Origin of the sequence: Phenylobacterium sp. (assembly GCF_036677185.1) — a bacterium.
Classification (GTDB): domain Bacteria; phylum Pseudomonadota; class Alphaproteobacteria; order Caulobacterales; family Caulobacteraceae; genus Phenylobacterium.
This window is the reverse complement of the sequence record NZ_JAKFEN010000012.1, coordinates 332524-440168: the sequence shown is the minus strand read 5'-3', so window position 1 is coordinate 440168 and position 107645 is coordinate 332524. Positions and strand designations below refer to the sequence as shown.

At 68.3% G+C, this 107645-nt stretch carries 107 protein-coding genes and 1 other RNA gene (1 of these 108 running past the window's edge); 37 read left to right on the top strand and 71 right to left on the bottom strand.

Annotation, left to right across the window (positions count from 1 at the left end):
- Both mreC and V6M51_RS03630 read right to left on the bottom strand, forming a co-directional pair.
- The coding region (gene mreC / locus V6M51_RS03635; protein ID WP_332764705.1) for a rod shape-determining protein MreC at window positions 1–1014 on the bottom strand (1014 nt) is incomplete at its 3' end.
- 50 nt (window positions 1015–1064) lie between these two features.
- Window positions 1065–2108: a rod shape-determining protein gene (locus V6M51_RS03630; protein ID WP_305299262.1), complete on the bottom strand. Its 1044-nt coding sequence runs from the start codon at window positions 2106–2108 to the stop codon at window positions 1065–1067.
- A 363-nt stretch (window positions 2109–2471) separates the two neighbouring features.
- On the opposite strand from V6M51_RS03630, the gene V6M51_RS03625 reads away from it, so the two are divergent.
- Entirely contained in the window at window positions 2472–3998 is a 1527-nt protein-coding gene (locus V6M51_RS03625; protein WP_332764701.1) for an ABC-F family ATP-binding cassette domain-containing protein, read from the top strand.
- Here V6M51_RS03625 and modA read toward each other — a convergent pair whose 3' ends face one another.
- Together modA and V6M51_RS03615 are read right to left on the bottom strand one after the other, a co-directional pair.
- A complete protein-coding gene (gene modA / locus V6M51_RS03620) occupies window positions 3999–4763 on the bottom strand; it encodes a molybdate ABC transporter substrate-binding protein (protein ID WP_332764700.1) in 765 nt (254 codons plus the stop codon).
- A 155-nt stretch (window positions 4764–4918) separates the two neighbouring features.
- Window positions 4919–5704, bottom strand: a complete 786-nt coding sequence (locus V6M51_RS03615) for a sterol desaturase family protein (protein WP_332764720.1) — start codon at window positions 5702–5704, stop codon at window positions 4919–4921.
- Between the two features lie 93 nt (window positions 5705–5797).
- Here V6M51_RS03615 and V6M51_RS03610 point away from each other — a divergent pair, with 93 nt between their 5' ends.
- Complete coding sequence (locus tag V6M51_RS03610) at window positions 5798–6424, top strand: TetR/AcrR family transcriptional regulator (RefSeq protein ID WP_332764699.1); 627 nt, start codon at window positions 5798–5800, stop codon at window positions 6422–6424.
- Between the two features lie 86 nt (window positions 6425–6510).
- Here V6M51_RS03610 and V6M51_RS03605 read toward each other — a convergent pair whose 3' ends face one another.
- The 3 genes from V6M51_RS03605 to V6M51_RS03595 form a co-directional block, all read right to left on the bottom strand.
- Window positions 6511–7392 carry a DMT family transporter gene (locus V6M51_RS03605; protein WP_332764698.1) on the bottom strand — a complete coding sequence of 294 codons (882 nt, stop codon included), beginning with the start codon at window positions 7390–7392 and terminating at the stop codon, window positions 6511–6513.
- Window positions 7393–7492: 100 nt separating this feature from the next.
- Window positions 7493–9070, bottom strand: coding sequence for a 2-isopropylmalate synthase (locus tag V6M51_RS03600; protein WP_332764696.1), 1578 nt, complete (start codon window positions 9068–9070; stop codon window positions 7493–7495).
- Window positions 9071–9281: 211 nt separating this feature from the next.
- Window positions 9282–9905 (bottom strand): glutathione S-transferase family protein, encoded by a 624-nt coding sequence (locus tag V6M51_RS03595; protein WP_332764694.1) that lies wholly within the window; start codon window positions 9903–9905, stop codon window positions 9282–9284.
- A 123-nt stretch (window positions 9906–10028) separates the two neighbouring features.
- Between V6M51_RS03595 and V6M51_RS03590 the strand changes: the two genes are divergently transcribed.
- Window positions 10029–10895 (top strand): class I SAM-dependent methyltransferase, encoded by an 867-nt coding sequence (locus tag V6M51_RS03590; RefSeq protein WP_332764692.1) that lies wholly within the window; start codon window positions 10029–10031, stop codon window positions 10893–10895.
- Window positions 10896–10902: 7 nt separating this feature from the next.
- Here V6M51_RS03590 and V6M51_RS03585 read toward each other — a convergent pair whose 3' ends face one another.
- Complete coding sequence (locus V6M51_RS03585) at window positions 10903–11628, bottom strand: TVP38/TMEM64 family protein (RefSeq protein WP_332764690.1); 726 nt, start codon at window positions 11626–11628, stop codon at window positions 10903–10905.
- Between the two features lie 214 nt (window positions 11629–11842).
- Here V6M51_RS03585 and V6M51_RS03580 point away from each other — a divergent pair, with 214 nt between their 5' ends.
- On the top strand, window positions 11843–13045 hold the full coding sequence (locus V6M51_RS03580) for a pyridoxal phosphate-dependent aminotransferase (RefSeq protein WP_332764688.1): 1203 nt from the start codon (window positions 11843–11845) through the stop codon (window positions 13043–13045).
- Between the two features lie 46 nt (window positions 13046–13091).
- Here V6M51_RS03580 and V6M51_RS03575 read toward each other — a convergent pair whose 3' ends face one another.
- Window positions 13092–13328: a DUF2171 domain-containing protein gene (locus tag V6M51_RS03575; protein ID WP_332764686.1), complete on the bottom strand. Its 237-nt coding sequence runs from the start codon at window positions 13326–13328 to the stop codon at window positions 13092–13094.
- 135 nt (window positions 13329–13463) lie between these two features.
- On the opposite strand from V6M51_RS03575, the gene V6M51_RS03570 reads away from it, so the two are divergent.
- Together V6M51_RS03570 and V6M51_RS03565 are read left to right on the top strand one after the other, a co-directional pair.
- Window positions 13464–14051: a glutathione S-transferase family protein gene (locus tag V6M51_RS03570; protein ID WP_332764685.1), complete on the top strand. Its 588-nt coding sequence runs from the start codon at window positions 13464–13466 to the stop codon at window positions 14049–14051.
- Window positions 14051–14227, top strand: a complete 177-nt coding sequence (locus V6M51_RS03565) for a DUF4169 family protein (RefSeq protein WP_332764684.1) — start codon at window positions 14051–14053, stop codon at window positions 14225–14227. Before V6M51_RS03570 ends, V6M51_RS03565 begins: the two co-directional genes overlap by 1 nt.
- Window positions 14228–14229: 2 nt before the next feature.
- On the opposite strand, the gene V6M51_RS03560 is transcribed toward V6M51_RS03565, so the two are convergent.
- Window positions 14230–15012 carry a Coq4 family protein gene (locus V6M51_RS03560; protein WP_332764682.1) on the bottom strand — a complete coding sequence of 261 codons (783 nt, stop codon included), beginning with the start codon at window positions 15010–15012 and terminating at the stop codon, window positions 14230–14232.
- Between the two features lie 128 nt (window positions 15013–15140).
- Here V6M51_RS03560 and V6M51_RS03555 point away from each other — a divergent pair, with 128 nt between their 5' ends.
- Window positions 15141–15356 carry a ribbon-helix-helix domain-containing protein gene (locus V6M51_RS03555; RefSeq protein ID WP_332764680.1) on the top strand — a complete coding sequence of 72 codons (216 nt, stop codon included), beginning with the start codon at window positions 15141–15143 and terminating at the stop codon, window positions 15354–15356.
- On the opposite strand, the gene V6M51_RS03550 is transcribed toward V6M51_RS03555, so the two are convergent.
- Both V6M51_RS03550 and V6M51_RS03545 read right to left on the bottom strand, forming a co-directional pair.
- Entirely contained in the window at window positions 15353–15556 is a 204-nt protein-coding gene (locus tag V6M51_RS03550; RefSeq protein ID WP_332764678.1) for a hypothetical protein, read from the bottom strand. The two genes, V6M51_RS03555 and V6M51_RS03550, sit on opposite strands and share 4 nt — an antisense overlap.
- Before the next feature lie 3 nt (window positions 15557–15559).
- Window positions 15560–15778: a hypothetical protein gene (locus V6M51_RS03545; RefSeq protein ID WP_332764676.1), complete on the bottom strand. Its 219-nt coding sequence runs from the start codon at window positions 15776–15778 to the stop codon at window positions 15560–15562.
- A 102-nt stretch (window positions 15779–15880) separates the two neighbouring features.
- Between V6M51_RS03545 and V6M51_RS03540 the strand changes: the two genes are divergently transcribed.
- Window positions 15881–18217, top strand: a complete 2337-nt coding sequence (locus V6M51_RS03540; protein WP_332764674.1) for an ATP-dependent helicase — start codon at window positions 15881–15883, stop codon at window positions 18215–18217.
- Between the two features lie 76 nt (window positions 18218–18293).
- A complete protein-coding gene (locus V6M51_RS03535; RefSeq protein ID WP_332764672.1) occupies window positions 18294–19196 on the top strand; it encodes an alpha/beta fold hydrolase in 903 nt (300 codons plus the stop codon).
- On the opposite strand, the gene V6M51_RS03530 is transcribed toward V6M51_RS03535, so the two are convergent.
- The gene (locus V6M51_RS03530; RefSeq protein WP_332764670.1) at window positions 19193–19582 is read right to left on the bottom strand and encodes a DUF7662 domain-containing protein; all 390 of its coding nucleotides are present in this window, start codon (window positions 19580–19582) and stop codon (window positions 19193–19195) included. The genes V6M51_RS03535 and V6M51_RS03530 overlap by 4 nt on opposite strands.
- Window positions 19583–19675: 93 nt before the next feature.
- Between V6M51_RS03530 and V6M51_RS03525 the strand changes: the two genes are divergently transcribed.
- The 3 genes from V6M51_RS03525 to V6M51_RS03515 all read left to right on the top strand — a co-directional run bounded on the left by V6M51_RS03525 (window position 19676) and on the right by V6M51_RS03515 (window position 21600).
- Window positions 19676–20155, top strand: a complete 480-nt coding sequence (locus tag V6M51_RS03525; protein WP_332764668.1) for a hypothetical protein — start codon at window positions 19676–19678, stop codon at window positions 20153–20155.
- Window positions 20156–20197: 42 nt separating this feature from the next.
- Window positions 20198–21064 carry a 50S ribosomal protein L11 methyltransferase gene (locus tag V6M51_RS03520; protein ID WP_332764666.1) on the top strand — a complete coding sequence of 289 codons (867 nt, stop codon included), beginning with the start codon at window positions 20198–20200 and terminating at the stop codon, window positions 21062–21064.
- 86 nt (window positions 21065–21150) lie between these two features.
- Entirely contained in the window at window positions 21151–21600 is a 450-nt protein-coding gene (locus V6M51_RS03515) for a hypothetical protein (protein ID WP_332764664.1), read from the top strand.
- Here V6M51_RS03515 and V6M51_RS03510 read toward each other — a convergent pair.
- From V6M51_RS03510 to V6M51_RS03500, 3 genes are all read right to left on the bottom strand, one after another.
- On the bottom strand, window positions 21597–22154 hold the full coding sequence (locus V6M51_RS03510) for a GNAT family N-acetyltransferase (RefSeq protein WP_332764663.1): 558 nt from the start codon (window positions 22152–22154) through the stop codon (window positions 21597–21599). The genes V6M51_RS03515 and V6M51_RS03510 overlap by 4 nt on opposite strands.
- A gap of 204 nt (window positions 22155–22358) precedes the next feature.
- Window positions 22359–22847: a carbonic anhydrase gene (locus tag V6M51_RS03505; protein WP_332764662.1), complete on the bottom strand. Its 489-nt coding sequence runs from the start codon at window positions 22845–22847 to the stop codon at window positions 22359–22361.
- A 120-nt stretch (window positions 22848–22967) separates the two neighbouring features.
- Window positions 22968–23312 (bottom strand): GIY-YIG nuclease family protein, encoded by a 345-nt coding sequence (locus V6M51_RS03500; protein WP_332764661.1) that lies wholly within the window; start codon window positions 23310–23312, stop codon window positions 22968–22970.
- Between the two features lie 125 nt (window positions 23313–23437).
- Between V6M51_RS03500 and V6M51_RS03495 the strand changes: the two genes are divergently transcribed.
- The 3 genes from V6M51_RS03495 to V6M51_RS03485 are packed head-to-tail and all read left to right on the top strand — an operon-like array spanning window position 23438 to window position 27338.
- Complete coding sequence (locus tag V6M51_RS03495) at window positions 23438–24607, top strand: MFS transporter (RefSeq protein ID WP_332764659.1); 1170 nt, start codon at window positions 23438–23440, stop codon at window positions 24605–24607.
- Window positions 24608–24651: 44 nt separating this feature from the next.
- Window positions 24652–26466, top strand: a complete 1815-nt coding sequence (locus tag V6M51_RS03490; RefSeq protein WP_332764657.1) for an aminopeptidase P family protein — start codon at window positions 24652–24654, stop codon at window positions 26464–26466.
- A 26-nt stretch (window positions 26467–26492) separates the two neighbouring features.
- Window positions 26493–27338 (top strand): class I SAM-dependent methyltransferase, encoded by an 846-nt coding sequence (locus tag V6M51_RS03485; RefSeq protein WP_332764655.1) that lies wholly within the window; start codon window positions 26493–26495, stop codon window positions 27336–27338.
- A 30-nt stretch (window positions 27339–27368) separates the two neighbouring features.
- Here V6M51_RS03485 and V6M51_RS03480 read toward each other — a convergent pair whose 3' ends face one another.
- From V6M51_RS03480 to V6M51_RS03415, 14 genes are all read right to left on the bottom strand, one after another.
- Window positions 27369–29075, bottom strand: a complete 1707-nt coding sequence (locus V6M51_RS03480) for a hypothetical protein (RefSeq protein ID WP_332764654.1) — start codon at window positions 29073–29075, stop codon at window positions 27369–27371.
- A 22-nt stretch (window positions 29076–29097) separates the two neighbouring features.
- Window positions 29098–29490 (bottom strand): hypothetical protein, encoded by a 393-nt coding sequence (locus tag V6M51_RS03475; RefSeq protein ID WP_332764653.1) that lies wholly within the window; start codon window positions 29488–29490, stop codon window positions 29098–29100.
- A 27-nt stretch (window positions 29491–29517) separates the two neighbouring features.
- A complete protein-coding gene (locus V6M51_RS03470) occupies window positions 29518–30039 on the bottom strand; it encodes a YdcF family protein (RefSeq protein WP_332764651.1) in 522 nt (173 codons plus the stop codon).
- A gap of 25 nt (window positions 30040–30064) precedes the next feature.
- Window positions 30065–32401: an NAD-dependent DNA ligase LigA gene (ligA, locus tag V6M51_RS03465; protein ID WP_332764649.1), complete on the bottom strand. Its 2337-nt coding sequence runs from the start codon at window positions 32399–32401 to the stop codon at window positions 30065–30067.
- A complete protein-coding gene (gene recN, locus V6M51_RS03460) occupies window positions 32394–34091 on the bottom strand; it encodes a DNA repair protein RecN (RefSeq protein WP_332764647.1) in 1698 nt (565 codons plus the stop codon). The genes ligA and recN overlap by 8 nt, the downstream gene beginning before the upstream one ends.
- Window positions 34092–34149: 58 nt before the next feature.
- The gene (locus V6M51_RS03455; protein ID WP_442957668.1) at window positions 34150–35163 is read right to left on the bottom strand and encodes an outer membrane protein assembly factor BamD; all 1014 of its coding nucleotides are present in this window, start codon (window positions 35161–35163) and stop codon (window positions 34150–34152) included.
- Between the two features lie 130 nt (window positions 35164–35293).
- Complete coding sequence (locus V6M51_RS03450; RefSeq protein ID WP_332764646.1) at window positions 35294–35644, bottom strand: hypothetical protein; 351 nt, start codon at window positions 35642–35644, stop codon at window positions 35294–35296.
- 146 nt (window positions 35645–35790) lie between these two features.
- Window positions 35791–36684 carry a UDP-3-O-acyl-N-acetylglucosamine deacetylase gene (gene lpxC / locus V6M51_RS03445; RefSeq protein ID WP_332764644.1) on the bottom strand — a complete coding sequence of 298 codons (894 nt, stop codon included), beginning with the start codon at window positions 36682–36684 and terminating at the stop codon, window positions 35791–35793.
- A 247-nt stretch (window positions 36685–36931) separates the two neighbouring features.
- A complete protein-coding gene (gene ftsZ / locus V6M51_RS03440) occupies window positions 36932–38488 on the bottom strand; it encodes a cell division protein FtsZ (RefSeq protein ID WP_332764642.1) in 1557 nt (518 codons plus the stop codon).
- A gap of 405 nt (window positions 38489–38893) precedes the next feature.
- Window positions 38894–40372, bottom strand: a complete 1479-nt coding sequence (locus tag V6M51_RS03435; RefSeq protein WP_332764640.1) for a flavin-containing monooxygenase — start codon at window positions 40370–40372, stop codon at window positions 38894–38896.
- Window positions 40373–40651: 279 nt separating this feature from the next.
- Entirely contained in the window at window positions 40652–41863 is a 1212-nt protein-coding gene (ftsA, locus tag V6M51_RS03430; protein WP_371129830.1) for a cell division protein FtsA, read from the bottom strand.
- A gap of 138 nt (window positions 41864–42001) precedes the next feature.
- A complete protein-coding gene (locus tag V6M51_RS03425; RefSeq protein WP_332764637.1) occupies window positions 42002–42913 on the bottom strand; it encodes a cell division protein FtsQ/DivIB in 912 nt (303 codons plus the stop codon).
- Window positions 42849–43841 (bottom strand): D-alanine--D-alanine ligase, encoded by a 993-nt coding sequence (locus V6M51_RS03420; protein WP_332764635.1) that lies wholly within the window; start codon window positions 43839–43841, stop codon window positions 42849–42851. Before V6M51_RS03420 ends, V6M51_RS03425 begins: the two co-directional genes overlap by 65 nt.
- Complete coding sequence (locus tag V6M51_RS03415; protein ID WP_332764633.1) at window positions 43838–45211, bottom strand: M20/M25/M40 family metallo-hydrolase; 1374 nt, start codon at window positions 45209–45211, stop codon at window positions 43838–43840. The genes V6M51_RS03420 and V6M51_RS03415 overlap by 4 nt, the downstream gene beginning before the upstream one ends.
- Window positions 45212–45332: 121 nt before the next feature.
- On the opposite strand from V6M51_RS03415, the gene V6M51_RS03410 reads away from it, so the two are divergent.
- Window positions 45333–45773 carry a PaaI family thioesterase gene (locus tag V6M51_RS03410; RefSeq protein WP_332764631.1) on the top strand — a complete coding sequence of 147 codons (441 nt, stop codon included), beginning with the start codon at window positions 45333–45335 and terminating at the stop codon, window positions 45771–45773.
- A 223-nt stretch (window positions 45774–45996) separates the two neighbouring features.
- Window positions 45997–46860, top strand: coding sequence for a THxN family PEP-CTERM protein (locus tag V6M51_RS03405; RefSeq protein ID WP_332764629.1), 864 nt, complete (start codon window positions 45997–45999; stop codon window positions 46858–46860).
- A gap of 65 nt (window positions 46861–46925) precedes the next feature.
- Here the strand turns inward: V6M51_RS03405 and murB are convergent, their stop codons facing one another.
- The 16 genes from murB to V6M51_RS03325 form a co-directional block, all read right to left on the bottom strand.
- Window positions 46926–47831, bottom strand: coding sequence for a UDP-N-acetylmuramate dehydrogenase (murB, locus tag V6M51_RS03400; protein WP_332764627.1), 906 nt, complete (start codon window positions 47829–47831; stop codon window positions 46926–46928).
- Window positions 47828–49240 (bottom strand): UDP-N-acetylmuramate--L-alanine ligase, encoded by a 1413-nt coding sequence (murC, locus tag V6M51_RS03395; RefSeq protein ID WP_332764626.1) that lies wholly within the window; start codon window positions 49238–49240, stop codon window positions 47828–47830. Before murC ends, murB begins: the two co-directional genes overlap by 4 nt.
- On the bottom strand, window positions 49237–50334 hold the full coding sequence (murG, locus tag V6M51_RS03390) for an undecaprenyldiphospho-muramoylpentapeptide beta-N-acetylglucosaminyltransferase (RefSeq protein ID WP_332764624.1): 1098 nt from the start codon (window positions 50332–50334) through the stop codon (window positions 49237–49239). Before murG ends, murC begins: the two co-directional genes overlap by 4 nt.
- 9 nt (window positions 50335–50343) lie before the next feature.
- The gene (ftsW, locus tag V6M51_RS03385; RefSeq protein WP_332764622.1) at window positions 50344–51516 is read right to left on the bottom strand and encodes a putative lipid II flippase FtsW; all 1173 of its coding nucleotides are present in this window, start codon (window positions 51514–51516) and stop codon (window positions 50344–50346) included.
- A gap of 84 nt (window positions 51517–51600) precedes the next feature.
- Window positions 51601–53016, bottom strand: a complete 1416-nt coding sequence (murD, locus tag V6M51_RS03380; RefSeq protein ID WP_332764621.1) for a UDP-N-acetylmuramoyl-L-alanine--D-glutamate ligase — start codon at window positions 53014–53016, stop codon at window positions 51601–51603.
- 18 nt (window positions 53017–53034) lie between these two features.
- Entirely contained in the window at window positions 53035–54144 is a 1110-nt protein-coding gene (mraY, locus tag V6M51_RS03375; protein WP_332764620.1) for a phospho-N-acetylmuramoyl-pentapeptide-transferase, read from the bottom strand.
- Window positions 54144–55541, bottom strand: coding sequence for a UDP-N-acetylmuramoyl-tripeptide--D-alanyl-D-alanine ligase (locus tag V6M51_RS03370; RefSeq protein ID WP_332764619.1), 1398 nt, complete (start codon window positions 55539–55541; stop codon window positions 54144–54146). The genes mraY and V6M51_RS03370 overlap by 1 nt, the downstream gene beginning before the upstream one ends.
- A complete protein-coding gene (locus V6M51_RS03365; protein ID WP_332764618.1) occupies window positions 55534–56988 on the bottom strand; it encodes a UDP-N-acetylmuramoyl-L-alanyl-D-glutamate--2,6-diaminopimelate ligase in 1455 nt (484 codons plus the stop codon). Before V6M51_RS03365 ends, V6M51_RS03370 begins: the two co-directional genes overlap by 8 nt.
- Window positions 56988–58757 (bottom strand): peptidoglycan D,D-transpeptidase FtsI family protein, encoded by a 1770-nt coding sequence (locus V6M51_RS03360; protein WP_332764617.1) that lies wholly within the window; start codon window positions 58755–58757, stop codon window positions 56988–56990. The genes V6M51_RS03365 and V6M51_RS03360 overlap by 1 nt, the downstream gene beginning before the upstream one ends.
- Entirely contained in the window at window positions 58754–59194 is a 441-nt protein-coding gene (gene ftsL, locus V6M51_RS03355) for a cell division protein FtsL (protein WP_332764616.1), read from the bottom strand. The genes V6M51_RS03360 and ftsL overlap by 4 nt, the downstream gene beginning before the upstream one ends.
- Window positions 59191–60123, bottom strand: a complete 933-nt coding sequence (gene rsmH, locus V6M51_RS03350) for a 16S rRNA (cytosine(1402)-N(4))-methyltransferase RsmH (RefSeq protein WP_332764615.1) — start codon at window positions 60121–60123, stop codon at window positions 59191–59193. Before rsmH ends, ftsL begins: the two co-directional genes overlap by 4 nt.
- A gap of 1 nt (window position 60124) precedes the next feature.
- Window positions 60125–60589 carry a division/cell wall cluster transcriptional repressor MraZ gene (locus V6M51_RS03345; RefSeq protein ID WP_305674616.1) on the bottom strand — a complete coding sequence of 155 codons (465 nt, stop codon included), beginning with the start codon at window positions 60587–60589 and terminating at the stop codon, window positions 60125–60127.
- A gap of 276 nt (window positions 60590–60865) precedes the next feature.
- Window positions 60866–61247: RNase P RNA component class A (gene rnpB / locus V6M51_RS03340), an RNA gene on the bottom strand.
- A 34-nt stretch (window positions 61248–61281) separates the two neighbouring features.
- Window positions 61282–62361: a methyl-accepting chemotaxis protein gene (locus tag V6M51_RS03335; protein ID WP_332764613.1), complete on the bottom strand. Its 1080-nt coding sequence runs from the start codon at window positions 62359–62361 to the stop codon at window positions 61282–61284.
- Between the two features lie 214 nt (window positions 62362–62575).
- Window positions 62576–63295, bottom strand: coding sequence for a peptidoglycan recognition protein family protein (locus V6M51_RS03330; RefSeq protein WP_332764612.1), 720 nt, complete (start codon window positions 63293–63295; stop codon window positions 62576–62578).
- Window positions 63292–64185, bottom strand: a complete 894-nt coding sequence (locus V6M51_RS03325; RefSeq protein ID WP_332764611.1) for a DMT family transporter — start codon at window positions 64183–64185, stop codon at window positions 63292–63294. Before V6M51_RS03325 ends, V6M51_RS03330 begins: the two co-directional genes overlap by 4 nt.
- An 83-nt stretch (window positions 64186–64268) precedes the next feature.
- Here V6M51_RS03325 and V6M51_RS03320 point away from each other — a divergent pair, with 83 nt between their 5' ends.
- Window positions 64269–64880, top strand: a complete 612-nt coding sequence (locus tag V6M51_RS03320; protein ID WP_332764610.1) for a glutathione S-transferase family protein — start codon at window positions 64269–64271, stop codon at window positions 64878–64880.
- Here the strand turns inward: V6M51_RS03320 and V6M51_RS03315 are convergent.
- On the bottom strand, window positions 64877–66112 hold the full coding sequence (locus V6M51_RS03315; protein ID WP_332764609.1) for an RNA polymerase sigma factor: 1236 nt from the start codon (window positions 66110–66112) through the stop codon (window positions 64877–64879). The genes V6M51_RS03320 and V6M51_RS03315 overlap by 4 nt on opposite strands.
- Complete coding sequence (locus V6M51_RS03310) at window positions 66105–66479, bottom strand: YciI family protein (protein ID WP_332764607.1); 375 nt, start codon at window positions 66477–66479, stop codon at window positions 66105–66107. Before V6M51_RS03310 ends, V6M51_RS03315 begins: the two co-directional genes overlap by 8 nt.
- Window positions 66480–66642: 163 nt before the next feature.
- Between V6M51_RS03310 and V6M51_RS03305 the strand changes: the two genes are divergently transcribed.
- Complete coding sequence (locus V6M51_RS03305) at window positions 66643–67224, top strand: gamma carbonic anhydrase family protein (RefSeq protein ID WP_332764606.1); 582 nt, start codon at window positions 66643–66645, stop codon at window positions 67222–67224.
- Here V6M51_RS03305 and V6M51_RS03300 read toward each other — a convergent pair.
- The 4 genes from V6M51_RS03300 to V6M51_RS03285 form a co-directional block, all read right to left on the bottom strand.
- Window positions 67205–67798: a DUF3052 family protein gene (locus V6M51_RS03300; RefSeq protein ID WP_332764604.1), complete on the bottom strand. Its 594-nt coding sequence runs from the start codon at window positions 67796–67798 to the stop codon at window positions 67205–67207. The two genes, V6M51_RS03305 and V6M51_RS03300, sit on opposite strands and share 20 nt — an antisense overlap.
- A 187-nt stretch (window positions 67799–67985) precedes the next feature.
- Window positions 67986–69131, bottom strand: a complete 1146-nt coding sequence (locus tag V6M51_RS03295) for an acyl-CoA dehydrogenase family protein (protein ID WP_332764602.1) — start codon at window positions 69129–69131, stop codon at window positions 67986–67988.
- 74 nt (window positions 69132–69205) lie between these two features.
- The gene (locus V6M51_RS03290) at window positions 69206–70408 is read right to left on the bottom strand and encodes an acyl-CoA dehydrogenase family protein (protein ID WP_332764600.1); all 1203 of its coding nucleotides are present in this window, start codon (window positions 70406–70408) and stop codon (window positions 69206–69208) included.
- A 109-nt stretch (window positions 70409–70517) separates the two neighbouring features.
- A complete protein-coding gene (locus tag V6M51_RS03285) occupies window positions 70518–70781 on the bottom strand; it encodes a hypothetical protein (RefSeq protein WP_332764598.1) in 264 nt (87 codons plus the stop codon).
- A 98-nt stretch (window positions 70782–70879) separates the two neighbouring features.
- Between V6M51_RS03285 and V6M51_RS03280 the strand changes: the two genes are divergently transcribed.
- A complete protein-coding gene (locus V6M51_RS03280) occupies window positions 70880–71611 on the top strand; it encodes an endonuclease/exonuclease/phosphatase family protein (protein WP_332764596.1) in 732 nt (243 codons plus the stop codon).
- Here V6M51_RS03280 and V6M51_RS03275 read toward each other — a convergent pair.
- Window positions 71598–73058 carry a phospholipase D-like domain-containing protein gene (locus V6M51_RS03275; RefSeq protein WP_332764594.1) on the bottom strand — a complete coding sequence of 487 codons (1461 nt, stop codon included), beginning with the start codon at window positions 73056–73058 and terminating at the stop codon, window positions 71598–71600. The genes V6M51_RS03280 and V6M51_RS03275 overlap by 14 nt on opposite strands.
- A 247-nt stretch (window positions 73059–73305) precedes the next feature.
- The gene (locus tag V6M51_RS03270) at window positions 73306–73623 is read right to left on the bottom strand and encodes a hypothetical protein (RefSeq protein ID WP_332764592.1); all 318 of its coding nucleotides are present in this window, start codon (window positions 73621–73623) and stop codon (window positions 73306–73308) included.
- A 173-nt stretch (window positions 73624–73796) separates the two neighbouring features.
- On the opposite strand from V6M51_RS03270, the gene V6M51_RS03265 reads away from it, so the two are divergent.
- The 3 genes from V6M51_RS03265 to V6M51_RS03255 all read left to right on the top strand — a co-directional run bounded on the left by V6M51_RS03265 (window position 73797) and on the right by V6M51_RS03255 (window position 75073).
- On the top strand, window positions 73797–74219 hold the full coding sequence (locus V6M51_RS03265) for a PaaI family thioesterase (protein WP_332764591.1): 423 nt from the start codon (window positions 73797–73799) through the stop codon (window positions 74217–74219).
- Window position 74220: 1 nt separating this feature from the next.
- Window positions 74221–74442: a DUF1289 domain-containing protein gene (locus V6M51_RS03260; RefSeq protein ID WP_332764589.1), complete on the top strand. Its 222-nt coding sequence runs from the start codon at window positions 74221–74223 to the stop codon at window positions 74440–74442.
- Window positions 74443–74563: 121 nt separating this feature from the next.
- Window positions 74564–75073: a TIGR02281 family clan AA aspartic protease gene (locus V6M51_RS03255; protein ID WP_332764587.1), complete on the top strand. Its 510-nt coding sequence runs from the start codon at window positions 74564–74566 to the stop codon at window positions 75071–75073.
- Here V6M51_RS03255 and dusA read toward each other — a convergent pair.
- Window positions 75017–76048, bottom strand: coding sequence for a tRNA dihydrouridine(20/20a) synthase DusA (gene dusA / locus V6M51_RS03250; RefSeq protein WP_332764585.1), 1032 nt, complete (start codon window positions 76046–76048; stop codon window positions 75017–75019). The genes V6M51_RS03255 and dusA overlap by 57 nt on opposite strands.
- Window positions 76049–76161: 113 nt before the next feature.
- On the opposite strand from dusA, the gene V6M51_RS03245 reads away from it, so the two are divergent.
- The gene (locus V6M51_RS03245) at window positions 76162–77250 is read left to right on the top strand and encodes an integrase (RefSeq protein WP_332764584.1); all 1089 of its coding nucleotides are present in this window, start codon (window positions 76162–76164) and stop codon (window positions 77248–77250) included.
- Here the strand turns inward: V6M51_RS03245 and V6M51_RS03240 are convergent.
- The gene (locus V6M51_RS03240; RefSeq protein ID WP_332764583.1) at window positions 77247–77624 is read right to left on the bottom strand and encodes a hypothetical protein; all 378 of its coding nucleotides are present in this window, start codon (window positions 77622–77624) and stop codon (window positions 77247–77249) included. The two genes, V6M51_RS03245 and V6M51_RS03240, sit on opposite strands and share 4 nt — an antisense overlap.
- Before the next feature lie 166 nt (window positions 77625–77790).
- Between V6M51_RS03240 and V6M51_RS03235 the strand changes: the two genes are divergently transcribed.
- Window positions 77791–78780, top strand: a complete 990-nt coding sequence (locus tag V6M51_RS03235; RefSeq protein ID WP_332764581.1) for a GlxA family transcriptional regulator — start codon at window positions 77791–77793, stop codon at window positions 78778–78780.
- Window positions 78781–79032: 252 nt separating this feature from the next.
- Here V6M51_RS03235 and V6M51_RS03230 read toward each other — a convergent pair whose 3' ends face one another.
- The 3 genes from V6M51_RS03230 to gcvA all read right to left on the bottom strand — a co-directional run bounded on the left by V6M51_RS03230 (window position 79033) and on the right by gcvA (window position 81288).
- Entirely contained in the window at window positions 79033–79182 is a 150-nt protein-coding gene (locus V6M51_RS03230; protein ID WP_332764579.1) for a DUF2274 domain-containing protein, read from the bottom strand.
- A gap of 196 nt (window positions 79183–79378) precedes the next feature.
- On the bottom strand, window positions 79379–80143 hold the full coding sequence (locus tag V6M51_RS03225; protein WP_332764578.1) for an SDR family NAD(P)-dependent oxidoreductase: 765 nt from the start codon (window positions 80141–80143) through the stop codon (window positions 79379–79381).
- 221 nt (window positions 80144–80364) lie between these two features.
- On the bottom strand, window positions 80365–81288 hold the full coding sequence (gene gcvA, locus V6M51_RS03220; RefSeq protein WP_332764577.1) for a transcriptional regulator GcvA: 924 nt from the start codon (window positions 81286–81288) through the stop codon (window positions 80365–80367).
- Between the two features lie 176 nt (window positions 81289–81464).
- Here gcvA and V6M51_RS03215 point away from each other — a divergent pair, with 176 nt between their 5' ends.
- From V6M51_RS03215 to V6M51_RS03205, 3 genes are all read left to right on the top strand, one after another.
- Window positions 81465–81785: a helix-turn-helix domain-containing protein gene (locus V6M51_RS03215; RefSeq protein ID WP_332764576.1), complete on the top strand. Its 321-nt coding sequence runs from the start codon at window positions 81465–81467 to the stop codon at window positions 81783–81785.
- A 92-nt stretch (window positions 81786–81877) separates the two neighbouring features.
- Window positions 81878–82690, top strand: coding sequence for a crotonase/enoyl-CoA hydratase family protein (locus V6M51_RS03210; RefSeq protein ID WP_332764575.1), 813 nt, complete (start codon window positions 81878–81880; stop codon window positions 82688–82690).
- 83 nt (window positions 82691–82773) lie between these two features.
- Window positions 82774–83271: a PaaI family thioesterase gene (locus V6M51_RS03205; RefSeq protein ID WP_332764573.1), complete on the top strand. Its 498-nt coding sequence runs from the start codon at window positions 82774–82776 to the stop codon at window positions 83269–83271.
- A 62-nt stretch (window positions 83272–83333) separates the two neighbouring features.
- On the opposite strand, the gene V6M51_RS03200 is transcribed toward V6M51_RS03205, so the two are convergent.
- Both V6M51_RS03200 and V6M51_RS03195 read right to left on the bottom strand, forming a co-directional pair.
- Window positions 83334–84584 (bottom strand): pyridoxal phosphate-dependent aminotransferase, encoded by a 1251-nt coding sequence (locus tag V6M51_RS03200; protein WP_332764571.1) that lies wholly within the window; start codon window positions 84582–84584, stop codon window positions 83334–83336.
- Between the two features lie 140 nt (window positions 84585–84724).
- Entirely contained in the window at window positions 84725–86896 is a 2172-nt protein-coding gene (locus V6M51_RS03195; protein WP_332764569.1) for a TonB-dependent receptor, read from the bottom strand.
- A gap of 181 nt (window positions 86897–87077) precedes the next feature.
- On the opposite strand from V6M51_RS03195, the gene V6M51_RS03190 reads away from it, so the two are divergent.
- On the top strand, window positions 87078–88625 hold the full coding sequence (locus V6M51_RS03190; protein WP_332764567.1) for a class I adenylate-forming enzyme family protein: 1548 nt from the start codon (window positions 87078–87080) through the stop codon (window positions 88623–88625).
- A gap of 3 nt (window positions 88626–88628) precedes the next feature.
- Here V6M51_RS03190 and V6M51_RS03185 read toward each other — a convergent pair whose 3' ends face one another.
- From V6M51_RS03185 to V6M51_RS03175, 3 genes are read right to left on the bottom strand one after another with little or no spacing between them, the layout of a single operon-like run.
- Window positions 88629–89174 carry an RNA polymerase sigma factor gene (locus V6M51_RS03185; RefSeq protein ID WP_332764566.1) on the bottom strand — a complete coding sequence of 182 codons (546 nt, stop codon included), beginning with the start codon at window positions 89172–89174 and terminating at the stop codon, window positions 88629–88631.
- A gap of 11 nt (window positions 89175–89185) precedes the next feature.
- Window positions 89186–90205 (bottom strand): threonine ammonia-lyase, encoded by a 1020-nt coding sequence (locus V6M51_RS03180; protein WP_332764565.1) that lies wholly within the window; start codon window positions 90203–90205, stop codon window positions 89186–89188.
- Window positions 90202–91374, bottom strand: a complete 1173-nt coding sequence (locus V6M51_RS03175) for a diaminopropionate ammonia-lyase (RefSeq protein WP_332764563.1) — start codon at window positions 91372–91374, stop codon at window positions 90202–90204. Before V6M51_RS03175 ends, V6M51_RS03180 begins: the two co-directional genes overlap by 4 nt.
- Before the next feature lie 200 nt (window positions 91375–91574).
- Here V6M51_RS03175 and V6M51_RS03170 point away from each other — a divergent pair, with 200 nt between their 5' ends.
- From V6M51_RS03170 to V6M51_RS03150, 5 genes are all read left to right on the top strand, one after another.
- Window positions 91575–92198, top strand: coding sequence for a helix-turn-helix domain-containing protein (locus V6M51_RS03170; protein ID WP_332764562.1), 624 nt, complete (start codon window positions 91575–91577; stop codon window positions 92196–92198).
- Between the two features lie 88 nt (window positions 92199–92286).
- Window positions 92287–93291 carry an ABC transporter permease gene (locus V6M51_RS03165; protein ID WP_332764718.1) on the top strand — a complete coding sequence of 335 codons (1005 nt, stop codon included), beginning with the start codon at window positions 92287–92289 and terminating at the stop codon, window positions 93289–93291.
- Window positions 93288–94133 carry an ABC transporter permease gene (locus V6M51_RS03160; protein WP_332764561.1) on the top strand — a complete coding sequence of 282 codons (846 nt, stop codon included), beginning with the start codon at window positions 93288–93290 and terminating at the stop codon, window positions 94131–94133. Before V6M51_RS03165 ends, V6M51_RS03160 begins: the two co-directional genes overlap by 4 nt.
- Window positions 94130–94921, top strand: a complete 792-nt coding sequence (locus V6M51_RS03155; protein WP_332764560.1) for an ABC transporter ATP-binding protein — start codon at window positions 94130–94132, stop codon at window positions 94919–94921. The genes V6M51_RS03160 and V6M51_RS03155 overlap by 4 nt, the downstream gene beginning before the upstream one ends.
- Window positions 94918–95673 (top strand): ABC transporter ATP-binding protein, encoded by a 756-nt coding sequence (locus tag V6M51_RS03150; protein WP_332764558.1) that lies wholly within the window; start codon window positions 94918–94920, stop codon window positions 95671–95673. Before V6M51_RS03155 ends, V6M51_RS03150 begins: the two co-directional genes overlap by 4 nt.
- Window positions 95674–95679: 6 nt before the next feature.
- Here the strand turns inward: V6M51_RS03150 and V6M51_RS03145 are convergent, their stop codons facing one another.
- From V6M51_RS03145 to V6M51_RS03120, 6 genes are all read right to left on the bottom strand, one after another.
- Entirely contained in the window at window positions 95680–97167 is a 1488-nt protein-coding gene (locus V6M51_RS03145; RefSeq protein ID WP_332764556.1) for a M81 family metallopeptidase, read from the bottom strand.
- A gap of 62 nt (window positions 97168–97229) precedes the next feature.
- Window positions 97230–98363 carry an alanine racemase gene (locus V6M51_RS03140; RefSeq protein ID WP_332764554.1) on the bottom strand — a complete coding sequence of 378 codons (1134 nt, stop codon included), beginning with the start codon at window positions 98361–98363 and terminating at the stop codon, window positions 97230–97232.
- Entirely contained in the window at window positions 98360–99682 is a 1323-nt protein-coding gene (locus V6M51_RS03135; protein ID WP_332764552.1) for a Zn-dependent hydrolase, read from the bottom strand. Before V6M51_RS03135 ends, V6M51_RS03140 begins: the two co-directional genes overlap by 4 nt.
- Window positions 99585–101249, bottom strand: coding sequence for a serine hydrolase domain-containing protein (locus tag V6M51_RS03130; RefSeq protein WP_332764551.1), 1665 nt, complete (start codon window positions 101247–101249; stop codon window positions 99585–99587). The genes V6M51_RS03135 and V6M51_RS03130 overlap by 98 nt, the downstream gene beginning before the upstream one ends.
- A gap of 3 nt (window positions 101250–101252) precedes the next feature.
- On the bottom strand, window positions 101253–101834 hold the full coding sequence (locus V6M51_RS03125; protein WP_332764550.1) for a hypothetical protein: 582 nt from the start codon (window positions 101832–101834) through the stop codon (window positions 101253–101255).
- On the bottom strand, window positions 101831–103459 hold the full coding sequence (locus V6M51_RS03120; RefSeq protein ID WP_332764548.1) for a serine hydrolase domain-containing protein: 1629 nt from the start codon (window positions 103457–103459) through the stop codon (window positions 101831–101833). Before V6M51_RS03120 ends, V6M51_RS03125 begins: the two co-directional genes overlap by 4 nt.
- A gap of 215 nt (window positions 103460–103674) precedes the next feature.
- On the opposite strand from V6M51_RS03120, the gene V6M51_RS03115 reads away from it, so the two are divergent.
- Together V6M51_RS03115 and V6M51_RS03110 are read left to right on the top strand one after the other, a co-directional pair.
- Entirely contained in the window at window positions 103675–104304 is a 630-nt protein-coding gene (locus V6M51_RS03115; RefSeq protein ID WP_332764546.1) for a glutathione S-transferase family protein, read from the top strand.
- Window positions 104301–105566, top strand: a complete 1266-nt coding sequence (locus V6M51_RS03110; protein WP_332764544.1) for a peptide MFS transporter — start codon at window positions 104301–104303, stop codon at window positions 105564–105566. The genes V6M51_RS03115 and V6M51_RS03110 overlap by 4 nt, the downstream gene beginning before the upstream one ends.
- A gap of 27 nt (window positions 105567–105593) precedes the next feature.
- Here the strand turns inward: V6M51_RS03110 and V6M51_RS03105 are convergent, their stop codons facing one another.
- Window positions 105594–106424, bottom strand: coding sequence for an alpha/beta hydrolase (locus V6M51_RS03105; protein ID WP_332764542.1), 831 nt, complete (start codon window positions 106422–106424; stop codon window positions 105594–105596).
- 163 nt (window positions 106425–106587) lie between these two features.
- On the opposite strand from V6M51_RS03105, the gene V6M51_RS03100 reads away from it, so the two are divergent.
- A protein-coding gene (locus V6M51_RS03100; protein ID WP_332764540.1) for an ABC transporter substrate-binding protein crosses the window boundary here: on the top strand, window positions 106588–107645 show its 5' portion. 538 nt of this gene lie beyond the right edge of the window; only the first 1058 of its 1596 coding nucleotides appear in the window; it begins with the start codon at window positions 106588–106590; its stop codon lies beyond the right edge, outside the window.

The following is a 107645-nucleotide window of genomic DNA, read 5'->3' as shown; positions in this document are numbered from 1 at the left end:
CGCGGGTTTCGGCGCCGCGGCCTTCGGGGCCGGAGCCTGCCCGGTGGTCGGTGCGGCGGCCGGCCGCGCGACGACAGGCGGCGGGGCGGGCGTGACCCCGACCAGGGCCGCGGGCCGGGTTTCGGGCGGCGGGGGCGGCGGAATGCGGTTCAGCTCGGCGGCGTTGGCCAGCTGCGAGAAGTCCTGGAACAGCAGGATGCGCACATAGTCGATAGGCGAGGCGTCCGAGGCCAGGGCCACGCGCCAGCGCCCATCCAGGCCCTTGACCGCCACGCCCACCGGCAGGCCGCGCGGCAGCACGCCGCCGTCGCCGGAGGTGACGATCCGGTCGCCCTCCCTGACCGGGTCCTTGCCTCGCAGATATTCCAGCTTGGGATTGGGTCCGCCGTCCCCGGTCAGGATCGAACGCGCATTGGTCCGGTCGACCATCACCGGCGTGCGCGAGGCGATGTCGGTCAGCAGCAGGATGCGGCTCGCGCCCTGCGTCACCCCGATGATCCGGCCCACCAGGCCGATCTCGCTCATCACCGGATTGCCGACCTTGATCCCCTTCTCCACCCCGGCGTTGGCCAGGCGAGTGTTGGCGAAGGGGCCTCGCGATCCGCTGACCGTGCGCGCCGCGGCCATGGGGATGGGCGGATCGGTCTTCAGGCCCAGCAGGGACTTGTAGCGATCATTGGTGTCGCGCAGGGCCAGGGCCGCGTCGCGCCATTCCCGGGCTTCGATCAGCTCGGCCTTCAGCCGGCGGTTCTCCGAGACGGCGAAGAAGTAGCCCCGGACATAGTCGACTCCGTTGCCCAGCCATTCGGTCGGCGTCGCCAGGGTCTGGGTCACCGGGGCGGCGACGGCGTCGCCCAACTGCCGGGTGGCGCCATAGGCTTCGGTCTGGAAGGTTTCGCGCCGGTCTGAGAGCAGCAGGGTGACGGCCACCACGACAGCCACGACCAAGGCCACCCCCGCTGTCCATGCCAGCGGGACCTTCAGCTCGCCGAACGGATTCTCACGAAAGGCCACTGGAACCTGCTCGCATGCGAGGGGGCGGCGGCCGCCCCGACTCGCGAAGTCTACGCCAGGGTGGACTCAAGAACGCCCTTCATCCACTTCGGATGTTCGAGCACCTTGCCGCAGCCCAGGGCGACGCAGGAAAGCGGGTCGTCGGCCACCGTCACCGGAAGACCGGTGTGGTCGCGGATCTCGGCGTCCAGGCCGCGCAACAGCGCCCCGCCGCCGGTCAGCATGATGCCCTTGTCGGCGATGTCGGAGGCCAGCTCCGGCGGGGTCGCCTCCAGCGCCATCTTCACGGCGTCGACGATCTGACCCACCGGCTCGGCGAGCGAGTCGGAAGCCTGTTTCTCGCTGATGCGCACCTCGCGCGGCACGCCCTGCATCAGGTCACGGCCCTTGACCTCGATGGAGAGGCCCTCGCCGTCGGCCGGAGCCCGGGCGGTGCCGATCTCCTTCTTGATGCGCTCGGCGGTGGTCTCGCCGATCAGCAGGTTATGGTTGCGGCGCATGTAGCTGATGATCGCCTCGTCCATCTTGTCGCCGCCGACCCGGACGGAACGCGAATAGACGATGCCCGACAGGGACAGTACGGCCACCTCGGTGGTGCCGCCGCCGATGTCGACGACCATGGAGCCGGTCGGCTCATGGATGGGCAGGCCGGCCCCGATCGCCGCGGCCATGGGTTCGTCGATCAGGCCCACGCGGCGACCGCCGGCGTTGAGGCAGGAATCGTTGATGGCGCGGCGCTCCACCGCCGTGGCGCCGGACGGCACGCAGACGATGACCTTGGGGTTCACGAAACCCTTGCGGTTGTGGACCTTGCGGATGAAGTACTTGATCATCTCCTCGGCGACTTCGAAGTCGGCGATGACCCCGTCGCGCATGGGACGAATGGCTTCCATGTGGCCGGGCGTGCGGCCCAGCATCTGCTTGGCTTCTATGCCGACGGCATGGACGACCTTGCGTCCGCCGACGTTGCGAAGCGCCACCACCGACGGCTCATTCAGAACGATGCCCTTACCCTTCATGTAGATGAGGGTGTTGGCGGTGCCGAGGTCGATGGCGATATCGTTCGAGATGGCGCCGAAGAGGGATGAAAACATGCAGAGCCCTGGGGGGGATGGAAGCGGATGTTATGTCCGCGGAGTCTAGGGCCTGCCGCCTTACCACGCCATGAATAGGCGCCCGGCCGCTCCAGCCTCCGTTTACAGGACTGTTTGGCGGTGTGCCCTGCCATTGGGTTCAATTCAAGGCCTAATGAGAGACGTGTGGTTTCGCGCCGCAGAGCCTTAACAAGCTTGGCTTGAGCGAAGGTGGCGATCCCCCTGTGTCGACTGGCCGACGCCGGCCGCTCGGCGCGAAACGGCGCCGCTGTGTCGCTCTGCGGTTACAGCCCTGCGGCGCGGACAGGCCTAGAAAGCTGGACCACCCCTTCCCTTCGACAGCCTGGCCGCGCGTGAAACGAGATGTCTATCCGTCAGGCCGTCCTGGGCGTCGAGAACGCCAGCTTCTTCTACGGATCCAATAGGGTCTTCGAGGGCGTCTCCTTCCAGCTGGACGACGCGCGCACGGCCCTGGTGGGCGAGAACGGCGCCGGCAAGTCCACTCTGCTGAAATGCCTGCTGGGGGAACTGGAGCTGATCGACGGACAGATCGTCCGCTCGCGGGGCCTGAAGATCGGCTATGTGCCGCAGGACGTGCCCGCCGGCCTCGCCGAGCAGCCGCTGCGCCAGGTGCTGGAAGCCGCCCTCCCCCTCACGGACGGATCCGACGACTGGAAGGTCGACGTCCTGCTGGACGAGATCGGCGTCGCCCACGAGACCGCCGAACAGCCCTTCGGGTCCCTGAGCGGCGGCTGGCAGCGGCTAATGCTGATCGCCGCGGCCGCGCGGCTTTCCGAGCCCGACCTGCTGATCCTCGACGAGCCGACCAACCACCTGGACCTGTCCAACATCAATGTCCTGGAGCGCTGGCTGGACGAGAGCCGCCGCCTGCCCATGCTGATCGTCAGCCACGACCGCGAATTCCTGCAGCGAACCACGACCCGGACCCTGTTCCTGCGCGCCGACGGCGCCCACAGCTTCGCCGCCCCCTTCGTCGCGGCGCGCCAGGCCCTGCTGCACCGCGACGCCGCCGACGCCGTCCGGCGCCAGCTCGAGGGCAAGGAGATCGACCGCCTGCAAAAGGTGGCCGCCCGCTACCGGGTCTGGGGCGTCAAGAACGACAAGTTCCATAAGCGCGCCAAGGCCACCGAGAAGCGCATCGACCGCATCGAAGCCGAGCGCACCGGCGCCTATTCCGCCCGCGAGCGGAAGCTGGAGCTGGCCGAGGGCGAGATCGAGGCCAAGGTCGCCCTGCGCATCGAGAACTACGCCGTCACCGTCCCCGATGGGTCGCGTAAGCTATTCCACATCGACAAGCTGTCGGTGGCGGTCGGCGACCGTATCGCCCTGCTGGGGATCAACGGAGCCGGCAAGTCCATGCTGCTCTCGGCCTTGGCGCGGGCCTGGGACCCGGCGCTGCGGCACTATGACGGCCAGGCCAGCGTCCGCTTCAACCCGCAAAGCCGGCCGGTCTATTTCGACCAACGCATGGCCGACCTGCCGCTGAAGGTGAGCCTGGTCGATTACCTGACCGCGGTGGAGGGCGCGACGAGCCGCGACGCCAACGCCATGTTGGCCAAGGCGGGCTTCCCCTATGTGCGGATCAAGGGGCCGATCGCCGACCTCAGCCACGGAGAGCGTGCGCGGCTGGTCTTCCTGCGCATGACGCTCGCCAAACCCAACCTCTACCTGCTGGACGAGCCCACCAACCACCTCGACATCGAGGGCCAGGAGGACCTGGAGGCCCAGCTCGACGGGGCCGACGTCGCCTGCCTGTTCGTCTCCCATGACCGCTACTTCACCCGCGCGGCCGCCACCCGCTTCCTTGAGATCCGCAAGGGCCGGCTGGTGGAGGTGGAAGGCCCCGACGCGTTCTTCGAGGCCCAGTAGTCAGCGGCGCGGCAGGACCGTGAAGCCGTACTTGCGGAACACCGCCGCCGCCCGGGGCCCGCTCATGAAGCTGAGGAACTTGGCGGCTTCCGGGTTCTTCGAGCCCACCACCAGGGCGGCGGGGTAGACGATGGCCGGGTGGCTGGCCGCCGGGAACAGGCCGACGATGCGCACCTTGGGCTCGAGCCTGGCGTCGGTGTCATAGACCACCCCGAAGGGGCTCTCGCCGCGCGCCACGTACTGCAGGGCGGTGCGGACGTTCTCGGCCTGGGCGAGCCTTCCCGAGACCTGGCCCCAGGCGCCCAGCGAGATGAGCGCCGCCTTGGCGTACTTGCCGGCCGGCACGTCGGGCCCCGCCACCGCCAGCCGCCCGTCGCCCAGGGCGCGGGCGAGCGGCATGCCCTTGGCGACCTTCAACGAGGTGCGGGAGTCGGCCGGCGCGATCAGGGCCAGGCGATTGGTCAGCAGGTCGCGGCGGCTGGCCGCCACGATCAGGCCGCGTTCGGCCAGATAGGTCATCCAGCCCACGTCGGCCGAGACGTAGACGTCGGCCGGCGCCCCTTGCTCGATCTGCCGGGCCATGGCGGATGACGCCGCGTACGAGAACCGCGCCTCGCCGCCCGTCTTCGCGTATTCGCGCCCAACCTCATCCAGGGCGTTCTTCAGCGAGGCCGCCGCGAAGACATTGACCGGCTTGCCAGCGGCGAGCGCCGGCGTGGCGGCCAGGACGACGGCGAGGGCCGCCACCAGGTGGGAAAGCTTCATCGGGGGCCCCTTAGGTAGAGATTGCGACACCCACGCGGCGCACGCGGTCTGCATAGTTGAGGCATCGCCGCTCGCCATCCGGCCGCGAACGGAACATGCGCGGCGCCATCGAAGCGCCATAGCGTGGCGGGGGACGATCTGGGCATCCAGCCTTGTCAGGCCGGAGGTTCCGAAGCCGCTGCGGGTCGGGGACGGCGACCAAGCGAGGCGCCGGCGGCCTGGTTGACCTCAGCGAACGCCAGCATGGCAAGTATGCGCCGGTCGGCGGGCGGGTCGAACCCCACCTCGCCGTCGAAGGCCTCCGGACTGTGGAAGGAGCCAAACAGCATGTCCCAGATCGGCAAGTCGGCATAGTTGCGAGCATGTACGCCTCGCTCATGGTGCATGGCGTGCGCCTCGGGTCGTTGAATGAGGTAGCCGATCCAGCGGGGCGTCCGGACGTTCCAGTGCTGGAACATGCCGTAGAAGGCCGCGACGTAGCCAGTGATTCCCGCAGCCAGAGGGTCGAGCCCCAGGACCAAGGTGCTGGTCGCCAGACTCATGAGGGTGAAGACGATCATCTCCAGCGGGTGGAACAGCATGGAGCCGGAGATATCCACCCGCGAAGGGCTGTGGTGGATTTGGTGGAAGACCCGCCACACGAACGGAACCTGGTGGGCGCAACGATGCCAAGCAAAGGAAGCCAGGGAGAGGACGGCGTAACCCACCAACGCGCCACCCGCTACGCCCAGGCCGCGTAGATCCAGCAGGCTGTGACGCGCCAGCCAGTCCGCGGGGATCAACAGCGGTGTCACGGTGGAGACCAGGCCGTTCAGGCACAGGAACAGTAAGCCCATGAAATGCCAGGCACGGACCTTAGGCTGGGGTCGCGCTGGCGCGAGTTGCTCCACGGCCAGCATGGCCAGATAGGTGGCGGGCACGAGCAGGCCCAGGATATCCACGGCAGTCAAGATGTCCTCCCTTTCAACCGCAAGCCTTACTCTGTAAGGTTCATTTGGTAAGTTCTAACCTTACGGCGTAAGGATGCAAGTGGAATGGTCGCCAGGGGTCGACTGACGGCGGACGGGATCGAAAGCGCGGCCCTTGCTCTCATCGAGGCGGAGGGGGTCGACGGCTTCAGCTTCCGGGGGCTCTCCAAGCACCTCGCCTGCGAACCCATGAGCCTCTATCACCACTACCCCAGCAAGGCGGCGCTGATGGAGGCTCTCGTGGACCGGGTGATGGGCGAACTGCGGGCGCCCCAACCGGCTGGCCCCTGGCGCGAACGCCTGACCCAGATGGCCCACGATTTCCGGGCCATGGCTTGGCGCCGGCCGGCCTTCTTCCAGTTCCTGGCGCTGCATCGGCTGAACACGGCCGGCGGTCTGCGCTGGTTGGACGGCGCCCTGGCCGCCTTCCGCGAGGCCGGTCTCGACGAGGAGGCGGCCGCCCGGCTTTTTCGCGTGTTCGGCTACTACATCACAGGCTCAGCCCTGGATGAGACGTCGGGCTACGGGCGCGGCCCATCAGCAGTCAACCCGCCTGACGCCGCCGAAATCGCTAGGCTCTATCCCGCTGTCGCCGCCGCAGCCCCCTGGTTCGCCCCAAACCAGATGGACACCACCTTCGACATGGGACTCGACCTGCTGCTGGATGGCGTCGCCGCGCGGCTCCGGGCCTAGAGGACACGCTTCTCCAGCACCGGCGGCGAGCAGCCTTCCCCCCTCGCGCGCTCTTGTGGCGCGTTCGTCGAGTTTGACATGAAGGCTCAGCCCAGCGCCGTCATCACCACGCCCACACCGGTGGCGGTTCCGCCGACGATCTGGCGCAGGCTGAGGCGCTCCTTGAACAGCCGCCGCCCGGCCGCCGCGGCGATCGGCCCCTCGATGACCCCGACCGCCCTCACCTGCCCTGCCGGCGCCAGGGCCAGGGCCGAGAACCAGCAGGCCGAGGCCGCCGTGCCGCAGAGCCCCGCGCCCAGGGACTGACGCCAGGTCCCCATCACCGAGCGCAGGGCCTGGGGCCGGGTCGCCGCCAGTATGCCGCCCAGGACCAGCGACTGCAGGGCCTGGGCCACGCAGAGCGAGGCGGTGGCCGAATAGATCGGATGGCCGGGCTCGAGCGCCATGCCTGCCTGGCGATAGCCGTTCAGCGCCACGGCGAAGGCCAGGCCCGAGGCCAGCCCGAACAACGAGCCGCTCAGGACGCCGGTCGCCGCGTCGCGCTTTGGCCAGGAGAGGATGAGCAGGCCCGCGGTCGCCGCCGCCAGGCCCTGCCATTGGACGGGGCTCATGCGGTCGCCGAACACCAGGAACCCCATGATGGCGGCCAGCGGCAGGGACGACTGCTGCATGAAGGTGGCCACCGCGAAGCCGGAATGGCGCATGGCCATCAGCAGGGCCGCGGTGGCCGACACCTGGGCGATGGCGCCGGCCGCGACGGCGATGGCGAACCGCCAGGACAGGTGCGGCTCGGCCTGGGGCGTGGCGAAGGCGACCACCGCGAAGATCAGCAGCGAGAACGGCAAGCCGAACAGGAACCGCACCAGGGTCGCGCCCCAGGGGCCGGCGTCGCCGACCAGCCCGCGCTGCAGGGCGTTGCGCGCCACCTGCAGCGGCGCGGCGGCCGCCGTCAGTAGGATCCAGAGCATCGGATGGAACTCCGCTCACCCCGCGCGTGCGAGGTCCCAGGCTGGGTCGCAGCCTTGAGGAAGGTCGAGGGGGTCCCCGCCGGGGCGGGGATGAGCGAAGTCAGAACCCGCTGGCGATGGCGTCCGGCGCGCTCTTCTCCTTGCGGGCGAAGAGGTTGTTGAGCGCGTTGACATAGGCCTTGGCGGACGCCGTGAGCGTGTCGGTGTCGGCGGCCTGGCCGGTGGCGATCCGGCCGTCCTCCTCGAGACGCACCGAGACCTGGGCCTGGGCGTCGGTCCCTTCCGTCACCGCATGCACCTGGAACAGGCGCAGGATGGCGGTGTGGGGCACCGCCTCGTGGATGGCGTTGAACACCGCGTCGACCGGGCCGTCGCCGGTGGCCGAGGCGGCCTTTTCGACGCCGTCGACCGTGACGATCAGCTCGGCCTGTTGCGGGCCCTCGGTGCCGGCGATGACCCGCAGGCTCTTGACCTGGATGCGGTCGGAGCCGGAGGCCAGGGCGTCGTCCACCAGGGCGACGATGTCGTCGTCGAAAACGTGCTTCTTCTTGTCGGCCAGGTCCTTGAAGCGCTGGAAGGCCTCGTTGAGCGCGTTCTGGCCCAGTTCGTAGCCCAGGCTCTTCAGCTTTTCGCGGAAGCCGGCGCGGCCCGCATGCTTGCCCATGACCAGGTTCGAGGCGCCCTGCCCCACGGTCTCGGGGCTCATGATTTCGTAGGTGCCGCGGTCCTTCAGCATCCCATCCTGGTGGATGCCGCTCTCGTGGGCGAAGGCGTTCTTGCCCACGATCGCCTTGTTGAACTGCACCGGGAAGCCGGTGATCGCCGAGACGTAGCGGCTGGCGCGGGTGATGTGCTGGGTCTCGATGCCGGTGAAGTAGGGCAGCCGGTCGCCGCGCACCTTCAGCGCCATCACGACCTCTTCCAGGGCCGCGTTGCCGGCCCGCTCGCCGATGCCGTTGACCGCCACCTCGACCTGCCGCGCCCCGCCCTGCACCCCGGCCAGGCTATTGGCGACGGCCAGGCCCAGATCGTTGTGGCAGTGGGTGGAGAAGATCACCGTGTCGGCGTTCGGCACGTTCTCGATCAGGTCGCGGAACATCTCCGCGTATTCGCTGGGATAGGTGTAGCCGACGGTGTCGGGGATGTTGATCGTCTGGGCGCCGGCCTTGATGGCGGCTTCCACGCAGCGGCGCAGGAAGTCCTGCTCGGTGCGGGTGGCGTCCTGGGCCGACCATTCCACGTCGCCGCACAGGTTGCGGGCGTGGCCGACCGACTTGGTGATCATCTCCAGGATGTCTTCCTGGCTGGCCTTCAGGATGTGGTCGCGGTGGCTGGGACTGGTGGACAGGAAGGTGTGGATGCGACCGCGCTTGGCCGGGCGGATCGCCTCGGCGCAGCGTTCGATGTCCACCATCCCGGCGCGGGCCAGGCCGCAGACCGTGCTCTCGGTGACGATCTCGGAGATCTGGCGGACGGCCTCGAAGTCGCCGTTGGAGGCGATGGGGAAACCCGCCTCGATCACGTCGACGCGCATGTCCTCCAGGATCTTGGCCAGCTCGAGCTTCTCGTCGATGGACATGGAGGCGCCCGGCGACTGCTCGCCATCGCGCATGGTGGTGTCGAATACGATGACGCGATCCCGGGAATCGCGGGCGGTGTCGTTGGAAACTTGGGTCATTTGCGAACTCTCTTCGCGGGGCGTTCTAAAGGGGGCGGGCGGCGGGTGAAATCCCCTGGGAGCCCGGCCGCGAAGTCGCGCAGCCTAAAGGGAGGCCCAGGGGCGGCTAAGCCCCAGGTCGAGAAGAAGCAGGCAGTGCGATGACGTGCGCATGGCGACTGGCATACCGAAATGCCGGTCGCGCCGCAACAGTCTTGCGTCGCACGCCCCCTCAGGCCGCCTCTCGCGCAAGAACCTTCCTGACCGCCGGTCGGTCGTTCATCCGCTGGAAGTGGCGAAAAACTTTCGGAAATTGGGCGATCTCGACCTCGTCGCCCGCCAGCCAGGCGCCGATGGTGAAAAGATAGGGGTCACAGATCGAATAGTCGGCGCCCAGCACCCAGGGTTGGTCATCCGGCAGGTCGGCTTCGATCTGGGCGAAGCAGGCGGCCATGGTCTGCGGAACCTTGCGCTTCATCTCGGCGATCGCCGCGGCGTCGTCGGCCCAGCGGGAGCCGCGCCGGCCATGCGAGTGAGCCACGTGGACGGTCGAGGCGAGGTAGCTGTTGAACGCCTGGGCGCGGGCGAAGGCGAAGGGATCGTCAAGAGGCGCGAGCCGCGCCTCGCGGTGGCTCTGGGCGACGAAAGCCAGGATGGCCGGGGTCTCGGTCAGCACGCCCCGGTCGGTGACCAGGGCCGGCACCCGGCCCTTCGGATTTATCGCCAGATATTCGGGCTTGGTCTGCTCGCCCGCGGCCAGGTCCACGCGCACGACCTGATAGTCCGCGCCCGCCTCTTCCAGGGCGATATGCGAGGCGAGCGCGCAGGATCCGCGCGAATGGAAGAGTCTCAGCACTGCGATTATCCTCTCGTTGAGCACTCGATAGTAGATGGTGTGGCTCGCGCCAAGAATGCGGAGGCCGAGGCTGTTGACAGGCCTCTGGGTCTCCGGGAATTTCGTCAGACATGGGGGCCCCCAATGACGACCGCAGCCGCTGAGCACTGGAACCGCGTCGACAATTCCGGGCGCGTAAACTGGTGGTCCTCGGCCAAGTGCCAGTCCTACTACAATCAGGCCCTCTGCGGCGAGGCCGCGCTGACCGGCGGCTCGGAGGGCGTGCGCCGGCGCCTGGCCAAAGACTTCCCGGGCCGGGTCTTCGAACGCGCGGTCTCCATCGGCTGCGGCCCCGCCGCAAAGGAGCTGGCCCTCATCGCCGACGGTCTTGTCGGCCATTTCGACCTCTATGAGATCGCCCAGACGCGGATCGACCAGGGTCGGAAGGCGGCGGAGGCGCTCGGCCTTCTCGACCGGATCACCCATCGCTCGGGCGACGTCTTCGGGTCGGAGCGCGAGCCCGAGTACGACCTTGTCTATTGGGACCACAGCCTGCACCACATGAGCGACGTGGACGACGCCCTGGCCTGGTCGAAGGCGGTGCTCAAGCCTGGCGGGGTGATTGTCATCAATGACTATGTCGGCCCCAACCGGCTCCAGTGGACGCCGGCGGAAGTGGCCCGCGCCAACGCCTTCCTGGCCGAGAGCGCCGTCCGCCGCGGCGTGCCGGTCCGCAAGCTCCACCGCTCCAATATCGTGAGCTGGCTCAAGATGTACCGGCGCGACCCCAGCGAGGCGCCGCAGAGCGAGCGCATCCTGGCGGCGGCGCAGCGACACCTGCCTGGGGTCAAGTTCGAGCCCGTCGGCGGGACGTTCCTCAACATCCTGGGCGGCGTCGTCGTCCCGCTGGTGGACGAGGACAGCCCGGTGATCGACGAGATGCTGTCCGCCGACCGGCAGCTCCTCACCGAAGGTTCAGCCCACTTCACCTTCGCGATCTGGAGCGCCTAACCCGCCTCTAGTCCTTGCGCGGGCCGCTGATCGCGTCCTCGCGCGACTTCAGCCAGTTGCGCGCGAACCAGCCGATGGCGATCCAGGCGACTACGATCAGCGCCAGCCAGATCGCGTGGCCGCCCCCCTGCCCCTTCAGCACCTGGACGATGGAGTTCCCGGCGAAGGCGGTGAGCGCGATCTTCGGCACGATGCCCAGGGCCGTGCCGGCGGTGAAGTGGCGCATCCGCATCGGCGTCACGCCCGCCGCCATGTTGACCACGATGAAGGGGGCCGAGGGCACCAGCCGCACGATCAGGCTGGCCAGGAAGCCGTTGCGCCCGACCAGGTCCATGAACCGCTGCATGCTCTCGCCCGAGAGCGCCTTCAGCGCGCGCGCGCCGGCCACCCGGCCGACATGGAAGCCGACCAGGGCCGAGACCATGGTGCCGATCCAGCTATAGGCGAACCCGGTCCAGGCCCCGAAGGCCACCACCGCCGCGGCGATCAGCACGAACTGCGGCACGCCCAGGAAGGCCAGGATGGCGAAGGCCGCCACCGCCGCCGGCAAGGCCCAGGGGCCGTCCGACGCCATGCCCAGCCAGCGCTCGACGGTCGCCTCCCCGTCGAAGCCCAGCACCTGGGCGCCGAACAGGAACACCACGCCCACCCCGCCGAACAGGACGAAGGACACCGCCAGCGTCCGCCAAGCCTTGGCGTCCATTTCGTTGAGGAAGCGGGGGATGCGACGCATGCCCTCCCGTCGCCTGTTCGCGCGAAGGGGTCAAGGCAAGCGTGACGGCGTCCATCGATCGTCCAGGACCCCGCGCGGACGTCGATCCTTACCAGCCGCCGATCGCGGCTACCCTATAATATGCGCCAGCCAGACCAAGCCGCCTTTGCCTTTGCGTCACCTTCGGCTAAACCCGCGCCCGTTCCTTTCAACCTGTCCCGGGAGTCTGCCCGCCATGTCGCTCGAATCCGCCGCGCTCGCCCGCGTGAAGCCGTCCGCCACCCTGGCGGCCGACGCGAAAGCTCGTGAGCTGAAGGCGCAGGGCCGGAATGTGATTTCTCTGGCCGCGGGCGAGCCCGACTTCGACACGCCGGAGAACATCAAGGAAGCCGCCATCAAGGCGATCCGCGACGGCAAGACCAAGTACACCAATGTCGACGGCATCGTTGAGCTCAAGGAAGCCATCGTCGCCAAGTTCCAGCGCGAGAACGGCCTGACCTACAAGACCAGCCAGGTGAACGTCTCGCCGGGCGGCAAGCCGGTGATCTGGAACGCCATGATCTCGACCCTGAACCCCGGCGACGAGGTGGTGATCCCCACGCCCTACTGGGTCAGCTATTGGGACATCGTCCTGCTGGCCGGCGGGACGCCGGTGGCGGCCCCGACCAGTGCTGCGAGCGGCTTCAAGCTGCAGCCCGCCGACCTGGACGCGGCCATCACGCCCAAGACCAAGTGGCTGTTCCTGAACTCGCCGTCGAACCCCTCGGGCGCGGCCTACACCAAGGCCGAGCTGCGGGCCTTGGCCGACGTCCTGCTGCGCCATCCCCATGTCTGGATCCTCACCGATGACATGTACGAGCACCTGGTGTTCGGCGACTTCGAGTTCTGGACCATCGCCCAGGTGGAGCCTGCGCTCTACGACCGCACTCTGACCATGAACGGGGTCTCCAAGGCCTACGCCATGACCGGCTGGCGGATCGGCTACGCCGCCGGCCCCGAGCCGCTGATCAAGTCCATGGCCAAGGTCATGAGCCAGACGACCTCCAACCCCTCCTCCATCTCGCAATGGGCGGCGGTCGAGGCGTTGAACGGCACGCAGGAGTTCATCAAGCCGAACGCCAAGCTGTTCGAGGGCCGCCGTGACCTGGTGGTCTCCATGCTGAACCAGGCGACCGGTATCAATTGCCCGACGCCCGAGGGCGCCTTCTACGTCTATCCCTCGGTCGAGAAGCTGATCGGCAAGACCACCGAGACCGGCAAGGTGATCGAGAACGACGGCGACTTCGCGGTCCAACTGCTGGAACAGGAAGGCGTCTCGGTGGTGTTCGGCGCGGCCTTCGGCCTCTCGCCCTTCTTCCGCATCAGCTACGCCACGTCCAACGCGGTGCTCGAAGACGCCTGCACGCGTATCCAGCGCTTCTGCGCCTCGCTGAAATAGCCGGCCGGGCGGAGGCCTGAGTCAGGTCTCCGCCCGCCGAGCGGCCTTAGTGCTTCTCGCGCCAGCTGGCCTTGGCGGCGTCCTGGGTGAGGTTCAGCCGCACCTTGTCGTCCTCGATGTCGTCGACCCAGGTCACCGGGATCAGGTGGTGCTTGAGGCCTGCGCCCAGGTCCAGCTTGGCCAGTTCGATCTCGTCGCCGAGCACATGGTCGACCCGTCCGACATGGCCGCCGTCCGAACCGATCACTTCCATATGTTCGCGGATGAGCGAGGCTTGGATCATGGTTCCATCTCCTGATTGCTGCGTGGCAGGCAAACGGGCGAACCTCTCATCCTGTTTCGTGGAAAGTTGCGCGGCGAATGATGTTCTGCTTATGTTCGCTCCCTATCGACTCCCATCCCTGAAGGACGCCGCACCGTGCTGACCCTCTTCCACGCCCCCAAATCGCGCTCGACCCGGATGATCTGGCTGCTTGAGGAGTTGGGCGCGCCTTATGAGGTGAAGGTGGTCGACATCGCCCGCCGCGACGGCGTGGGCGCCAAAGACCCGGCCAATCCTCATCCGCACAAGCAGGTTCCCGCCCTGCTGGACGACGGGGTGCTGATCAGCGAGTCCGTCGCCATCGCGCTCTATCTCACCGACAAATTCCCGGCCGCCGGGATCGGGCCGGTGGTGGGCGATCCGCTGCGCGGGCCCTATCTCACCTGGCTTGCCTACTATGCCGGGGTGCTGGAGCCAGTGATCAGCGCCCACTTCGAAGGCCGCACCGCCACCGATCCGGTGCTGAAGGCCCAGTACGAGGCGATGGACGCGCGCCTGAAGACCGCGCTGGAGGCCAACCCCTACCTGCTGGGTGAGACCTTCAGCGCCGCCGACATCATGTTCGTCAGCCTGTTGCAGTTCGCCCGCCAGATGCTTCCGGCCCACGCGGTCTATGACGAATGGCTCGCGCGGCTCAACGCCCGCCCGGCGCTCGCTCGGGCCATGGCCAAGGACGCCGGCTGATGGCGGACCTGGTCAACTTCAACAAGGCCAGGAAGGCCAAGGTCCGCGATCAGGATCGCACCCAGGCGGCGCAGAACCGCGTCGCCTTCGGACGGACCAAGGCCGAGAAGACACTCACCAAGGCGGAACGCGAGAAGGCCGACCGCGCGCTGGACGGCGCCAAGCGCGAGGACTGAGCCTACATCTGGGCTGGAACGGCGGCGTCGCGCGCTTCCGGCGGAATGGCGTTGTAGATGGTCGGCGGGGTAATCCCGAGACGACGCCGCGCGGCCTCCAGGGGCTCGTTCAGCAGGCGCTCATAGTCCTCGCCCAGCAGCCAGGCGCTGGCCTTGCCCCGCTGATAGCCCTGCCAGATCGCCTTGGCGTAGGGATGGTCGCCGCCCCGCGAGCGGATGGTGGCGCCGACCGCCATCAAGGCCCAGCCCAGGCTCTTGGTCTGGGCATAGGAGAAGGCCACCAGGCAGGCCTCGCCCAGGCCGTCGCGGTGATAGCCGGACAGGATGTGCCAGATGTCGTGGACGTCGCGGGTGCGGCGGCCGAACCAGGCGTGGGGATGGCGCACCTCAATGTCGTTGCTCTTGACCCGGCTGATCTCGGCTAGGCCCTCGGCCGACAGCTGCTCGCTGCGGATGAACTCGCGATAGGCCGCGCCCACCGTGCCGGGCGCGAAGGCGTCCAGCCAGGCGTCGTCCATCAGCTTGTCGATGAGCTCGACCCGCTCATAGGCGAGGCGTCCGCCCTGCGGCGTGGTCAGCAGGCGCTCATAGCCCTTGGCGCTCGAGTTGCCGCTGAGCGCGCGCATGATCTCGAACACCTGGCCGGTGTCTTCCTTGTCGTTCAGCAGGCGCTGCAACGCCTTCAGCGCCACGCCCCACTGGAGCTTGGGCTTGGGCATGGGCGTCGTGGCCGGATCGGCCTGACGCTGATAGCGGACGTCGAAGGAGTCGGCGGTCATGGCCATGGGCAGCAGCCTCTACAAAACAGCGTTCGGATTAAAGATGACGCTAGCGTCATCTTTTTGCAAGAGGCAATCCGGCATCCGGGCTCCGCGGTTGCGTCGGGGCCTCGCCTGGGCCCACAAAGGCGATCATGCCGCGCCTTCGTAAACGATCCATCCTGCTGTCCGGCCACGCCACCTCGCTGGCGCTGGAGCCGGAGTTCTGGGAGGTGCTGGACGAGCTGGCGCGGACCGATGGCCTGAGCCTGGCGGCCCTGATCGCCCGCATCGACGAGGGCCGCGGGGAACGGCCGCTCGCCTCGGCCTGCCGCGTCGCGGCCTTGGGGTTCGCCGCAAGGCGGTCCTAGGGCGCGGGCTTGGCGTTAGGCAGCGGCGCGGGCTTGGCCGCCGTTGGCACGATCACTTCCCGGGTCGGCGGTCCCATGCCCTCACCCGCCGGATTGGCGGCGCGCAGGAGGAACATGAAGCCAAGCACGACGAGCGCGCCCAGCGCCACCCAGATGAACAAGGGGATCGGCTTGGATTCGCGGGGCCCCTCGTCATCCATGGGCTATTTGGGGGTCGGCATGGGCGCGTCGGGCAGCTTGGGCGCGTCGGGGATCGGCGGGGCCTTGGGCAGGTTCACGTCCACCTCGACGCTGCTGGGGATCTGGGGCTTCGACAGGCCACCGCCCGAATAGACGACGAAGGCGATGACGGCGACCGCCACGACCAGCCCGCCGACCAGGAAGGCCAGCCAGGGCGTCGAGGACTTGGATTCGTCAGCCATGTCTTCCTCCTGGGTGTCACAGCAAAGCTGCGGGAGAAACGAACCGCATTCAGAGGGGTTCCGGGACTTAAGCCGGCCGGCGTCTGTGCTACATATGTTCCGATGTCGTCCTTTGAATCAGCTCCCCTGCCCGCGCAACGCGTCAGCGACCTAGCCCGGGTCAGCGGCCCCGACTATCTCGAGGGCCTCAATCCCGAGCAGCGTGCGGCGGTCGAGGCCACCGACGGGCCGGTCCTGGTGCTGGCCGGGGCCGGCACCGGCAAGACCCGGGTGCTCACGACGCGGCTCGCCCACATACTGGCGGTCGGCAAGGCCAGGCCCTGGGAGCTGCTGGCGGTCACCTTCACCAACAAGGCCGCGCGCGAGATGCGCGAGCGGATCACCCACATCATCGGCCCCCAGGCCGAGGGCCTGCGCTGGCTGGGCACCTTCCACTCCATCGCCGCCCAGATCCTGCGCCGCCACGCCGAGCTGGTGGGATTGAAATCGAACTACACGATCCTCGACACCGACGATCAGGAGCGGCTGATCAAGCAGGTGCTCGAGGCCGAGAACATCGACGCCAAGCGCTGGACGCCCAAGACCCTGGCCGGGATGATCGACAGCTGGAAGAACCGCGGCCTGACCCCCGACCGCCTGCCGCCCGGCGAGGGCGCGGAGTTCGGCCCCAACAAGGGCCAGAGGCTCTACCAGCTCTACCAGGACCGGATGCGGGTGCTGAACGCCTGCGATTTCGGCGACCTGCTGCTGCACAACCTGACCATCTTCATGAACCACCCCGACGTGCTGGCCGAGTTCCACGACCGGTTCAAATACATCCTGGTCGACGAGTACCAGGACACCAATGTCGCCCAGTACCTGTGGCTGCGGCTGCTGGCCCAGAAGCGCCAGAACGTCTGCTGCGTGGGCGACGACGACCAGTCGATCTATGGCTGGCGCGGGGCCGAGGTGGATAACATCCTGCGCTTCGAGCGCGACTTTCCAGGCGCGACCGTCATCCGCCTGGAGCGCAACTACCGCTCCACCAGCCATATCCTGGCCGCCGCCAGCGGCCTGATCAGCACCAACAAGGGACGCCTGGGCAAGACCCTGTGGACCCAGGCGAACGACGGCGAGAAGGTCGTGGTGCGCGGGGTCTGGGACGGCGAGGCCGAGAGCCGGCTGATCGCCGAGGAGATCGAGCGCGCCAGGAAGGGCGGGACCGAGAAGGAGCCGCGCAAGTTCCGCGACATGGCCATCCTGGTCCGCGCCTCGTTCCAGATGCGCGCCTTCGAGGACCGGTTCATCCTGCTCCAGATCCCCTATGTGGTGATCGGCGGCCCGCGGTTCTTCGAGCGCGCCGAGATCCGCGACGTCCACGCCTACCTCCGGCTGATCCAGTCGCCGGACGACGACCTGGCCTTCGAACGGATCGTCAATGTCCCCAAGCGTGGCATCGGCGACACCACGGTCCAGAAGCTGCTGCAGATGGCCCGGGTGGCCGGCATTCCCGTGATGGAGGCCGCCCGCCAGGTGGTCCGTACGGACGAACTGGCCGCCCGCACCCGCACGGCGCTGTCGAACTTCCTGCGCGACATCGACCGCTGGCGGGCCCTGTCCGGCGAGACCCCCCATCCGCGCCTGACCGAGCAGGTGCTGGAGGAGAGCGGCTATACCGACGCCCTTCGCCTGGACAAGACGCCCACCGCCCAGGGCCGGCTGGAGAACCTGAAGGAACTGGTCCAGGCCATGGGCGCCCACGAGACCCTCGAGGCCTATCTGGAACACGTCTCCCTGGTGATGGAGCTGGACCGGGGGCCGCAGGCGGACTCGGTGCAGATCATGACCCTGCACTCGGCCAAGGGCCTGGAGTTCCCCCTGGTCTTCCTGCCCGGCTGGGAGGAAGGCGTCTTCCCCTCCCAGCGCAGCATGGACGAGAAGGGCGAGAAGGGTCTCGAGGAGGAACGCCGGCTGGCCTATGTGGGCATCACCCGCGCGCGGGAAGAGGCGCGGATCTCGTTCGCCGCCAACCGCCAGGTCTATGGCCGCTGGACCAGCCAACTCCCCTCGCGCTTCGTCGACGAACTGCCCCTGGCCAATGTCGAAGCGACTTCGGAGACCGGCTATTACGGCGGCGGGCCGGGCATGCAGCAGCACGGCAGCCGCTGGGACGAGACCCCCGGCTTCGGGGCCGGCTACACCTCCCCCGGCTGGAAGCGCGCCCAGGAACGCAACTACCATGGCAGCCATCCGGGCCGCGGTGCGGTGATCGAGGGCGAGGGCCGGCTGATCGCCGTCTCCGACGCCTCGGCCGCCAGCGTCTACAAGCGCGGCGACCGGGTCTTCCACCTGAAGTTCGGCTACGGCGCGGTGAAGAGCGTCGACGGCAACAAGCTCACCGTGGCCTTCGAAAAGGCCGGCGAGAAGAAGGTGATCGACTCGTTCGTGGAGAAGGGGTGACGATTTTCTTCGTGCGCCGGGCGCGGAAGGCCTCCAAGGTGAAGCCTCATTGCGCCATCCAGCCCACGGGAAATTCATGCCCCAGATCACCGCCAACGGCATTCCGCTGCATTATGAGCTCCACGGTCCCGAGACCGGCGAACCGCTGCTGCTGATCATGGGCCTGGGCGCCCAGATGACCCGCTGGCCGCCGGCCTTCGTGGCGGAGCTGGCGGCGCGGGGCTACCGGGTGGTGCAGTACGACAACCGCGATGTAGGCCTGTCGCACAAGCTCGACGAGGCCGGCGCCCCGGACATGCCGGAGGTCTACAAGGCCCTGATGACCGGCCAGAAGGCGCAGGTGGCCTATCTCCTGTCCGACATGGCCGCCGACGGAGTCGGGCTGATGGACGCGCTCGGTTTCGAGCGCGCCCACATCGTCGGCGCCTCCATGGGCGGGATGATCGCCCAGATGATCGCCGCCGAGCATCCGGGCCGGGTGCTGTCGCTCACCTCGATCATGTCGACCACCGGCAACCCGTCCCTGCCCCCCGCCAAACCCGAGGCCATGGAGCGGCTGACCCAGCGGGGACCGAGCCCCCTGGAGGACCTGGAAGGCTTCCTGGACCATGGCGTCGCCGGCGCCGCGATCATGAACGGGCCCAACTACCAGGCCGACGAGGCCGAGCTGCGCGCCAGCCTGAAGTCCGACTTCGAGCGGTCGTTCTATCCGGTGGGCTTCGCGCGCCAGATGGCGGCTGTGGTGGCCAGCGGCGACCGCCGTGCGGCGCTCGCCACGATCACAGCCCCGACCGTGGTGGTGCACGGCGCCGACGATCCCCTGGTGCCGCCCACCGGCGGCGAGGACACCCACGCGACCATTCCGGGCTCGGAGCTGCACATCCTGCCGAACATGGGCCACAACCTGCCCAAGCCGCTGATCGGGACCCTCTGCGACCTGATCGAACGGGCCACTGCGCGAGCCCGGGCTGTAGCCTAGGCCTTCCGGCCCTTCATCAGCCGGGCCGCGAGCAGGCCGACCCCGGCGATTACGGCGACGCCGGCGCCGATCAGGGCCATGCCGCCGACGCCGCGATGGGCCTCGATGACGGGGGGCGCCTCCGCGGGCGGCGGGGGCTGGCCGGCGGTGGGGTCGCGGTGGAAGGTCACCGTGCCGGCGGCCCGGTCCAGGTCGCGCGCGCGCCAGCCGTGATCCAGCCAGGCGCGGTGGTGCGGCTTGTCGCTCGCCCCGCCCCACCAGGCGGCCTGCTGGGCGGCCTTGGGCAGGGGAAAGCCCAGCACCGCCTCGATCTCGGCCAGGGTCGGGCGCCACTGGTCGCCGGTCTCGCGCGCCAAGCGTTCGGACAGGGGGAGGTACTTGCTCATGACGCCTCATCTACACCCAACAAGCCTGGCGTCGCGAGCCTGTGAGGCGAAGTGGCTTGAACCAAGGCCGCCATTGGGCGCTTGCTAGACGACATGGTCCTCTCGATCACCCGTTCGGAGTTAGCGGCCGCGATCGGCGTGGTGGCGTTCGCCCTCGCCGGGATCGGCGCCGGCCTGGCGATCAAGCCGGCCGCGCGCGAGCTGATCGGCCCCGAGGGCCCGCAAACCGTGGCGCCGGTCTCCAGCGCACGGATCCAGGCGGCCGGCGGCTCTGCCTTCGCCAACTACAGATACGGCATCCCGGACTATGTGATCGGCACCGATTGGCTGCAGCCCGACATTCCCGAAGCCGCTCCGACCACAGAGGTCGAGACCTACGACCCGCCGCCCTATGTCCCGCAGCGCTTCGTCTCGGTCCCGGACCGCGCGCCGGCCCCCGATTACCCCCCGCCGCCACGGCGCTATCCGTCGATCGGCGGCGACATCTACGCGGTCGCGCCCGACGCGCTGGAGCCGCCGCAGCCGCCCGAAGCGCCCGAGCCTCCGGAAGCCCCCGAGCCGCCGCCGGCCTGAAGCCCCCTCGCCTTTCGGGCCCTGGCGCTCTAAAGGGCGCGGATGACCGAAGACGCCGTCCAGATCATCGCCCGCGGCCCCCGCGCCGTCGCCGAAGCCGCCGCCGAGGCGATCGACGCCGACCAGCTGCTGGAAGGCGTCACCTATTCCATCCTGGAAGAGGACGAGGACCACGACGTCTGGCGCATCGACGCCTTCCCCACCTCGACCGAGGAGGCCGACGGCCTGGTCGCCGCCCTGGCCGGGTTCCCCAAGCTCAAGACCCTGGTGGAGAAGCTGGCCGACGCCGACTGGCTGGCCATGGCGCTGTCGGGCCTGCCGCCGGTCCGCGCCGGCCGGTTCTTCGTGTTCGGCGCCCACGACACCGGCCGCGCCCCGGTCAATGCGGTCAATCTGCGGATCGAGGCCGGAGCGGCCTTCGGCACCGGTCACCACGGCACCACCGTCGGCTGCCTGTTCGCCTATGACCAGCTCATCAAGGCGCGGCGCTTCGAGCGGGTGCTGGACGTCGGCGCCGGCACCGGGGTCCTGGCCATCGCCGCGGCCCGCACCGGCAGCCGCAAGGCGGTCGGCACCGACATCGACGCCCCCTCGGTGCGGATTTCCCGCGAGAACGCCAAGCTGAACCAGGCCGACGCCCGCTTCGTCCACGCCTCGGGCCTGGGCCACCGGCTGGTGCGCGACGCCGCGCCCTATGACCTGGTGTTCGCCAATATCCTGGCCGCGCCACTGGTCGCCCTTTCGCAGGACATCAAGGGCGCCTTGAAACCCGGCGGAACCGCGATCCTCTCGGGCCTGCTACGCACCCAGGAGCGCCGGGTGTTCGCGGCCTACCGCTCGCGCGGGTTCCGGCTGCATCGGCGCATCCACCGCGACGCCTGGGCCACCTTGGTGCTGCGCCGGGCCTAGAGTCCGGTCGGAACCCCTCGCTCGCCGTCACGTTCCTCCGACCGACAAGCGCGGCCTCGCGGCCCGTGTCCTAGGAGGAAAAGCAAATGGCAGATCCCAACGAACCGTATGTCGAGAAGACCGTGACGGAAGGGCCGGCGACGGTCCGACGCGAGGAAATTCGCACTGTTGGAGAAACCAGCCGCGGCAATAACGCCGGCTGGTGGATCGCCGCCCTGGTGGCCATCGTCGCGGTGGTGGGCCTGTTCTTCGTCTTCAACACCTCGACCACCGACGAAGGCGACCTGATGGCCGCGCGCGAAAGCGGACGCGCCGAGGCCACCCTCGACGCGGCCACAGCCACGGCCCAGGGCGCCGCCGCCGACGCCACCGCGGCCTCGCGTGACGCCGCCGCCGAGGTGGCCAACGCCACGCGCTCGGCGGCTGAAAACGCCAGCGCCGCGGCCGAACGCTCGGCCCAGTCGGCCGAGAACGCCGCCGTCAGCGCCGGCGACGCCGCCGCCGACGCCGCGGCCACGACCGAACCGCCCCGCTAACTAGGCGGACGGCGGGCCGCCCACTCCTGCGCCAGCACGGCGTAGAGGTGGGTGTCCCGCCAGCGGCCCTTGACCTGGACATCCTGCAGGAACGTCCCCTCGCGCCGCATGCCGATCTTCTCCATCACGCCGTACGAGCCGGCGTTGCGCACGTCGCAGGTCGCCCAGATCCGATGCAGGCCGAACCGCTCGAAACCCAGTTCCAGCATCGCCCCGGCGGCCTCCGCGCCATAGCCCTGCCGCCAGTAGCCGCTGTGCAGGCTGTAGCCGAGGTCGGCGTTCTGGCAGCCCTGGTAGGCCAGTCGAATCGAACCGATCAGCCGGTCCTCGTCGGCCACCACGACCGCCAGGTTCAGGGCCAGGCGCACGGCCTCGGCCTGCGCCGTCAGCCAGCGATCCAGGGCCTCGCGGGTCTGGTCCGGTGTGTTCGGGCCCCAGTCCATGAACCGCACCACCGCCTCGTCGACAGCGTAGTCGTGGATGGCGTCGAAGTCGTCCGCGCGGACGTCGCGCAGCAGCAGCCGTTTGGTTCGTATGGGGAAGTCGGTGGTCATCTGAGCTCTCCGTGGGTCACGCCAGCGGACGGGCTCGTCTCCTCGACCCCGGCCGGATTGGCAGGGGTCGTGGGTCTTTTCAGAGCAGGCGGTCAGCCCACGCGAAGACGCACGGCCCCGTGGGGACCGCTGGAATTCGAGAGGATGGCGGCGCTGCGCATGGGGCTCACATAACAGACTATGCGGCGTGCGGCCAAGCCTGCCTTAGACGATCTGGGTGACCTTGCCGTCCAGGGCCATCAGGCCGATCTCGACCTCCAGGTGAGGGTGGCGTCCGGTGACCTGCGACCGCAGGGCGTAGAGCTGCTTCACGTGGCTCTTCCACTCGGTCTCGGCATCCTTCACCGCATCGGGGCCCAGGACCAGCTTGTAGGCCCCGCAATCGCGGTGATCGATGACGATCAGCCGGTGAACCTCGTGCAGCTGCACCGCCAGGTCCAGGTGGGTCCAGAAGATCTCGTTCCAGGCCGGATACTTGTCGTTGAGCGCGCCCAGCGAGGCGCCGGCCAGGATCAGATGGTCATACTTGTCCCGCAGGCCCCGCGCCGACATGTAGCTTTCGACCTCATTGGCCAGACGGTAGTCCATGCAGGTCAGCAACAGCGCCTCGGCGTGGCCCGCCGCCCGCGCCACGCCCGGCGCGAAGCTCGACAACAGGGCCACCCCGCCGCCCAAGGCGATGGAGCTCAGCATGGTCCGCCGGGACATTTCCGGCCAGGTCGCGTGCCGTGTGCAGCAAGTCATGAGAGCCCCCGCTCGTTATCCATGAGCGAGCTTGCGCCGCCCGGCTTACCAAACGGCTACCCTGGCGTGTCAGGCGATGGCCGGCTTGGCGTCCAGGGCCGCGGCCCAATGGCGCAGGCGTTCCTTCAGCCAGGTGTCACGGCCGATGCCGGTCATCTCCTCGTCGTCCAGCGCCTCGACGATGGCGTAGACCACCCCGGCCTCGCCATGGGTAGTCCAGGCGTCCTGCAGGGCGCGGTTGCGATGCGAGCCGTGGCGCAGGGAGAACATGGTGTTGTTCACCTGGGTGTCGATGGCGCGCGAGCTCCCGACCCAGGTCTCCCCGGTCGCCACGCAGGTCAGGCTATAGACGCCCGGGCGGCTCTTGATTTCCTTGTAGTCGCGGACGAGGTCGCGGCGGCGGGTCTTTTCCATGCGCCCAGGATGCCGCTTTCCGCGCCAACTGTCAATTATACCCGGATAAAATACAAGCGGGCACTTTGGTCCGTGGGCGGATCGAGGCATGGTCGAGCCTCGCGGAATCGGGGGCTTCGGACAGCATGGCGGCGCAGAGCATCAGCCCCCGCCGCGCCGTGCTGACCCTCGGGGCGACCCAGACCATCGGCTACGCCTGCTCCAGCTACCTGCCCGCCTCCCTGGCCGGATCCATGTCCCAGGCGGTCGGGACCCCCACCGCCTTCGTGTTCGGGGCCTTTTCCGGCGCCCTGCTGATCCACGCCTTCGTGGGGCCGGCCGCCGGTCGCTCCGTCGACCGAAGCGGCGCGCGCCTGCCGCTGTCGGCGGCCAGCATCATCCTGGCCCTGGGCCTGGCCGGCATGGCTCTGTCCCAGGCGCCCTGGCACCTGGCCCTCGCCTGGCTGGTGCTGGGCCTGGGTATGGCGCTCGGCCTCTACGACATCGCCTTCGCGGGCCTGGTCGGCTGGTTCGGCCTGGACGCGCGGCGCTCGATCACCGGGGTCACCCTGATCGCCGGCTTCGCCTCGACCATCGCCTGGCCGCTGACCGCCTGGATGGACCACGAGATCGGCTGGCGCGGCGCCTGCCTGGTCTGGGCCGCGGCCAACCTGCTGATCTGCCTGCCCCTGCACCTGACCCTGCCCCGCGACGCGCCGGCGGTCGTCGCGCCCGCCGAGGATCCGACCGCCGACGCGCCGGAGAACCCGGCCCCGGTCGCATTTCAGATGGTGCTGCTGGCCACGGCGCTCGCGGTCATGTCCGGCATCGGCTCGATCATGGGCGCCCACCTGCCGCCTCTTCTGATGGCCATGGGCGCCAGCGCCGCGGCGGCCGTGGCCGCGGGCATGTTGGTGGGGCCGGCCCAGGTGGCCGCCCGCTTCGCCGAGTTCGTGCTGGTGCGGCGGATCCACCCGCTGAATTCCGGCCGCGCCGCCGTGGTCGCCTTCCCGATCGGGGCCAGCCTGCTGCTGGCGCTGGGCCCGGTCGCCGCCGCGCCCTTCGCGATCCTCTACGGGGCGGGCAACGGCCTCTTCACCATCGTGCGCGGCACCCTGCCGCTCGCCCTGTTCGGCGCGCTGAACTACGGCGGCCGGCTGGGTTCGCTGAACGTGCCTGCGCGGCTGGTCGGGGCCGTCGCGCCCTTGCTCTTCGCCCTGGCCCTGGCGCGGTCGGTGGAGCTGGCCTTGGGCGTGCTGATCGCCGCCAGCGTGTTGGCCTTCGCCTGCCTGCTGCTGCTGCGCCGGCCGGACTGAGGTCGAGGTGGCGAAGTCCGGCGACCTTCCCTAAGTTCGCCCCCATGCGCCAAACCTTCGACGAAAGCACCGACCCGTCCTTCGGTCCCAAGCACGTTCCCCTGATCCGTCGGGCGATGAGCGACCAGGGCCTCGACGGCTTCCTGGTCCCCCACGAGGACGAGCATCAGAACGAGTACCTGCCGCAGGCCAATGACCGGCTCGGCTGGGCCACCGGCTTCACCGGCTCGGCCGGAGCCGCGGTGATCCTCAAGGACAAGGCCGCCATCTTCGTGGACGGTCGCTATACGCTGCAGGTCCGCGACCAGGTCGATCAGGGGGTGTTCGAGATCCGCGACCTCGTGGAGGGCGGCGTGCCCGCCTATCTGGAGACCGCCACGGGCCGGGGCCAGACCATCGGCTACGATCCGCGCCTGCACTCCCCCGACGCCCTGGAGCGCCTCAAGGCCGCCGCCGCCAAGGCCGGCGCCACGCTGAAGCCCGTCGCGCCCAACCCGCTGGACACCGCCTGGGGCGCCGCGCGCCCGGCCCAGCCCACCGCCCCGGTCGTCCCCCATCCGCTCGCCTATGCCGGCGAGGAGTCGGCCGCCAAGCGCGCCCGGGTGGGCGAGGCCATCGCCGGCAAGAACGCCGAGGCGACGGTCCTGACCGCGCCGTCGTCCATCGCCTGGCTGTTCAACATTCGCGGCGGCGACGTGATCCGCTCACCCCTGCCGCTGGGCCAGGCGATCCTGAACCGCGACGGCTCGGCCCGCCTGTTCCTCGATCCGGTCAAGGTCAGCCCCGAGCTGCGCGCCTGGCTGGGCAATGAGGTGCGGCTGGAGACCACCGACGAGCTCCCAGCCGCGCTGGCCGAGTTGAAGGGCAAGCGGGTCCTGGTCGACCCCGGCCAGTCCTCGGCCTGGTACTTCGACACCCTGGTCAAGGCTGGCGCCGAGGTCGTGCGCGGCGACGATCCCTGCGCCCTGCCCCGCGCCTGCAAGAATGGCGTCGAGATCGAGGGAACCTGCGAGGCCCACCGTCGCGACGGCGCGGCGGTCACCCGGTTCCTCCACTGGCTGGCCACCGAGGCCCAGGCCCGCACGGTCGATGAGATCGAGGTGGTGACCAAACTGGAAGGCTTCCGCCAGGCCACCGGCGCGCTCAAGGACCTCTCCTTCGACACCATCGCCGGGGCGGCCTCCAACGGCGCCGTCGTCCACTATCGCCCGACCAATCGCCTCAACAAACAGACCGAGGTCGGGTCATTGCTGTTGGTCGATTCCGGCGCCCAGTACCTGGACGGCACCACCGACATCACCCGCACGGTAGCCATCGGCGAACCCAGCCAGGAAATGGCCGAGCGCTTCACCCTGGTGCTGAAGGGTCACCTGGCGCTGGCCGCCATCCGCTTCCCGGCCGGAACCACCGGCTCGGCCCTGGACGCCCTCGCCCGCGCCCCGCTCTGGATGATGGGTCTCGACTACGACCACGGCACCGGCCATGGCGTCGGCTCCTATCTCGGCGTCCACGAGGGTCCGCAAAGGATCTCCAAGCTGCCCAACTTCGTGGCCCTCAAGCCGGGGATGATCGTCTCCAACGAGCCCGGCTACTACAAGGAAGGCGCCTACGGCATCCGCATCGAGAACCTGCAATACGTGACCGAGGCCGAAGCCATCCCCGGCGGCGAGCGGCCGATGCACGGCTTCGCGACCCTGACCCTCGCCCCCATGGATCGTCGCCTTGTGGTGGTCGAGATGCTCAGCCCCGCCGAGCGCGACCAGCTCAACGCCTATCACGCCCGGGTCTGGGCGGAGATCGGACCGCGGGTCGAGGGCGAGGTGCGCACCTGGCTCGAGGCCGCCTGCCAACCGATCTAGCCGACCGCTCCGGGAGGGGCCGCCCAATGACCACGACAGACGAAACGACCGCCAACGCCGCCCAGATCGAGTACTGGAACGCCGGGGCGGGCGACACCTGGGCGAGCCTGCAGGACCGCATGGACGCCCAGCTCGAGCCCCTGGGCCAGGAGGCGACAGCCGCCCTGGCGCCCAGGCCCGGCGAGCGGATCCTGGATATCGGCTGCGGTTCCGGCCAGACCAGCCTGGCGCTGGCGGAGGCCGTTGCGCCGGGTGGTTCGGTGCTCGGCGTCGACATCTCGCGGCCCATGCTGGACGTCGCCCGCCGCCGCGCCGGCCCGAAGGGACCGGACTTCCTGGAGGCCGACGCCCAGACCTATCCGTTCGAGCCAGCGTCCTTCGACGGCGCCTTCTCGCGCTTCGGCGTGATGTTCTTCGCCGATCCCGTGGCGGCCTTCGGCAATATTCGCCGCGCCCTGAAGCCTGGCGGCCGCCTGGCCTTCGTCTGCTGGCGCAGGCCGGACGAAAACCCGTTCATGACCCTGCCGATGGCCGCGGCCTTGTCCTTGCTGCCGCCCCCGCCGCCCAATGATCCGCTCGCCCCGGGCCCCTTCGCCTTCGCCGATCCGGCGCGGGTGCGTGACATCCTCTCGCAGGCGGGCTTCGGCGACATCGAGACCGCCCCGCACGACCGCAAGATCGGCAGCGGCGACCTGGAGCAGACGCTCGGCGTGGCGCTGAAGGTGGGTCCGCTGGGCGCCATGCTGCGCGAGCATCCGGACCAGCGCGACAAGGTGATCGACACCGTGCGCGAGGCCCTGCGGCCCCACGCGGGCGAGAATGGCGTCAAGCTGCTGTCGGCGAGCTGGATCGTGACGGCCCGCTCGGCGTGAGACGCCGGCGGTCGCACCTGTCGCCGGGGCTCAATTCTCGCAGACCCCCGGCAGGCTCATGATGTTCGCGCCGGCGGCCAGGACGAACGGCGCCTTGTCGATCACCTGAGCGGCGCGCGCGCTTCGTCCGCGCTGGGCCTTCAGGTAGTCGGCCAGCGCCTTGCCCGCCTCATAGGTGGACACCAGGCGCAGCTGTCCCGAGGGTTGGCGAAGCGCCGCCATCAAACCGTAGGCGGCCGAGCCGTCTGGCTGCAGGATTCGCGGCGGCCGGATGGCGCCAACCACCGGCTGGCCGTTGTAGACAAAACCTTGAGCGTCCAGCCAAGCCTTGTCCGCCTGCGCCTTGGCGACGGCCGCCTCCTGCGCCGCGGCGCTCGCGAAGGGATAGGAATAGGAGTTGAGGATCAGCATGTTCCGCCACGCCTCCGCCGGGCGGATGTAGGTGGCGCTCCAGGTCAGGCCCGAGCCGTCGCCCACCGCCGGCCGTGGGGCGACATCACGGAAGGCCACGTAGTCGAGCCGCGCGACGCGCGTGGGACCCTTGCGGCCGTCTTCCAGCAGCGGGGTGAGGCTGACCTCGATGTCCTCGCACCCCCGCCGGGCGCCGTCGAAGTTGAGGGTCTGCAGCGCGAAGCTATAGCTCAACGGCCCGCCGGGCTCGACCTTGACGGGCCTCAGCTCCGGCGGGACGCCATCCTCGTTGACGGCCACGCCGTTGACCTTCAGGCCGACCACCACTGAGGTGACCTGCGGCATGCCGCGGAACGCCTGGTCCTCCAGGGTGAAGATGCTGTAGCCCGTGTGGCTCGCGCCCTGGCCGGAGAGGGTCTCGATCGATGGAACGCTCCAGCTGACGGCCGCCTGCGACGCGCCCTCGCGCTGATAGCTGGCGCGCCAGACCTTCGGGGCCGCCGAGGCGGAGGGCGGGGGGTTCGGGCAGGCGCGCAGGAGACGGGTCGTCAGCGGCGACGGCCGGCAGACGCCGCCTTCCGGGCAGGTGAAATAGTCGTGGCTGACGCCTGCCGGAACGGTCCCCGGCGCCTTCTGGAAGCAGAAGTTCGTCAGGATCGGCGGGGCGCTGGTGAGTTGGGACGAAGCCGCCTCGGCCGCGATGACCCCGGAAACCGCCGCTCCACTCTGGGGTAGCGAGAAATACTGCACGAAATAGGGGACGCCCGTCGGGTCCTGCAGCGAAATCCGCTGGTTGACGGTCTGTCCCGGCGCCTGGGCGTGGACGACCAGCTGGTCGGTAAACCGCTTCCGGTCGGCCGTGCGGACCCGTTGGAAATCGAACCGGAAACCGATAAGGGCCGGCAAGTTGCCGGCGGCGATCCGCTCGAGGACCCGGCCATAGGCCAGGAACGTCGGCTGCACCTTCGCCTGGATGCAGGTTCGGATCTTGTCGTCCTGCACCGACCAGAGGGCCTTCGGAAGGTCGCGGGCCGCGCCCCGGACCCGCCGCTCTCGCTGCTCCACCCCGCCTGACATGCCAAGGCGGACGAACTCGCCCCAGTCCTGTGAGATCCCGGAGAAGAAGCCCCTCCGCTTGGTCGTCTCGACGCTGGAGAGGCAACTCCGCTCAGCGCTGGCGACCACGCTGTTCAGCTGGGCGGCCACGGCCTCAAGGGTGCGGAGATCCTCCGGCGCGACCTGCGCCCGCACCGGGGGTCCGCCGCTGGCCGCGAGGGCCGCCAGGGTCAGGCCGCCGAGCGTTCTCCATCGACGATCCCTGCGCATGGACGTCTCCTCTTTCTGAACGTCAGCCCGGTTTCTGCATCGCCACCTCGGCGAGCCGGCGCATCTGTTCGGCCCAAGGTTCCAGACAGGCGCGAGCGGCGGCCATTTCGGGAGCCTTCAGCTTTTCGGGAAAGTCGATGGCGCCCTTCAGCGCCTGTTCGCGGCGCTCGACATTGGCGCTCGCGCGGACGCCCTTGATCAGCTCGATCTGAGAGCTGACCGCCGCGCTGGTGCGCGTGTCGGCGCCCACCAGGCAGGTGCGCTCGGCATTCTCCGCCAGCAACGCCAGTTGCTGGGCGAGCGGGTCGCCGGGGGTGGCCGGCGGGGGCGTCGGATCAGGTTTCGGCGGCAGGTAGAACACCACGAGGGCGATGGCGATCAAGCCGACAACCCCAAGGATCAAATACTTCCGCATGGCCGACCCCCGTTTGCCGGCGACGGCCTATGCGGAAGGAGCCCCCCTTCCAACCCTCATCCGGTCGCACAACAATAGTATGCAATCATAGGGTGCCGCAACGAACTCCTTGGCCACGAAGATCAGCCACTTCGCCAAACCGAGCGACGCCCGGTCCGCGGGCATCGGCGGCCGGACGGTGCGGTAGCCGAGCAGGGTCAGGAGCAGCCAGCAGCGTGGCTGATGGTAGGGACTGGTGCAGACATAGACCGTCGCCACATCGTCGCGCGCCTTCAGGATCGCGTCGCAGCGGCGCACGGACTCCAGGGTGTCGACGGACCTGTCCTCGATCAGGATGCGGTTCTCAGGCACGCCCGCGGCGCGCAGCACCCGCGCCATCACCTCGGCCTCCACGAAGCCTGTCTCACCGAGTCCGCCGGTCGGAACGAAATAGGGCGCGTCCAGCAGCCTGGCGGCGGCCAGGGCGCCCTCCAGCCTGCGCATCAGGCTGCCGCTGGGCTGGCCATCCGCACGGACGGCCGCCCCGAACACGATCAGATAGGCGCTCATCCCGATCGGACCATGGTGCGCCGGCCTAGCCGCCTCCCACCAGGGCCAGCCACTCGTCCTCGGTCATCACCTGGATGCCGAGGTCCGTGGCGGTCTTCAGCTTGGAGCCGGCGCCGGGCCCCGCCACCACCAGGTCGGTCTTCTTGGACACCGAGCCGGAGACCTTGGCCCCCAGGGCCTCGGCCTGGGCCTTGGCCTCGTCGCGGGTCATCTTCTCCAGGGCGCCGGTGAAGACGATGGTCTTGCCGGCCACGGCGGTGTCGGTCTTCGGCCGCTCGGCGGGAATGACCTCCAGCTCATCCCACAGGCTCTGGACCAGGCCGCGATTGTGCGCCTCGGCGAAGAAATCCGCGATCATCCGGGCGGCCACCGGGCCCACGGCGTCCACCGAGGCGATCTCGCGGAAGTCCTCGCCTGGTGCTTCACCGGCAGCGAGGTGCGCGATCTTGGCAATTTCCGCCCAGTCACCGTAGCGCCCGGCTAAGGCGGCTCGAGCCCTTGAGTTTAGCTTTGGGATTGCGAGTTGCAGTCGCTTGTCTAACGAGACATCGTCCGGGACCAGGGGATGACTCGAGCCCCCAAAGTCCAGCACGGCATTGACCGCTGTCGGCCCCAGTCCATCCAATTCCGCAAGCGCGACGTAGTTCGGACCCGCCTTCTGTTGGGATGCCGCCTCTGCGGCCTCGATGAAGCGCACCACGGTCTCGAAATGCCGGGCGAGCGCGATGGAGGTGCTCTCGCCGATATGGCGGATGCCCAGGCCGAAGATGAACCTGTCCAGCGGGATGGCCCGCTTGGCCTCGATGCCGGCCACAAGGTTCCGAACCGAGGTCTCACCATATCCGTCCGTCTCGCGCAGTTCGGCGAGCTTCTCCTCGTCGCGGGCCAGCTTGAAGATGTCGGCCGGCGAGCGGATCCAGCCGCGCTCGTAGAAGGCGGTGAGCTGCTTCTCCCCCAGTCCTTCGATGTCGAAGGCGCGGCGGGACACGAAATGGCGCAGGTGTTCGATGCGCTGGAACGGACAGGCGAACTCCCCGGTGCAGCGGCGCACAACGGTCTCCGCCCCGGAGGCCGTGGTCTCCCGCGCCAGCGGCGTGTGCAACGGGCATGGGCAGTGGGTCGGGAATTCGTAGGGCTCGGGTCCGCGCGGCTCGTCCAGCACGACGCCGACGATCTGCGGGATCACGTCGCCGGCCCGCTGCAGGATCACGGTGTCGCCGACCCGCAGGCCCTTGCGCGCGATCTCGTCGGCGTTGTGCAGGGTTGCGTTGACCACCACCACACCGCCCACCGTCACCGGACGCAGCCGCGCGACGGGCGTGATCGCGCCGGTGCGGCCCACCTGGATGTCGATGGCCTCCAGGATGGTGCGGGCCTGCTCGGCCGGGAACTTGCGTGCGATCGCCCAGCGCGGGGTGCGGGTGACGAAGCCCAGCCGCTGCTGCCAGTCCAGGCGGTCGACCTTGTAGACCACGCCGTCGATGTCGTAGCCCAGCTTCGGACGGGCGGCTTCCATGTCGGCATAGGCGGCCAGCAGGCCCTTGGAGTCGGTGACGCACTGGCTCTCGGGCGTGGTCTGGAAGCCCCAGGCCTTCAGCAGGGCGAGCGCCTCCCACTGGCTCTTGGCGAAGGGCCCGCTGTGGAAGCCCCAGGCATAGGCGAAGAAGCGCAGCGGGCGGGTGGCGGTGATCTTCGGGTCGATCTGGCGCAGGGAGCCCGCCGCGGCGTTGCGGGGATTGGCGTAGGTCTTCTGGCCGGCCGCCTCGTTGGCGGCGTTGAGCCGGGCGAACTCCTCGTGGCCCAGATAGACCTCGCCGCGGACCTCGATGACGTCGGGCCAGCCGGAGCCGGCCAGCTGCTTGGGAATCTCGGAGAGAGTCCGCAGGTTCTCGGTGACGTCCTCCCCCATACGGCCGTCGCCGCGGGTGGCCCCGCGGACCAGGACGCCCTTCTCGTAGCGGATCGAGGCCGACAGCCCGTCGATCTTCGGCTCGGCGGTATAGGCCACCGGTTCATCGGCTGAGAGCCGCAGGAACCGCCGGATACGCGCGTCGAACTCCACCGCATCCTCATTGGAGAAGGCGTTGTCGAGGCTCAACATCGGCACGCCGTGCTCGACCGGCGAGAATTGCTCGTTGCGCGCCGCGCCCACCCGCAGGGACGGGGAGTTCTCGCGGATCAGCTGCGGAAAGGCCGCCTCGAGCTCAAGATTGCGGCGCTTCATCGCGTCGTAGTCGGCGTCGCTGATCGTCGGCGCGTCGTCGCGATGGTAGCGAAGGTCGTGCTCGGCCAGTTCGTCGGCGAGCCGGGTCATCTCCTCGGCCGCTTCGGCCTCGGAGAGTTCGAGCTTCGTCTCAGGCATGCATCAGGGCCCTGGCGGCGGCTCTGGCCGCGTCGGTGATCTGGGCGCCCGCCAGCATGCGGGCGATCTCTTCCTCGCGCTCGGCGGCCGACAGGGTCTCCACCGCCGTGCGCAGCCGCTCGCCGTCGCCGGCCTTGGAGATCCGCCAATGGGCCTCGGCCCGGGCGGCGACCTGCGGCGAATGGGTGACCACCAGCACCTGGGCGGCGGCGGCCAGGCGCTTCAGCCGCAGGCCCACGGCGTCGGCCACCGCGCCACCCACACCCTGGTCCACCTCGTCGAAGATCATCAGCGGTTGGGGCCCCTCGGCCCGGCCGGCCAGGGAGGCCTTGAGCGCCAGGGCGAAACGGGCCAGCTCCCCGCCCGAGGCGATGGCGCCCAGGTCGCCGAACGGCGCGCCGGGATTGGTGGCGATCTCGAAGGCGACCCGATCCTGACCGCCCGGGCCCGCGCGGTCCTCCGCCAGGGTGTCCACCGCGACCCGGAAGCGGGCCTTGTCCAGCTTCAACGGCGCCAGCTCGCCCATGACCGCGGCGGCCAGGCGCTCGCCGGCCGCGCGGCGCGCCTCGGTGAGCTGGCCGGCGGCGTCCAGATAGCTGGCACGCGCGCTGGCCACAGCGGCCTCGGCGGCCTTCAGGTCGTCCTCGGAGGACTCCATGGCTCGCAGCCGCTCGGCGAACCGCACCCGCAGAATGGGCAGCTCCTCGACGCTGACGCTCAGCTTGCGAGCCATGCCGCGCAGCTCGAACAGCCGCTCCTCGGTCTTCTCGAGTTGGTCGGGCCGGAAGTCGAAGGCGCCGGCGGCGGCGTCCACGGCGGCCTCGGCCTCCTGGGCCTCGCCGAACACCCGGTCGATGGCGGCGCTGGCGGCGGCCAGGCGGGTGACCGCGGCGCCCTCCTCCGCGGCCCCGGCCGCGACGGCGCGGGTGCGGGCGTGCTCGACGGCGCGGATCGCCTGGGCGAGCTTGCCGGAGAGGCCGTTGAAGGCTTCGCGGGCGTCGGAAATATCGGAAAGCGCCTTCTCGGAGGCGCCCAGGATCGCGCGCTCCTCGGCCAGCACCGTCTCCTCGCCCGGCTGGGGGTCGAGGCGGTCCAGTTCGGAAAGCCGCAGGGTCAGCTCCTCGCTCTCGGCGGCGGCGCGCCCGACGATCTCGCGCAGCTCGTCGGCGCGGGCCCGCGCGGCGCGCCAGTCGCTCCAGCGGACGGACACGGTGGCGCCCAGCCCGGCCAGGGCCCCATAGGCGTCCAGCAGCGGGCGGTGAGTGCGGGCGTCCAGCAGACCCACGGTCTCGTGCTGGCCATGGACCTCCAGCAGCAGGTCGCCCAGCTCGCGCAGGACGGTGGCGCTGGTGGCCTGGTCATTGACGAAGGCGCGGCTGCGGCCGTCGGCCGAGAGTGTGCGGCGCAGGATCAGGTCCTCGTCGCGGGCGTAGGAGAGCCCCTTCTCCTCCAGCACGTCCCAGATGGGATGGTCGGGCGATGGCGCGAACACGGCCGAGACCGCCGCCTGGGCCGCGCCCTGGCGCACCAGTCCCGCCTCGGCGCGGACGCCCACGGCCAGGCCCAGGGCGTCGAGGATGATCGACTTCCCCGCCCCGGTCTCGCCGGTAAGCGCCGTGAGGCCCGGGCCGATGGACAGGTCCAGGGCCTCGATCAGCACCACGTCGCGGATCCACAGTCCGATCAGCATGTTCGCAAGATCGCCTGGAATCGCGTGGGCCGGAAGCCCGCGCGTTCGCTTTAGGTTCCTATTTGTCCCGGTCGCCCAGGAACGGGATGCGCGAGAGCAGGCCCTTGCGCTTGCGCGGGGCGGCCTTTGGCGCTTCGGCCGCCTCGGCGGGGGCCGTTTCCGTCGCGGCGGGCGCGGCCTCGGCGGCGGGCGCCATGGCCGCCGCGGCGGTCGGCATGGCGGGACCATCGGCGGCCGGCGGCTTCACGGTCGCCTTCTTGTCCTTGACGAACGGCAGGCGCGACATGATCCCGCGGCGCTCGCCGGTGGGCTCGGTGGCCGGGCGCAGGCCCCGGTCGGTGAGCAGCTTGTAGGCGTCGCGGTACCAGGGATCGCCGGGATAGTTGTAGCCCAGGACGGCGCCGTTGCGCTTGGCCTCCTCGGCCAGGCCCAGGGTCAGGTAGGCCTCCACCAGGCGGTACAGGGCCTCTGGCGCGTGGCTGGTGGTCTGGTGGCGGTCGATGACGGTCTTGAAGCGGCCGATGGCGGCCAGGGTGTCGCCTTGGCGCAGATAGTAGCGGCCGACGGTCATTTCCTTGCCGGCCAACTGGTCGTTGACCATGTCGATCTTCAGGCGGGCGTCGGCGGCGTATTCGGTGCGCGGGAACCGCTGGACGATTTCCTGGAGGTTGTTCAGCGCCTGGCCGGTGGCGGCCTGGTCGCGGCCGACGTCGACGATCTGCTCGAAGTAGCAGATGGCCTTCAAATAGTGCGCATAGGCGGCGGCCGGGTTGCCCGGATAGAGCGAGATGAACCGGTCGGCGTCGCCGATCGCCTCGGCGTAGTTGTTGCCCTGGTAGTGGGCGTAGGCGGTCATCAGGATCGCCCGGCGTGACCATTCCGAATAGGGGTGCTGGCGCTCGACCTCGCCGAAATACTGCACGGCCTGGTTCCACAGCCCGCGGTCCAGCCGGTCGGCGCCGGTGGCGTAGAGCAGCTCGACGGGCCGCTCCTCATAGGCGAGGCGGGGCTTCTTCTCCTTGCCGGCGCATCCGGCCAGGGCGAGGACAGCGAAACCGGCGACGAACGCCATGCGAGCCCGGGAATGTCGAAGCAAGGACACCTGCACCTCAAAGAGACCAACGCGCGCCCCCGCGCCGCGAGTCCCCGCTTCTACAGCATGCGATGCGGGGCGCAAATGCGGCGGAGAGCGGCGATGCGGGTCAATGCGCGCGCTCCCAAGCCCAAACCATTAGGTAAGGCGACGCCAGCACCGTCGCGACGCTCAAGGCCACCCACAGGGTGATGCCGGCGCCCACCTGAAACTTCGTCAGGCGCCGCGGCAACGCCTTCCAGGCAATGGCGATCAGCCCGAGGTCGATCAGGACCAAAACGCCGAATATGACCGGCAAGCTTCTGGAGATCATGGCCAGGGGATACGCCAGGACGTGGGGGAACCCGGCCCCGATCCAACCAAGGCCATCCTTCACCACGCTGCAGGTCGTCGATTCTGACGCAACGCACCAGCTCCACCCCCAGAAGCTGGGTTGCAGAGCGAGAAAACTGATCGCCATCGGCAGAAACAGAATCCACCATGAAATCCCAGCCTGACGAGAAGGTCTATTCATCAATTGACCTCGAAACAAAACGAGAACAACTTTGCCCGAGTTCTTCCGTTTCGCAAGCGGAAGCTGCTAAAAAGAGTCGGGAGACCTTGCCCCTAGACCGCTTCGGCGAGGTCCTGCACCAAGGTGCGATAGCGCCAGGCCTGCGGATTGGCCATCAGGGCGCGGACCAGCATGTTGTTCACGCCGTGGCCGGCCAGGACGCCCTCGAAGCGACCCAGGATCGGGGCGCCCAGGACATAGAGGTCGCCGATGGCGTCCAGCGCCTTATGGCGCACGAATTCGTCCGGACGGCGCAGGCCTTCCGGATTCAGGATGCGGTCGCCCTCGATGACGACGGCGTTCTCCATGGAGCCGCCACGGGCCAGGCCGATGCTGCGCAGGTACTCGACCTCGTGCAGGAAGCCGAAGGTGCGGCAGTCGGCCAGTTCGCGACGGAAGGCCAGTTCGTCCATCGCCAGGTCGACGCGCTGGCGGCCGATGGCGGCCGAGGCGAAGGCGATCTCGAAGGCCACTTCGAACCGGTCGGATGGGCTGAGCGTGGCGCGCTTGTCGCCGTCCACATATTCGATGACGTCGAGGATCTCGATATAGCGGCGCGGGGCGTCCTGGCCCCGGCGGCCCGCGCGGTCGAGGACCTGCACGAACGGCAGGGAGGAGCCGTCCATGATCGGCATCTCGGGGCCGTCGAGCTCGACAGTGGCGTTGTCGATGTTCAGCATGACCAGGGCGGCCATCAGGTGCTCGATCGTGGCGACGCTCACCCCGGCGGCGTTCTCGATCACGGTGCCCAGCTGGGTCTTGGTCACGGCCTCACCCGACACCGGCACGCGGTTGTCGCGGTCCAGCACGTCGGTGCGCACGAAGACGATCCCCGAATTGACCGGCGCCGGCCGAACCGAGACGCGGGTATAGGCGCCGGTGTGGACACCGACTCCGGCGAAGATCGCGGGGCCTTGCAGGGTCTGTTGGAACACCGATGCGGGCAAGCTCTTCGCCTTCTCAACGGACGCGCGACCCCGGGGGTGGCCGCATAACGCCCCAGCAGCGGAATAGGCCGGATGCTGCAGCGCGGCAAAACACTTCCTGTTTCGCTATGTTTCGAATTGGGACGGTTAAGAATCCCTTAGGATTCAAGGCGAAAGCGCCGCTCGCTCCGGCGCGCGAGCCCCCTCCGAAACGCGACATGGCCGGGACAGGCCCGGCCATGCGCAGGTTCGAATTGTCGTCCTGGGATCAGTTGGCCAGGCGGCGCAGGAAGGATGGGATCTCCAGGTCTTCCTGGCTTTCCGTCTGGGTTTCCTGGATCGGCTGTTCGGCCGGCAGAGCGCCGCCGCGGCTAGCCGCCGGGCGGGTGGTCTGGGGCGCGGGCGCCGGGGCGTCGTAGCGGGGGCGGCTGCCGAACAGACTGAGGAAGCCCGAGCGCTGCGGCCGGCGATCCTCGAAGGCGGCTTCGCCGAACAGCGGCTCCTCCTCCATCTCCTCGACCGCCGGGTCGACGATCTTGGTCATGGGACGCACGATCTGCGGCTCGGGAGCGGTCGGGGCCGGAGCCGGAGCGGCGGCGTAGAGGTCGCCCTGCTCGTCCTCGTCGTCGAAGGCGGCCTTGACCGGCTCCGGCGCGGGCGTCGGTGTCGGGGCGTAGGCCGTGATCACCTCGGGCCGCGAGGCCGGGGCCGGAGGCACATAGGCCGCGTAGCTCGGCGCGGGGGTCGGGGCGCGCATCACCGGCTCGGGTGTCGGCGCCGGAGCGCGCTGGGTCTCGGCGCGCAACGGCGGGGCGGTCAGCGGCCGGCGCTCGACCTTGGGCTCGATGGCCGCGATGGAGGCGCCGTCCATGCCGGTGGCGACCACCGAGACGCGGATCATGCCGTCCAGCGACGGATCGAAGGCCGCGCCGAAGATGATGTTGGCTTCCGGGTCGACCTGCTCGGAGATGGCGTTGGCCGCCTCGTCGACTTCCAGCAGGGTCATGTCCAGCCCGCCGGTCACATTGACCAGCACGGCCTTGGCGCCCTTCAGGGAGACTTCGTCCAGCAGCGGGTTGGCGATGGCGTTCTGGGCGGCCATCAGGGCGCGATCGTCGCCGGTCGCCTCCCCGGTGCCCATCATCGCCTTGCCCATCTCGGTCATGACCGTGCGCACGTCGGCGAAGTCGAGATTGATCAGGCCCGGCAGCACCATCAGGTCGGTGATGGAGCGCACGCCCGAGTGCAGGACCTGGTCGGCCATGCCGAAGGCCTCGGCGAAGGTGGTCCGCTCGTTGGCGACCCGGAACAGGTTCTGGTTCGGAATGACGATCAGGGTGTCGACATAGCGCTGCAGCTCGCCAATGCCGGCGTCGGCCAGGCGCATGCGGTGGCGGCCTTCGAAGTGGAAGGGCTTGGTGACCACGCCGACGGTCAGGATGCCGCGCTCACGGGCGCACTTGGCGATGATCGGGGCCGCGCCGGTGCCGGTGCCGCCGCCCATGCCCGCGGTGATGAAGATCATGTGGGCGCCGTCGAGGTGCTCGCCGATCTCCGGGATCGACTCCTCGGCCGCGCTCATCCCGACCTCGGGGTGGGCCCCGGCGCCGAGGCCCTGGGTCACCTGCACGCCGAGTTGAATGCGCCGGTCGGTCTTGGAGAAGGAAAGCTGCTGGGCGTCAGTATTGGCGACGACGAATTCGACGCCCTCCAGTCCCGCCTCGATCATGTTGTTGACGGCGTTGCCACCGGCGCCGCCGACGCCGAACACGACGATACGCGGCTTCAGTTCGGTCGCGCGCGGCGCTGAAAGTGCAATAGCCATTGGGACCCTGTGTCTCCGTACCGTGGTCTAGGGAACGCCTGGCGACCCGCCCGCCTGGTTCCCGCGACGGATGGCGTTAAGGAAACGCCCACCATCGTTAATTGGCGGTTAACTGCATAAGGCGAGTCGGACGCGCGTCGACCCGTGTGGATAACAAATTTCTTGCTGCATAAGGCTTACGCGTTAACCACGTCGCCGAAACTGCGACCGGATGACTCAGGCGCTCAGGTCTTGAGCTAACACGCTCAACGAACAGGATTTTAATGCCAACGGCCAAGCTTTGGGTTTCGGCGCGACCGCTTGCGCCCCGGCGCGGTCGACTTGCGACCCGCCCCACGTTCACCTGAAATCCCCAAGATCATCCCCAGGAACGCACAGCGGCGTCCACAAGACATACAGCCGAGCCTAGGCGGCTTGGCGCACCGGAACGGGGGTCGGCTTGGCGAACTCCATGACCCCGTCGGCCACGGTGGCGTATTTCAGGTTCATCAGGTCCAGGGCGTAGTTCTGGTGCAGCTTCCACGGCGCCTTGGAGCCCTGCTTGGGGAACTTCTCCATGGCCCGCTGGACGTAGCCCGACGAGAAGTCCAGCCACGGGACCTCGCCGATGGTCGGGTCGGTGTTGCGCGGCGTGCACTGCGACGCGCCGGTCTTGGTCATGTGGTTGAGCAGCCGGCAGACATACTCGCAGGTCAGGTCGCACTTCAGGGTCCAGGAGGCGTTGGTGTAGCCGAAGGACGAGGCCAGGTTCGGCACGTCGCGGTACATCATTCCCTTGTAGCTCATGGCCTTGGCCGGATCGACGCGATGGCCGTCGACGCTGAGCTCCAGGCCGTTCAGCGCCTTCAGCTCCAGGCCGGTGGCGGTGACGATGACGTCGGCGGCCAGCTCCTGGCCGGACTTCAGCCTGATGCCGGTCTCGGTGAAGGTCTCGATATGGTCGGTGGTCACCGAGGCCGTCCCGGCCTTGATGGCCTCGAACAGGTCGGCGTCCGGCACCAGGCACAGGCGCTGGTCCCAGGGATTGTAGCTGGGGGTGAAGTGCTTATCGACGTCGTAGTCGGGCCCGAGCTGCTGGCGCACCATGTCGATGATGCCGGCCTTCACCTGGGCCGGCTTCTTGCGGGCCATCTGGTAGAAGTACATGCCGAACAGCACGTTGCGCCACCGGACCAGGGCGTAGGCCAGCTTGGCCGGCAGCCACTTGCGCAGGTCGTTGGCCATCTTGTCCTCGGCTGGACGCGAGACGACATAGGTGGGCGAGCGCTGCAGCATGACCACGTGGGCCGCGGTCTTGGCCATTTCCGGCACCAGGGTCACCGCCGTGGCGCCCGAGCCGATCACCACCACCCGCTTGCCGGCGTAGTCGAGGTCCTCCGGCCACTTCTGCGGATGGACCGTGGCGCCTTTGAAGCGTTCGGCGCCCGGGAAGTCCGGCGTATAGCCGTTCTCGTAGTTGTAGTAGCCGCCGCAGAGGAACAGGAAGTTGCAGGTGTAGCGGACGCTCTCCCCGCCCCGCACGGCCTCGACCGTCCAGGTGGAGGTCTCGCTGGACCAGGCCGCCCGCTTCACGTGATGGCCGAAGCGGATGTGCCGGTCGATGCCGTTGTCACGGGCCGTGTCGCGCACATAGCGCAGGATCGAGGGGCCGTCGGCGATGGCCTTGGCCTGCGTCCACGGCTTGAAGGCGTAGCCCAGGGTGTACATATCGCTGTCCGACCGGATGCCCGGATAGCGGAACAGGTCCCAGGTGCCGCCGATGGCCTCGCGGCCTTCGAGGATGGCGTAGGTGCGGCCGGGGCAATTGGCTTGCAGGTGATAGCCCGCGCCGATACCCGAGAGCCCGGCGCCCACGATCACCACGTCGAAATGCTGGTCGGCCATCGGATGTCCCCCGCTTCCTGAACAACGATCAGTTACCGCAATTCGCCGCTGAAACAAGCGTTTCGATGGAAGTGGCGTAACGCGGGTCCATCAGCAACCGCTCTACGGTCGCACACCCCTCCCCAACGTGCTCGTCATCCTCGACCGCGCGGAGCGCGTGTCGGGGATCCATAGGCGCCGGGCTCACGGGCAGATCCGCTGACTCGGAGATCATGGATGGCCGGGACTTGCGCCCGGCCATGACGATCTTAGAGGGGAGCGCCGAAGCGGAGCGCGGGTCTAGAGGTTCTCGCGCAGCCAGGCGGCGGCCTTGGCGACCGGGTTGGCGCCCGGCTCCAGCGGCTCGCGGCGCAGCTTGGCCGAGGCCAGCGCCTTGGCCGAGACCGCTTCGCGTGGGCCGAAGGCGGCGCGCTGCAGGACGCCTGCGGCGGCGCAGAAGGCCGGACCGGAGGCGGCGTCGGCCAGGTGCGGCACCCGGCGCGGGCGTCCCAGGCGCACCGGGCGGTCGAACACCCGGACGGCCACTTCGCGCACCCCGGCCAATTGACTCGCGCCGCCGGTGAGGACCAGGCCCGCGCCCGCCTCGACGGGGGCGCCGGAGGCCTTCAGCCGGTCGCGCAGCAGTTCCAGGGTCTCTTCGACCCGCGGGGCGATGATGCCCTTCAGCAGCGAGCGGGGCGCGATCACGGGACCGGCGCCCGGATCGTCGCCGCGCGGCGGCGCCTCGATCATCTCGCGGTCCTCGTTGGCCGAGGCGATGGCCGAGCCGTGCAGGGTCTTGATCCGCTCGGCGCCGGCCATGGAGGTGGAAAGGCCCCGGGCGATGTCGGCGGTGACGTGGCTGCCGCCCACCGGCAGGGTCTCCACGTGGATCAGGCTGCCGCCGGCGAACACGGCCGCGGAGGTCGAGCCCCCGCCCATGTCGATGCAGACCGCGCCAAGATCCATCTCGTCTTCTTCCAGGGCGGCCAGCGCCGAGGCGAAGGGGGCTGCGACCACGCCCTCGAACTGTAGGTGGGCCCGCTCGACGCAGGCCCCCAGGGTCTGGAACACGGCCTCGCTCACCGAGACGACCAGCAGCTCGACGCCCAGCGCTCGGCCGAACATGGCGCGGGGATCGCGGATCGCGGCCTGGCCGTCCACCGACCAGGCGACCGGCAGGATATGGGCCGCGCGGCGGCCGGGAATCTTGATCTGCGACAGGGCCTGCTGGATGGCGCGCACCAGATCGGCGTCGGAGATCGGGCGGGCGCCGATGGAGACACGGCCCGCAATGCGGTGGCTGGTGAGCTGGCCGCCGGCGGTGGCGACGGTGACGCCCTGCACCTGCACGCCCGCGACGTTCTCGGCCCGCTCGACAGCCTGGGCGATGGCGTCGGACGCTTCGTCCAGATTGACGATCGCCCCGCCGCGCACGCCGCGCGACTGGACATAGCCCACGCCGGCGGCGGTCAGGGTGCGGTCGCCCCGGCGCACGCCCTCGGGCTTCATGATAAAACAGGTGACCTTCGAGGCGCCCAGGTCCACGGCCGCCACCACGGGCTGGCGGCTCAGCGCGGCCTTCAGGCCTTCGCGGCTGTCCTTGCGGTCCTCGAGACGGGTCGCCAAGCTCGTAATCCCTCTATCCGATCAAGCGCCGTTCGCGACGAGCTGCCCGGGAAGGGCGCCATCGCGCGGTCGCACCGCCACAGTCGTCGGATCGCGCAGGTCGATCCGTTCGAAACCCAGTTCCAGGATCCGCGAGCGCTGATCGAGCTGCTCCAGCTGGATCAGGGCCGCGCCCTCGTCGACCGCCGGAAGTTGCACCAGCGACCCGTCCTTCAGCCGCAGGTCCCAGCGGCGGCCGTCGACCCGCACCAGGGCCTCCAGCCGCTCGGCCAGACGGGGCCGAGCCGCGACCTCCGGCAGGATCTGGGCGGCGAACTCGTTGGCGCCGGCGCCGACGATCAGCGGCAGGTTCGGGAACCGCCGCGGATCGGCCTCGGGGATCACCCGGCCGGTCTCGTCGATCACCCGGCTCTTGCCGCCGCTCTGCCAGACGGCGAGCTGGCGGCGCTCGACCACGGCCAGGACCAGGGTGTCGGGCAGCAAGCGCACCACTCGCGCCTCCTTCACCCAGCCCACGGTCTCGATCCGCTTGCGGACCTCCTCCAGATCGAGCCCCAGGACCGGCTGATCCTCGTAGACGCCTGCCGCCTTCAGGATATCGGCCGTCGCCATTGTCGAGGCGCCCTGGACGTGGACCGCCTTCAGCTTGAAACCCAGGCTGGCGAACTCGCTGCCCACCGCCTCGTTGATCGCCGAGTGCAGGGCCTGGCCCCGGCCGCCGGTGGCCAGCGTGACGCCCATGGTCAGGGCCAGCACGGCGGCGGCGGCGGCGAGCGCATAGGCAGGTGACAGCCCGACGCCGCGGGCGGCCTTAAGTTTGCCAGGGGCGTACGCCCCCTGCTTCTTGGGCTGGGGTCGAGCCTTGGTGCTAGGGGGCGCTTTGGCCCGGGGTTTCGCCGAAACTCGCGATCCCCCCCGCATCGCCGCGGGCATAAGCATCCTCCGTGATCCAAAGCACTAGACGGTCGAAGTCCACGCCCTTCGACGCCGCCTGCTCGGGGACGAGCGAAGTGGGCGTCATGCCGGGCTGCGTGTTGACCTCCAGAAGGACCAGAATGTCGTTAATGTCGTCATAACGAAGGTCGGATCGGGTAACCCCTCGACAACCAAGCGCTGCATGAGCCCGCTCCGACAGCTCCAGCGCCTTTTCGAAGGCGTGCAAGGGAATTTGCGCCGGAACGACGTGCTCCGAGCCCCCCTCCCCGTACTTGGCTTCATAGTCATAAAAGCCTGAGCGCGGCACTATGTCCGTCACCGTGATCGCCTTGCCGTCCATAACGGCCACCGCCAGCTCCTTGCCGCGGACATAGGGCTCGATCATCACCTCCTCGCCGAAGGTCCAGCTCGGGGCGACGATCTCCTGTGGCGGGCGGTTGGCGCCCTCGGGGACGATGAACACCCCGACGGAGGAGCCCTCGGCATTGGGCTTGATCACATAGGGCGGGGCCATGACGTGGTCGGCGGCGGCCTCGAAGCGGTTGAACAGCCCGCCCCCCGGCACAGTCACCCCAGCGGCGGCCAGCACAGCCTTGGACTTGGCCTTGTCCATGGCCAGGGCCGAGGCCAGCACGCCGGAGTGGGTGTAGCGCAGGCCGAGCGTCTCCAGCACGCCCTGGACGCAGCCGTCCTCGCCCCATTCCCCATGCAGGGCGTTGAAACAGACATCTGGCTTGAGCTTGGCCAGCACCTGGGCCAGGTCGCGGCCGGCGTCGACCCTGGTGACCTTGGCGCCCAGGCGTTCCAGGGCGTCGCCGCACTCGCGGCCGGAGACCAGGCTGACCTCCCGTTCGGAAGACAGCCCGCCCATGAGCAGGGCCACGTGTCGGCCAGAAAGGGGGCGTCCGGAAAGCGGCAGGGTCATTTGGCCTCGGCGGCGGTCTTGCGGAAATCGATGTCGCTGTCGGCGACGGTGTAAATGAACGCCGCCCAGACGGCGACGTTCTGGGCCAGCTCCTTGGGATCGATCTTGTCCAGGGTGTCGTCGGCCGAATGGTGCAGGTCGAAATAGCGGCTCGCGTCCTGATTGAACTCCGTCACCGGCACGCCCAGGCCGCGCAGGCCATCGGTGTCGGAACCACCCTGCTGGGCCGGGGCGCTGGAGACGATCGCCTTCAGCGGCGTCACCGCGGCGGCGAAGGCCTTCATGGCGGGGTGGCCGAGGCTGCCCTTCGGTAGTTTGGCGTTGAAGATCTCGCCGGCCCCCAGGTCGCTCTCGCCGACCACGATGATCTTGCCGACCTCGTCCTTGTGGGCCGTGGCGTAGGCTTCGCCGGAGCCGCCCTGCTCCTCGGCGCCCCACATCACCACGCGGATCGTGCGGCGCGGGCGCTCGGCCCCCGCCAGCTTCGCCGCGGCGGTGGTGATGGCGATCCCCGCAGCGTCGTCGACCGCCCCGGCGCCGGGATCCCAGGCGTCCAGATGGCCGCCGACGATCACCACCTCGTCGGGCGCCTCGCGGCCCTTGATCTCGCCGACCACGTTGTAGGCCGGCGCCTTGGCGCGGAAGGTCGAGGCCATGGAGAGCTTGATCCGCACGGGCTTGCCACGGGCGACCATGTGCTCCAGCAGTTCGGCGTCCGGGGTTGAGAGCGCGGCCATGGGGATGCCCGAGGCCGCCGCCCCGCCGGTGTGCGGCAGGCGGGTGTCGTCGGTGGAGACCGACCGGACCAGGTAGGCGACGGCACCGCGCTTGGCGGCCTCGAGGCCGCCGATGAACCGGGGCCCGACGCCCGAGGCGTAACCCTCGATCCCTTGGGTGCGCCGCATGACCTGGGTGACCACGACGATCTTGCCCTTCAGCGAACCGGGCGATTGGGCCATCAGCTCGGCCAGGCTCTTGAACAGCACGACCTCGGCCTCGATCCCGCCAGGGGGCGTCGGCGTCGATTGGCCCAGGCCCAGGATCTGCAGCTTCTGCGGATAAGGCGCGACGATCTCGGCGGACTCCGCGCCGCGCAGCCAGGAGCTGGTCTCGAAAGTCTCCACATGGACGTTGCTGAAGCCGAGGCTCTTCAGCTTCTCCACACCCCAGTCGCGGGCGCGGTCCATGGCGGGCGAGCCCTGCGGCCTGGCCCCGATCTCGGTGGTCAGCGACTCCGTCACCTCCCAGGCCGTGGGGTCGGCAAGCGCCTTTTCGCGCAGGGCGGCGGCCGTGGCGGCGAGGTCGGCGGCCTGGGCCGGGAGAGTCGCGACGAGGGTGGCGGCGGCGGCCGCTAGGAGAGCAATACGCATGCTCCGGCGGGTGCGCCACGCGCAGAGTCCTGTCAAGACATCGCCGATCGCGGGATCAATGTTGCTGACATCACGCTGGCGGGAGGCGGGGCGCAGAGTCTCGGCTGAACCGGAGAACGCCATGACCGTCGCCATCGCCCGCGCCCACGTCGCCACCGCCCTCGACCGCCTGCCCATGCCGCCCTGCGCCAAGCTGCTGGGCTGGCATGTGCTGGACGCCCGCCCCGCCGACGGCTGGATCCGCATGGGGTTTGAGGGCCGGCCGGAGTTCCTCAATCCCGCGGGCTTCATCCAGGGCGGCTTCCTGGCCGCCATGCTCGACGACACCATGGGCCCGGCGGTCTTCGCCCACACAGACGGAGCCCTCTACACGGCGACCATCGGCATGAGCGTGACCTATCTGAAGCCGGCCGTCGCCGGCCCGCTGTTCGGCGAGGGCCAGGTGGTGCAGCTGGGCAAGACCGTGGGCTTCGTGGAGGCCACCCTGATGGACGGCGCAGGCGCGCTCATCGCCCGCGCCACCGCGAGTGTGCGGCTCGTGCCTAGCGAGAAGGCGCTCTAGTCGCGCGCGACGCGACAAGGCCGCCCACGCTGACAACCAGCCGGCGAATTCTTCGCCTATCCGGCGTTTTTCAAGCGAAGACCTGTCGATGACTTCGAGTTCTCCAACATCGACACGTCTCCACCAGCATCTCGGCGATTCGCCCGCCTTGAATGTTTATTAAGAAATGGTTAAGGTTCTCACGAAGACTGCGCTACCTGGCGGTGTCTGGGGGACTAACGCTATGGACTTTAAGTTGAATTCCCGTGCGCTTGCCGTCGCCGCGACCCTCGTCGCCTCGGCCGCCGCGGTCTCGCCCGCCGCCGCCGGCGTCGTGGTGTTCAGCAATGTCAGCGCCGCCTGGAGCGATCCGACTCCGGGTTCGGGCATCACCATCGCCAATGGCTCGCCGACCTCGACGGCCAGCTGGGGGACGCCGGCGCTCGGGACTAAACAGAGCAGCTACACGTTCACGGGCAACGGCGTGGTGACCGACGACCTGGTCAGCGGCGGCAGCGACGGCCCGTTCCAGCTGGGCGAGTTCCAGCACAACAACTGGCCGATCACCGGCACGTCGCTCACCTCGATCAAGCTGCTGTTCACGGCCGACGTCTCGGTCGACGGCAACGATGTCGGGCCGCAGACCTTCGAGTTCACATTCCACCACGACGAGACGCCGAACAACGGCACGAACGGCGCCTGCAAGTACGGCGGGTCGCCTGGTTCGGGTATCAACCAGTACGGCTGCGCCGACCAGGTGAGCGTCGAGTCCAACACGCTGCAGAACGTGTTCACGTTCGGCAAGGACACCTACACCCTCGAGATCGCCGGCTTCTTCTCCGGCGGCGCCCTGACCGAGACCTTCCTGACCAAGGAAGGCAAGGTCGAGGAAGTGACCAGCTACTACTGGCACTACGGGCAGAAGAAGAAAAAGAAGGAGCTGGTCTACACCTCCTTTCCCAACAAGGCCTACGTCATGGGCACGGTCCACATGATCACCTCGGCCATTCCCGAACCCTCGACCTGGGCGATGATGATCGTCGGCTTCGGCGGGGTGGGTTCCATGCTCCGCGCCAACCGTCGCCGGCTCGTGCCGCTCGCCGCCTAGGAGCGCGGACCTTCAAGACCTCGAACGCCGCCGGTCGCAGGATCGGCGGCGTTTCTCGCTTCAGGTCAACCGGGCCGGCCGGTGCGCTTGATTTCCCATTCCAGCTCGATCCCCAGCTTGGCCTTCACATCAGCCCGCACCGCCTCGCCAAGGCCCTCCAGGTCGGCGGCGGTGGCGTCACCGGTGTTGATCAGGAAGTTGGCGTGAAGCGGCGAGAACATGGCCCCGCCATAGGCCTTGCCGCGCCAGCCGGCGGCGTCCACCAGCTTCCAGGACGAATGTCCGGGTGGATTCTTGAAGGTCGAGCCCCCGGTCTTCTCGCGGATCGGCTGGGTGGTCTCGCGCCGGGCGGTGATCTCGGCCATCCGCGCCTCGACGGCGGCGGGATCGTCGGGCCAAGCCTGGAAGACGGCCTCGATCCAGATCATGCCGGGCGGCGCCTGGCTGTGGCGATAGGTGTAGCCGAAGTCTTCCAACTGGAAATCACACCTCTGGCCCGAGCGGTCATAGCCCCAGGCCGAGACCAGCACGTCCTTGGTCTCGGCGCCGTAGCAGCCGGCGTTCATGGTCAGGGCGCCGCCGATGGAGCCGGGAATGCCGGCGTAGAACTCAAGCCCCGCCAAGCCGGCCTTGCCCGCGGCTCGCGCCACGGCCGAGTCCAGGGCGGCCGCGCCGACCGTGATGCGATGCTCGGCCGCCGACACCTCCACGCCCGCGAAAGCCCGGCCCGCGAGGCGGACGACCACCCCCTCAACCCCGCCGTCACGGACGATGACGTTCGACCCGACCCCCAGCACCGTCACCGGGACGCCCGACGGCAATTCCCGGAGGAAGGCGGCCAGGTCCGTGTGGTCGGCCGGCAGGAACAACACCTCCGCCGGTCCCCCGACGCGGAACCAGGTGAAGGGGCCGAGCGGCTCGTCGCGCAGCAACTTGCCGCGGACCGCCGGCAGGGTGTCACGCCAACTCACCTGGCCAGGGCCTCGAGCTGGCCCGGCAGGGCGTAGGCCCAGGCGGTGATGTCGCCGGCGCCCAGGCAGACCACGAGGTCGCCGTCCCGGGCTTCCTCGGCCACCATGCGGGCCAGGTCGGCGGGGGTTTCCAGGGCGAGCGCCCGCCGGTGGCCGAAGCGGCGCAGGCCCTCGACCAGGGCGTCGCGGTTGATCCCCTCGATAGGGCTCTCGCCGGCCGTATAGACGTCGGCCACGATCACCGTGTCAGCGTCGTTGAAGCAGCCGCAGAACTCGGCGAACAGGTCGTGCAGGCGCGAATAGCGGTGCGGCTGGACGACCGCGATCACCCGCCCGTTGGTCACCGCCCGGGCGGCCTTCAGCACCGAGGAAATCTCCACCGGGTGGTGGCCATAGTCGTCGATCACACGCACGCCGCCCGCCACCCCAGTGGTCGTGAAGCGCCGCTTCACCCCGCCGAAGCCCGCCAGGCCCTTGCGGATATCCTCGCCCGACACCCCCAGTTCACGGGCCACGGCGATGGCGGCCAGGGCGTTCAAGACGTTGTGCTGACCGGCCATCGGCAGGTGCAGGTCGTCCAGTCGGGTGACCTCGCCGTGCTGGGGCGCGAAGATCGCGTCGAACCGCGAACCGTCGGGACCCATGCTGATCTTCTCGGCGCGGACCTCGGCCTGGGGATTGGTCCCGTAGGCGACCAGCCGGCGGTTCACCACCCGCGCGGCCATGGCCTGGACCTCAGGATGATCGGTGCAGACCGCGGCGAAGCCATAGAAGGGCACGCCCTCGACGAAGGTCTGGAAGGCCTTCTTGGCGGTTTCGAAGTCGCCGTAATAGTCCAGGTGCTCGGGATCGATATTAGTGACGATCCCGCAGGTGGCGCGCAGGCGCAGGAAGGTGCCGTCGCTCTCGTCGGCCTCCACGACCATCCAATCCCCGTCGCCGACCTTGGCGTTGGCGCCGTAGGCGTTGATGATCCCGCCGTTGATCACCGTCGGATCCAGGCCCCCCGCGTCCAGCAGGGCCGCGACCATCGAGGTGGTGGTGGTCTTGCCGTGGGTGCCGGCGATGGCGACGGAGAACTGGTGGCGGGTCAGCTCGGCCAGCATCTCGCCGCGATGGACCAGCGGCAAGCGGTTCTCTCGCGCGGCGACCATCTCGGGATTGTCGGCCTTGATGGCGGTCGAATAGACGATGGCCGAGGCGCCTTCGACATTGGCCGGGTCCTGGCCGATGAACACCTTGGCGCCCAGCTTCTCGAGCCGCTCGGTGTTGGGGCCGGCCTTGGCGTCGGAGCCCTGCACCGTATAGCCGATGCGCAGCATGATCTCGGCGATGCCGCTCATGCCGATGCCACCGATGCCGATGAAATGGACAGGGCCGAGGGCGAAGGGGACGGGTCGCTTGTTCATCGTTTGGCGGCGGTCTTCTCGACGAGGTCGGCCAGCCGTTCGGCGGCGTCGGGTTTGGCGATCGAGCGTGAACCCGCGGCCATGCGGGCCAGGCGCTCGGGATTGGTCAGTAGCTTCTCCAGCGCGGTCGCCATGACCTCGACCGTGAGCTGGCTCTCGCGGCAGACCTCGGCGCCCCCGGCCTCGACCAACACCCGGGCGTTCTGGCCCTGGTCGTCGTCCAGCGCGATGGCGAGCGGGATGAGGATGGCGGGCTTGCCGGCCACGGCGAACTCGCAGACCGAGCCCGCGCCGGAGCGACCGATCACCAGGTGGGCGTCACGCAGCCGTCCCGCCATGTCGCGGAAGAACGGCGCGATCTCGGCGACCACCATGGCGTCGGCATAGACCTGGCGGGCGTTGTCCATGGACTCCGCCCGCGTCTGCTGCTGCACCGTCAGGCGCTGGCGCAGGCCCTCCGGCAGCTTGCGGATCGCCTCGGGCAGCAGTTCGGAAAGCAGCCGCGCGCCCTGGCTGCCGCCGGTGATCAGAATGCGGATCGGACCGTTCGGCTCGGGCGGCATGTAGGGCAGGTCGGCCAGGGCGCGGATCTCCGGCCGCACGGGATTGCCCACCACCACGGCGGTCCTGGAGACCTTCTCCGGCGCCTTCCGCAGCACCGGGAAGGCGCATGCCACGGCGCTGACATAGCTGGCCAGCTGGCGGTTGGCCCGGCCCATGACCGCGTTCTGCTCGTGGATCACGGTCGGCCGGCCCTGGGTGATCCCGGCCAGCAGGCCCGGCACGGACGGGTAGCCGCCGAAGCCCACAACCACATCGGGATCGATCCGGGCGAAGGCCTTGCGCGCCTGCATCACGCCCCGGACGATCGAGACGCCGGCCAGGGCCATGCTCACCGGGTCGCGCGGCCTGTAGGTGCGGGCCGACAGCCCGATACGCTCCTCGGCCGGGAAGCTCTCGGCGAAGGCGGCGACCCGTTCGTCACTGGCCAGCACGATACGCCAGCCGCGCGCGATCAGCGCCTCGGCCAGGGCCTGGGCGGGAAACAGATGGCCCCCGGTGCCCCCGGCGGCGACGACGGCGATCTTTGCCATGGCCAGCGTTTAGGCGAAGGCGCCGGCCTTGGCGAGGCCCTCGGTCTGGGAATAGGCGCCCGGGCGGCGGCGGGTGAGCGCCAAGGCCATGCCCAGGGTCAGGCTGATCGCCATGATCGACGACCCGCCGCTGGAGATGAACGGCAAGGTCATGCCCTTGGTCGGGATCATGTTCAGGTTCACCGCAATGTTGATGAAGGCCTGCTGGCCCACCAGCACGAACAGCCCCGCGGCCGCCACCTGTTCGAAGGGATCCGATAGCTTCATCGACTTGTAGAGCCCGCGCACCACGATGAAGGCGAAGATCGAGATCAGCAGCAGGGAGAAGATCAGGCCGTATTCCTCGGCCGCCACGGAATAGATGAAGTCGGTGTGGGCGTCGGGGATGTTTCGCTTCAGCACGCCCTCGCCCGGGCCGCGTCCGAACAGTCCGCCGCCGGCGATGGCCTCGGCCGCCCGGTCCACCTGGAAGGTGTCGGCGCGCTCGGGACTGAGGAACCGGTCGACCCGGCTGGCCACGTGCGGGAACAGGAAATAGGTCGAGGAGAGGCCCACCACAGCCACGCCGCCCAGCAGCATCACCCAGGACAGCGGCACGCCCGCCATCCAGAAGGCGGCGCCGAAGGCCACGGTGATCAGCACGGTCTGGCCGACGTCCGGTTGGATCAGCAGCAGACCCACCGACAGGAAATAGAGTCCGAAGGCGATGGAGACGCCGGGTACGCCCTGCCCCTTCTGTCCCTCGGAGAACATCCAGGAGACCAGCACAATCAGGGCCGGCTTCATGAATTCCGAAGGCTGCAGGGTGAAGCCCGCGAAGCTGATCCACCGGGTCGCGCCCTTGGCGCTGTGGCCCATGAACGGCAGGGCGATCATGATGGCGATGGCGATCAGGTAGATGAAGAAGGCCGCGCGCCTGACCCCTCGCCCATCGAGCATCGAGGCCGAGACCAGGATGGTCGCGCCGGCCACGGCGAAGACGCACTGGCGCACCGCGAAATGGAACGGATCGCCGATATTGAGGCGCGCCGCCGCCGCCGGGCTGGCGGCGAAGGACATCAAGACGCCGGTGGCGATCAGGGCCGCGACGGCGCCCAGCATCCAGCGATCGGTGGTCCACCACCACACGCCCATCTGCGACCTGTCGCTGCGGGCGAAGGCATGGGCTTGGGTGGGTTTCATCGCGGGTCCATCGAAGCGGGCGGCTTTCCGTGTCCTGCAGAAGACCTGCGCATGGTTAAATCTTCTTAACCGACCGCCTGCGTCCTAGGCGCGCGCGCCCTTGGCGGCCGGCTGGGCCAGGCCCATCACGGCGCTGCGGAACGCCTCGCCGCGGGCCTCGAAGTCGGCGAACTGGTCGAAGGAGGCGCAGGCCGGCGACAACAGCACGATGGCGTCCTGGCCGGTGGCCGCGGCGTCGGCATAGGCCGCGGCGACAGCGGCCTCGATCGTGCCGCATTCGGCGACCTGGGCCTTGCCCTTGAGGGTCTTGGCGAAGGCGGCCTGGGCGTCGCCGATCAGATAGGCCTTCTCGATGCGCGGGAAGAGGTCGGCTAGCGAGTCGATGCCGCCGGTCTTGGCCTCGCCGCCGGCGATCCAATAGAACTTGGGATAGCTGGACATCGCCTGACGGGCCGCGTCGGTGTTGGTGGCCTTGCTGTCATTGACGAAGCGCACGCGGCCCACCTGGCCCACGGTCTCCATCCGGTGCGCCAGCCCCGGGAAGGTCATCAGCCCCTCGGCGGCTTCCTGCGGCGAGACCCCCAGGCCGCGCACGGCGGCGTAGGCGGCCGCGGCGTTTTGCCAGTTGTGCCGTCCCGGCAGGGAGCGGGCGCGCAGCAGGTCGGCGATCTCGGTCGCCCGCTCGCCGGTGGCGTCATAGAGCAGGCCCTGCAGCACATAGGCGCCACGGCCCATCGCCTTGGAGGCCGAGATCGGCACGATGGTGCGGCGGTTGGCGGCGGTGATCTCGGTGCAGATCCGCTGGCCCCAGGGATCGTCCACCCCGATGACGGCCGTGTCGCCCTTGCCCTGGTTCAGCAGCACCCGGCGCTTGGCGGCCACGTAGCCCTCCATGCCGCCATGGCGCTCCAGGTGGTCGGGGGAGACGTTGAGCAGCACCGAGACGTCGGGCTTCAGGCTGTGGGTCAGGTCGAGCTGGTAGGAGCTCATCTCGAGCACGTAGACGGCGCCGCCGTGCATGTCGTCCAGGCCCAGGACGCCTACGCCGATATTGCCGCCAATGCGGGTGTCGCGGCCAGCGCTGGCGCAGATGTGGCCGATCAGGGCGGTGGTGGTCGACTTGCCGTTGGTGCCGGTGATGGCGACGATCTTCGGGCGCTTGTGCTCCGGCGCGGCGTTCACGGCGCGGGCGAACAGCTCCATGTCGCCGACGATCTCGACCCCGGCGGCCTTGGCGCGCTCCACCGTCCAGTGCGGGGCGGGATGGGTCAGCGGCACGCCCGGCGACAGCATCAGGGCGGCGAACTGCGACCAGTCGGCGGTGGTGAGGTCCACCAGCGGCAGGCCCAGGGCCTGCGCCGCGGCGCGGCCTTCCGGGCGCTCGTCCCACAGGGCGACCTTGGCCCCACCGGCCAGCAGGGCTTGCGCCGCGGTCAGACCCGTGCGGGCCAGGCCGAAAACGGCGACCGTCCTGCCTTCGAAGCCGCGGACCGGGATCATGACCGTGCGAGCCCTCCCCTACCGCAGTTTCAGCGTGGCCAGTCCGAGGACCGCCAGCATCAGGGAGATGATCCAGAAGCGGATCACCACGGTGGATTCCGACCAGCCGAGCTTCTCGAAATGGTGGTGGATCGGGGCCATCAGGAACACCCGCTTGCCGGTCATCCGGAAGTAGGCGACCTGGATCATCACCGACAGCGTCTCCAGCACGAAGAGGCCGCCGATCAGGCCCAGCACGATCTCGTGCTTGGTGGCCACGGCCACCGCGCCGATGCCGCCGCCGAGCGCCAGGGAGCCGGTGTCGCCCATGAAGATCTTGGCCGGCGGAGCGTTGTACCAGAGGAAGCCCAGGCCGGCGCCGATCATCGCCCCGCAATAGACCGCCGCCTCGCCCACGCCGGGGACGAAGTGGAGCTGCAGGTACTGGGAGAAGACGTAATTGCCGACCAGGTAGGCGATTAGCCCGAACGCGGCCGCGGCGATCATCACCGGCACGATGGCCAGGCCGTCGAGGCCGTCGGTGAAGTTCACCCCATTGCCGCCGCCGACGATAATGAAGGCGCCGAAGGCCAGGTAGAACCAGCCCATGTCGACCACCAGCTGCTTGAACACCGGGAAGGCGATCGAGGTCGAAAGGTTCGGGGATTCCGGCGGGTTGGAGCCGAACAGGATGATCATTGTGATCGCCGCCACGGCGATCAGGATCTCGAGGATCAGCCGCAGGCGGCCCGACACCCCCTCGGTGGTCTGCTTGGTCACCTTGGCGTAGTCGTCGAGGAAGCCCAGCGCGCCGTATCCCGCCGTCACCAGCAGCACGGCCCAGATATAGACATTGCTGAGATCGGCCCACAGCAGGGTGCCGACCAGCAGGCCGGCCAGGATCATCACGCCGCCCATGGTCGGCGTGCCGGCCTTCTCGATCACGTGGCGCTCGATACCCTCCTTACGGATCGGCTGGCCCTTGCCCTGCTTGATCTGCATGAAGCGGATGAAGCGCGAGCCCAGCAGAACCACCACCAGCTGCGCCGTGAACAGAGCCATGCCCGTGCGGAAGGTCAGATATTTCAGCAGGTTGAGGACCGGGATATGCCCACCGGCCGAGAGCTGCTCATACAGCCAATAGAGCATCAGCCCGCCTCCCCGGAACGCGCGTCGAGCAGCGTCAGCGCGGCGGTCACCGCACCGGCTTTCGAGCCGTTCGAACCCTTGACCATCACAAGGTCGCCAGGCTCTGCGGCCTGGGCGACCAGCGGCCCAAGCTCGGCCGCTGTCTCGGCGTAGCCGCCGCGCCGAGTCGACGGAAGGGCGTCCCACAGCGATTTCATCAGGGGGCCCGCGCAAAAGACCAGGTCGACCTTGGCGCTCGCCAGCGGTTCGGCCAGCCCCGCGTGGAATGCGGGCCCTTCAGCGCCCAGTTCCAGCATGTCGGTCAGCGCGACGATCCGCCGCCCCGCGGGCTTGCGCGCGCCCAGCGAGGCGAAGGCCGCCGCCATGGAGATCGGATTGGCGTTGTAGCTCTCGTCGATCAGGGTGAAGGCGCCGGCCGGCAGCCGGATCCGCCGTTCCGCCCCGCGGCCGGCCAGCGGCTCGAAGCTGCCCAGCGCCGCCAAGCTGTCGCTCAGCTCGACGTCGAGCGCCTCCAGCATCAGCAACACGGCCATGCTGTTGGGACCCCAGTGGAAGCCGGTCTGCAGGATCGGGAAGTCCAGCACCTTGCCATGCAGCCGGGCCTGGACCACCGCGTGACCGGCCTGGGGCTGGAAATCGATCAGCCGCGCGTCGCAGGCCTCGCCCGAGCCGAAGCTGCGGACCTCCGCCCCGGCCTTGCGGGCCTCGGCGCTCAAGAGCTCGAACCATTTGTTGTCGGCGTTCAGCACCGCCACGCCGCCGGGCTCGATACCGGCGAAGATCTCGGCCTTGGCGCGGGCCACGCCCGTCTCGCCGTCCGGGAAGTTCTCCACATGGACCGGACCGACGGTGGTGATCGCCACGGCGTGGGGCCTGACGAAGCGCGACAGCGGCGCGATCTCGTCGGCGTGGTTCATGCCGATCTCGAACACCGCGCGCTCGGTGTCCCGCGGCATCCGCGCCAGGGTCAGCGGCACGCCGATGTGATTGTTGTAGCTCTTGACGGACGAATGGCCCTTGCCCGCCAGCATCAGGCCGGCCCGCACCGCCTGGGTGACGCTGGTCTTGCCGACCGAACCGGTGACCGCGCCGCGCCGCGCCTGAAGCGCTCGATCTCGAGCCGCTTCTCCCAGCTTTTCCAAAGCCTTGAAGGTATCTTCCACCATGACGGCCGACCCCTCGACCGGCTGGGAGACCAGAGCGCCAGAAGCGCCGGCCGCCCGGGCCTGGCCGACGAACTCGTGGCCGTCACGCACCCCGGCCAATGCGACGAACAGGTCGCCGGTCTCGATGGAGCGGGTGTCGATGGAAACCCCATGCGCGGCGAAGTCGCCGCCGGTAACCTTACCGCCAACGGCCTTGGCGATCTCCTCGGCGGTCCAGAGCGGCTCAGCCATGGACAGGCTCCAGGGCCGTCGCGACCTCGGTCACGTCGTCGAAGGGGTGGACGACACCGGCGATGGTCTGGCCCTGCTCGTGGCCCTTGCCGGCCACCACCAGGACGTCGCCCTTGGTCATCAGGGCCACCGCGGCCTGGATGGCCTTGCGGCGGTCGCCGATCTCCCTGGCGCCGGGGGCGCCGGCCAGAACCTGGGCGCGGATCTCGGCCGGGTCCTCGCTGCGCGGATTGTCGTCGGTGACGATGGCGATGTCGGCATGGGTGGCCGCCGCCGCGCCCATGAGCGGGCGCTTGGCCTTGTCGCGGTCGCCGCCGGCGCCGAACACCACGATCAGCCGGCCCTCGACGTGCGGACGCAGGGCCTGCAGCACCGTCTCCAGCCCGTCAGGGGTATGGGCGTAGTCCACATAGGCCTCGCCGCCGCGCAGACCCGCCCCGATGTGCTGCAACCGGCCCGGCGCACCCTCCAGGGTCTCCAGCGCGGCCATCACGGTCGCGGGGTCCTCGCCCGCGGCGATGCACAGGCCCGCGGCCACCAGGACATTGGACGCCTGATAGCCGCCGACCAGCGGCAGGCGCACGTCGTAGATCTCGCCCGCATATCCGATCTTCAGCGCCTGGCCCTCGGGGGTCGGGGTGCGCGACAGCAGGATCAGGCCCTGCCCCGCCGCCCCGACCGACATGACTGTCTGGCCCGAGGTGACCGCGGCGCTGGCGAAAGCCTCATAGGCGTCGGAGTCGCTGTTCAGCACCGCGGTGCGTCCGCGCGGCAGCAGCGCGTTGAACAACCGCAGCTTGGCCTCGCGATAGACGCCCATGGTGCCGTGATAGTCGAGGTGGTCCTGGGTCAGGTTCAGGAAGCCCGCCGCCGTCAGCTCGGCCCCGTCGAGTCGGCGCTGGTCCACTCCGTGCGAGGAGGCCTCCAGCGCCAGGTGGGTCACGCCCAGCCCGGCGAGCTTGGCCATCAGCTCGGCCACGTCGGCCGCGTCGGGGGTGGTCAGGCCGGGCGGGGTCAGCTGCACGTCCAGGCCCGGGCCCGTGGCGCGGACGCCAAGCGTCCCCATGCTGGCGGCCCTGCGGCCCGCGTGGTTGAAGATCTGGCGGCAGAAGGCGGCGACCGAGGTCTTGCCGTTGGTGCCCGTCACCGCCACCACCACGGGCGGCTGCACGCCCCAGAAGGCGCGGGCGGCCAGCGCATAGGCGCGGCGCGGGTCGGCGGCGACGATCACTGGCGCGCCCAGGCCCGGAATATCCTCGCCGGAGATCACCGCCACGGCGCCGGCCGCCACGGCCTTGGCCGCGAACTCGCGCCCGTCGACCTTCGAGCCCGGCAGGGCCGCGAACAGGAAGCCCGGACGCACCTTGCGGCTGTCGGCGGTGACGCCCTCGATCACGGGATCGGGCGCGACTTCGCGTTTCACCAGGTCTGAGAGCCGCTTGACCATCAGTGGTCGTCCGCGCTCGGCGCTTCGCCGGCGGTCAGTTGCTGCGGTGTCGCGGGTGGGCGTTGGGCCATCAAGGCCGGCTCGCGCTGGACACCCAGGAAGGGAGCGATCCGGTCGATCACCCGCCCCGTGGCCGGGGCTGCGACCCAGCCGCCGGTGGAATAGCCGTAGGTCGAGGCGTTGCCCTTGGGCTCGTCCATCAGGATCAGAACGAAGTAGCGGTCCGCCTCCATGGGGCCGGCGGTGGGGAACACCGCGGCGAAGGAGGAGACCTGCTTCTGGCTGCTGTAGCCGCGGATGGCGGGATCGTACTTTTCACCGGTGCCGGTCTTGCCGCCGACCGTCAGGCCGGGCGCGTCGGCCTTGCCGCCCGAACCGCCGGTGACGTTGGCGCGCATCATCTGCAGCATGGTCTTGGAGGTCTCCTCGCTGACCACGCGGGTTCCGGCGGGCCGATCCTTGGGATCAAGCTTGCGGATGGTCAGAGGCACCAGCTTGCCGCCGTTCAGCAGCGCGCCCATGGCGCTGGAGAGCGCCAGCGGACTGACATTCATGCCGTGACCGAAGGAGGTGGAGGCCACGGCGTCCATGTCCCACTTCTTGGGGGTCAAGGGCCGCGCCGACTCCTTGAGCTCCACAACCGCCGTGCGGGTCAGGCCCAGGCGGTCGAAATACTTGCTCAGCCGCGGCCCGCCAATGGACTCGGCGAGTTTGGCGGTGCCGATGTTCGAGGAGTGCTGGAACACCTCGACCAGGGTCAGGACCTTCTGGGCGGCGTGGTAGTCTTTGATGGTCCGGTAGCCGAGCTGGTACGGGTGACGCGCGTCGAAGGTCGTGGAAACGTCGGCCACGCCGGTGTCGAGCCCGATGGCCACGGTGAAGGCCTTGAAGGTCGAGCCCATCTCGTAGATCGCCGCGGCGGCCCGATTGAGCTTGGCGTCGTTGTCGGCTTCGCCCGCCCGGTTGGGATCGAAGGTCGGATAGCTGGCCATGCCGAGGATTTCCCCGGTGTGGATATTGGTCACCACGCCGACGGCGCCGCGCGGATTGAACTCCGCGGCGGCCTTGTAGAGTTCGTCCTCGAGGGCGGCCTGGACCCGCAGGTCGATGGACAGGACCACCGGAGCGCCCGCGGCGGCGTTCTGGTGGGCGAGGTCGTTCAGCGCCCGCTCGGCGCCGGCCAGCCCGACCCCGCCGGTGTCGGCGAAGCCGATCAGGTGCGCCGCGGTCCGGCCCAGGGGATAGACCCGGCGCTCCTCGCGTTCGAAAGTGACCCCCGGCAAACCGAGCGCATGGACCCTCGCCCGGGACTCTGGCGTCAGCCCGCCCAGCACGAAGGTGCGGCGCTGGCCGTTGAGCGCCCTGTTCAGCCGCGCGGGGGTGAGCGAAGGGATGGAGCCGAGCAGCGCGCGACGGACCTCGCCCTTGTCCCAGATCTCCTGCGGATCGATGTAGAGCCCATAGTGCAGCAGGTCGGCGGCCAGCATGGCGCCGTTGCGGTCCACCAGGTCGGCCCGCGCCGAACCGACCGCCGCCGCGCCGCCGTCGCCGCGTCCGAGCCCGGAGAACACCGCCGAATTGGTCGCACCGATGGCCAGCGTCAGGAAGCTGGCCGCGAACAGGGCCAGGACGAAGAAGATGCGGATGCGCGTGTCGTCCTCGGCCTTGCCCGCGGCCTTGGCGCGCTCGAAGGCGTGCTCCAGGCCCCAGACCTGGGCCTTCAGCCAACGCCAGCCCGGCGGCTGGAAGGAGGGATGGGCCATGGTCATTGCTGCACGCCCGGGATCGCGACATGCGCCACCTGGGTCAGCGGCTTGGCGGCCGGCTCGGCCGGGGCGGCGACCTCGACCTTGGGGGGTTCGGCCGCGCGCTTGGCGGCCGCGGCCTTGAGCTGGGCGGCGAGCACGATGTCGCCCAGGGTCTCGGCGGTGATCTCGTTCTTGGCGGTGATGGGCGCCATGCCGAGGTGATCGGCGGAGAGCTGCTCGATCCTCCCGGGCTGCTCCAGATGGGCGACCTCGGCCTGCAGTAGGCGGATGCGGTCGCGCTCGGCCTCGATCTGCTTCTCCACCATGGCGATTTCGGTGCGCTCGCCCCCGGCGATGGTCTTGGCCAGGTAGACCGACAGGATGATCGCCACCAGCAGGCCGGCGGCGACCACGTCGACCAGCCGGAACCCTCGGATCTTACGGCTGAAAACACTCATGCGGCTTCCCTCCAGACCGGGGCCTCGGTGCGTACGGCCGCGCGCAGCTTGGCCGAGCGGGCGCGCGGATTGGCCCGGACCTCGTCGTCGGACGGGGCGCGGGCGCCGTTGAACAGCAGGTTGAAACTGGGCTGGCCCTTGGCCTCCACCGGCGGCGCGTGGCGCGAGCCGCCCGGGGTCTTGCCGGCCCGCACGGTGAAGAAGGCCTTCACGATCCGGTCCTCCAGGGAGTGGAAGGTGACCACGGCCAGCCGGCCGCCGGCCTTCAGCACATGCTCGGCGGCCACCAGCCCCGCCTCCAGCTCGGCCAGCTCGTCATTGACCGCGATCCGCAGGCCCTGGAAGGCGCGGGTCGCCGGATGGACCTTGGCCCCGCGACGGCCGCCAAGAGCCCGTTCGATGTGCTCGGCCAGGTCCAGGGTGCGGGTGAAGGGCTCGGTCTCGCGCCGCCGCACGATGGCCCGGGCGATCCGCCGGGACTCGCGCTCCTCGCCATAGACCCAGAAGATCCGCGCCAGCTCGGCCGGTTCGGCCGCGTTGACCAGGTCGGCGGCGGTCGGGCCGTCCGCGCCCATGCGCATGTCCAGCGGGCCGTCGCGCATGAACGAGAAGCCGCGCTCGGCCTCGTCGATCTGCATGGAGGAGACGCCGAGGTCGAGGGCCACGCCGTCGACGGCGGCCTCGCCTAGTTCCTCGTCCATCTCCGAGAAGCAGGCCTCGATCAACCGGAACCGGTCGCCCAGGCCCTCGGCGAAGCGCGCGGCGCTGGGATCGCGGTCGAAGGCGGTCACCTGGGCGCCGGTGGCCAGCAAGGCGCGGGAATAGCCGCCGGCTCCGAAGGTGCCGTCGACGATCAGCTTGCCGGGGCCGGGCTCCAGGGCCGCGACCACCTCGTCGAGCAGGACCGAGACGTGGGGAGCGTCGTCCAAGTCAGGCCACCCCGAGCTTGGCGGCGCGCTGCTGGGCGCGGAGCTGGGCCAGGCCCTCGCGCGCCAGTTCGCGCTGGGCGGCGCGATAGCCCTGGAAGGCCTCCCGCTCCCAGATCTGGAACCGGTCGCCCAGGCCCACCAGGACGACCTCGTCGGTGAGGCCGAACATGTCGCAGAGCTGTTCGGGCAGGGTGATGCGGCCGGCGGTGTCGAAGCTCATCTTGGCCTGGCCGCCCAGGACGGAGAACTCCAGCGCCGAGCGCGTGGGGTCGCCGAACGGCATCTCTTCGATCAGCGACAGGTAACGGTCGAACAAGGCCTTCCCGCCGCCCTCGATGCAATCGGCTTCAATGGATGGAAAGCAGATGATTCCGTCGAAGGGGCCAGAGACCAGGGCGCGGAACTCCTGCGGCACAACGATGCGCCGCTTGGCGTCCAATTGTTTCTCGAATGTCGAGAGAAACATCCCGCCGAAACCCCAATCGGCGGCCCCGGATGGGCCGCCCCTCCCCGCCTTCGGATGACTCACGCGCCCCGCCCCGCCGCGACGCGCCCCATACCTCAGCGGACGACCATTGGGTTAACATGGGATCAATTGGGAGACAATGACTCTAGATGGTGATTTCGCGCAAAATCAAAGATGTCGCACCGACTTATGGTTAACGCGCGTAAACAATTCACAGAACATACATCGAACGCGTTAAGTATAACCGGCGTTTGCGAAGCACCGTGGACGGATGAAGGGATCAGACGGCCTATAAGCCGGGTTCTGTGCCGCCGGCGAACCGGCGCGGCGATCATTCCTCTGGACCGCCCCTCGCGGGACGGTTCTCGCGACCTACCCGGACGCCTCGGACCTACGACAGTCCTGCCCATGCGAGATGGGCGCAGCGTCCCTATTCGGTCTTGCTCCTGGCGGGGCTTGCCATGCCGGTCCTGTCACCAGGCCCGCGGTGGGCTCTTACCCCACCCTTTCACCCTTACCCGGACCGAGGTCCGGGCGGTTTGCTTTCTGTGGCGCTATCCCTGAGGTCGCCCTCGGCGGGCGTTACCCGCCGCCATGTCGTTGTGGAGCCCGGACTTTCCTCGACGGCTTGCGCCGCCGCGACCGCCCGGCCGTCTGATCGCGGCGATAAGTGAGCGCTGCCGTGCGGCGGGTCAAGCGGCGTATCCGCGAGCCCTGCCCGCGCCGGCCCCGGACTCGCGCTGGGCGATGCAGCCGAACCATCCCAGGCCGCGATAGGTCTCGTAGCCCGGAGTCAGGGCGTAGCCGACTGTGACGCCCTCGGTCGCGTAGCTGCCCAGCTCGGCGGCGTCGGACGGCAGGCGGAACACCTCGTCCAGTTCCCCCTTGCGGTCCGACGAGGCCAGGATGCGGCCGGCGTGATCCAGCAGCAGGACGCGCGAATGGGCGCGCTCCTCCTCCGTCAGCCGCACCCCATCGACCACCGCATGGGCCTGCGGGCTCCAATCGAAGTGGATACCCAGCACGCCGAGCACGGCGCCGTCCGCACGGCCCTCCTGGCGAATGGCTGTGGAATAGGTGGCGACCGGCGCGTTCTCCAGCGCCGCGGCCCGCTCCACGTCGCAGGCCACGAACTCGTCGCCCGAGCGGGTGCGCACGGCCCGTTCGAACCAAGGCTCGCGCGAGACATTGAGCCCGACCGCGGCCCGGTAGCGTTGCGGCCGACCGGTGGCCACCACCTTGCCCCTGGCGTCGCAGATCCACAGGTCCAGATAGACGGTATAGGCGTCCAGGATCACCTTCAGCCGGTCGCTGGCGAAGCGGCTGGCGGCCTCCGAAGGGTCGGCGACGCAGGCGACCACGGCGGAGTCCGTCGCCCACCAGCGTACGTCGCAGGTCCGCTCATAGAGATTCCGGTCGATGATCTCGATGGCGTTCAGCGCCAGGTCGGCCAGCCGCTGGCCGCGCAAGTGCGAGAGGATCGCCGCGCCCACCGCCGACAGCTCCGCCAGATCGGCCCGCACCTGGCTCTCCATGGCGCCGGCCACCTCGTCGATCTCCGCGGCGATGCGCTTGAATTCTTCGGCGACGATGGCGAAGCCCTTGCCCGCCTCCCCCGCCCGCGCCGCGGTGATCAGGGCGTTAATGGCCAGCATCTTGGCCTGGCGGTTGATCGCCGAGATCTCGCCGATCTTGCCGCCGGCCACGGCCGACAGCCGCTCCGAGAGTTCCAGAATCCGTTCGGGAACGAGCCCCGCGTCTGCGCCTGCCAAGTGGCCCCTCCCCGGGGATCGCGACCGCCCGACGGGCCGCCGAATCGCCTTCGCGGAGCATGAGTGGATTCCCCGTTCGTCAAACATGTTCGCTGAGCGCGGCGCACCGGCGCCCGCCTTTCGAGCAAATTGCACGCAATGGAGCAGCGATTTGCCTGTTCACCACTCAGTTTGCGCCTCGCCGATCCGGCCCGGAGGCCGAGAAGCGGCGGGACTAGGCTGAGGCGCGCAGCAGGGCGATCAGCCGGGCGCGGGTCATGCCGTCGGCGATCCCGTCGACCTTCTCCGGGCGCCAATGGCGTTGGAAGGCGCGGACCACCGCGGCGGTGTGGGTGTCGAACTTGCCCGATGGCGCGCAGTCATAGCCCAGCCGGGTGAAACCGGCCTGGAGGGCGAACACCCCCGCCCCCTCCTCGCCCTCGCCCAGGGGCTGGCCGGGCGCGGCGTCGGGCTCGACCCACAGGCCGTGGCCGGCCTCGGCGAGACGCTTCCAGGGGAACAGCTCGCCGGGGTCCTCCTTACGCTCAGGCGCCACGTCGGCATGGCCGACGATGCGGCCGTCCTCGATGTCCCAGCGGGTGCGGATGTCGGCCAGCAGTTCGATCACGGCGGCGATCTGGGCGTCGGGGAACGGCCGGTAGCCGAACTCATGGCCGGGATTGACGATCTCGATGCCGATGGAGCGGCCGTTGATGTCGGTCTCGCCCTTCCAGGACGACAGGCCCGCATGCCAGGCCCGCCGGGCCTCGGGCACCAGGCGGAACACGCGGCCGTCCTCCTCGACCATGTAGTGGGCGCTCACCTTGGAGTCGGCGGCGCAGAGCCGCTCCAGCGCCTCCGGCCCCGTGCGCATGCCGGTATAGTGCAAGACCACGAGGTCGGGCGGGACCAAGCGCTCGTTGAAGTTGGGCGAGGCCGCCTCGATGAAATTCACTTGTCGCGGTTCCGCAGGGCGAGCAGCAGCAGCATGATCTGGTTGGGCCTCAGGGCGATGATGAGGACGCCCGCGATGGCCACGGCGGCCCCGAAGGCCATGCGCGCATCGAAGGGGTCATGGGTGATCAGGACTCCGAGCCCGATGGTGGCCAGCGGCGTCATCAGGGTCAACGGCGAGATGAGGTTGGCCTCGTAGCGCTGGATCAGGCCGTAATAGAGCGTGTGGCCGACCACCGAGACGATCAGGCCCGAGAACAACACCGCGGCGACGAAGGGCCAGCCGCTGGCGACGGCCACGGCCGACGCGCCCGGCTCCAGCCAGGCCGACAGGGCGATCAGGGGCAGGAATGACGAAAGCCCCACCCAGGCCTGCATCTGCAGCGGCTTTAGCCCGTCCATCTGCTTCAGCATCACCGCGCCGAGCGAGCCCATGAAGGCCGCGCCGACCACGAAGAGCAGGCCAGGCGCGATGCGGAAGCCGTGCGGGTCCCACATGACGGTGAGCGCGCCCAGCAGGGTCAGCCCGATGCCGAACAGTCGCCGCCGCGTCAGGCGTTCGCCCAGCAGCATGAAGGACAGGAAGGTGGTCATCGGCACCATGACCTGGCTGACCACCGCCACGGACGACGGGGTGGAGGTCCTCAGGCCGACGAACATCAGGGCGAAATTGCCGCCGCCCATCAGCAGGGCCACGACAAGCAGCCGCCAGATGGGCCGCGGCGCCGGGCGCAGCCAGGGGAACACCGCCACGGCCACGATCGCGAAGCGCACGGCCGCGTAGAACAGCGGCGGGATGTCCATGTACGAGACCACGAACTTCGAGACGATGTTGTTCGCCGCCCAGACCAGGCAGACCAGAACCAACAAAGCGAAGTCGCGAAGCGCCATGGCCCCGCCTTAGGCTCGGTTCGGCAGGCTTTGGCAAGCCCGCCGATTGCGCCAAGCTGCGGTCGGCAACCCAGAGGTCGTCCATGCTCACCCTCTACGGATCGTCGAATTCGCGCGCGGCTCGCGCCCTGGTGGCTCTGGAGGAACTGGGCCTGCCCTACCGCCATGTGCCGCTCAACCACCGCGCCCGGCCGCAGGACCGGATCACGATGGATGCGATCAACCCCAACGGCCACGTGCCGGTGCTCGACGACGACGGCCTGATCGTCTGGGAGTCGATGGCGATCAACCTCTACCTGGCCGACAAGGTGGGCGGGCCGCTTTGGCCGACCCGCCCGGCCGAGCGGGCGGCGACCTACCAATGGAGCTTCTGGGCCCAGACCGAGATCGACCGCGCCGATTGGAACCGCGCTCGGCGCGGCGGCGACGAGGCGCTGATCGCGTCCGACCGGCGGGACCTGGTCAAGGCGCTGGGCGTCCTCGACCGGACGCTGGAGGGCCGGACCTGGCTGCTGGGCGAGGCCTTCACCATGGCCGACGTCAATGTCGCCACCACGCTCAGCCAGCCTAACGAGGACGGCCTGATCGGCTGGCAGAGACTCGACCCGGCGGCGGACGGCTTGCCGGCCCTGGCGGCCTGGCTCGCCCGCTGCGCGGCGCGACCGTCCTATTTGGCTGTGCGGGAAATGCCCTAGCCAGCCCCGCCGCAGAGCGTCAGCTTGCGTAGGAGGAACTTTCGCTCGGCGGCGTTGTCGGTGCGGGCGATGGCGGCCTCGTAGGCCGCGGCCGCCTCGGGGCGGCGGTCCAGCCTTTGCAGCAGCTCGGCGCGAATGGCGTGGAAGAGGTAGTAGTCCTTGAGCTCAAGCCCCTCGACGAGGGCGAGCGCCGCGGTCGGCCCCTCGACCTCGGCGACCGCGACGGCGCGGTTCAGCGCCACCACCGGCGTCGGCGCGATCGCGAGCAGTTGGTCGTAGAGCGCCTGGATCTGCCGCCAATCGGTGGCCGCGGCGAACGGCGCATCGCTATGGACGGCGTTGATGGCCGCCTGGATCTGATAGGGGCCCGGCTGGTTCAGCCGCAGGCAGCGTCGCACCAGGGCCTGGCCCTCGGCGATCAGGGCGCGGTCCCATAGCCGGCGATCCTGGTCGGGCAGCAGCACGATCTCGCCCTGCGGATCCAGACGCGCGGGCCGGCGCGAGGCGACCAGCAACATGAGGGCGAGCAGGCCGGCGACCTCGGGCTCATGGGGCATTAGGCCGGCCAGGATCCGGCCCAGCCGGATGGCCTCATCGCAGAAGGCGTCGCGGGTGAGGTCCTCGCCCCTGCTGGCCACATAGCCCTCGTTGAAGATGAGATAGATCACCGCCAGCACGGCGCGGAGCCGGACCGGAAGGTCCTCCGCCGTCGGGACCCTGTAGGGGATCCCCGCGTCCCGGATCTTGCCCTTCGCCCGCACCAGCCGCTGGGCGAGGGTCGCTTCGGGCAGGAGGAAGGCGCGGGCGATCTCGGCGGTGGTCAACCCGCCCAGCAGCCGCAGGGTCAGCGCCACCTGGGCGTCGGTCCCCAGGGCGGGATGACAGCAGGTGAAGACCAGGCGCAGGTGGTCATCGTTCACGTCGTGCATGACGTTCTCCTGGGCGTCCTCCGCGGCGTGCAGCAGGGCGGCCTGGGCGTGGCGGTCATCGCGCGACGCCTCGCGGCGCAGGCGATCGATGGCCCGGTTGCGCGCCGTCATGATGATCCACCCGGCCGGGCTCGGCGGCGGGCCCGCCCGGGGCCACCGCGCCACGGCCTCGGCGAAGGCGTCCTGGACCGCCTCCTCGGCGATCGTGATGTCGCGGAAGGCCCGGACCAGGACCGCGACCGCCCGGCCATGTTCCTCACGGAACACGCGTTCGATCGCGGAGAGCGGCAGCCCCTCAGCCATCCACGGGGATTCTGTGATCCGACTGCAGCGGCCGGACCTCTATGGAGAGCGGCGCCAGGGTGTGGGCCAGCCTGCGGCCCCATTCCAGGGCCGTGTCGAGGTCGGCGGCCTCGATCACCGTGAACCCGCCGATATGCTCCTTGCCCTCCACGAACGGGCCGTCCGTCGTCAGGAGCTGGCTGTCGCGATTGTCGTAATGCAGCACGGTGGCGGTGCTGGGCGGGAACAGGCCGCCGGCGAACACCCAGGCGCCCCTGGCCTTCATGTCGGCGTTGAGCACGGCCAGATCCCGCATGATGGGCTCCAGGAACTCGGGCGGCGGCGGGTCGCCATCGGGTTGATAGATGCTGAGCATGTACCGGGGCATAGCTTCATCCTTCTGCGGCCGGCATCTTGCCGGCTTTACACCCCCAAACGAACGGCCTTGCGCCAGATCGACATCGGCGGCCCAATTTTCCCGATCGCCCGCCGGCGGCTTGTCTGACGTTTGGGAAATCCCGGATGGTGGCGCCGCGCAATCGGAGACGCCCATGACCGCCGCTCCCTTCCTCGGCCCCGACGTCCGCGACTTGGGGGCGGCCTATATCGACCCCTCCGCGCGCATCTTCGGCGAGGTGGAGATCGCCGCCGAGGCGTCGATCTGGTGCAATGTAGTGGTCCGGGCCGAAAGCCAGCGGGTGGTCATCGGGCCGCGGGTCAATGTCCAGGACTTCGTGATGATCCATGTGGGCGCCGGCACGCCGACGCTCATTGGGCCCAATTGCTCGATCACCCACCATGTCACCCTGCACGGCTGCGATATCGGGGCCGATTGCCTGATCGGGATCGGGGCGACGATCATGGACGGCTGCGTGGTGGGCGCGGGCTCCATCGTCGCCGGCGGCGCCTTCCTGAAGGAGGGAACGGTGATCCCGCCCCGCTCCATCGTCATGGGCTCACCCGGCGTCGTGACCAAGACCCGCGACAACGCCGTGGCCAACCGGATGAACGCCTTCCTCTACTGGCGCAACGCTCAGGCCTATGCCGAGGGCGACTACCGGCTGTGGTCGAAGCAGAGCTTCCGCGCCGAGATGGCCGCCGAGCAAGCCCGGCTCATGGCCGCCGCCGCGTGAACCGCAGGGCGGTCAGGGTGTCGGAGAAGGCCACCACCTTGTTGTCCACCAACCCGGCCGCCTTGGCCGCGGCCATCACTTGGACGTCCCTGAGCGTCGCGGACTTGCCCTTGCGCGAGACAACCCAGATGGCCCCCTTCTCGGCCAGGGCCGGGACGAGGTCGCCGATGCGGGCCAGTTCCTCGGCGCTGTCGGCGGCGTAGAACAGGATGTCGAGGGCGGTGAGATCGCGCACCGTCTCGGCGCCGCGCCCGGCCAGCTCCCCGGCGAGGGCGTCGTCGGCCACGCCGAGGATGGCGGTTCGCATGCCGGGCTTCACCCCCAGCTTGTCCAGCCGTCCCTTGGGATTGACGATCGCCTCGGCCCAGCTTGCCGCGGCCTTTTCGCCGAGCGCGAACCGTGATCCATCGGCCAGGATCAAGTCGCCGGCTTCGGCGCGGGCGCCCTTGAGATCGTCGCCCTGGTAGACGCGGCGCTGGGCGCCGCGGAACAGCAGCTTCGGCGGCTCGTACTGCAGCCGACCTTGGTCAGGCCCGTCCGGAAATCTCGCCTCGACCTGTGCGTCCTTGCCCATGAATCCCACCTCCCGCCGCCTCGCATCCTAGTCGTCGCCGGCGTGGGGGCGCCAGGGGTCCGGGGGAGCGGGCCGTGAGACCGGCGGGGAGACCGGTCGATCGACGAGCGCGAGGCGGCGGGGCCTTCACGCTCTAAGGACGAACGGGACCCCGCCTTTGCGACATCGCGACCGGATTTTTCGAGCCTTACGCCGCCTTGCCGAGGCTGAGCCCTTCGTAGCGAGCCAGGTGATGGTCGGTGGAGCCGAAGGCGCCCTCGATCATGGTGGCGCGCTTGAAGTAGTGGCCAATGGCCATCTCGTCGGTCATGCCCATGCCGCCGTGCAGCTGGATGGCGTTCTGGCCGACGAACTTGCAAGCCTTGCCGATCTGCACCTTGGCCGCCGAGACGCCCTTGGCGCGTTCGACGTCTGTGTCGGCCAGCTTGATATTGGCCATGTAGGTCATCGAGATCGACTGCTCGAGCTGGATGAACATGTCGACCATCCGATGCTGCAGCACCTGGAACTGGCTGATCGGCTGGCCGAACTGCTTGCGCTGCTTGGTGTATTCCAGCGTGCCCTCGTGCAGACGGCGCAGGACGCCGCAGGCCTCCGCGCAGGTGGCGACGATGGCTTCGTCGATCACTTTCTCCACCAGGGGCAGGCCGCCGCCTTCCGAGCCGATCAGGGCCTCGGCCGGCAGGGCGACGTTCTCGAAGGTGACTTCCGAGGCGCGGAAGCCGTCGACGGTGGGGTAGTCGCGGGTCGTGACGCCCTTGGCCGACTTGTCGACCAGGAACACCGAGACGCCCTGGGCGTCGCGCTGGCCGCCGCCGGTGCGGGCGGTGACGATCAGGTGGCTGGCCCAGGGGGCGCCGATCACCACGGCCTTGGCGCCGTTGAGCGTCCAGCCCGCGCCGTCCTTCTTGGCGGTGGTCTTCAGGTCCTGCCAGCTATAGCGGGCCTGCGGCTCGGCCGCGGCGAAGGCGATGGTGGTCGTGCCCGCGATGATCTGGGCGATGATGTCGGCCGCGCCGGAATGGCCGGAGTGCTTCAGGAAGCCGCCGCCGATCACCACGGTGCCGAGATAGGGCTCGACCACCAGGGTTTTGCCGAACTCTTCCATGACGACCATGTTGTCGGTCGAGCCGCCGCCCAGGCCGCCCAGCTCTTCCGAGAACGGCGCGCCCAGGATGCCGAGTTCCTCGGCGAAGGCCTTCCAGACGGCGGGCCTCCAGCCAGCTTCGGTCTTCAGCGCGTCGCGGCGCTGTTCGAAGCTGTAATGGTCGGCCAGATAGCTCGCGACGGTGTCGCGCAGCATCGACTGTTCTTCGGTGAAGCTGAAATCCATCTGGTTTCCCCGTGACGTTTCCCGCCCCGGCTGCTGGGCCGGAGCGGGCTTGAGACTATTATCAGGAACTGGTTTTAGAGGCCCAGGACCATCTTGGCGATGATGTTACGCTGGATCTCGTTGGACCCGCCGTAGATCGAGGTCTTGCGGCCGTTGAAGTAGTCGCCGGCCAGGCCGTCGGCGTAGCCGGGGCCGATATTGGCGTTGTGGCCGAGGTCGCGCAGATAGGGCGCGCCGTAGTGGCCCACGGCCTCCAGGGCCAGCTCATGCAGGCGCTGCTGGATCTCGGTGCCCTTGATCTTGAGGATCGAGCTTTCCAGGCCGGGGCCCTTGCCGCTCTGCTCGCCGGCCAGGGTGCGCAGCTCGGTGAACTCCAGCGCCGTCAGGTCGATCTCGAGCTCGGCCACCTTGCGCTTGAAGAACGGGTCCTGCAGCAGCGGGCCGCCGGTGTCCGACAGCTCGGTGGAGGCGATCTCGCGCACCCGCTCCAGGCCGCGCTTGGAACGCGCCACGCCGGCGATGCCCGAACGCTCGTGGGCCAGCAGCGCCTTGGCGCAGGTCCAGCCCTGGTTCTCGTGGAAGATGCGGTTCTCGACGGGGACCTTCACATTGTCGAGGAAGACGTCGTTGACCTCGTGGCCGCCCTCCAACGTCGTGATCCTGCGGACCTCGATGCCGGGCGACGTCATGTCGATCAGCAGGAAGGAGATGCCGGCCTGCGGCTTGGAATTGGGGTCGGTGCGGACCAGGAAGAAGCCCCAGTCGGCGTGCTGGCCGAGCGTCGTCCACGTCTTTTGGCCGTTGACCAGGTAGTATTCCTTGCCGTCGTCGCCGGTGATGCGCTCGGCCTTGGTCTTGAGGCTGGCCAGGTCGGAGCCGGCGCCCGGCTCGGAATAGCCCTGGCACCACCACACCTTGCCGTCGCGGATGCCCGGCAGGAACTTCTCTTTCTGCTCCTGGGTGCCGAAGGTGTAGATCACCGGCGCCAGCATGGCGACGCCGAACGGCAGGATGCCGATGGTGTCGGCGCGGGCCTGTTCCTCGGACCAGATATATTTCTGCGTCGGGGTCCACTCGGTGCCGCCGAACTCCTTGGGCCAGGACGGCGCCGACCAGCCCTTGGAAGCCAGGATGCGGTGCCAGGAGAGGAAGTCCTCCTTGCCCAGGTCCTCGCCGCGCGCCTGCTTCTCGCGCAGGGCCTTGGGATAGTTCTCGGCGATGAAGGCGCGGGCCTCCTCACGGAAGGCGGCGTCTTCGGGCGAAAAGTCGAGGTCCATGGTGCGGCTCCCTGGCGCGAGCATTTACAGTGTAATTCGTTGGCGCGACCATACGCGCGCCGCGCGACGATGTGAAGATGACGCTTACGTCAGCGTCAGCCGAAAGGTCTCAGCCTGGCATTTTGAACTTCAACGGGACGACGATCTTACCGTTACGGATGCGCCGATCCTGCGGCGGAACGCGGTAGGTCTTGACCAGGCGAAGCGCGAAATCGCCGACCCCGACGCCGCGCGGCTGTTCGGAAAGCAGCACGCAGCCGGTCAGCCGTCCATCCATCTCCACGCGGCATTCGACGCTCGCCCGGCCCTGGCGGCCCGCGGGCGGCTCGGCGGCCATGGCCCCCAGGACGCCCATCACCATCAGCAGCATCATATCGTCCTCACAGTCGCTCTATCCGGCGAACCTTCAGCGTGCGCCAGCCGTTGGAGCGATTGCGCCGGCGTTGCGACGCGTGCTTCCCTGACCGGCCCATGCCCCGCATCCTCACCTACAACGTCCATCGCTGCGTTGGGACCGATCGTCGGCTTGATGTGGGACGGGTGGCCGAGGTCATCGCCCGGCTGCAGCCCGACATCGTCGCGTTGCAGGAGCTGGACGTCGGCCGTGCGCGGACCGGCGGGGTCGATCAAGCTCACGAGATCGCCCAGCGGCTGAAGATGTCCTTTCACTTCCACCCTGCCTTGCGGGTGGAGGAGGAACTCTATGGCGACGCGATCCTGACGGCCTATCCCGAACGGCTGATCCAGACTGGCCCCCTGCCCGGCCACCCCGCGATCCGTCAGCTCGAGCCGCGCGGCGCTCTGTGGCTGGCGGTGGAGATCGAGGGGCGCGAGGTCCATATCTTCAACACGCATCTGGGCCTGGTGCCCAAGGAACAACAGATCCAGGCCGCCTGGCTGGCCGGTCACGGATGGCTGGGGCATCCAGCGCGCCAGGGCCCCACCATCCTGCTGGGCGATTTCAACGCCACCGCCACCTCAGTGGTCTACCGCACCCTCCACGCCAAGCTGGAGGCGGCGCGGCGGCTGGCGCCGAACAAGGCGCCAACCTCGACCTTCCCCTCGGCCCTACCGGTCCTGCGGATCGACCACATCTTCGTCAGCCCGGAGATCCGCGTCGAGAGCGTCACCGCCCCCTTCGACCCCCTGACCCGGGTCGCCTCCGACCACCTGCCCCTGGTGATGGATTTCAGCCTCGCCTGAGGCGTCGCTCCGCGCGGATGGTCGAATAGAGCCGGTCCCGGCGGCGGTTGGCGCGCCAGCTGTCGCTGACGCTGGCCGGATCGCCCAGGTGATAGGTGGCGATCAGCTCGCCCAAGGCCGACTGCTTCGTCGGCAGGATAGGCGTGAGCCGGCCTTCGCGGTTCAAGGCCTCGACGGCTCCGATCAGGCCGCCGCGCTCGACGCGGGCCTTGGCCACGGCGTCGCCCGTATGGCCCAGGAAATGGCCGACCAGCCGGTCGCGGAAGGCGGTCACCGCCATCCGGTCGTGTTCGGTCGAGACCTCGATGCCCAGTTCCGCCTCCGTGTCGAAGCCGCCCGAGCGGTTGTTGAGATTGGCCGAGCCGATCCGGGCCAGGGTGTCGTCCACGACGGTGACCTTGGAGTGGACGATGATCTTGGTCCCGGCCCGTGTGGTCGGATACCAGGCCCGGAACCGCCCGAAGATGTCGGCCGCCTGCAGGCGCCACAGGATGTTGGAGCGCGCTCGGTCCATGGTGAGTTGGTCGAACCAGCTCGGGCTCTGGCCGGTGGAGATCAGCACCACCTCCGGCCCGTCGACGTCGCCCAGCCGGGCGGCGATAGCCTCGGCGATCGCCGGGGCGGTGAAGTACTGGTTCTCCAAATAGACGGTGGTCTTGGCCGCGAGGATCGATTCCAGGGTCAGGCGGCGGATCTCCTCCACCACCGGCCGGCCCTGCCAGGGCGGTTCGGTGCGGGCGATGGCGATGTCGACCTCGCGCAGGTGGGCCGGGATATGGCTGGGCCAGGGATCGGTCCCCGCCGGCCCCGGCGGTCGCGGCAGGACCTCGCCGGTGGCGCGCCGCCAGCGTTCGCGCGCCAGGTCGCCGAAGGCCATGGCGGCCTCACCGTCGACCATGGCCATCACCTCATGGCGCGGCGCATGGTGTTCCTGGTCGGGCATGATCCGCCGCGGGTCGAGGTCCAGGTGGCCCGGGGTGTCCCATCGGTCGATGCTGATGTCGCCGCCGCCGCAGAAGGCCAGTTCGTCGTCCACCACCAGCACCTTTTGGTGGTGGCAGGCGCCGAAGGGCACCTGGTCGTCCAGCACGAACTTCACGCCCGTCCCATGGAACCACTTGCGAGCCTTGTGGGGGAAGAACTCCTGGCTGATGGCGATGGGCAGGGCCGACTTCCAGATCAGCAGGCGGATGTCGAGCTCCGGCCGAGCCCCGGCCAACTCCACCAAGATGCGGCCCACCTCGTCGGGGTCGTCAGGCCCGTCATAGCCGTCGGGAAACAACCGGGCCCGGGGATCGAAGCCCCAACCCACCAACAGGACCGAGCGCTTGGCCTTGCGCAGGGCCTCGTAAACGGCGGTGAAATAGGCCTCGGTGTCGATCAGGAAAGCCGCCCGCCCGGCCCGAGCCGTGCGCCAGCAGGTCTCGCCGGGTCTCAAGATGGTCATGGCCGGCGCGGGGCCCTCGCAACTGCTTACGCTCGTCAGAAAGCGTACAGCCAAGGTGGGTTCCGGCGGCGCGGAAGGCCAGCGGAGAGTCGCCGGCGAGAAAAAAGAGCGCCCGGCGGGCCGGGCGCCCAAATCTGCTTGGAAAAAAGGAGCGCCCGGCGGGCCGGGCGCCCAAATCTGCTTGGAAAAAAGGAGCGCCCGGCGGGCCGGGCGCTCAGGCGCGTCGACAGGACTGGGCCGGGGGGCGTCAGCCCTTGTAGACCTGGCAGGGTCCGGTGAGTTCGGCGGTGAGGCGCGCCTTGCGCTCGGCGTTGGTGGTCTTGGCTTCACGTTTGGCCTTGTCGAGCTCGGCCTGGCCGCGATCGGCCACAAAGGTCGAGCGGGTGCGCTTTTCGGCCTTCAGGAAGGCGTCCAGGGCCGCGGTGTCGACGGCGGCCAGTTCAGCGGCGGCTAGGCCCCGGCAGCGGTTGGCTCGCAGATATTCCACATCGCTGACGGCGGCGCTGGCGGTCCCGGCGGCGGTCAGCACGCAAACAGCGGCAAAGGCGGTGGCGATCAATCGCATGGCGGTACTCCCTGAAATTTACACAGGAATCCTGGCCTCCGCCGCCGATCGGCTCAAATGAATTTCTGGACAGACTCAGTATTGTTCGGTTAAATATAAGTAATGATACACCATTGTTACTTAGGTAACACAATCCGGTTGCAACTATAGAACTTAGACGCAATCATTTAGGTATGGCTCCCGACATCAAGCTCGACGCCGCCGCGGTCAACGCCCTGTTGCGGCGTGCCTTCCCCCAGGGGTCGGCCCTGCTGTTTCCGACCATCACCGAGGTAGAGCCCGGCCGCGTGCATACGGTTGCGCCCTATCACGAGGGGATGCTGCGCCCCGGCGGGGTGATTTCGGGGCCCAGCCTGATGAGCCTAGCCGACACCGCGGCCTACGCCCTGGTGCTCTGCCACGTGGGCGAGGAACTGATGGCCGTGACGAGTTCGCTAGTGATGAACTTCCTGCGCGGCGCCAAGCCCGGGGAGATCCACGCCGAGGGCCTGCTGCTGCGGCTGGGGCGGCGCAACGCCGTCTGCGACATCCGGCTCTGGACCGAGAGCCCCGAGCGGCTGGCGGCCCAGGCCACGGTGACCTACTCTATCCCGTGACATGACCGACCTACCGCTCCGCCCCCCCGCCCCCATCAAGACGCCCTGCATCAAGGTCTGCGTCGTCGATGGCGAAAGCGGCCTTTGCATGGGCTGCTACCGCAAACTCTCCGAGGTGGCCGGCTGGACCAAGCTCACCGAAGACGAGCGGGCGAGCATCATGGACGAACTTCCGTCCCGCCGCGACCGCATCCGGCCCGAGAAGCTGGCCATGTTCGGCTGAGGCCGCGCCGGGCGCCGTTAGGAACTCGGCAAGATTCGATTCACGGCTTGCAAACCCCGCCTGCCTACTCTTCGCGCCTGGCCGAGAACGGCCCTGGACTGGCCGGAGAACGGGTGTCGAGATGATCAGACTGGCGGTGCTGGCGCTGATAGGCGCGGTCTCAGCCGTGGGCGCGGCCCAGGGCGTGGCCAGGTTCGAGCAGAAACACGCCGTGCCCGAGCTGCGCGCCGCCCTGGCCATCGCGCCCTCCACCGCCGTCGAGGGCCAGGCCGCCTCCATCGCCAAGGGCCCAGACGGCCACTATTGGGCCGAGGCCGACGTCAATGGTTCCCGGGTGCGCTTCCTGGTCGACACCGGCGCCAGCGCCGTGGCCCTGACCACCCAGGACGCCAAGCGCCTGGGCATCGATCCGTCCAAACTGGACTACGCCTACAAGGTGATCACCGCCTCGGGTCAGACCCGCGCCGCGGCCGTCAAGCTGGGCAGCATCTCGATCGCCGGAGCCCAGGTCTCCAACGTCGACGCCCTGGTCATCGAGGAGGGCCTCGAGACCTCCCTGCTGGGCATGAGCTATCTAGGCCGCCTCTCCCGCTTCGAGGCCACCAAGACAGCGCTCATCCTGCGCCCCTGACCGGGCTTGGGACACCGCCGCCAGCGCGGCGTCGATCACCTCCAGCCCCGCCCCGGACTTCACGCCTTCCACGGTGAGGATTCGCCGCCAGGTGCGCGCGCCGGGCAGGCCGTGGAACAGGCCCAGCATATGCCGGGTCATGGCCGCCAGATGGGTCCCCTTGGCCAGCTCGCCCGCCACATAGCCGCGATAGAGCTCGACGGCCTGGACGGCGTCCACGTCCTCACCGACCCCGAACACGCGACGGTCCACCTGACCCAGGATGCCTGGGGTGTGATAGGCCGCGCGGCCCAGCATCACCCCGTCCATCACCTGCAGCTGGTCTAGGGCCTCGTCCAGCGAGCCGATCCCGCCATTGATGGATATGGTCAACTCCGGCCGCTCGCGCTTCAGCCGGTGGACCAGGGCGTAGTCCAGCGGCGGCACATCGCGGTTCTCCTTGGGTGACAGGCCCTTCAGCAAGGCCTTGCGCGCGTGGACGATGAAGTTGGTCACGCCCGCCTTGGCGCAGAGGTCGACCAACTCGAACAGGCTCTCTTCCGGCTCCTGATCGTCGACCCCGATGCGGCACTTCACCGTGACCGGAACCTTCACCGCCCCGCCCATGGCGGCCATGCATTCGGCCACCAGTCCCGGCTCGCGCATCAGGCAGGCGCCGAACCGGCCGCTCTGCACCCGGTCGGACGGGCAGCCGACATTGAGGTTGATCTCGTCATAGCCCTCGGCCTCGCCGATCCGCGCGGCGGCGACCAGGTCGGCCGGATCGGACCCGCCGAGTTGCAGGGCCACCGGATGCTCCACGGCGTCATAGGCCAGCAGCCGCGCACGATCCCCATGTAGGATCGCCCCGGTGGTCAGCATTTCCGTATAGAGTAACGCGCGGCCCGACAGGGTCCGGTGCAGGACCCGGCAATGCCGGTCCGTCCAGTCCATCATGGGTGCAATGGACAATCTATGTGCTTGAAATTGCTGCAATTTTCTTGTAGTCTCAAAGAGTTAGATCGCGGCGTGTACACTCGATTTTGCGACGCGATACGACGTTTTACGCCACCGTTCGACACCTCACTGTACACATAGAGGACACGAAATTGGCCGCGTTCGTGAGGCTTCCGTCCGGCTCCTGGCGCGCCGTCGTCCGGCGCAAGCGCCGGTATATAAGCGAGACCTTCAAGCGCAAAGAAGACGCGCGGACCTGGGCGATCGAGGCCGAGCGCCAGATCGACCAGGGCGTCGCCCCCACGCCCACGCGGGTGAAAGGGATGAAGACCTTTGGCCAGCTGATCGACCTGCACATCGCCGACATGAAGGAGGTCGGCAGGGCGCCCGGCCGTTCCAAGTGCGCCACGCTGGCGATGCTCAAGCGTGAGCTTGGCGCGCGGCCGGTCGTCGACCTGGATCGCGAACGCCTGATCAAGTTCGGGCGGGATCGTGCCGCCCAGGGGGCCGGCCCCGTGACGGTGAGCATGGATCTCGGCGCCATCAGGCTGGTGATCTCCCATGCAGCGGCGGTCCACGGGCTCCGAGTGAGCATGGAGCAGGTCGACTTGGCCCGCATTGCGCTGAAGCGCCTGGGACTGGTCGGCAAGAGCAACGAACGCGACCGTCGCCCCACGGAGGAGGAACTACAGAAGCTCTTCAAGCACTTCGACGGCCTCAGGCGCCCGTGCATCCCCATGAGCCGCGTCATGCGCTTCGCCATCGCAACGGCGATGCGCCAGGAAGAGATCTTCCGAGTGACCTGGGACGACTACAATCCCCGCACCAAGATGCTGCTGATCCGGGACCGCAAGGACCCGAGGGAGAAGAAGGGCAACCACCAGCGCATCCCGCTGCTCGACATCTCCGGCTACAACGCCGTCGAACTGATCGAGGAGCAGCGCGCGGTGCGCAGCAACGAAGATGACCGGATCTTCCCGCATAACCACAAGTCTGCGGGAACCGCGTTCACCCGGGCCTGCAGCATTCTCGGGATCGTTGACCTGCACTTCCATGACCTGCGGCACGAAGGCACCAGCCGCCTCTTCGAAGCCCGTCTGGAGATTCCGCAGGCCGCGCTCGTGACCGGCCACAAGGACTGGAAGATGTTGCGCCGCTACACGCACCTGAAGCCGGAGTCGCTGCACGACCTGATTGCCGAGCGGAGGCCGCCCCCGGAAAAGCCGGAGGACGACGACTAGCGGACGGGCTTTGGCCTGGGCTTGATCTGCTCGGCCCGATCCGCGGTATCGAGCAACTGCCACGCCAGCTCGCGCATCGCCGCCGGGGAGGCGTGCAGGAAAGCCCGCTTGCTGTGCGGCCGAGCGGCGTCGGGCGCTTGCGTGGTCAGCCGCACACAAACCTCGACCTGACCCAGGATGACAGGGCGGACGTCGAACTCGAGTTCACGCTGGCCAAGGACATTGTCCGAAGACTTCAGGGTGATGCCGCCAGCGGCCTGCAGCGGACGCTCCGGTCTCGCGCCGATTGCATAGGTTTCGTGGCTGCTGATCTCCTGGCGCTGCATGCGCTGCTCCAGCACCCAGCCCAGGGCATCGGATTCTCGTTCGCTCATGAGCGCATTATAGCGCGCAAGATGGCGGGGTGGCGAACCCTTCCGGGCGGAACGCCTGACCCGACGCGTTAGGCACAACCCGCCTGCTAGTGTTCCAAGCCTGACAGGAGGCGTTGTATGGTTGTCTCGTGGAACACGTCGCCTCTCCCTCGCTCTCCGCCCTTCGATGAAGATCGTGATCACCGCCTTCGACGGCTGCATGGCTTCCGCCGTGCACGGGATCCTCGACACCATGGCGATCGCCCGCCAGCTTGCCGAGGTGACCTCGGGCGGCGGCTTCCTCGACCATGCCGTGTCGGTCGCCACCGCTGATGGACGCCCGGCGGTTGGCTATGGTGGGTTACGGATCGACGCCGCGCTTTCCCATGCGGAGGCCGCCGGGGCCGACGTGCTCATCGTGCCGCCGATCATGGCCGACATCGAGACGACGCTCGCCGTCCAGCTACCGCTGGTCGGATTCCTGGCGTCGCATGCCCCGAGCGCCCGGTTGGTGGGATCGGCATGCACAGGGGCCTTCCTGCTTGCCGAGGCCGGGCTCCTCACCAACCGGACGATCACGACCAACCCGGCGTTCGCCGCCCTGTTCAGGGCTCGCTATCCCACGGTGCAGTTGGCCCTGGAGGAGAAGATCGTGGCCGGCCAGCAGCTGGTCCTGGCCGGTTCGACGACGGCTTATCTCGACCTGGCGGTGCACCTCGTGGCCCGGCTCGGCTCGCCCGAGTTGGCCTTGGCCACGGCCCGCGCGCTTTCCATCGATCTGAACCCCGGCTCACAGCGCCTCTACCAGGTCTTCGTAGCCCCGCGAGACCACGGGGACGAACGCGTCCATGCTGTCCAGAACCGCATCGAACACGACCATGCAAAGACGCTTTCGGCCGCGGCGCTGGGGCGCGAGTGCGGATTGAGCCTGCGCAGCCTCACGCGGCGCTTCAGGGCGGCAACGGGCATGTCGCCCGCCGAGTACCACCGCCGAGTCAGAATCGAGACCGCCAAGCGCATGCTGGAGGCCGGCAACCAATCTCTGGAACAGATCGCGATCTCCGTAGGCTTCTCCGAAAGCCAAGCCTTTCAAAGGGCGTTCCGGATCATCGCGGGCTGCACCCCGGGCGCCTACCGCAGCCGGTTCGGCCTCGGCGCCGCACAGCGCTTCGCCTAAGCGCAAGCCGTGGTGATCTCGGTCCGCCTGGCCCGTTCGATCACAACATTGGCCGTTCCGGCCCTCGCCGAGCTTCATCAGCGAAGGTCAGGGCGTCGCAATTATCCCTGAGAGCTTCGCGCGCATGAGACGTGCCGACGTGAGGTTCGTGCGCATCGACGAGCCGACCGCGGAGGTCGCCTTGGCCGCCCTGTACCGGCGCGACCGGGACAATCCGGCGCCTGCTGGCGATTGCCCGGAACTGGCTGCGGGTCAACCAGGCGAAGCCGGCGTCGTCTTCCGCCCCCGGGTGAAGGCGCGATCCGTCGGCATGAACCGGACGAGCATCGGCACCACGAGCCGGTTCGGCTCGACGGGCTGGCCGGTCTCGCGCGCCAGCGCCTCGGCGTAGGCCACCAGCATCCGTGGGTGTCGGCGGGCAAATCGATGGCTATGCGGACCGGCTTGTCGTCAAGGACGACGGAGAGTTTGAGCTTGCCCATGTCTCAGTTCCGGATGGGCTCGAGGACCAGGTCCCGGGTCAGGAGGACGTGCACCGGAAAACCCGGCCGAGCAGCTCGGTGCGATAGCCGTTCCCAATCCAGCATGCTCGATCTCCTTACTGACGGCCGGCGGTCACGCCGCCGTCGACGGGCAGCACCGTGCCGGTGATCCACGACGCCTGGTCCGAGGCCAGGAACAGCATAGCCTCGGCCACGTCGCCGGCCTGGCCGTTGCGACCCAGAGGGTGAAACGCGTCGAAGCTCGGCAGCACTTCCTTGACCTGCTCGTCGGAGAGGAAGGTGTTGTAGACTGGCGTCTCCACCACGGCCGGGGCCACGGCGTTGATGCGGATCTTCAGCGGCGCCAGCTCGATGGCAAGGTTGCGGACCATGGCGTGGACGCCGGCGTTGGCCGCCGAATAGGCCGCCGACGGGGTCGCGCCGATCGCCTGGATCGCCCACATCGAGCCGGTCTGCACGATAGCGCCGCCGTCCGTCATAGCCTTGGCGGCGGCCTGGGCAGTGAAGAACTTCCCCTTAAGGATCGTGTCCAGATACCAGTCGTAGTCGCCCTCGGTCAGCTCCAGGAAGGGCTTGGGATTAAAGACGCCAGCGTTGTTAAAGAGCACGTCCAGCCGGCCAAAGCGCGAGACGGCGGCCTCGACCAGAGCCGCGCCTGTGGCCGGATTGGCGATGTCGCCGGCGTTGATGGCGACGCACTCACCGGTGGGATCGATCTCTCGGGCGGCGGCTTCCAACTTGGCCAAGTCACGGCCGTTGATCGCGACACGGCCGCCCTGGGCCACGAAACGGACGGCGGTTTCCTTACCGATGCCCGAGCCTCCGCCGGTGATCGCGGCGACCTTACCTTCAAAGCGCATGGATTTTCTTTCTCTGTTCGAGACGTGCGACAGCGTGCGCCGCGGCTCCTCATGGGCTCGCGACCGGGCTCTCGATCCGGTGGTGATGTTGGCGATGGAGCTTGCGAGCCTGAGCACCAGGCCTTGGTGTTCCTTGGGTCTCGTCAGCTTCGAGACAGATAATCGGCCCAGATGGTCGCGCCGACAAACGGGAAGTTCTTGTCGATCACTGAAGGAAAACTTTAGCGGCCGGCCGCTGCGTCCGCTTCAGAGAAGAGCCAGTCCCGGAACGACGTCAACTTGGGAAGGCCGGCGCACTCTGGGCGATGGACCACGTAATAGGCCAGGGCCGACGGCACGGTGATGTCGGGAAAAAGCCGCACCACGCGTCCGGCCGCCAGATCGTCACGGGCCATGATGCTGCGCGCCAAGGCCACGCCGTGGCCATCAATGGCTGCCTGCAGCACCGCCGCCGAATTGTTGATCCGCAACCCCCGGGCAGTCGGTACTTCCGGAGCGCCGGCGTTCTGGAGCCAGGCTTCCCAGGTCATGAAGCCGGCGGCCGGGTCGACCGAGAGATCGTGGATCAAGGTCTGGCCGGCAAGGTCGCCGACGGACTGGAAAGCACCGTTGGGCGCGGCCAGGACCGGCGAGCAGACCGGGTAGACCTCTTCGTCCATCAGCTTTTCGGCGAACAGCCCCGGCCAGGCGCCACGACCGTACCGCACCCCGATGTCGATGCCCTGCGCGGCGAAGTCGAGGAGCTTCAGATTGGTGTCGAGCCGCACGTCGACATCGGGCCAGGCCGCCTGGAAGCGGTCGAGACGCGGCAGCAGCCATTTGGCCGCGAAGGCCGGGCTCACAGTGACGGTCAGCACGGCGTTGGAACTGACCTCCCGCATCCGCGCCAAGCCCAGGCTTAGGCCGTCGAAGCCAGCCCGAATATCGGGAAGAGCGCGCTCGGCCGCCTCCGTCAGCACCAGCCGAACCCTTCCTGTAGAGCCCCGATGAAAAAGCGGTGCGTCCAACCAGTCTTCGAGCGTGCGGACCAGTTGCCCCACGGCCGCCGGGGTCACGTTCAGTTCGGACGCGGCCAAAGAAAAGCTTCTGTGGCGCGCGCTGGCCTCGAAGGCTCGGAGGGCGTTGAGGTGAACTGGCGATCGCATTTCGACTTAGATGTGCTGAGACCAGTCTCAGTGAACCGACATAGCTCCAGATGGCCGTTTTTCGGCGCGCTGCCAATGGCGACTTTCCACCCCGTCCGGAACTTGATGACGTCCGCTAACTGGACCTTGCCGCCGCGGTGCTCACCGGATGGGTACATGATAGCCGCGCCCGGTGGATGACCGCAGCCGAGGTCGAGCACATGGTCGCCATCGCGGATGTCCAAGGCCGCGATGGCCCGCAGGTTCTCGGTCCAAGTCTCGCGCGCCATGATGAAGGCGATCAACGGGTATGTCGCCCGCCGAGTACCAGTCGGGTCAGGATCGAGACCGCCAAGTGCATGCTGGAGGCCGGCAACCAATCTCTGGAACAGATCGCGATCTCCGTAGGCTTCTCCGAAAGCCAAGCCTTTCAAAGGGCGTTCCGGATCATCGCGGGCTGCACCCTGGGAGCCTACCGCAGCCGGTTCGGCGTCGGCGCCGCGCAGCGCTTCGCCTAGGCGCAAGCCGTGGTGATCTGGGTCCGCTTGGCCCGTTCGATCACAACATTGGCCGTTCCGGCCCTCGCCGAGCTTCATCAGCGAAGGTCTCCTTGCGCGACAGCGGAGACTTCGAAGTGCCTGACCCCACAGTGATTGTAGACCGACGCGGCCCGGTCCTCGTTATGACCTTGAACCGTCCTCAAGCCCGCAACGCGCTCAATCTGGACGCCCTGAGGCGTCTGGCGGAGGCCTACACGGAGCTTACCGAGGACGGCGGCCTGCGATGCGGGGTCGTCAGAGCCGAGGGCTCGACCTTCTGCGCGGGGTTGGACCTTGCCGACGTCATTCCCGAGGCGATCCGCAGCGGGTCGGGAAGCTATCTCGAGGCTGGTCAGCGCGATCCGTTCCGGATGTATGCCGAGGGCTGCGAGAAGCCCATCATCGTCGCCGTTCACGGACGCTGCTTCACCGCCGGGCTCGAGCTGGTGCTCGCGGCCGACATCTGCATCGCGGCGGCCGGCTCGGAATTCGGCCAGCAGGAAACGACGCGCGGCATCATGCCGATGGGCGGCGCGACCTTCCGGCTCCCGCGAGCGATCGGCTGGGCGCCGGCGATGAACTGCATGCTTGCCGGCGGCAGGTTTTCCGCCGAACAGGCCGCCGCCTGGGGCCTGGTGACCGAGCTATGTCCGGCGGAAAGCCTGGATGAGGTCGCCTTTGCAGTCGCCGAGAGAGTTGCGTCCTGCGCGCCCCTCGCCGTGCAGGCGGCGCTCAGGAACGCCAGACTGGGCGAGAGCCAGGGGCTGCCGGCCGCTATCGAAGACGTCAGGGTAGAGGCTCGCCGGATTTGCCTGACCGACGACGCGCGGGAGGGGATGGCGTCGCTGCTGGAAAAGCGCGTCGCAGACTTCCTCGGCCGCTGAACCACCACCGACCAAGCCTCCCATCCGACCCGTACCATCGACAACCGACACGCAGCGCCGAGCCTGTTTGAGGAGCTACAATCGTGACCACCACCCCCAGCGCGCCCAACCAACAGGCTGACAGCGGATCGGAGAAGGGACCTGCCCTGTCAGGGCTCGAAGCGCTCAGGCGCAACCTCGCGAAGGGCGGGCCGCGGTCGCCGATCAGCGAGCTCATGGACTTCCACTCCGTCGAGTTCGACGACGGCAAGGCTCAGATGCAAGGCAATCCGGGGCATAAGCACTACAACCCCATCGGCATTGTCCACGGCGGCTTTGCCGCAACGCTGCTGGACGCGGCGATGTGGTCGGCGGTCCACACGACCCTGCCCGCCGGAATGGCGTCAACGACCCTCGAGCTGAAGATCAACTATCTGCGGCCCATGACCGTCGACACCGGTCCGGTGCTCTGCGAGGGCAAGGTGATTAGCCGCGGGAAACGCACCGCCCTGGCGGAAGCCAGCATACGCGACCGGGCCGGAAAGCTGTACGCACACGGCACGTCCACGCTGCTGCTCATGGGAGCGCCGGGCGAAGGCTAAACGCCGACAAGGGCTTGGATTCCGCGGGGCCGCGCCGATAGTCGATTGGCGCGGAGTTCGACCTACACCCACACCGCGTTCTGCGCCGAGCCCATCATCTGCCGCAGCCTGCCCAGGCCGAGTTCGACGTTCTCCAGGGGCGGCCCATAGGAGAACCGAAGCCAGTCGGCATAGGGCGACGGACCTTGCCGGCGACGGCCCGGATTGACGTCGAAGAACGCCCCCGGGACCACCATGACCTTGCGCTCCAGCGCCGCGCGGAAGAACGCCTCCGCGTCGTTGTAGGGGGCCGGCAGATCGGCGATCGAGCCCCACAGGTAGAATGTGCCCCCGCCGCGCCCGGGAAACCGCACTCCCAGCGCCTCCAGCTCTCTCCGCATCAGGGCGCGCTTCGCGGCGAAGGCGCGGCGGACGGCCTGCGTCTCCTGGTCGGCCCTTGCGGATTCCAGAACTGTCAGGGCCGCACGCTGCAGCGGCTGCGGCGGGCCTCCGTCGATGGCGCTGGCTGCCCGCCCGATGATCTCGATCAGCTCCGACGGGCCGACGATCCAACCGACCCGCCAGCCGGGGTAGCGAAAATTCTTGGTCAGGCCGTCCAGGAGGAGAACCGGGTCCTTTTCCACGTCTTCGATGCAGGATGCGGCGGAGACGGATTGCTCCTCGAGGTCGTACACATAGTGGGAATAGAACTCGTCGAAGATCATCAGGCAGTCGCGTCGACGCCCGATGTCGACGTAAGCCGCAAGGTCTTCTCCTGAGATCACCTCGCCCGTCGGATTGCACGGATTGGAAAGCAGGAACGCGCACAGCTGATGGGCTTCGACCTCGCGCTCGAGGCGCTCTGGCGAAATCCGGAAGCCTTCCGCCTCGGTCATGCCGCAATGCACCGGCCGGAAGCGATGCTGGTGGTACTCCAGAAGATCTTCGTAGGCGGTGTAGTCGGGCGTCTGGTAGCCAATGGCGATCTCGCCGAGGGCGGCGAAGACGCGACTCAGGGCCAGCCTGCCGCCCGCGACGATCGCCACATTGTCCGGCGTGTACTGCGACGCCTTTCCTTTCCGATACAGGCGGTTGTAGCGGGCGGCGACGGCTTCGCGGAGGTCGTCGCCGCCGTTGATCGGACCATAGGCGTGGTCGCTCGCGGCCATGACGAGTTCGGATATCCGCGGTGGAGCACCCGCCAGAGGCCCGACCTCGGGCTGACCCTGACCGAGGTTGCACCAGTCGGGGTGACCGTTGCGGAAGCCCAGCTTGGCCGCTTCCGCGACAACATGGATGACGCCCATATAGGGAACCGTCCGCATGAAGCTCATTCCAATACCCTTCGGCCTTCGCGCCGATCCATCGCGACGCGCACGGTGAGGCGTCGGGCACAGGCGCCCGGCGCGGGACAACAGGAAAAAAGACGCCGCCGGCCAGGACCGGCGGCGGTAGGGAGGAGGAGTCCCGGAAATCAGCGCTTGAAGCGGAGTCGAATGCCGAACGTCCGCGGGTGATTGAGAATCTCGTACCGCTGGTTGTTCGACGGCGGCGGCAGGACGCTCGTGTACATGTCCTGGATCACGTCCTCGTCGAAGATGTTGTCGCCGAAGAGGGTCACTTCCCAGGTATCGTCCGGATGGCGCCAACCGACCTGGGCGTCGACGATCGTGAAGCTCGGCCGGCGGAAGACCGAGTCGTTTGCCTCGGTCAGATAGCTCGAACTGCGATGGGTCGCTTCGAGGCGACCGAACAGGCCATTGTCCAGTTCGTAGCGGGCCGCCGCGAACAGGTTCCAGCGGCTCACGCCGGGAAGTTCGTTGCCGTTGAAGGTCAGTCCGCCGCCGACGTCATAGTCTTCGAACTCGGTGTCCAGGAAACCGACGCCGGCATTGAGCTCCAGGTTGCGGATGGGGCGCGACGTGACATCCGCCTCGAAGCCGCGGATCCGGGCCGAGCCGGCGTTGACGATCTGGGTCCCGAGGAAGCCGCCCAGGAAGCGGCTGATCTGGAGATCCTGATACTCGGTGTCGAAGACCGCGACTTCGATGCTGGTCGTCCGGTCGAAGAACACCCCCTTTGCCCCCGCCTCGAAGGTGGTCAGCGTTTCAGGACCAAAGGGGATCGGCGCCGTGGTGACGAGATCAGGGTTGAAGCCGCCGCTCTTGTAGCCGCGCGAGGCCTTGGCGTAGACGCGGAAGTCGTCGCGGATCGCGTAGGTGATCCCGACGGTTGGCGACCAGTTGTCGTCCGACAGGCTGTCGGAGACGGTCAGGTTGGGGTAGCCGAAGAGCGTACCGCCGCCCTGCTGGAAGCGAAGGTCCTTGTCTTCCTTCGTGTACCGGATGCCGACGAACGCGCCGAGCTTCTCGGTGATGTCCACATCGACCTGGCCGAACGCCGCGTAGGACTCGGTCTCGACCTTCGAGCCGTTGGCGATGTTCAGGCTGGGAATGAGGCCCGGGGGCAGGCCGAGAACGACCGAGAAATCCGGCCCAGTGGTAAAGGCCCGGTCAGAGTCCGCCGTCTGGTGGAAGTAGAAGAGGCCCGCGACGAAGCCGACGCGGTTGCCGGCCGGCGACGACAGACGAAGCTCCTGGCTGAAGGTCTCGTTGCTGTCGTGGAAGTCGGTCTGAACGGCGTCGAGCGTCGTGCCGTCCGAGTCGTTGCCGAACTCGTAGTCCTGGGCCCGCAACGCGGTGATCGACGTCAGGTCCAGGTCGCCGATCGGATGGTTGACGGTGAAGGACACACCCTCCCGGTCGATGTTCTCGCGACCGTCGAAGTCATAGTCGCCGTCGCGGCGATCCCGGCCCGGGATTGAACCGAAGCCGGTCACCAGACCGCCGATCCAGGGATTGTTGCGGCTGCGATAGACATCCCCCGACAGGATGAGTTCCGTCTCACCCGCCAGCCCCCGCAGCGTCGCTCGGGCGCCGCGATAGTCGAGGTTGTCGAGCGTCGACCCGGTCGCGCGATTGGTGAAGGGGCCGTCCTGCTTGGCGCCGAAGGCCGCGACCTTGAAGAAGAGTGAGTCTCCGACCAGGGGTCCGGCGACATAGGCGCTCACCCGGCGCAGGTCTCGATCGCCGGCCTCGCCGAGCACCATCGCCTTGAACTCCGGACCCGGCTTAAGCGTGGTGATGTTGACCGCGCCGGCCGGGGAGTTCTTCCCGAAAAGCGTACCCTGCGGCCCACGCAGCACCTCGACCGACGAGATGTCGAGAAGGTCCTGCTGGTTGCCCTGAGAACGGCCCTGATAGACGCCATCGACGTAGACCGCCGAGCTCGCTTCGAAGCCGATATTGCGCGTGAAGGAGCGGATGCCGCGGATCTGCAGCACGGAATCCGCGTCGATTGTCACGTTCGGCACGAGGCCGTTGAGTTCAGTGAGTGTGTGGATCCCGGCTTTCTCGACCGCCTCGGCCGAGAACACCGTCAGGGAGACGGGGACTTCGATCTGACGCTCTTCGCGCCGCTGCGCGGTGACGATGATCGTATCGACAGTCTGGGCCTCGTTGCTGGCGGGAGCGCCGGGCTGGGCCAGCGCCGGGCTGACGAGCGCGGAGGCGCAGCACAGCGCCAAAGCAAACGTGCGGGCATGCCGACGGCGTGCATGGGCCGACATGGCTTGAACTCGATGCATGGTGTTTCCCCCAGAAGGCTTGTTGGACCCACCAGCCTCGCCGGTCGGCGATTTCGGGGCCTGATCCTCAAACGACGAGAGTGACAGATCTGAGAACACTGCCCTTCGTCGCTTCCCAATCAACCCGGAGCCAGCGTTTTGGAGAGGTCTGGGCCACCCACGGTCCGGAAGGGAGGCTACGTTGCTGAACCAGGCCCTTGTTAGAAACGCACAGATCCATCCGGCCCGCCTGGCTGTGGTGGCGCCGGGACGCCACCGGACCTGGAGCGTCCTGCGCGACGACGTCGCCCGGTTGGCATTTCAGCTGAACCAGCGCGGCGTTGGGCGTGGCGACAGGGTCGCGCTGCTGGCCGCCAACAGCGACCGCTATCTCGAAGTCTCGATGGCTGTGAGCTGGGCCGGCGCGGTCCTGACGCCGCTCAACACCCGATGGTCGCAGGCCGAACTGGTCTACGCCCTGAGCGACTGCAAGGCGTCCCTGCTCATCGTCGACGAGAGCTTCGCCTCCCAGGGCCTTGAGGCGGCCGCCGTCGCCGCAATTCCCGTCGCCCAGGCGCCTGTCGCATACGCAGTTGTCGACATCGACAACCTGTTCGCCGGGCGTTCAACGGACGAAGCGCCACTGGTCCGACTGGCCCCTACCGATATGGCGGGCGTCTACTACACGGGCGGGACGACCGGCGCGCCAAAGGGAGTGATGGTGAGCCCGCAGGGCCTCTGGGCCAGCGGGATCGCCTTCATGGCCGAAGCGGGCATCTCCGCCCGCGCCCGCTATCTGCACGTCGCTCCAATGTTTCACTTGGCGGATGTGGCTCTCAGTCTCGCGGGGACGATCGCGGGCGCCACGCACTATTTCCTTCCCACCTTCGAGCCGGCCGCCACGCTCAAGGCGGTCGCTGAACACCGCATTACTCACCTGCTTCTCGTTCCGACGATGCTCCGCATGGTCCTGGCCCATCCCGACTGCGGAGACGCGGACCTGACGTCCTTGGAATGCCTGGCCTACGGAGCCTCGCCGATCGACGAGACGACCCTGCTGGACGCCATATACCGGCTCCCCGAATGCGGGTTCATCCAGGGCTACGGGCAGAGCGAACTGTCGCCGCTCATCAGCGTCCTGCCGCCGGAGCGTCACACCCTTGAAGGCCCGGCCGCCGGAAAACTCAGGTCGGCGGGTCGCGCGAGCCTTTGCGTCGAGCTGGAAGTCGTGCGGTCTGACGACACGCCCGCCCCATCCATGGAAGTTGGCGAGGTCCGGGTTCGTGGCCCGGGCGCGATGCTCGGATACTGGAACAAGCCGGAGGAGACGGCCGCAACCCTGCGAGACGGCTGGGTCTACACAGGCGACGCGGGCTATCTGGATGGGGACGGCTTCCTGTTCCTGGTCGATCGCCTGAAGGACATGATCGTGTCAGGCGGCGAGAACGTCTACTCGGCGGAAGTCGAGAATGTCCTGGCGGCCCACCCTGCCGTGGGGCAGGTCGCTGTCATCGGCGTTCCCGACGAGCGGTGGGGCGAGCGAGTTCACGCGATCATCATTCTCCGACCGGATCGAAGCGTCGAACCTCAGGAACTCATCGACTGGTGCCGAGGCCGGATCGCGAACTACAAGGCGCCCCGGTCGGTTTCCTTGCGGGAGGAACCCTTCCCGCTGAGCGCGGCCGGAAAGGTCCTGAAGCGCGCCTTGCGCGCGCCCTTCTGGCCCGACAACGGCCGGTTGGTCAGCTAGCGGTCAGGCGGCAAGCTCGGACGCCATGCGGCTACAGTGCCGCTGCGCCCGCAGCACGTACTTGCGGATCATGCTTTCAGTGAGGCTTAATTCGGCGGCGATGGCGGCGTAGTCGGCGGCCCAGACCCGATGCTGCACAAAGGCGTATCGGCACTTGGGCGGCAGGTCATCGAGCCACGTCAACGTACGCTGGAGTTCGAAGCGAGCCGCGCAGGTCGCCTCCGGCGAAGGCTGGTCTGCGGCAAGGTCTTCGCCTGCGGGAAGGTCGGCCAGGTGTGTGTCGCCGCGCCGGGTGCGCTGGCGCAGGATGTCGATCGCGATGTTGCCCGCGATGGTGAAGACCATCGCCGCGGTCAGGCGCTCTGGTCGACCTTCGTCGTCGCGTAGCAGACGGACGAACGTCTCGTTGGCGACATCCTTGGCGTCCTCGGCGTTCGACAGGCGGCCCGACAGGAACCTCAGGAGGGTGGGATAGGTCTCGCGATACAAACTGTCGATGCGCTGGTGAGCGACGTGATCGGCGAGGCCGGGCGGGGGCGACATGCACATCACCTGCCCTCCTAGGCCGCCGCTCGCGGCCGCCAGCCGCCCGATCCGGATAGGGCGTCGCAATGCAGCTGAGGCTCGACGTTTCCCCCCGAAAGGACGACAGCCGCACAGCGCCCACGCAGCTCGATAGCGCCACTCAGCAGCGCCGCGAGACCGACCGCGCCGCCCGGCTCCAGGACGAGCTTCAGCGCTCGAGCGGCGAAGCTCATCGCCGCGACGGTGTCGGCATCGTCCACAGCGAGGCCGCCGGCCGCGACCCTCGAGATGACCTCGAAGGTCGCCTGCCCCGGTCGGCGAGCTCTGAGAGCGTCACAGATCGAGGTCGCCGAAGTGGCGTTCTCTTCGCGGCGACCCGACCGCAACGAGCGTTGCATGTCGTTGAGCGCCGCAGGCTCGACGCTGAGCACCCGCACACCGGGTGCAAAGGCCTCGACGGCCAGACAGCAGCCTGCCGTCAGGCCCCCACCGCCGCAGGGCGAAAGCAGGAGGTCCGGCACGACGCGCATCGCCTTGGCCTGCGCGAGCAACTCGACGCCCACTGTCGCCTGGCCGAGGACAATGTTGGGATCGTCGTAGGAGTGAACGTAATGCTGGCCGCGAAGCTCGGCCTGCCCCTGGGCGAAGCTATCCCAGTCGTCGCGGGGACCGTCGAAGAACACCACCTCGGCGCCGAAGGCGCGGACCTTGTCGACCTTCACCTTCGGCGCGCCGACAGGCATCACCAGGGTCGCGGGTATGCCCAGGTGGCGAGCCGCGAAGGCCAAACCCTGAGCGTGATTGCCCGACGACATGCCCAGCACGCCGGCGCGCCGGAGCGGCTTGGGTAGTCGGGAGAGGGCGTACCAGGCTCCACGGAGCTTGAAGGACCCGGTCACCTGGAGGCATTCCGCCTTCAACAGGACACGGCCGCCGACCCGGGCGTTCAGCTCGTCGCACTCCAGGAGCGGGGTGCGACGCGCCAGTTGCGACACGACGCGCGAGACGCTTCTGGCATGCCCCTTCAGGACGCAAGGTGACAGGATCGCGGTCATTGGAGCGCCCCCGCTGCCAACAGCCGCGCATAGAGGTCCGGGTCCGTCGCGCCTTCGGTGATCACCAGAAGGACGCGGCTCTCATCCGTCAGACCCAGCGCCTGCCGAGTCGACGCGTCTTGCGCCAGGGCCAGGAGCGCACCGACGCCGGCGGCGCCTGTCTCTCCGGCGGTAAGCCGGTGGCCGAGGCTTCCGTCAGCAAGCGCCACCATGGCCTGCAGGGCGAACTCGTCCGGCATCGCGAGGGCGTAGTCCAACCCACGCCGGAGAACCTGCCAGGCGATGTAGGAAACCTCGCCGCAGGCCAGACCGCCCATGATCGTTTCGTGTTCGCCGCCGACGATGGCCAACTCGCCTTCCCGGACGGTCTCTAGGAGACAGGCGGCGTTGACCGGCTCAACGGCGATGATCTTGGGTCGTTCAAACCCCAGGCGCGCCCACAGGTAGCCGGCGGCCACCGCGGCCAGGGCGCCGCAACCGACCTGGACGAAGACGTGCGAGGGCGCGCGCTCAAGCTGATCGAGTGCTTCTTCGAACAGCAGGCTGTAGCCCGCCATCACCTGCCGCGGGACGGCCTGATACGCCGGGCTGGAGGTGTCGGCGATGACGGTGCGGCCCAGTCGCTGGGCATCCTCGGCGGCCAAGCGAACAGCATCGTCGTAGTTCCCGTCGACCCAGACGACCTGAGCGCCATAGGCCTCGATCGCCTCGGCTCGCCGGCTTGAAACCGACCGGGGAAGGTAGACCACACAACCACAGCCGAAGCGGCGGGCGCCCCAGGCGACGGAGCGTCCATGGTTGCCGTCCGAGGCGCAGGTCGCGACCACGGCCTGCGTGAGGTCGCTGTAGAGGCCGTTCTCGAGGTCGTCGGCTGAAACGTGGGCGACGCCTGCCCCCTGCTCCACATAGGATCTCAGGTGCTGGCAGATGGCATAGGCGCCCCCAAGCGCCTTGAAGCTCCCCAGATCCGTTCTCGCCCCCTCGTCCTTGACGGCGACTTGCCGAACGCCGAGCCGGTCGGCCAGCACGGGCAGCTCCACCAGCGGGGTCACGGCGTAGTCCCGCCAGCCCTTGAGCTCGGCGCGGGCGATCTCCGCGGTAGAGGGATCAAAGCCGACGCGCTCCGCCTCGCCATAGGACCCGGCGTCCGCGGACGGGTTGGCGATCAAAGTGCACCCCTGGAAATCTGCGACGCTCATTTTGTCTCCGAGAAAAACTACTTTTTCTTTTTGGAAAAACCTCGATGAAGCTATGGTGACGACGCCAGCCTGTCCAGATTATTTTTCGTTTAGGAAAAACCCTCGCTTGTGCCGGGGCGCGCGGCTCTCTAGGCTTGCGTTTCCGGTAGGCAGCGAGGAGCCGCAGCAGCATGGCGCGACCCAGGACACGCGAAGCACGCGCGGAACTCCCGTCTGACCAGCGGCGCCTGAGCAACAAGCTTCGCAGCTATCGCGAGACCAACAACCTCACGCTTGAGCAGGTTGCTCGCATGACCGGCGTGTCCGTCGGAACGCTCTCAAAGCTCGAGAACGACCGCATCGCGTTGAGGTTCGAGACCTTGGCCAAGCTCTTCAACGCGCTCGACGTGAGCATGGCGGGACTCGATACGGACTGCCCGCGGCCGTTCACTGACGGCGCCCATACGGTCAACCGGCTGAACAGCGAGGACGTCGTTGAGACGGCCCAGTATCAGTACAACATCCTCTCGGGCGAACTGTCCCATAAGGCGATCTTCCCGGTCAGGATCGTCGTGAAGGCTCGCTCGCTCGACGATTTCGAGGAGTGGAATCAGCACCATGGCGAGGAGTTCATCTACGTCCTTTCGGGGACGGTGAAATTCTACATGGAGAAGCGGGAACCCATCATCCTGCGGCGCGGAGAGAGCGTCCATTTCGACAGTAGCATCCGGCACGCGCTCGCCTCGCACAGCAAGGATGACGCCGTAGTCCTATCGTTGAGCCATGGCGTCGCGCCAGTCGGGAACGACAACTGATCCGTCCTGTCCCAAGCTGAACGCAGCCATCGTTGTCTGTATGAAGGCAGCTGCAACAGCCCCGCCCGAAGGAGCTTGAGCCTTGGCGATGGGAAGAGTGATCAGAGGATTGGCGTCCGTCGCCATCACCCTCTTCCTTCTCTTGCTGCTGACGTTTGTCGTCACACGGATGTTGCCGGGCGATCCGGTCGTCGCCGTTGTCGGCGAGACCGCCGACCCGGCCGTCTACGCGCGCGTGCGGGCCGAAATGGGCCTCGACCAGCCCCTGCCCGTCCAACTCGTCCGGTATGTCGCCGGCTTCGCGCGCGGCACGCTCGGGGTCTCCACCGTAACCGGAAATCCGGTCGAGCTCGATCTCTTGCGGGTCTTCCCGGCAACCTTTGAACTCGCCACGCTGGCGATGGTGCTGTCAGTCCTCGTGGGCCTTCCCCTGGGCGTCCTCGCGGCGCTCCGGCAGAATACCGTGCTGGACTATCTGGTGCGCCTGGCGGGCTTGATCGGGTTCTCGACGCCCATCTTCTGGCTCGGTCTCATGGGTGTCAGCCTGCTGTACGGCGAATGGGGACTGCTGCCAGGGCCTGGCCGTGTTGATCCAGCGCTGATCCTGAAGACGCCGGAGATCACCGGGTTTCTCACGCTCGATGCAGCCCTCAGCGGGGACTGGACCACAGCGGCTTCCGCCGTTCACCACATGCTGATGCCAGCACTGACGCTCACGGTCCTCGGCGCCGCGTTCCTGTCCCGCATGACCCGGGCCTTTCTCCTCGAGCAGCTGGAGCAGGAGTATGTGACCGCCGCGCGGGCAAAGGGCGTCTCAGGCTGGCGCCTCGTCGTGCGGCACCCGTTCCGCAACACCCTTGTCCAACTCGTGACCGTCATCGCCCTTGGCTACGCCGGACTGCTCGAGGGATCGGTCCTCATCGAGGTGGTCTTCGCCTGGCCGGGCCTTGGCCTCTATCTCGCGAACGCCGTGCTCTCGGGGGATGTCAACGCCGTGGTGGGAGGCGTTCTGCTCGTCGGCGTGATCTTCATCGTCCTCAACCAACTCGCGGACTGGATTGGCGAACGCATAGACCCGAGGCTGGCCGCATGACGACGACAGCTGAAACCGGCGGCCTGACCTTGCGCCTCCGCGCCGACCTGCTCGCGGGGATCGTCATCCTGGCGGCGATCAGCGCCGCCGCGTTGGCCGCGCCCTGGATCGCCCCGCACGATCCGCTGGCCCAAGATCTCTCCGTCAATTTCGCCGAGCCTTCCGCGACCTACTGGCTGGGTTCCGACGAGTTCGGGCGAGACATCCTCAGCAGGTTGATCTGGGGCGCGCGGTCGACACTCCTGATGTCGGCGCTGGTGGTGGCGATCGCGGCGCCGGCCGGGCTGCTTATCGGCATGGCCGCGGGCTACTTCGGCGGATGGGTCGATATCGTCCTGTCTCGCGTCACCGACCTCTTCCTGTCCTTTCCAAGTCTGATCCTCGCCCTGGCCTTCTCGGCGGCGCTGGGCCCCGGCCTGGAGAAAGCCGTCCTGGCCGTGGCGCTCACCAGTTGGCCAGGCCTTGCGCGGATCGCGCGCGCCGACTCCCGGGTCATCCGGTCCAGCGAGTACGTCCTGGCCGAGCGCATGCTCGGCGCCTCGCCAACGCGCATTGTCTTTACCTGCATCCTCCCGATGGTCCTGCCCGCGGTCCTGGTCCGCACCGCGATGGGGATGGCGGCGATCATCCTGACGTCGGCCGGCCTCGGATTTCTCGGACTCGGCGCCCAGCCGCCCGAGCCCGAATGGGGCGCGATGCTCTCGACAGGTCGACGGTACATGCTCGAATACCCCTGGCTGGTCGCAGCGCCCGGCGCCGCCATCCTGCTGATCTGCATCGCATTCAATCTGATCGGCGACGCCGTGCGCGACATGCTCGATCCCAGGACCAGCCGCCAATGACGGCCCCGGCACCAGTGGTGGATCTGCGCGGACTTGAGGTCTTCGCCGGCGCGGACAAGCGTCTCCTCCGCGCCGTCGACCTCGTCGTGCAACCGGGAAGCCGTCTGGGTGTGCTCGGGGCCTCGGGTAGCGGCAAGTCCACGCTGTGTCGGGCTCTGTGCGGGTTTTATCCGAGGCCCGGCAGCTGGCGCGCGGAGAAATTTCGCATCCTGGGTCACGACATGGAGCCATCCCACGCGGCGGCATGGCGACAGCTGCGGGGCAAGGGCATCGGCCTGATCATGCAGGACGCCCGACACGCCCTGAACCCGCTGATGCCGGTCGGCGACCAGATCGGCGAAGCGATCTGGCCTGCGCTCGGCCGCCGCTCGGCCGCGATGAGAGCCAAGGTGCTGGAGATGCTCGCGGCCGTCGAAATCGAAGATCCCGAGGGCGTCTACAAACTGTTCCCGCACCAGGTTTCGGGCGGGATGGGCCAACGCGTCATGATCGCCATGGCCCTGCTGCAGGAACCTGCGCTCATCCTAGCCGACGAGCCGACGTCCGCGCTCGATGCCCCCGTAAAGCGGCAAGTGCTCGAGATTCTCGATCGCCTCGTACGCTCTCGCGGGTGCACCCTCGTGTTCGTCAGTCACGAGGTCAACCTTCTCTCCCGCTTCTGCGATGAGATCGTCGTGATGGACCAGGGCGAAATCATCGATCGCGGGACGACCGCCGCTGTCCTGCAAAGCGATATCGGCCAGACGCGCCGATTGATCGCCGCGACTCCTCGCCTGGAGGCCCCGTGATACAAGCCAAGTCCGCGATCGAGGTGCGTGACCTTGCATTGGAGCTGCCGGCCGGCGGCGGAGCGAAGCAGGTTCTCAAGGGCCTTTCCTTTACGGTCGGCGCAGGCGAGGTGTTCGGACTCGCCGGCATGTCCGGCTCGGGAAAGTCCAGCGTCCTGAGATGCATCTCCGGGCTGGAAGGGCGCTGGAGCGGCTCGGTTTCGCTCTGTGGGCAACCGGTGGCTCCGGGGCGCCTCGGAGCTGACCCGAGCCTCGTCCAGATGGTTTTTCAGGACCCATACGGTTCGCTCCATCCTCGCAAGACACTCGAAGGCAGTCTTGCTCAGGCGCTACGAGCAAGCTCTTCGGCGGCGGCAGCGCTCGATGGCATCCTGGAGGCGGTGGAGCTTCCGCGCGCATTGCTCAAGCGATATCCGCACCAGGTTTCGGGCGGACAGAGACAGCGTTTCGCGATCGCCCGCGCCCTTCTCGTGCGCCCGCGTGTCCTGCTGCTCGACGAGCCGACATCGGCGCTCGACGTACTCGTTCAAGCCGAGATCCTGGGGCTACTTCAGCGCCTGAGCAGCGAACTCGCGACGACGATGGTGTTCGTCAGCCACGACCTAGCGGTGCTCTCCCAGGTCTGTTCGAGGATCGGGATGATGTTCGACGGCGCGCTGGCCGAAGTTCTGAGCGACGACGACCTGCGCCGCGGCGGGGCCGTCGACCCTCGCTCGCGCAGCTTTATCGAAGCCGCTCGAGCCCTCGGCTAACGCGCCTCAGCCCCAGGTGATCCCGTGCGCTTCGAAGGGCGCCGCATCCAACGGCCAGATCGGTCGTTGCACCTTCGTCAGAGGCAGGCGTGCATAGTCGGAGTCCATATAGCCAGGGCCGCGGCAGTAGACGATCTCGCGCGCGATCGGCGCAAACTTCGCATGGAAATGCTGAGCCGACTTGACGATCAGAACCCGCTGGCTCGCCGGATCGATGGCCAGCTCCGTGAAGCAGTCCGGGCTGAAGGTCTGCTGCCGCACGGTGCAGAGAACGATGGTCACGCCGCTATCGGTCTCAACGGCCGCGCAGGGGCCCAGCGAGTCCCGCTGCTGCGAAAACGTCTCTTGCTGAGCATCCGGGTTGAGAGCCCGAACGACCACATCCAGGTCGAGCGGATCGCCTGACAGGGGCCCCAGCTTTCCACCAATGCGCATGGCCAGCCGGGCGCCGAGCCCGGCGCGGAAAGCGATCTTCACCGCTTCCGGGTCCCAGAGCGGGGCGACGGCCACGCCGGTCATGCCACGCTTGAACACCTCGTCGAGCACGAACGTGGAGTCGCCCGGCGCGCCGCCTCCGGGGTTGTCCGAGGTGTCGGCCAGCACGACGGGACCTCCGCCCTGGGCGACGAGTGCCTCAACGCGATCCAGGGCTTCGTGGATGTCGGGGTGGCTGGCGTCGACGGCTTCACGCATGGCGAAGAAGCGGCGTCCGAGCCCCTCGGCCGTCTGCCGGCCGCCGACGTCCTCCCCGTCCATGACCAGGATGACGCCCGCGCCCGTGTAGGCCTGGTCGGAAAAGGGAAACCCGTGAGCCAGGTTGGCCGCCAGGACCTTGTCCTTGCCCTCCAGCGCTGTCAGCTCGTCGACGAAGCTCCGAAGGGGTTCGCGGGTGGTGTGGTAGAAGCCCAGCATCGGCACGGGCTGGAACACGGTGACTGGGCGGATCTCGCCCCGAACAGCCCCCTCGGCCATTTCGACGAGTTCGGCGGACCGCTCCGGCCAGTCAATGTGAGGATACTCCTTGCAGGGCACCAGCGCATTTGCGGCGCTCACCATGGCCGGCGTGACGTTGCAATGCAGATCGAGGAGGACGCCCACGAAAGTCTCCGGGCCGACCAGCTCCCGCACGCGAACGAGTAGATCGCCCTCGCAGTCATCGTAGCCCTCCGCCATCTGCGCTCCGTGCAGGAACAGCAGGACGGCGTCGACCGGGGCGGCCGCCGCCAGGCCAGCCAGGATCGCGTCCCGCAGCCCTTCGTAGGTGGATCGTACGGTGGGGCCGCTAGGCGTCGCCGCCGCCCACACGCCGCGGACGACCTCATGCCCCCGCGCTTCGCTCAGGCTCGCGAGAGGGGCGATGTCCTCGAACTGCTTGAGCCGTTCGGCGCCTTCGCCGGTGTCCGGCCGGAAGACGAGCATGTCCCGATAGCTTTCGAGATCCGTCGGCAGGGGGGAGAAGGAATTGGACTCATGCGCGAGTACGGCCACATACATTTTCATCGACGAGATCCCCTGACGGCGTCTTTCTTCAACGAACTCCGCGCCCGATCTGCGAATTACCATCCGTTGTCCCTGGCCCACCGATCAACCACCTGATCGCCGCGAACCAGCGCGTAGCCCTGGAAGGCGGCGGCCGTAATGCAGGCATGATTGGGAACCACACGCACCAAGGCTCCGACAGGCAACCGCTCGTAGACACCTTCGTCCGCGACCTCCGCGATCCCATGTTCTTGATTGAGGTTGGAAAGCGTCAGTCCCTCGATCGGCAGCAAGGTCTTGGGATCGCAGATCTCCCCGTAGCTCGGCACACCGGAGGGCGTCAGACCTCGGTCCTTGGACAACGCCAGGATCCCCGCGTCGATGAGCAGGCGACCGGCGGCTCGATTGTGGCCGACGACGCGCGACAGCACCGTCAGCGCGAGGTCCGACCGCTGGCAAACGCCGAGCTTCAGCTGATCCAGGTCGTTGAAAATGTAGACGCCGGTCCGGGCCTCGGTCGCCCCGAGGCGTTCGTCGAGGGCGTCGATGCTGGGCGTCGATCCGATCGATACGATATCGACCGGGAGTCCGGACAACCGCAATCTGTCCGCGGCGTGTGCGGCCATTGCGGCCTCGGCGCGAGCGATCCGCCGGCGGTCCTCGAGATCGGCCGCCCCGTAGGCATGCCCCGCGTGGGTCATGACGCCGGACAGACGGAGCGAGGGGCATGCCGCGATCAGGGTCGCGATCTCGAGAAGCTCGGCTGAGTCGGGAGAAACCCCAGCTCGGCCCGCACCGACGTCCAGCTCAACCAGGACCCTGAACACCAGGTTCTCGGCGCTCGCGAAGGCGGCCAGGGCGACGACCACCGCCGCGGAGTCGACCACCAGCGTCAGGTCGGCTCCGGCGCGAACGAGGCGGCTGAGCCGCTCAAATCGCGCCGGCACGACACCCACCGCGTAAAGGATGTCGCTGACGCCGCGGGTCAGAAACCATTCCGCTTCCCGCAACGTCGAGACAGCGATGCGGCGCGGCCCCTCCCCGAGCATGCGCTCGACTACTTCGATGCACTTGGCCGTCTTCACATGCGGCCGAAAATCCAGACCCAACGTCCTGACGTGGTCCCGCATCCGTTGTGCGTTGCGCTCCATCGCATCCAGATCGAGCAGGAGTTCGGGCGTCGAAAGCGCCTCCAGCAGAAGGACGTTCACGCCGCGAGCCGCCGTAGCACCGAGGTCAGGACTTCCGCCCCCTGCACAAGCTCTCTGGCGTCGGTGTGCTCGCGGGGATTGTGGCTTATGCCCCCGGCGCTCGGCACGAAGATCATGCCCGCAGGGCAAACCCGCGCCAGGATCTGCGCGTCGTGCCCCGCACCGCTCGGGAGGTCGTAGGTTGAAAGGCCCAGGTGGTGGGCTTCCTCTCGCACAAGGTCGACAACCGCCGGGTCGAAGACGACCGGATCCAGGTCTACGAGCGTGCGGATTTCGAGGCCCAGCCCCGATGCCTCTGCAATGGAGAGAGCCAGATCGGCGACTTCGGCCGCAGCACACCTCAGGAGGTCGCCGTCGGTGTTGCGCAGATCCACCGTCATGGTCGCGCGCCGAGCAACGACATTGACCAGGTTGGGCTCTAGAACCACACGGCCGACCGTTGCGAGCTGGTCTCCACCAACGCGCTTGGCCAGGTTCGCCACCCCGGCCGCCAGGGCGAAGGCGGCTGCGCCGGCATCCCGCCGCATCGCCATTGGCGTGGTCCCGGCGTGGCGGGCTTCACCAATGAACTCGACCTCCAGCCAGTGAATGCCCTGAACTCCGAGGACGACGCCGATGGGCGACTGGACGGCTTCAAGGATCGGCCCCTGCTCGATATGCAGCTCGACGAAGGCCTTCAAGGTGTCGATCGAGAAGCGCTCGCACCCCGCATAGCCTGCCCGTTCCAGTTCGGCGCCAAGCAAGGGACCGTCGATGGCGCGGGTGACCAGGGCATCCTCCACAGAGAGTTGGTCGGCGAAGACCAAGCTCCCAAGCATGTCCGGCGAAAAGCGGGCCCCCTCCTCGTTCGTGAAGAAGGCGACGCCAAGCGACCGGGTCGGGCGGAAGCCGGCTTCCCGCAGGCTTTCGATCGCTTCAAGGCCAGCGAGGACGCCCAGGTTACCGTCATACAGGCCGCCGCAGGCGACGGTGTCGATGTGGGACCCTGTGAGGACCAGGCCATCCCCGCCTTCGGCATCCCAGACACCGACCACGTTGCCGATCAGGTCGATACAGACACGTAGTCCGAGTTCCCTCATCCAACCGGAGACGAGATCCCTCCCCTCCCGGTCCGCGTCCGTGAGGGCGAGCCGACATACGCCTCCATCGCCCGTGGCGCCCACCTCGCCCAGAGCCTGAAGGCGCCGGAGCAGGCGGTCCCCATCGATCAGACAGGCTCGATCAGCTCCCGCAGTCAACGGTTGCGCCTTCTCGAGCAGGGCTGAAGGGCATGTTCCGGGCGCGATCAGTACTGACAACCAGACCGGCGGCCTTGCCATCGGCGCCGAGCTTGAAGCTCAGGGTCGCGACCGATGCGGCCATCGGGAGGGTGGCCAGGAACGTGTTCTCCGCGGTCGGCGTCAGCGGCAGCTCGGAGAACCGCGCGCTCGACAGTTCGAGCGATGCCCCCCGGCGATCGACGACATACATCGTCTGCAGATCACAGCTGAAGTACCGTCCCTGGAACCGCGTCAGATCGCCGGTGAGCGCCGCTGCTTCGATCCGGTCGGCTCGGATGATCTGTCCATTCATCTCCGAGGTCAGAACCCTGGCCGGCTCGCCATCGATCCTGTCCATTCGCATCGTCGCGTTCAGCGCGGGCACCGCGAAGCGGTCGCCAGACGGCACGATCTCGAACTCGCCGGGAACCCCGATGATGGCCGTCTTAAGCTTGGAGCCTTCCCGCCAGACACGGAGCGTTACCCCGGTATCGGCCCGGAACAGACCTTCTGCCGACTGCGCCGCCCGAGGGTCGATGGCGGGCCCTGCGGGCGCCGCGAACGTCGGCAGGGACTGGCCCATGCCGGCCGCCCGGGTCACGGTTTGGGTGCGGAAGAAATCCAGCGCCCCATTGCTGAGGGTCGCCGCCGCCCGGCGCTCCTCCGGGAGAATGAACACCCGCGCCGAATAGCCCGAGGAGAGGCCACCGTGGTCCCAGACCAGCCGGCCGTCGGACCGGGAAACCTCCAGGCCGTAGGCGTAGACGGATCCGGTTACGGGCGGCGTGACCGCCGCGAGGCGACGAGCGAGCGCGCCTGCCGGTCCACGGCGCTCGATGAGGGCCTTGCACCAGATGATCAGGTCGTCGGCCGTCGTGTGGAGGTTCGAGGGACCGCCAAAGCCGTGCAGCGCCTCGGCGAGCTGAAGGCCTCCCGGGCCCGGTTCATAGCCGACGGCGCGACCGGGAAGGATCGCGGCATGGTCCTCGAGGATCTGGGTGTTCTTCATCCCCAAGGGAAGGAAGATGTTCTTCCGGGTCCAGCTCGAGAAGCTCTCGCCGGTGATGGCCGCGACCACCTCGCCCAGCAGGAAGTAGCCGGTGTTGCCATAGATGAAGTCGCCGCCGGGATCGGTGTTGAGACCGCGCTGGCGCTTGATCGCCTCCATGACACGATCACGCGTTTCAGGGTCGGAGTTCTCCAAACCCTGCAGCGCGAAGATCGCATCGATGCTGCGCAGACCGCTGCGATGGTCCAGCAGGTGCCGGATCGTGATCTTGGTCCCGTAGTCGGGCATCCAGGGCAGGTACTTGCGGACGTCGTCATCTAGCGACAGGCGGCCCTGGTCGACGAGGAGGATGATCGCCGCGCCGGTGAACTGCTTCGTGACAGACGCCGCATGGATCGGCGTGTCGGTCCGGAACGGCGCGCCGACCTCGACGTCTGCGAGGCCGGCAGCGGCCGACCGAACCTTGCCGTCCGGGCCGAAAGAGGCGACCGCCAGGCCGGGGCCGTCAGGCGTCGCGTACTGCGCGACCGGCAGCTTTGGTTGGGGAGCCGCCGCCGAGATCGCGGGAGAGCCGGCGACCAGCGCGGTCGTGACGAGAAGGATGATTGCAAGCTTCAAGGCTCAATGTCCGCTTTGGTCGCTGTGCGCGAATGAGGTGTTGGGTCGGCTGAACGGCTTCGACGGATCGTAGGGGCGCGCCAGCCGGAAATAGGTCTCGTCGGAATACGGATGCTTCTCGCCCGTCTCCGGATCCCAGATCGAGCGAGGGGTCGTCACCAGATCACCGAGATAGGCGTGGATCGCCCGGCTGTAGCCCTCGCCAACGTTCGCGACGGCGTGGATGGCGTCGGACGAGAACGTCGCGACGTCGCCCGACTTGATGCTGATCTCGTCCAGCTCGACCACGCCAGTCGGCGCCGCGCGGAACCGCTTGGCGATCTCCTCGCCCTCATAGGTGCCGATGATGGCCACCATCGCGTGGTCGTGCGGCGGAAAGAGCACATTCGGCGTTTGCCGTATGCTCATGAGCGTAAGCCTGTCGGATCGATAGAGGCAGACCTCTTCCTCGTCCTGTGCGACGGCCGCCGGGTCGGGATCCTGCATGAACGATCGGATCGCGGCGCTGATCTCCTCAACGGGCGCCGAACCTGCTGCGGCGGCGAGCGCGCACCGCGAGACGAGCTCTGTCAGAGAACCGCTCATCGCAGACGCTCCGGACAGGAGAACGTGCCGCCACGGAAGGTCTTGAGCGTGAGGACGGTCCCGCCGCGCGGGTCCTGCGCCACCGATCCCACGCCGCTGCCCCAGGTCTTCAGCATGAAGCTGCTGGCGTCGAGCGGGAGCAGGCCGATCGGGTCGCCCAAAGCCGACCGCAACGCCGTTGCCGGCGCGTCCACGCGGTACGCGGCGAACAGCTCGTCACAGTAGAACGTGGGGCCGAGCACCGTCTGGGGCAGCCTGGCGGAGGCCGCGTCCACCCGGCGTCCGGTCGTCACCCCGCCGCTCATCTCAACCTCGACCAGGACCCCCTTGTCCGTCCGACTGAAGCGCACTTCAGAGTTCGCCGAAGGCACCACAAAGCGATTGGGTTCGACAAAGGTCGGCATGAAGGTCCCGAGGCCAAAGACCTCAAGGCGCGCCGCGCCGGCTTGGTCCTCGAACGTGAAGACCAGACCATTCTCGAGGCGGTAGACCCCGGCGTACTCCCTGAGCGCCCGCTTCAGGTCCTTGCTCGCCGCGGCCTTCGGGCGGGGCACGCCGCGGCGCTGGCCCGTCAGCCTCGTCGCCAGCGTGTCCGCGACCACGGACATCGACACCTGATCGCTGTTGGCGGCGACCACCACCGCCTTCCGCTGTCCGGGGATCAGCAGGATATGGGCCCGGAAACCGGCATCGGAGCCGCCGTGTCGAAGGGTCTGCTGGCCGCCGACCTGACCGACCTCGAAGCCCCAGCCGTAGTCGTTGGCTCCACCGCCGGCCAAGGGGCGCGTCTCGGCCAACACCTCATAGGCGGGGCGTCCGCCGATCTTCGAGGTCATCACGAAATCGCCCCACCGACCGAGGTCGCGGATGCTCGTCATCAGGTTGGTGTCGCCGGCATAGCCGAATTGCAGGAAGGCCCGCCGATAGCGACCGTCCGGGCCCTGTTCGTAGGACTTGGCCTGGCCTCGTATGAGCTGGTTGGGGGTCTCCTTGATGACCGTGGCGGTCATGCCGGCGGGAACGAAGATCGTCTCGCGCATGAAGTCAGCGTACGACTTGCCCGACACGCGCTGGATGACGAGCGCGAGCAGGAAGTAGTTCGAGTTGCTGTAATCGTACATCGAGCCGGGCGCGAACTGACCTGCGGTCTGGCGCCGGATCATCCGGAAGACGTCGGCCGAATCCACGGTGTCGTCCGGACGCCAGCCCGCGAGCGTCGACAGCCCGATGTGGTCGCGAATGCCGCTCGTATGATGGATCAGATGCTCGAGGGTGATGTTGTCGGCATAGGGCGCCAGTTCGGGCACGTAGCGCCGGATCGAGTCACGCCGTGAGAGCTTTCCGTCGGCTTCCAGGAGGGCGATCCCGTACGCCGTGAACGACTTCGTCAGCGAGGCGACGTGAAAGACGGTGTCCAGCGAAACGGGGGTGTCATGCTCAATGTCGGCGCGGCCGTAAGTGGCTGAAAAAGCGGGCTTGCCACCGTCCATGACGAGTACCGCGCCGCCAGGGGCCCCCGGGCTCGAGTATGGCCGGAAGAGGCTGTCGGCGTCGCGTCGCAAGGCCCGGCCGTCGGCGGCTTGAGCGGGCGCGCACACCGACGACATCGCCATCACGCCCGACATCAGGGTCGCGAGAACGGCGGCTCTCGACCGATGCATTGAAACAGACCCCATCAACTTTCCCCGACGCCATCGGCCGGTCGCGCGGCCCTTGCATTGGAAACGTATCAGCCCCTCGCTCTGGGAACCCAGCATGACGCAATTCCCAGCGGCTGACTGGAGGTCGTTATTCGCGGAGAGGGGTCCGATGCGCGGGCCGCACGGGAAAACCGCTCCGCATGCAATTCATCGACCTTCCGACATCGCTCTTCTGCGCCCGTGTTCGAACCGTGATTCAATACAAGGAGCTGTCGCCGGAAGTGGTCGGCCCTCCGGGCGGGTTGGGTTCGCGGGCGCACGCCGCGCTGGATCCCGTCGCCCGGGTCCCAGCGGTCAAGTTCGCCTCCGAAGAGCTGTGGCTGCACGAGTCCATGCTGATCGCGCTGCGGCTTGAGGAGGAACATCCGGCGCGCCCGCTGGAACCGGCGTCAGCCGAGCTTCGCTGGCTCGGTAGGCAGGGCATGGCCTTTCTGGACAGCTACGCCGTCTCGGCCATGTTCGACATTCTGCGCCTCGCAGACCGCCGCCACACCGAAGACGAAGTCGAGCGCTCGCGAGAGCGCATCGCCAACGCCTACCGATGGCTCGAGCAGACCTTGCCGGCCGCACAGTTCGCGCTCGCCGATAAAATGACGCTTCTCGATATTTGGCTGGGGCTGACGGTCGCTCTGGGCGCGGAGTTCAGCACGCGAACCGGCCTCGATCTCAGTCCGCCCCGCAGAGTGGCCGAGCTGTCTGACCAGGCGCTCTCCCAGTCCAGCCTGTCGAAGGTGCTGGCGCAGCTGCAGAGCGAGACGCAAGCCGCATGAGGTCGAACGCAGCTCAACGAGACGTCCTCGGCCACCCTCCCGGGCTTACCGTCCTCTTTCTCACTGAGACCTGGGAGAAGTTCTCCTACTACGGCATGCGGGCGATCCTGGTCTATTACATGACCGAGACGCTCCTGATGACGCAGCGGGACGCCTCCGCCATCTACGGCTACTACACCGCGGCGGCCTACCTCACGCCGGTGATCGGGGGCTGGATCGCCGACCGGTGGCTCTCGCGGCGCACGGCTGTGGCGCTTGGCGGCTCGATCATGGCCATCGGTCACTTCATGATGACCAGCGAGGCGTTGTTCTTTCCGGCGTTGGCGGCGATCGCGCTCGGAAACGGCCTGTTCCTGCCCAGCCTACCGGCCCAGATCGCCGGGCTCTACCGGCCCGACGACGGTCGACGAATGATCGCCTACAACGTCTACTACGCAGGCATCAACCTGGGGGCCTTCTTCGCGCCGCTGGTGTGCGGCGGCCTCGGCGAACTGCTTGGTTGGCACTGGGGTTTCGGCGTCGCCGGCGGGGGCATGGTGCTCGCCCTGGCCATCTATCTGGGCGGGGCAAGGTGGCTCCCGCCCGCCGAGCCAGCTCACCAAGAGCGCCAGGCGGCGGCCACCGCCTCATCCGATACGGCGACGCCTTACCTCTTCCTGTTCGGCGTCATCCTGGCCGTCGTCATCTTCCGGGGCGCCTACGAACAGATCGGCAATACCGTTGCGGTGTGGACCGATAGTGGTGTCGATCGCAGTGTCTCGGCGGGCTTCGACATACCGATGGCCTGGTTCCAGGCGCTCAATCCGCTCTGCGTCTTTCTCTTCACCCCGCTCCTCGCCCTTTGGTGGCCTACGCCCAGTTCGGTCGGCCCCACCGTCAGACGCATGGCCCTGGGCGCGCTTGTCGTCGCCGGCGCCTACCTGACTCTCGCCGTCGCTGCCGCAGAAAGCAGAGGGGATGCCTCCTCGTGGCTCTGGCTGCTGGCGTTCTTTGGCGTGATCACCCTTGGGGAGCTCTTGATCCTGCCGGTCGGCCTTGGCCTCTTCGGTCGGCTGGCTCCGGTGCACCGCGCGGCGACGATGATCGCCATCTGGTTCGTGGCGTCAGCCGGGGGCAATCTCCTGGGCGGGCAACTTGGAGGTCTCTGGAGCAGCCTTACACCTCCGCTGTTCTTCGGATTGACCGCCGTGGTGTCGATCTGCGCGGCGCTCTGCCTGCTGGCGCTTTCCCGGCGCCCGCCGGCGGCGGCGAAGGACCCATAGGCCGTCCACCGCCGCCGGTCCTTTGCGCTAGAACGTCCTTCCGAACGCCGCGACGGCGCGCTGGACGTCGGCGTTGGCGAGCAGGTCTTCGTGCCCGATACCGGTGAGTTCCACGAAAGACCTTGAGCTGGGGTCCGCGGCCTCATAGTTCGCCCGGCCCTCCTCGATCCGCACCGCCACATCCTTCTCGCCATGGATGATGAGCAGAGGCGACCGGCTGCGTCGCACCGACGCCGTCACATCCAGGAAGTCCAGAGCATCCGCGGCCGGCACCAGGCCCTTCAGGCGCTCGGGGTAGAGCTTCGCCATCAGGTCAGGGTGGGAAAGGCCGGCGAGAAGCACCAAGCCACCAATCCTGCGTTCCCGGGCGACAAAGGCCGCGATCATCGAGCCCATCGAGTAGCCGAGGACCATGACCTTCCCGAGCCCGTCCGACCGCTTCGCCACCGCATCGACAATGGCGACGCCGTCGGTCCGCAGCTGGAGGGCCGCGGCGCGACCAGTGCTGAAGCCGAATCCGCGATAGTCGAACGCGACGACCGCCCCGACGCCTTTGGCCAATGCACGGTACGCGGCGTCGTGGTTGCGGATCAGGTTGTTACTCCCCCCGAAGATGACCAGGGTCGGGCCACGCGGGTCGCCGCCTTCGTAGCGCCATCCCCGGAGTTCGGCGCCATCGACCTGCAAGGCTTCGCGCCGCCTCCCGGGAGCATCGGTCCATTCGGAGAGGGGCGCTGTTGGAAGGGTCCTTTCGAGGACATCGTTGGCTGTGAAGTTGGGCGTTGGCCCGGTGCGTGCGTGGGCCCGCGTCGCAATCAGCGCGACGGCGGCCGAGAAGGCGAAAGATCGTCTGTTCATGGCTCTCACGGTGTTGGAGTCCGGATTGAAACGATCTGCCGGGGAAGTTTCGGAACCCGCGGGAAACGAAGGCGCCAGTGGCGGTCCCAATCCCCCTGCGCCTATCGTTGTCAGAGTGCCCGGCCTGTCAGCGGAGGGGGGGAAGCAGTTGTTCCGTCGAACTGTGATCGCAGCGGTCGTCCTGGCCGGTCTTTGCGGCGCGAGTTGCTCGCCAGGCGTTGGCCTGAAGCCGGACTCCCGAGCCCTGGTGGTCGGCGCGGCGCTCGATGGCGTGCGGACACTCGATCCCGCTTCGATCTTCGAGCCGGCCGCGGACGTCATTCTGCGCAATGCCTGCGATCAGCTCCTGATGGCGGTATTCGAGACGCCGATGCGGATTGGCCCCGGTGTGGCCGAACGGTGGTCGGTGTCAGCCGACGGGCGCACGATTACCTTCACCATCGCCCAGGGACGTCGATTTGCGTCCGGTCGCCCAGTGACGGCCGAAGACGCCGGCTGGTCCATTCGCCGCGCTGTCCGAAGCGGGCAAGCCGCTAGCCAGTGGTTCGGGCAATGGGGTCTGACATCGGCGAACGCCGACACGGCAATCCGAGTGGTCGATGCGCGAACCCTCCAGATCACCCTCGATGGCGCCTACAACATCGACCTGATCGGCACCGTTTTCGGGGCGGGTTTTGCGACGGTGCTCGACCGTAGGGAAGTGCTGGCCCACGCCAGGGACGGAGACGGCGGGTCACGTTGGCTGAAGACGCACTCGGCGTGCGCGGGCCCGTACCAGATCGCCGGGTGGGTCCCCAACAGTACAATCGTCCTGGCCAGGAACCCCCATTCCGCGCACAGCGCGGGGCCTGACCGCATAGTCTTCTGGCACGTCCCCGAGTCTTCCTCCCAGCGTATCATGCTCGAGAAGGGTGACCTGGACATCGCGACGGAGGTCTCTGAATCGGACATCAAGGCCTATCAGGCCGGCGCCCGCGCACGGCTGGTGCGGTCACCCTCCCCGACAATCCACTACCTGGCCTTCAACCAGGCCGATCCGCGCTTTCGGGACCCTCGCGTCCTCACGGCGATGAAGCTGCTGGTGGACTACGACAGCGTCGAGGCCCGGCTGGTGCAGGGTGTCGGCTTCGTCAGGCAGTCGATCCTCCCCGCCGGAGCTTTGGGAGCAGCGCCCAAGGACTTCCGCCCCTATGAATTCGACCCGCAACGGGCCGCCAAGCT

Excerpts from the sequence above, each read along its gene's own strand:
- V6M51_RS03315 (WP_332764609.1), bottom strand. The coding sequence starts at position 66,112 with ATGGCTGAGGGGCTGCCGCTCTCCGCGATCGAACGCGTGTTCCGTGAG.
- mraY (WP_332764620.1), bottom strand. The coding sequence starts at position 54,144 with ATGCTCTATTGGCTGTATGAGCAGCTCTCGGCCGGTGGGCATATCCCG.
- V6M51_RS03405 (WP_332764629.1), top strand. The coding sequence starts at position 45,997 with ATGGACTTTAAGTTGAATTCCCGTGCGCTTGCCGTCGCCGCGACCCTC.
- V6M51_RS03165 (WP_332764718.1), top strand. The coding sequence starts at position 92,287 with ATGGGAAGAGTGATCAGAGGATTGGCGTCCGTCGCCATCACCCTCTTC.
- murC (WP_332764626.1), bottom strand. The coding sequence starts at position 49,240 with ATGAACAAGCGACCCGTCCCCTTCGCCCTCGGCCCTGTCCATTTCATC.
- V6M51_RS03240 (WP_332764583.1), bottom strand. The coding sequence starts at position 77,624 with ATGAGCGAACGAGAATCCGATGCCCTGGGCTGGGTGCTGGAGCAGCGC.
- V6M51_RS03630 (WP_305299262.1), bottom strand. The coding sequence starts at position 2,108 with ATGTTTTCATCCCTCTTCGGCGCCATCTCGAACGATATCGCCATCGAC.
- V6M51_RS03200 (WP_332764571.1), bottom strand. The coding sequence starts at position 84,584 with ATGAGCTTCATGCGGACGGTTCCCTATATGGGCGTCATCCATGTTGTC.
- V6M51_RS03490 (WP_332764657.1), top strand. The coding sequence starts at position 24,652 with ATGCGCCAAACCTTCGACGAAAGCACCGACCCGTCCTTCGGTCCCAAG.
- V6M51_RS03425 (WP_332764637.1), bottom strand. The coding sequence starts at position 42,913 with ATGCCCGCGGCGATGCGGGGGGGATCGCGAGTTTCGGCGAAACCCCGG.
- V6M51_RS03170 (WP_332764562.1), top strand. The coding sequence starts at position 91,575 with ATGGCGCGACCCAGGACACGCGAAGCACGCGCGGAACTCCCGTCTGAC.
- V6M51_RS03455 (WP_442957668.1), bottom strand. The coding sequence starts at position 35,163 with ATGGCGTTCGTCGCCGGTTTCGCTGTCCTCGCCCTGGCCGGATGCGCC.
- V6M51_RS03290 (WP_332764600.1), bottom strand. The coding sequence starts at position 70,408 with ATGGACCTCGACTTTTCGCCCGAAGACGCCGCCTTCCGTGAGGAGGCC.
- V6M51_RS03105 (WP_332764542.1), bottom strand. The coding sequence starts at position 106,424 with ATGAACAGACGATCTTTCGCCTTCTCGGCCGCCGTCGCGCTGATTGCG.
- V6M51_RS03520 (WP_332764666.1), top strand. The coding sequence starts at position 20,198 with ATGACCGAAGACGCCGTCCAGATCATCGCCCGCGGCCCCCGCGCCGTC.
- V6M51_RS03370 (WP_332764619.1), bottom strand. The coding sequence starts at position 55,541 with ATGGCTGAGCCGCTCTGGACCGCCGAGGAGATCGCCAAGGCCGTTGGC.
- V6M51_RS03600 (WP_332764696.1), bottom strand. The coding sequence starts at position 9,070 with ATGACCCAAGTTTCCAACGACACCGCCCGCGATTCCCGGGATCGCGTC.
- V6M51_RS03525 (WP_332764668.1), top strand. The coding sequence starts at position 19,676 with ATGGTCCTCTCGATCACCCGTTCGGAGTTAGCGGCCGCGATCGGCGTG.
- V6M51_RS03450 (WP_332764646.1), bottom strand. The coding sequence starts at position 35,644 with ATGGCGATCAGTTTTCTCGCTCTGCAACCCAGCTTCTGGGGGTGGAGC.
- V6M51_RS03510 (WP_332764663.1), bottom strand. The coding sequence starts at position 22,154 with ATGACCACCGACTTCCCCATACGAACCAAACGGCTGCTGCTGCGCGAC.
- V6M51_RS03625 (WP_332764701.1), top strand. The coding sequence starts at position 2,472 with ATGTCTATCCGTCAGGCCGTCCTGGGCGTCGAGAACGCCAGCTTCTTC.
- V6M51_RS03345 (WP_305674616.1), bottom strand. The coding sequence starts at position 60,589 with ATGTTTCTCTCGACATTCGAGAAACAATTGGACGCCAAGCGGCGCATC.
- V6M51_RS03410 (WP_332764631.1), top strand. The coding sequence starts at position 45,333 with ATGACCGTCGCCATCGCCCGCGCCCACGTCGCCACCGCCCTCGACCGC.
- V6M51_RS03270 (WP_332764592.1), bottom strand. The coding sequence starts at position 73,623 with ATGCGATTGATCGCCACCGCCTTTGCCGCTGTTTGCGTGCTGACCGCC.
- V6M51_RS03575 (WP_332764686.1), bottom strand. The coding sequence starts at position 13,328 with ATGATCCAAGCCTCGCTCATCCGCGAACATATGGAAGTGATCGGTTCG.
- V6M51_RS03540 (WP_332764674.1), top strand. The coding sequence starts at position 15,881 with ATGTCGTCCTTTGAATCAGCTCCCCTGCCCGCGCAACGCGTCAGCGAC.
- V6M51_RS03275 (WP_332764594.1), bottom strand. The coding sequence starts at position 73,058 with ATGACCATCTTGAGACCCGGCGAGACCTGCTGGCGCACGGCTCGGGCC.
- V6M51_RS03590 (WP_332764692.1), top strand. The coding sequence starts at position 10,029 with ATGACGACCGCAGCCGCTGAGCACTGGAACCGCGTCGACAATTCCGGG.
- V6M51_RS03145 (WP_332764556.1), bottom strand. The coding sequence starts at position 97,167 with ATGTATGTGGCCGTACTCGCGCATGAGTCCAATTCCTTCTCCCCCCTG.
- V6M51_RS03565 (WP_332764684.1), top strand. The coding sequence starts at position 14,051 with ATGGCGGACCTGGTCAACTTCAACAAGGCCAGGAAGGCCAAGGTCCGC.
- murD (WP_332764621.1), bottom strand. The coding sequence starts at position 53,016 with ATGATCCCGGTCCGCGGCTTCGAAGGCAGGACGGTCGCCGTTTTCGGC.
- V6M51_RS03310 (WP_332764607.1), bottom strand. The coding sequence starts at position 66,479 with ATGCCCCGGTACATGCTCAGCATCTATCAACCCGATGGCGACCCGCCG.
- V6M51_RS03300 (WP_332764604.1), bottom strand. The coding sequence starts at position 67,798 with ATGGGCAAGGACGCACAGGTCGAGGCGAGATTTCCGGACGGGCCTGAC.
- ligA (WP_332764649.1), bottom strand. The coding sequence starts at position 32,401 with ATGCCTGAGACGAAGCTCGAACTCTCCGAGGCCGAAGCGGCCGAGGAG.
- V6M51_RS03435 (WP_332764640.1), bottom strand. The coding sequence starts at position 40,372 with ATGGCCGACCAGCATTTCGACGTGGTGATCGTGGGCGCCGGGCTCTCG.
- V6M51_RS03320 (WP_332764610.1), top strand. The coding sequence starts at position 64,269 with ATGCTCACCCTCTACGGATCGTCGAATTCGCGCGCGGCTCGCGCCCTG.
- V6M51_RS03265 (WP_332764591.1), top strand. The coding sequence starts at position 73,797 with ATGGCTCCCGACATCAAGCTCGACGCCGCCGCGGTCAACGCCCTGTTG.
- V6M51_RS03360 (WP_332764617.1), bottom strand. The coding sequence starts at position 58,757 with ATGACCATGGCCCATCCCTCCTTCCAGCCGCCGGGCTGGCGTTGGCTG.
- V6M51_RS03125 (WP_332764550.1), bottom strand. The coding sequence starts at position 101,834 with ATGAGCGGTTCTCTGACAGAGCTCGTCTCGCGGTGCGCGCTCGCCGCC.
- V6M51_RS03585 (WP_332764690.1), bottom strand. The coding sequence starts at position 11,628 with ATGCGTCGCATCCCCCGCTTCCTCAACGAAATGGACGCCAAGGCTTGG.
- V6M51_RS03260 (WP_332764589.1), top strand. The coding sequence starts at position 74,221 with ATGACCGACCTACCGCTCCGCCCCCCCGCCCCCATCAAGACGCCCTGC.
- V6M51_RS03135 (WP_332764552.1), bottom strand. The coding sequence starts at position 99,682 with ATGGCAAGGCCGCCGGTCTGGTTGTCAGTACTGATCGCGCCCGGAACA.
- V6M51_RS03415 (WP_332764633.1), bottom strand. The coding sequence starts at position 45,211 with ATGCGTATTGCTCTCCTAGCGGCCGCCGCCGCCACCCTCGTCGCGACT.
- murG (WP_332764624.1), bottom strand. The coding sequence starts at position 50,334 with ATGGCAAAGATCGCCGTCGTCGCCGCCGGGGGCACCGGGGGCCATCTG.
- V6M51_RS03580 (WP_332764688.1), top strand. The coding sequence starts at position 11,843 with ATGTCGCTCGAATCCGCCGCGCTCGCCCGCGTGAAGCCGTCCGCCACC.
- V6M51_RS03325 (WP_332764611.1), bottom strand. The coding sequence starts at position 64,185 with ATGGCGCTTCGCGACTTCGCTTTGTTGGTTCTGGTCTGCCTGGTCTGG.
- V6M51_RS03115 (WP_332764546.1), top strand. The coding sequence starts at position 103,675 with ATGCAATTCATCGACCTTCCGACATCGCTCTTCTGCGCCCGTGTTCGA.
- V6M51_RS03610 (WP_332764699.1), top strand. The coding sequence starts at position 5,798 with ATGGTCGCCAGGGGTCGACTGACGGCGGACGGGATCGAAAGCGCGGCC.
- V6M51_RS03560 (WP_332764682.1), bottom strand. The coding sequence starts at position 15,012 with ATGGCCATGACCGCCGACTCCTTCGACGTCCGCTATCAGCGTCAGGCC.
- modA (WP_332764700.1), bottom strand. The coding sequence starts at position 4,763 with ATGAAGCTTTCCCACCTGGTGGCGGCCCTCGCCGTCGTCCTGGCCGCC.
- V6M51_RS03475 (WP_332764653.1), bottom strand. The coding sequence starts at position 29,490 with ATGCGGAAGTATTTGATCCTTGGGGTTGTCGGCTTGATCGCCATCGCC.
- V6M51_RS03185 (WP_332764566.1), bottom strand. The coding sequence starts at position 89,174 with ATGTGCATGTCGCCCCCGCCCGGCCTCGCCGATCACGTCGCTCACCAG.
- V6M51_RS03605 (WP_332764698.1), bottom strand. The coding sequence starts at position 7,392 with ATGCTCTGGATCCTACTGACGGCGGCCGCCGCGCCGCTGCAGGTGGCG.
- V6M51_RS03545 (WP_332764676.1), bottom strand. The coding sequence starts at position 15,778 with ATGGCTGACGAATCCAAGTCCTCGACGCCCTGGCTGGCCTTCCTGGTC.
- V6M51_RS03515 (WP_332764664.1), top strand. The coding sequence starts at position 21,151 with ATGGCAGATCCCAACGAACCGTATGTCGAGAAGACCGTGACGGAAGGG.
- V6M51_RS03500 (WP_332764661.1), bottom strand. The coding sequence starts at position 23,312 with ATGGAAAAGACCCGCCGCCGCGACCTCGTCCGCGACTACAAGGAAATC.
- V6M51_RS03480 (WP_332764654.1), bottom strand. The coding sequence starts at position 29,075 with ATGCGCAGGGATCGTCGATGGAGAACGCTCGGCGGCCTGACCCTGGCG.
- V6M51_RS03215 (WP_332764576.1), top strand. The coding sequence starts at position 81,465 with ATGACCGCAGCCGAGGTCGAGCACATGGTCGCCATCGCGGATGTCCAA.
- V6M51_RS03495 (WP_332764659.1), top strand. The coding sequence starts at position 23,438 with ATGGCGGCGCAGAGCATCAGCCCCCGCCGCGCCGTGCTGACCCTCGGG.
- V6M51_RS03365 (WP_332764618.1), bottom strand. The coding sequence starts at position 56,988 with ATGGTCAAGCGGCTCTCAGACCTGGTGAAACGCGAAGTCGCGCCCGAT.
- ftsZ (WP_332764642.1), bottom strand. The coding sequence starts at position 38,488 with ATGGCTATTGCACTTTCAGCGCCGCGCGCGACCGAACTGAAGCCGCGT.
- V6M51_RS03180 (WP_332764565.1), bottom strand. The coding sequence starts at position 90,205 with ATGACCGCGATCCTGTCACCTTGCGTCCTGAAGGGGCATGCCAGAAGC.
- V6M51_RS03555 (WP_332764680.1), top strand. The coding sequence starts at position 15,141 with ATGCCGCGCCTTCGTAAACGATCCATCCTGCTGTCCGGCCACGCCACC.
- ftsL (WP_332764616.1), bottom strand. The coding sequence starts at position 59,194 with ATGAGTGTTTTCAGCCGTAAGATCCGAGGGTTCCGGCTGGTCGACGTG.
- V6M51_RS03305 (WP_332764606.1), top strand. The coding sequence starts at position 66,643 with ATGACCGCCGCTCCCTTCCTCGGCCCCGACGTCCGCGACTTGGGGGCG.
- V6M51_RS03120 (WP_332764548.1), bottom strand. The coding sequence starts at position 103,459 with ATGTCGGGCGTGATGGCGATGTCGTCGGTGTGCGCGCCCGCTCAAGCC.
- V6M51_RS03280 (WP_332764596.1), top strand. The coding sequence starts at position 70,880 with ATGCCCCGCATCCTCACCTACAACGTCCATCGCTGCGTTGGGACCGAT.
- V6M51_RS03470 (WP_332764651.1), bottom strand. The coding sequence starts at position 30,039 with ATGAGCGCCTATCTGATCGTGTTCGGGGCGGCCGTCCGTGCGGATGGC.
- V6M51_RS03160 (WP_332764561.1), top strand. The coding sequence starts at position 93,288 with ATGACGACGACAGCTGAAACCGGCGGCCTGACCTTGCGCCTCCGCGCC.
- V6M51_RS03530 (WP_332764670.1), bottom strand. The coding sequence starts at position 19,582 with ATGAGCAAGTACCTCCCCCTGTCCGAACGCTTGGCGCGCGAGACCGGC.
- V6M51_RS03535 (WP_332764672.1), top strand. The coding sequence starts at position 18,294 with ATGCCCCAGATCACCGCCAACGGCATTCCGCTGCATTATGAGCTCCAC.
- V6M51_RS03295 (WP_332764602.1), bottom strand. The coding sequence starts at position 69,131 with ATGGATTTCAGCTTCACCGAAGAACAGTCGATGCTGCGCGACACCGTC.
- V6M51_RS03550 (WP_332764678.1), bottom strand. The coding sequence starts at position 15,556 with ATGGATGACGAGGGGCCCCGCGAATCCAAGCCGATCCCCTTGTTCATC.
- V6M51_RS03235 (WP_332764581.1), top strand. The coding sequence starts at position 77,791 with ATGAAGATCGTGATCACCGCCTTCGACGGCTGCATGGCTTCCGCCGTG.
- V6M51_RS03485 (WP_332764655.1), top strand. The coding sequence starts at position 26,493 with ATGACCACGACAGACGAAACGACCGCCAACGCCGCCCAGATCGAGTAC.
- ftsW (WP_332764622.1), bottom strand. The coding sequence starts at position 51,516 with ATGAAACCCACCCAAGCCCATGCCTTCGCCCGCAGCGACAGGTCGCAG.
- gcvA (WP_332764577.1), bottom strand. The coding sequence starts at position 81,288 with ATGCGATCGCCAGTTCACCTCAACGCCCTCCGAGCCTTCGAGGCCAGC.
- V6M51_RS03230 (WP_332764579.1), bottom strand. The coding sequence starts at position 79,182 with ATGCTGGTGGCCTACGCCGAGGCGCTGGCGCGCGAGACCGGCCAGCCC.
- V6M51_RS03285 (WP_332764598.1), bottom strand. The coding sequence starts at position 70,781 with ATGATGCTGCTGATGGTGATGGGCGTCCTGGGGGCCATGGCCGCCGAG.
- V6M51_RS03110 (WP_332764544.1), top strand. The coding sequence starts at position 104,301 with ATGAGGTCGAACGCAGCTCAACGAGACGTCCTCGGCCACCCTCCCGGG.
- ftsA (WP_371129830.1), bottom strand. The coding sequence starts at position 41,863 with ATGAAGCCCGAGGGCGTGCGCCGGGGCGACCGCACCCTGACCGCCGCC.
- V6M51_RS03225 (WP_332764578.1), bottom strand. The coding sequence starts at position 80,143 with ATGCGCTTTGAAGGTAAGGTCGCCGCGATCACCGGCGGAGGCTCGGGC.
- V6M51_RS03505 (WP_332764662.1), bottom strand. The coding sequence starts at position 22,847 with ATGCTGAGCTCCATCGCCTTGGGCGGCGGGGTGGCCCTGTTGTCGAGC.
- V6M51_RS03255 (WP_332764587.1), top strand. The coding sequence starts at position 74,564 with ATGATCAGACTGGCGGTGCTGGCGCTGATAGGCGCGGTCTCAGCCGTG.
- V6M51_RS03195 (WP_332764569.1), bottom strand. The coding sequence starts at position 86,896 with ATGCATCGAGTTCAAGCCATGTCGGCCCATGCACGCCGTCGGCATGCC.
- recN (WP_332764647.1), bottom strand. The coding sequence starts at position 34,091 with ATGCTGATCGGACTGTGGATCCGCGACGTGGTGCTGATCGAGGCCCTG.
- V6M51_RS03155 (WP_332764560.1), top strand. The coding sequence starts at position 94,130 with ATGACGGCCCCGGCACCAGTGGTGGATCTGCGCGGACTTGAGGTCTTC.
- V6M51_RS03420 (WP_332764635.1), bottom strand. The coding sequence starts at position 43,841 with ATGACCCTGCCGCTTTCCGGACGCCCCCTTTCTGGCCGACACGTGGCC.